Origin of the sequence: Ideonella aquatica (genome assembly GCF_018069755.1) — a bacterium.
Taxonomy (GTDB): Bacteria; Pseudomonadota; Gammaproteobacteria; order Burkholderiales; family Burkholderiaceae_C; genus Ideonella; species Ideonella aquatica.
In genome coordinates, this window is record NZ_JAGQDE010000011.1 from 57672 (window position 1) to 172295 (window position 114624).

A 114624-nucleotide genomic window follows, 5' to 3' on the forward strand; every position below is an offset into this window, starting at 1 on the left:
GCTGCGCTCGCGCCAGGGCGTGGCCCAGGTGCAGGCCGGCTCGGCACGCACGCCCGAGGGCGAGCTGCAGGTCAAGCAGCAGCTGGGGATGACCGTCATCAACCCGCGCTGCCTGCGCGAGAACCGCCCCGGCCAGAAGCGCCTGTGCCAGATCCAGTACCTGTTCAACACCGCGGTCTACCGCAGCGGCGTGAGCGACTGGTCGCGCGTGGCGTGGTTCCAGCAGGCCTCGGTGATGACCGATCCGGCCCAGGGCGCGATGCCGGTGGTGCGTGGCCCGGTGGGCGAGGCCGGCCGCGTGGCGCTGGACGCCGCCAGCCGGCTGCCGCTGTACCGCTCCGAGGGCGCCGCGTCGCAGCACCAGCCGTTTGCCGACCGGGTGTTCGATCTGCGGGTGCGCTTTCGCGACCTGCTGGCGGCCCAGCGCGTGATCGTCGGGCGTCAGCTCAAGCGCGCCCCCGAGAACCTGCGCGCCGAGGAGCTGGAGGCCCAGTTCGGCCCCGACTGGAACCGCCCCGAGGCCTGGGTGCTGCTGAGCCTGAACATGGGCCAGGAGGCCTACAACCGCGCCGGCCGCGAGACCGCCGCGATCGGCGGCCAGCTGCGGCTGCTGGAGATCAGCAGCCTGCCGCGCTGATCAGGACTGCGGCGCCACGTAGAGCTGCTTGAGGTTGCCGCCAATGCTGACGGCGCGCTGCTCCGACTCGGGGTTGTAGATCTCCTGACCGATGGCCGAGTTGAGCAGGGCCCAGGCGCTCGGATCGTTCCAGCGCGTGCCCCAGTCGGCGACCAGCTGCTCGTCGGTCACATCGGCCGGCGCAACACCGGCCTTGCGGCCCGAGATCACCCGCAGCACGTTCTGCAGCTGGGTGAAGCTGATGCGCAGGTCAAAGGTCTTGCCGTTGAAGCTGCCGTGCTGCGTGGCGTCGCCCTTGGAGCTGAACAGGGCCAGGCCGCTGCTGGCGTCCACCACGGTCTGGCCCGAGGCCTTGACCGGGCCGTCGATCACCGGCACGCCGCCCTGCATGGGATCGAACCAGACGCCGCCTTCCTGGAACCAGCCGACGCTGGACCAGTCGCTCACGCCGTAGCGGTAGATCGCGGTGTTGAACAGGTACTGCAGCTGGCACGGGCGCTTGGCGCTGTAGCCCTCGGCCATGCACTGGGTGTTGATGAAGCTGGTGCTGATCTGCTGCTTGGCCTGGATGGTCTGGCTGGTCACATCGGTGCCCAGGTCGGCGGCGCCCACGCCCAGCGTGGCCACCACCCGTGCAGAGGCCTGCTGCGCGGTGGACTTCAGGCCCACCCAGGGCTTGATCGCGCTGCTGCTGTTCCAGGCCTGCCGGAACGCCGAGAAGGTGCCGATGATGTGGGCGTTGCTGCCCTTGCCGTCCTGGCCTTCGGCGCCATAGGCGTTGACCAGGCCGCTGCTGCCGTCGCTGCGCGGGCCGGCATGGGTGTACATGGCCAGGCCGCCGGTGCTGTCGGTGGGGTTGAGGTAGGTGATCGACGGCCCGCTGAGCACCTTGGAGGCGCTGTTGCAGCCGGTGGACTGGCCCGAGGGCGCCCAGCGCCACAGCGTCGAGGCGCTGCTGCTGATCGAGGCCGCCGCCGCCGCCACGCCCAGGTCGCGCGCTTCGCCGGCATCGACCACGCCGTCACGCGTGCCGGGGCAGCCGCCGGCCTTGCCGAAGAAGGTGACCTTCAGGCCGGCCGACAGGAGCTTGCTGCTGCTGGCCGGGTTCCAGGCGGCATAGGTGCTGCCGCCGACGGCGCCCTTCAGCCCGGTGTCGGACGCCAGCGAGGCGCCCACCTTGAAGTGGAACACGCCAGCGCCGCTGGCCAGCGCATCGATCGTGACCGGGGTGCTGCCCTGCGGCTGGTCGACGTTGCCACCGGGGTCGGTTCCGGTGTCGCTGCCGCCGCCTCCGCCGCCACCGCAGGCACTGAGTGCCGCGGCCATGGCCAGCAGGCTGAGAGCATGAAGGGGACGGCCCGGCAGGGCCCCGCGGGCAGGAGAGACAGAGACAGACATCGCGAAACCTCGGCTGGTGGCGCGCGGCGCGTGCTGCGCAGCGCATGGCCTGGGTTTCGGAGGACTGGGCTCGGCCTTTGAGGCGGGTGTGGGGGAGCTTTCTGGCGCTGTTGCCGCTCAAGTTCGACGCGGCATCGCCGATGGCGGACGGGGCCGCGCGCACTGAAACGGCGGATTCGGGCCCGATGGCCGGGCTGATCGGCGCTGGGCGCCCCAAAGACAAAGGGCGCCGGACTTGCGTCCGGCGCCCTGGTCAGGCGGGGGGCTGGGGGGCGATCAGCCGGGCATCACAGGCCCAGGGCCACCTTCGCCGCGATGGCGATCTGGTAGATGATCTGGGTGATGCCGCGGGTGACCTCGACGTTCTTGGAGTCGATCTTGGGCAGGACCATGATCTCGTCGCCCGGCCCCGGCGTGCTGCCCTGGGGCGCCACGCTGCCGTTGGCGCGCAGCACCAGCACCTTGGAGGTGTCGGCCTTCTGGGTGTAGCCGCCAGCCAGCTCGACATAGTCGTTGACCGCCGCCTTCTGGCTGTAGACCAGGGCGTTGGGGAACAGCACCTCGCCGCTGACCAGCACCAGGTTCTTGGACTCGGGGACGTTGACCACGTCGCCGTCTTCCAGCAGCAGCGAGTCGGCCGACTCGCGGTCGGCCAGCACCACCTGGCCCAGCGGCTGCACCGCGCGGGCGCGCTCGACGAAGGCGATCATCAGGTCGGCTTCGGTCTTGCGCAGCGCGGCCTCCTCGGCGGTGGTGGAGCGTGCCGTCAGGGCCGAGGTCTCGAGGTTGCGCAGCGCCACGTCCAGCGTTTGCTTCTGGCGCGCCTGCACCGACTTGCGGTAGAGCTGCAGACCGGCCATGTTGGCCTGCGGCGAGGGGTTGAGGCGGGCGATCAGGTCCTTCAGCGTGGCGCCGTTGGGCAGCACGATCGAGCGCTCGCCGCGCTGTGCGCCGTCCACCCGCACCAGCAGGGTGGTGGGGTACTTGTCGGCGGTGAGGGTGACCAGGTCGCCCGACTGCACCATCACCTGGTCGGCCTTGCCGATGGCGTGGTACTCGCTCTTGAGCTCGACGCCGGTGTTGCGCACCACGCTGAGGTGGGTGGCCGAGGGCTTGGGCACGGCGTAGCGCAGCAGGTCGGCGGCCGGGATGCTGGGCTGGCGGATCTCGAACAGGTAGGGGTTCTGCGCCTCGCCGGTGACGGTGACGGTGTGGCGGCGCGGCTGCACGACGATGGTGTCGCCGTCCTGCAGCTGCGGGCGCTCGATCACGCCGTCGAGCAGGAAGCGGTAGAGATCGATCGTGGCGCGCGCGCGGCCGGCGCGCATGACCTGGACGTTGAGGTAGCTGCCGCGCTCGGGGTCGATGCCGCCGGCACGGTCGAGGTAGGCCAGCACCGAGTCGGACGACAGGCCGGCATACAGGCCGGGCGCGCGCACGAAGCCGGTGACGAAGAGCTTGACCGGCTGCGCCGAATCGAGCGTGGCGTAGATGCCCACGTTGGCGCGGAAGACGCGCTTGACGGCTTCCTCGACCTGGCGGTTCAGGTCGGTGTTGCGCACGCCCAGCACGGCCACCGGGCCGACGTTGGGCACGAAGATGTTGCCCTGCGGGTCGACGGTCTGGTAGGCCTCGTAGACCTGGGCGCCCCACATGCGGATCATCAGCCGGTCACCGACGGCGATCTGGTAGTCGGGGTTGAAGCCGCTGAAGGTCTGCTGGGCGAAGCGGCCGGTGAACATCTGCGACCCGAAGACCACCGGCTTGAGGCTCAGCGCCGGATCGATGGGCAGCGGCGCGAGCGGCACGGTGGCGGCGGTGGCCGGCGTGACCGGGGCAGGTGCGGCCACCGCCGGGGCAGCGGTCATGGGCGGCGCGCCGCCAGGGGCAGGCGCCGGGGCCGACGCGGCCACGGGCGCCTGGGCCTGCGCCAGCGGCAGGCTCAGCAGCACCAGCGACGCCAGCAGCAGCGACAGGGCGGAGTGGAGACGTTTCTTCATGGGTCAGTCCTGGTGTTCGCGGATCGTCGCCAGGGTCAGGCGGGTGATCACGAAGGCCATGAAGGCCAGGGCCATCACGGTGAACAGGTTGTAGAGGCGGCGCGGGTAGAGCGCTTCCTGGGGCAGCGTGGGCGGCTCGATGACCACCACGGTCTTGAGCTTGCGCGTGGTGTCCAGCCGGGCGTGCTCGTAGGCCATCAACGAGGCCTTGTGGGCTTCCTCGGCAAAGACCGCCGTGGACAGCAGCTCCTGGAACTTGATGTTCAGCGTCGGCAGCTGGGCACTGTCGACGCTGGCGCCGGTGCTGCGTTGGCGCTCGGCGTCAAGCTGGGCGCGCGTGGCGGCCAGTTGCGAGCGCAGCGCACGCACCTGGAAGGAGTCGTCCTGCATGATGGCCAGCGCGGCGCGCAGCTCGGCCTCCTGCTGCGCCAGCTTGGCCTGCAGGCCGGCGGTCAGGGAGCTGGCCGCCGCCGCCTGAGAGCCGGGGTCGAGCAGCTTGTAAGTGGTCTGGAAGGCGGCGACCTGCTGCTTGGCTTCCTCGAGGCGCTTGCGCGAGCTCTGCAGCTCGCCCTCGGCAAAGCGCATCTTCTCGCGCGCGATGCGGTGCGAGTACTCGTTGATGAAGGCTTCGCTCTCCTGCAGGATGCCCTGCGACAGCGCCTGGGCAAAGCGCGGCTCGAAGCCCTGCACGTCGACGGTGAGCAGGCCGGAGTAGTCGTCGCGGGTGATCTCGACGCGGTTGCGGTAGAACTCGAGGAAGGACTCCTGCGTGGTCCAGCTCCAGACGCGGTAGATCGGATCCAGGCCGGAGCGGCTGTAGTGCTCGCGCAGCTTGAGGCGGGCGTCGAGCTTGTTCAGCAGATCCATCGAGAGGATGTAGTTCTGCAGGTAGAAGGTGTCGCTCAGCGAGGTGGCTGCCACGCCGCCGCCCAGCAGCATCGACGCGGCACCGGCCAGCCCGCCGCTGCCGCCGGAGCTGCTGCCCTCGCCGGTGTCCTTGACGCCGACCACGGCGTGGCTGACGTAGCGGTCGGCGGCCAGGCCGAAGTAGTAGACGGTACCCAGCGCCGTCGGCAGCACCAGCGTCAGCAGGGCGACGACGCGCGGGTTGAGGATCTTGAGGATGTTCATCAGCGAGGTGTCGCGGCGGGCGACTTCATGTTCTGGTAGACCTTCAGGCCTTCGGCGACGTCCTCGTAGAGCGTGGCGGCGCCGCCCTCGAGCACGACGACCACGTCGCAGAGGTCCTGGATGTCCTTGATGTTGTGCGACACCAGGATCAGGTTGGCGCGGCTGACCCGCTCCTTGAAGGCGGCATGGGCCTTCTTGCGGAAGATCGGGTCGCCCGCGGCCATGCCCTCGTCGACCAGGTAGTAGTCGAAGGCGAAAGCCATGCTCAGGCCGAAGCTGACCCGCCCGCGCATGCCCGAGGACAGGGTCTTGAGCGGCATGTCGAAGAAGCGGCCGATCTCGGCGAACTCCTCGACGAAGCGCACGCGCTCGCGCATGGCCTCGCCGTGCGCGCCATAGACGCGGCAGACAAAGCGCACGTTGTCACGCGCACTGAGCGAGCCCTGGAAGCCCGAGCCGAAGCCCACCGGCCAGGAGATGCTGTTGTTGGTGCGGACCTCGCCGCTGTCGGGCGTGTCCAGACCGCCCATCAGCCGCATCAGCGTCGACTTGCCGGCGCCGTTGCGTCCCATCAGGCCGATGCTGACACCGTCCGGGAACGTGAAGTTCAGGTCGCGAAAGACGTAGTAGCGCCCCTGCGGGGTGGGGTAGTACTTGGTCAGGTTGACGAGCTCGATCATCCGACGCTCACGAGGCAATCAGCTGGCGGTGGCGCCAGCGGTACAGCATCAGCGCCAGCGTGACGGCGCAAATCGTCCACATGCTCGGGTACAGGATGTTGGCGCCCTGCAGCGGCCGGTAGGAAGGCAGGTAGGCCACGCGCGACATCTCGACCAGGTGCAGCAGCGGGTTGTAGAGCAGCAGCTGGATGACCTCGGGCGGCAGCTGGTCCAGGCGGAAGATCACGCCGGAGAGGATCATGATCGGCATGGTCAGCACCGAGGTGACCGCGTCCAGCCGCGGCGCCACATCCAGCAGCACCGCGAAGATGATGCCCAGCGCCAGCCCGAACAGCACGAACTGGCTCAGCACGCCCATGAAGGCCAGGATGTCGTGCGGAACCATCGGGCCGTAGCCCATGCGGGCCAGCAGCAGCGCGGTCATCAGGAAGATGGCGATCTCCAGCACCACGTACAGCGCCGTGCGGGCGACGAAGGCATCCATCGGCTTGACCTGCTTGAAGCCGAACAGGCCTCGGTTGGCCGAGGCCGCATGACTGAGGCGGTTCCAAAGCGCGCGGAACATGCGAAAGCCGGTGGCGCCGGCCAGCAGGAAGACGATGAAGTCGTAGCCGTCGCGCGAGATGCGGCCGCGGATGGCGGTGTTCATCCACAGGAACATCAGCAGCTCGGCGATCGGCTCGGCAAACATCCAGAACACGCCGGTCCAGTGGCCGCCAAAGCGCGTCTTGAGCTCGCGCATCATCAGCGCGAAAACCACGGCGCGCTGGATCTGCCAGGGCGAGCGCCGCTTCAGGACCTGGTCGACCGCCGACAGGCTCATGCGCAGGCCCTCCGGCGCAGGACAGGCTGGGCGCGGCAGGCCGCCGGTAACGATGGAACGATCACCCCGCCAGTGTAGCGGGGCAGGCTGCTGCGCCACCGCATCATGCGCCCCCCTGGGCACGCACCGGCTCGGCGCCCGGCGCCAGCTCGGGCGCGCGCGCCGAGCCCAGCAGCAAGCGGGCCAGTTCCTCATGGCGATCGGCCAGCGCCAGCGGCAGCACCAGGTGGTGCGGGTCGTGCTGGCGGGCGCGGTCGGCCTGGGCACCCAGGTCGAACACCGCCACGCGCCGGCCGCTGTGCAGTGCGCCGGACAGCACGTAGCAGTAGGTCTCGGGCCAGACCGAGGGCACCAGGATCAGGTGCGGGTCGGCCTGGTGGATGCGCTCGCCCAGCTCGTTGTCGAAGTAGCGGCCCAGCAGGCGCACGCCCTGGCTGGCCAGCTCGCCGTCGTTCATCGAGTAGCCCAGCAGCGACAGCTCCAGCGGCAGCTGGGCCTGGCGTGCGGCCCGGGCCAGGCCCAGCACCACGTCGAAGCCCTTGATGCGGCTGATCGCGCCGATGACCATCACCCGCACCGACTGGCCGGCCGGCACCAGCGGCGAGGCCGAGACGCGCGGCGGCGGCTCGTCCTCGTGCGGCTCGACCTCGGGTGTCAGGCCGGGCATCAGGCGCACCATGCGCCGCGCGACGTCCTCGGAGGGCACCACCAGCTGGTCGGCCACCGACAGCAGATGGGCATGGCGGCTGCGCCAGGCGTCGATCGGGCCGGTCTGGCTGATCATCTGGTCGGCACTCAGGCAGCGGTTGCAGGCCTCGGCGTCGGCGTCGCCGCAGTAGCGGCCCTCGGCGTTGATCAGGTTCACGCGCGGGCAGACGCTGTAGTAGTCGTGTACCGCCACCCGCAGCGACAGCGCGCGGGCGGCGGCGATCTCGGTCAGGCGCTCGGCGGTGCGCGGCGCGAAGTCGATCAGGTGGTGGACGTGGATCTCGTTGAGGCCCAGCTCCTCGACCGCCTCGTCGAACAGGCCGCCCGGGGCCAGCGACAGCGCGGCCAGGTTGTGCAGGCCGTACAGGCCGGGGTGGACCAGGGCCACCGCGTCGGCCTGCGGTGAGGGGCGCAGCTCGAACACGCCCGAGCCTTCGGCCAGCAGGCGCTGCGACTCTTCCAGCAGGTGGCGCTCGGTGCCGCCGCCGCGGCTGTGGCAGACCAGCAGCACATTGCGGTCGCGCCGCAGGCGCTTCAGGCGCGCCAGGTCCAGGCGCGCGCGGTAGGGCAGCGCGGGGTCGGCGGCAATGTGGCGGGCGACCTGCTGGTTGTAATCGGGGTAGAGCCGCTCGAGCGTGCGGATCGCACGGGCGGTGCGCTGCGCCGCCTCGCCCTTGAAGCTGACCGAGCCGACGTGGCGCACATAGATGTCGCAGGCGATGGCATTGGTCCAGCCGCGCTGCAGCATGCGCTGGCAGAGGTCGTTTTCCTCGCCGTAGCCGCGGCCGAAGCGGCGCTCGTCGAGCAGGCCGACGTCGCGCAGCGCCGCGCGGCGCAGGTACATGCAAAAACCCACGCCGGTGGGGGCGGTGACATGGCGCAGGCGGTTGACCTCGGCCGCCAGGCGGTCGATCTCGTCGTGCGGCAGCTCCAGCGGCAGGCGGTTGTCGCCCAGGGTCTCGGGGTAGCTGCAGATGGTGGCGTTGTTCGACAGCGGCGTGATGCTGCCCAGGCGCGGGTAGGCGCGGGCGTGGGCCAGCAGGCGGTCGAGCCAGTCGTTGTAGACCTCGGTGTCGCTGTTGAGGATGACCACATCGCGCAGCCGGTGCATGCGCAGGCCCTTGTTGACGGTGCCGACGAAGCCCAGGTTGGCGCGATTGACCTCCAGCGTGATCAGACCGCGGCCGGCCAGCGTGCGCAGCATGGCCGAGAGTTCAGGCAGCGGGCTGGCGTCATTGATGACCACCACCTCGTGCGGCGTGCGCACCGGCGTGGTCAGCACGGTGTAGAGGCAGCGCAGGGTTTCCTGCAGGCCGCCGTAGACCGGCACCAGCACATCGACCTGGGGCGCCGCCGGCCACTGGCGCGGCTGCACCGCCTGCCACAGCTCGGGGTCCAGCATGTCGCGGTCCTGCAGGCTGTCCTGGCGGCGCAGCGGCACCGGCGCCGGCACCCGCGCGGAGCGCTCCTGCGCGTTGGCCTGCACGTGGCGCGCGATGGCATCGGTGGCGAACAGCGCCAGCGCGTTGCCCTTGACCACCCGCAGCTCGGGTTGGCTGGCCAGCAGACGGCGAATGTCCACGCCGGGCAGCGGGTTGCGGCCCTCGCGCCAGCCCCAGCGCACGAAATGGCGCAGCGGCTCGATGCCTGACTGGGCCACATCGGGGTTGCAGCGCAGGTAGTACTCGGCGTCGAACCAGGGCGACGGCGACAGGCCCTGGAAACGGCCGATCAGGCCGTAGTGCAGCAGGCGGTTGATGCCCTGGCGGTCGCTGCACTGGGCGTCATAGTGGCGCACATCGAGCAGCGGGCTGGGCGACAGGCCGGCAGCGTCGCCGCGCAGCACATAGTGGCGCAGCGGCTTCATGCCGCCCAGCTCGGCGGCGTCCACCTGCGACAGGTAGAACGGGGTGTCGAACAGGCCCATGCCGCGGGTGAGCTCGGCCTCGAAGCGCACCAGCGAGTTCGAGCGGCCCACCGCCCGCCCAAGCGAGCGCAGCAGGCGGATGCTTTGCAGCATCACCCGCGCATCCAAGGCGCGCTTGGGCACCTCGATCAACGCTCACCCCGCCATCCGCTCAACGTGACACCTCAAAGACCTGCCGCGGCCGCGGCCCCGGTACCCTGTGGGGCCCCGAGTCCGGGGAATGTAGCAAAGCGGTCTGTTTAGACTCCCCCTAAAGTGGGTAGACAGACGCCACTATTCCTGCTTTCCATGCGGATTCTGTTCATCCACCAGAACTTCCCGGGCCAATTCCGCCATTTGGCGCCCACGCTGGCGGCGGCCGGGCACGAGGTGCATGCCTTGTGCGTGCAGCGCTGCGAGCCACTGCCGGGCGTACACATCCACCGTTACCGGGTCGGCCGGCCCGACGGTCTGCCGCTGCCGCACACGCTGCTGCGCGACGCCGAAACCAAGGTGCTGCGCGGCGAGGCCTGCGCCCGGGCGATGCTGGCGCTGTCGCGCCGCGGCTGGGTGCCCGACCTGGTCATCGCCCACCCGGGCTGGGGCGAGGCGCTGTTCGTGAAGGACATCTTCCCGCGCGCCCGGCTGATCTGCCTGATGGAGTTCTATTACGGCAGCGAGGGCGCGGACGTGGGCTTCGACCCCGAGTTCGACCGCGTGGGCATTGACGAGCGGGTCAAGCTGCGCATGCGCAACACCGCCTTGAGCGAAGCACTGTTGCAGATGGACCACGGTGTGGTGCCCACCGCCTGGCAGGCCAGCCGGATGCCGGCGGCGTTCGCCGCCAAGCTGAGCGTGGTCTTTGACGGCATCGACACCCAGGCCATTGCGCCCGACCCGCAGGCCCGCTTTCAATGGCCTGCCCTGGGGCTGGACCTGGGCCCGGGTGACCGGGTGCTGAGCTTCGTGAACCGCAACCTGGAGCCCTACCGCGGCTACCACCGCTTCATGCGCGCCCTGCCCCGGCTGCAGCGCCTGGTGCCTGACGCGCAGGTGGTGATCGTGGGTGGCGACGGCGTCAGCTACGGCGCCGCGGCGCCCGCCGGCCGCACCTGGAAGCAGCACTTCCTGGCCGAGGTGCAGGATCAGCTGGACCTGTCGCGGGTGCACTTCACCGGCCTGTTGCCGCGCGCCGCGCTGACCCGGCTGCTGCAGGTGGCGCGCGCCCATGTCTACCTGACCTACCCCTTTGTGCTGAGCTGGAGCTGCCTGGAGGCAATGAGCGTGGGCGGCCATGTGATCGGCAGCCGGACCGCGCCGGTGCAGGACTTCATCGAGGACGGTGTCAACGGCAGCCTGGTGGACTTCTTCGACACCGACGCCTTGGCCGACACCGCGGCGCGCGTGCTGCAGGCCCCACCGCAGGCCGATGCCGCGCTGCGCGCCGCCGCGCGGCGCACGGTGGTGGAGCGCTGCGATCTGCGCAGCGTCTGCCTGCCGCAGTGGCAGCGGGTGATCGAGCAGGTCTGCGGCTGAGGTCCGGGCTCAGCGCAGACCCTGGGCGCGCCAGCGGGCGACCAGAGCGGCCTCCGCCGACCAGTCGTGGCGGCGGCCGGGCCGCGCCGCCGGCTGGGCCAGGTGGTAGCGACCACCGGCGGCGACACCCTCGCCGATGCCCAGGGCCGACACACCCTGCCAGCCGCCCGGCAAGCTGCCCAGCCAGGCCAGCATCAGCAGGCCGGCACTGGGGGGCGCCTGCAGGGACTGGACCGCCGAGCGCCAGACCGGCAGCGGCACCGTCAGCACCGGCACGCCGGCCTGCCGCAGGCGCTCGGCCAGCGGCCAGCGGGTCAGGCGAAAACGCGGGTCCGGTCCGCTGACCACGGCCCAGCGCAGCCCGGCCGGCAGGGGCGCGTCCTGCACATCCGGAGCCAGCACCCACACATCACAGCGCCCGCCTACATCCAGCGCATGGGCACCAGCGCCCTGCCAGTGGTTGAAGCGCCAGACAGCGGCCGAGGCGTCGATCTGCGCGCCCAGGCGGCGGCCGGCCAGCGTGGCGGCATTGCCCACCAGCGCATGGCCGCCGGCCCGCTGGGCCTGCACCCAGGCCAAAAACGCGGCGCGGGCTTCGGCATCGGCCAGCGGCTGGGGTCGGCCCAGCTGTTCGGCCGCACCAGGCGGCAGGTCGGCAGCCCCGTCCACCACCGCGGCGGGCAGTGTGGGCAGCAGCGCGGGGACCACCTCGGCCAGCAGGCCCAGCGCCCGCGCGCGCCGCGCGGGCGGCAGCGCCGCCAGGCCCTGCACCAGCGGGGCCACCCAGCGCTGCGGCAAGGGCCGACCCAGGTCGCGCCGCAGCTCGGCGGCGGCCAGCAGGTGGTGCCCACCGCCGACGGCCTGGGCATTGGCCAGGGCGAGCAGCGACCGGTGATAGCGACCCTGCCTGCGCCTGAGCGCGGCCAGGATCCGGGACGCCCAGCACCTCAAAACGTCATCCGAGGCCAAGCACTCGCTTGCGTCTGGGTGCCTGGGCCTCGCCAACGGGAACACCGTTGGACGCCATCAATGCATTCAGACCTTGAACGGCAGTGAGGACCGAGGCGGCACGCCAGGAGAGGCTGGACGCCAGTGCCGACGGGAACGCACTGGCGAAACCCGCCAGCGCCTCGGCGGTGACCAGATGGTGGCGTCGCGCGAACTCGGCCAGCGCAGGCGCGACAAGCAGCGTGTTGGCAGCACCATCGACCCGGGCGCCAAAGTCACCGGGCGAAGGCGTGATGGAGGGGTCAGCGTGAATCTTCAATTCGGCACCCGGATGACGTTCTGACAGATCCGAACGATGCAGCGGTGTCCAGGGCGCAAGCGCCCGGATAACAGGGCCCGCTCAAGCCTAGTTCACCGGCCGGGCCCAGTCTGCCCCTAGAGCCAGCACACTTCCCACAGCCGCGCATCGACGTAGTCCCAACTGACCTGCCCGTAACCCGGCTCGGGTCCGAAGGCGGCGGCCGCCCCACCCCCAGCGGGTCCGGGCAACTGCTGGCCAAAGTCGGCCCCCCAGGAATTGCGGATGATGAACCAGCCGTTCCCCGAGGGCTCGTCCGGATCCGGCTCGAACCCGACAACGCAGACCGCATGCCCACCGATGACGATGGACGACAGCGGCGGCTGCGCGACGATACCCCACTCGTAGAGACCCGGCACATTCCAATTGTTGAACTGGGTATCCATCGGATCGGCGTACACCGGCAGCCCGATCGCGACAGGCCCGCGCAGGAGTTGCTTGTACAGCCCCAGCGCGGTCGCATTGCGTCGGACCCCGCCGCCGGCATGGACTTGGGCGGACGCCTGTGCGACCGCCAACGGTGGTGGTGGACCGTGGTCGACGGAACCCGCCTGAATGTTGCCGTCATAGGGCCAGTCCGCCTCCTTGCAGATCCCTCGCGACTGGAGGCCCTGCAGGGCGAAAGCATGTTGCGTGCCATCGCCAGGGTCGCCATCGGCCTGCTTGGCGCTCCAGAACACGAACTGCTCAGAGTAGTCGGTGGGCGCGCCACCGCGGTGGACGCGTTGTTCCCAGGCCGCGACCAGGGCATGGGCGACACAGGTACCGCGGTCGCCCTGGTCTCGCACCGGCCAGCCTTGCCTGCGCAGGGCGGTGTGGTGGTCGATGGGCCGAAGGGATGCGGCAGTGCCTGCGCCGGGCGCCCCGGGCCCGCTGTGCGGCTGCCCCATCGCCGGGAACGCCCCTGAGGGCGCCGATGCCCCCAGCGGCCCAATGGCCCGGGGATGGCCCAAGCGACTGGTGACCGTGTTGCGAAACGACAGCGCGGTATCCCGCGCCGCGATGAAGGAAATTCTGGAAACATCGCCTCGAGGCAAGGTGCGGCTGAGCAAACCCGTGAAATGGCAGCACAGCGCGTACAACTCGGCGGCACTGCGCGGACCCAGGGCGATCAGGACGCCGAACTCTGCCTCGCCAATGGCTCCCTCGCTCAAGAGCCCGTTGAGATAGGCTGTCATGGTGCGTCGCCTCCCGGTCGCGCTGTGTTCCGGCGTACAGGGTCGCCGGGGGGTGTGTCTGGTTGCCCTGGTGTCCGGGGCCCCGCCTTACCGCGCCAGAGTATGTTCCTGCACCAATGGCGCCGCAAGGCGGGACATCCCAGTGCCTGCGGCAAAGACCAGACGCCCTCCGGCGCTCACCGCCCCACCCCCAGCGCGCTGACCACGAAGCGGCGCCAGTCGGCGGCGATGCGCTCGCCGTCGGCCTGCGCCAGCACGCGTTGGCGCAAGCCGTGCGACGCGGCGGCCAGGCGCGCCGGATCGGCCATCAGCGCCTGCACCGCGTCGGCCCAGTCCTGCGGCCGCTCGACCGTGACCAGGCCGGGACCGGCGAAGCGCCCGGCATCGGGCAGCGGCGAGGCCAGCACGGGCACGTTCCACCAGCCCGCCTCGATCAGCTTGAGGGCCGACTTGCAGCGGTTGAAGCGCGTGGGCTGCAGCGGCAGCAGGGCCAGCGCCACCTGGCGCAGGGCGTCGGTGTAGCCGTTGTCGAAGGGCAGGCGCGGCAGGCGGCGCAGGCGCGCGGGCGCGAGGTCCACCTGAAAATCACCGCGCCCCACCAGCTGCAGCCGCCAGGCGGGCTGGCCGCGCAGCGCCTGGGCCAGGCCGGGCGCGGCCTCGGCCAGGTCGCGGTCGTGGCTGTGGGTGCCGCTGAAGTAGCCGATCGCCGGCCCGGCCGGATCGGTCGGCCAGGGCGTGGCGGGCAGGCCGCACCAGGCCGGCGGCACGGCGTTGGGAATGCAGGCCACCGGGCGCGCCAGGCCATCGTGGGCCAGCACGGTGTGCAGTTCCTCGGCCAGCGCCTGGGTGGCCACGGTGAAACCGTCCACCTGGGCCAGCACCGCGCGGTGGGCCCGGTAGCGGCGCGCCATCTCGGCCTCGGGCAGGCGGCGGTTGAGCACCGCGGGGCTCTCGGGCGCCAGCGCGGGCTCGAACACCAGGTCGTCAAAGTCGGCCAGCACCGGCACGCCAGCGCGGCGCCACGCGGCCAGGCGCTGTCGCAGCCAGAAGCCGTCGGCCGGGCGGTGCAGCAGCACCAGGTCGGGCCGCCAGGGCAGCGGCGCCAGGCCATGGCCCAGGTGCACGCGGTGGCCGCGCGCCTGCAGGGCCTGCGCCAGGTGGGCGATGCGGTAGCGCCAGGAGCCGTCGTCCACCGTGCGGGTGCGCTCCCCCCCCACCGCCAGAAAGGCCAGCGACCAGGGTCGGGCAGGCGCAGGGCGGGCGGCGGGGGTGGGCGTCACCCCTCAAGTATCGGGCAGGGCCCGGCGGTACTGGATGGCCTCGGCCACCGCGGGCACGTCGATCTGGGCCTGGTCGGCCAGGTCGGCGATGGTGCGCGCCACGCGCAGCACCCGGTGCAGGCCGCGGCCCGACCAGCCCAGGCGGCTGGCGGCCGATTCCAGCAGGGTGCGCGCCGCCGGCGCCAGCGGCGCGTGGGACTGCAGGCGCGGGCCGGCCAGCCAGGCGTTGGGCAGCTCGCCCTGGCGCGCGTGGGCGCGCGCGGCGGCGGCCGCCACGCGCTCGGCCACCACCGCGCTGGGCTCGCCGGGTGCGGCGGCCAGCAGCTCGGCGGGCGTGAGCGCCGGCACCTCGACCTGCATGTCGATGCGGTCGAGCAGCGGGCCCGACAGCCGGCGCTGGTAGCGCGCCACCGCCTCGGGCGTGCAGCGGCAGGCCATGGGGCCGCCATCAGGCGTGCCCAGCCAGCCGCAGGGGCAGGGGTTCATCGCCGCGACCAGCTGGAAGCGCGCCGGGAAGCGCGCCTGCCGCGCCGCGCGCGAGATCGTGATGTGGCCGTTCTCCAGCGGCTCGCGCAGGGCCTCGAGCGCGCTGCGCGGAAACTCGGGCAGCTCGTCCAGGAACAGCACGCCGCCATGCGCCAGCGAGATCTCGCCCGGCCGCGGCGGGCTGCCGCCGCCGACCAGGGCCGCCGAGCTGGCCGAGTGGTGCGGCGCGCGCCAGGGCCGCTGGCGCCATCCGGCGGCATCGAAACCGCTGGCCGCCAGGCCTTGCAGCGCGGCGCTCTCCAGCGCCTCGGCGCGGGTCATCGGTGGCAGCAGGCCCGGCAGGCGCTGCGCCAGCATCGACTTGCCGGTGCCGGGCGGACCCACCAGCAGCAGGCTGTGGCCGCCAGCCGCAGCAATCTCCAGCGCGCGCCGCGCCGCCGCCTGGCCGCGCACCTCGGCCAGATCAGGCACGGCGGCGGGAGGCACTGGCGCGCGCGGCTGGGCCGCGGGCAAGGCTTCGGCCGCCTGGGGCAGCAGCGCCGCGACCACCTCGGACAGGTGGCGCGCGGCGCGCACGTCCAGGCCGTCGACCAGGGCCGCCTCGGCCGCGCTGTCAGCGGGCAGCACCAGGGTGCGGCCCTCGCCGTCGCGCTGCGCCGCCAGGGCCAGCGCCAGCGCGCCGCGCACCGGGCGCAGCTCGCCCGCCAGCGACAGCTCGCCGGCCAGCTCCAGCCGCGCCAGCCGGGCCTCGTCGAGCAGGCCCTGGGCGGCCAGCAGGCCCACCGCGATCGGCAGATCGAAGCGGCCCGACTCCTTGGGCAGATCGGCCGGCGCCAGGTTGACCGTGACGCGGCGGTTGTGCGGGAAGTCGTAGCCGCACTGCTGCAGCGCGGCGCGCACGCGCTCGCGCGCCTCCTTGACTTCCGTGTCGGCCAGACCGACCAGCGTGAAGCTGGGCAGGCCGTTGGCCAGATGCACCTCGACCCGCACTTCGGGCGCGCGCAAGCCGTCCAGCGCGCGGCTGAAGACCACTGCCAATGACATTCCAGGACCTCCCCTGGGGGCCTGGCGGCCCCGTGCGCCCCATCGATGGGCAAAGCCGATACATCGCCGGCCGATACGCCCCATTGTGCCGCGCCAACGCGCCGGGACCAAGCCCGCCGCACCACACTGGTGCACCACAACGGTGCCACGCCAGGGCTGAGCCCGGCGGGCACGCATGGCACGGAAGCTGCAGAAAGCCTGCCGATCACTTGGATCTGTCCATCCCACCTCTGGAGTCACTCCCACATGAACAAGTCGCTCATCGCCCTCGCCGCCAGCCTGCTGCTGACCGCCCTGCCCACGGTCAGCCAGGCCGAAGAAGCCAGCCCGCTGTCCTTCAACGTCAGCCTGACCAGCGACTACCGCTACCGCGGCATCTCGCAAACCCGTGTGAAGCCGGCGCTGCAAGGCGGCCTGGACTTCGCCGGCCCGAACGGCCTGTACCTGGGCGCCTGGGCCTCGACCATCAAGTGGGTCAAGGACGGCGGCGGTGATGCCAGCGTCGAAATCGACGTGTACGGCGGCTGGAAGGGCGAGGTCTCGGCCGGCCTGACGCTGGACGTGGGCGCGCTGACCTACATCTACCCGAGCAACAACCTGAACCCCAGCGCCAACACCACCGAGATCTACGGCGCCCTGAGCTACGGCCCGGCCACGCTGAAGTACTCGCACAGCGTGACCAACCTGTTCGGCTTCCCCAACAGCAAGAACAGCGGCTACGTGGACCTGAGCGCCGGCTTCGACCTGGGCGACGGCCTGATGCTGACCCCGCACGTGGGCTACCAGAAGGTCGCGCACCTGAGCGCCGCCAGCTACACCGACTACTCGCTGACGCTGAGCAAGACCTTCGGCATGTGGACGCCGTCGATCGCCGTGGTCAACACCGACACCGACGCCTACGTCTCGCCGGTCGGCAACAAGGACCTGGGCAAGTCCGGCGTGGTCCTGGCCGTGAAGGCCGCTTTCTGACGCCCTGCCACACACAAGGAGCCCAGCCATGAAGATGGTCACCGCGATTGTCAAGCCCTTCAAGCTCGACGAAGTCCGCGAAGCCCTGAGCGCGATCGGCGTGCAAGGCATCACTGTCACCGAAGTCAAGGGCTTCGGCCGCCAGAAGGGCCACACCGAGCTCTACCGCGGCGCCGAGTACGTCGTCGACTTCCTGCCCAAGGTCAAGATCGAGGCGGCGATTGACGACGCCCTCGTCGACCGCGTCATCGAGGCCATCGAGGGCTCGGCCCGCACCGGCAAGATCGGCGACGGCAAGATCTTCGTCTCGCCGCTGGAACAGGTCGTACGCATCCGCACCGGCGAGACCGGCAAGGACGCCCTCTGACACCGAAAGACCCACCAGAGACACGCACATCATGAAGAAGTTGATTGCCTCCCTCGCCCTGGGCCTCGCGGCCTGGGGCTTCGCGGGCGCCGTCCTGGCCCAGGACGCCGCCTCTGCGCCTGCCGCTGCTGCCTCCGTGGCGGCGGCGGTGGCCGATGCCGCCTCGGCGGCGGCGCCGGCTGCTGAGGCCGCCTCCGCCCCCGCGGAAGCCGCCTCGGCCGCCGCAGCCCCCGTCATCAACAAGGGCGACACCGCCTGGATGATGGTCTCCACCCTGCTGGTCATCCTGATGACCGTGCCCGGCCTGGCGCTGTTCTACGGCGGCCTGGTGCGCAGCAAGAACATGCTGTCGGTGCTGATGCAGGTGATGGTCACGTTCTCGCTGATCGTCGTGCTGTGGGCCGTCTACGGCTACAGCCTGGCCTTCACCGAGGGCAATGCCTTCTTCGGCGGCTTTGACCGGCTGTTCATGAAGGGCGTCTGGGACAACGTCGCGGGCACCTTCACGCCGGCGGCCACCTTCAGCAAGGGCGTCTACATCCCCGAGATCGTCTTTGCCGCCTTCCAGGCCACCTTCGCCGGCATCACCTGCGCGCTGATCGTGGGCGCCTTCGCCGAGCGCGCCAAGTTCTCGGCGGTGCTGCTGTTCATGGTGATCTGGTTCACCTTCAGCTACGCCCCGATCGCCCACATGGTGTGGTACTGGATGGGTCCGGACGCCTACACCGGCGCCGAAGTGGTCGACGCGATGAACGCCAAGGCCGGCTTCATCTGGCAGATGGGTGCGCTGGACTTTGCCGGCGGCACCGTGGTGCACATCAACGCCGCCGTGGCGGGCCTGGTGGGTGCCTACATGATCGGCAAGCGCGTGGGCTACGGCAAGGAATCGATGGCGCCGCACAGCCTGACGCTGACCATGGTCGGTGCCTCGCTGCTGTGGGTGGGCTGGTTCGGCTTCAACGCCGGCTCCGCCCTGGAAGCCAACGGCTTTGCTGCCCTGGCCTTCATCAACACCTTCGTCGCCACCGCCGCTGCGGTGCTGGGCTGGAGCGTGGGTGAAGCGCTGCACAAGGGCAAGGCCTCGATGCTGGGCGCTGCCTCCGGTGCCGTCGCCGGCCTGGTGGCGATCACCCCGGCCGCCGGCAACGTCGGCATCGGCGGTGCGCTGGTGATCGGTGCGATCTCGGGCTTCGCCGGCCTGTGGGGCGTGTCGGGCCTGAAGAAGATGCTGGGCGCCGACGACTCGCTGGACGTGTTCGGCGTGCACGGTGTCTGCGGCATCCTGGGTGCGCTGCTGACCGGCGTCTTCAACTCGCCCAACCTGGGCGGCCCGAGCGCGGTGGGCGACTGGGTGACGGTGGGCATGATCGCCCCGGACGCCTACAGCATCGCCAGCCAGGTCTGGGTGCAGGCCAAGGCCGTGGCGATCACGGTGGTCTGGTCGGGCGTGGTGTCGCTGATCGCCTACAAGGTGGTCGACATGGTGATCGGCCTGCGCGTGACCGAAGAAGAGGAACGCGAGGGTCTGGACATCACGACCCACGGCGAAACCGCCTACAACAAGTGATGAGACCGGGCCGGGGAGCGCCAGCAGGCGCCCCCCGGCCCCTGAACAGTTCGGAGCGAGTTCGGGGCCACGGCGACGTGGCCCCGTTTTTTTTGCGCCATGGCCCGCAAAGCCGCGCCTAGCAACATTTTCAGCTGTGCGCAAGCGCGCGATCAGTGGGGTGGGCGCCGCGACGGCTGGGCCTATAGTTCGGCGCCTGGCCTCCGAAGTAGCTATCACAATCGGCGGTGTCGTGTGCAGTCGTCCCTGGCCGCCTGCGCGTCTTTCGCGCATGCTCACGACTCTTACAGACTTCAGGAAGCCACCATGCCAATGCGAGCCACTGTCACGCGGAAAGCCCGCCTTGCCCACGCCACCTCGGTCCAGCCAACCTGCGGCAAATGGACGGGGGTCTGAACCATGAACATGACTTTTTCTGACCTGATGAAGCGCGTCAAGGACGAGGGCGGCGCCGAAGTCCGCGCGCTGCCCAACGCCACGCTGGCGGCGGCGCTGGAGACCGCCTTCGGCGTCATCATCGCCGAGGTCCGCGACGGCGGTGAGGGCGACACCCGCATCCCGCGCCTGGGCGTCTTCCGCTCGAAGTCGGTCATCGCCAAGGAAGGCCCGTCGGCCGGCAAGCCGGTGATGCGCACCCTGTTCGTGCAGCCCAAGCCGGCCGGCGAGAAGGCCGACGACACCCTGTCTGATCTCCAGGAGCCGTCCGTCGAATGAACATGACTGCAGTACAGGCGGAACCCGGGCAGACGGCTGAAGACCGCCTGGGCTCTGGTCGACCGCCCCTGCTGCTCTTCGCCACCTCGCACGTCTACGGGCGCCGCCCGGCCGCGGACGAGGTGGCCGACCTGTCCTTTGCCCTGGCCCGGATCCTGGTGGAGACGGCGCAGCGCCACGGCCTGCCCAAGGCGGCCCACCTGGCCCTGCCCGAGTACTTCGCCAGCCGGGCCGAGCTGCTCTCCGAGTTCGAGGTGGACGACGGCACGCCGATCGTCTTCTTCAGCCTGCGCGCCCCCGAGGACCACCGCTACCTCAAGGGCGCCGATGTCGGCTACTACGTCGACATCCAGGGCGACTATGTGGGCGACCACGCGCTGGGCGCCAGCCTGCCCACCGCCAACCTGGCGGGCGATGACCTGCTGCAGCGCTTTGTGCAGTACTGCCCGAAGCCGCCCACCTTCCCGCTCGACCCCAGCCACGTCAAGCTGCCGATCAAGCACAAGCTGGCCATGTCCAAGCTGCATGTGCGCCTGCTGCAGCAGCGCTCCAATGAGGTCCGCGCGCGCAACCTGCTGGTGGTGCAACCCGACCTGGACGAGATCACCCGCCTGGGTTTTGCGCTGGATCTGGCCGCCCGGCGGCTGGACGTGGTGCTGAACCTGCTGATCGTCTTCAGCACCGAGGACGGCCACGACGACCCGGTGGCCGAGGCGCTGGACCGGCTGGCCCAGCGGCACCCGGGCGTGGTGCTGCTCGAGACGCTGGACATCGAGCTCGGCCTGATGGCGGCGCTGCGCGACCTGGATTTCGAGCTGTTCAGCACCGGCTACCGCAGCCGCCACCTGTTCGAGAACGCGCTGTCCCAGCTGATTGGCCTGCGGGTGGCCACCCAGGACTTCGACGGCACCTTCGAGCCCGATCGCCAGCCGCTGTGGCGCCGCCTTCGCCTGGACCAGTTGCTCGCATGAAACCCGTCGTCTATTTTGAGGTGTCGCCGCTCTTCGAGCGCAATTTCAGCGGCATCCCCAACGTGGCCAAGGAGCTGGCGCGCCGTTTCCTGGCCGACGCCGACACGCTCGAGACGCGTTTCTTCATCAACTGGCACGAGATCCCGCAGTCCTTCGTGCGCCTGGCCATCGACGACGCCAGCGGCGCCCGGCTGGCCGACATGGCCCGCCTGCCGCTGCGCCAGATCGCCCCGGCGCCGGGCAGCATCGGCTTCTTCCCGAATTACAAGTCCATCCGCGGCGTCTTCAGCACCGAGGGCTTCATCGTCCATGACCTGAGCACGGTCACGACGCCGCAGTTCCACTCGAAGGAGACCATCCGCCACCACCGCACGACGGTGGCGCGCGACATCGAGACCTCGGACATCGTCTTTGCCGTCTCGCAGGCCACGCTGCGCGACCTGGAGCTGTATTTCCCGCAGTCGCTGAAAAAGCGCCGGGTGATCTGCAACCCCGGGGCGGTGGTGGCCGACTTCTCCATGCCCTCGTTCCACGACGAACGGCCGATCGTCACCGTGCTGGGCACGCTGGAGCCGCGCAAGAACATCCGCCAGGTGCTGGAATACATCGCCGAGAGCCCCACGTTCGCCTCGCGCTTCGCCTTCATCCTGCCGGGCAAGTTCGGCTGGGGCGAATCGATGCACCGCCTGATCGAGCGCCTGGGCCTGGAGCCGCAGGTCCAGGCCGGCACGATCCAGTTCCCGGGCTACATCTCCGAAGAAGCCAAGCTCGACCTGATCCGCCGCTCGCACCTGCTGATCTACCCGTCGGTGTTCGAGGGCTATGGCATGCCGGTGCGTGAGGCCTTCGTCTGCGGCGCGCCGGTGCTGACCACCCGATCCAGCTCCATCCCCGAAGTGGCCCCCAGTCACGTGCATTACTTCTCCCCGTTCAAGCGCGGCGACTTCGGTCGCCAGTTCGAGGCCCTGGCGGCGCGCTTCACCAGCACCGCCGCGGACACGCGCGGCCAGGCGATCGCCGAAAGCCACTGGGACAGCTCCTACGAGACCGTGAAATCGGCGCTGCTGCGATGAGCTCCCTGCTGGTTCGTGTCGAGGCCGATCACTGCCACATCGAGTGCGGCAGCCTGGGGTCGCATGGCCTGCACCCGCTGGTCATCGTCTGGTTCCGGGGCGATCCGGTGCAGGTGCTGCGCCCGGCCGCCCAGGACGCCAGCGGCCTCTACCAGCTGCGCTGGCCGCTCAGCAAGGACATGCCGCTCGAGTTCGTGGCCTTCACGCTGCTGGACTTGCCGCTGGCCGCGCTGCGCGCCATCTGGGACCCGGCGGACAAGCGCTTCCGCACCCTGGTCCAGGAAGACCTGCTGCTGCCCGCGCTGGAGCGGCTGGACAACCATGTCCCGCTGTTGCTCAAGGACGCCGACCGGATGGCGGTCTACGCCTACCTGACGCTGCTCTCGCGCATGCCCTCGGCCGGTGACCTCGAGGAGTTCGCCCGCCACCATGCGCCGCACATCGACCGCCTCAACGGCGTGCGCGGCGGCATCCTGGGGGCCCAGGAGTTCACCGACAAGCTCAAGGCCATGCGGCCGCGCTACTCGCTGCTGTCCGACAGCAACCTGCCGCGCCTGCTGGAGGACGTGGTCCACATCCTGCGCGTGCAGGCGCCGCCGCAGCAGCTGGACCTGGGCGACCCCGACCCGACGCGCCTGCTGGTGAGCGACGAGGCACTCGGCACCACGGTCCACATCCACGACGGCAACCGCTACGACGACGGCTGGGTGAGCAACACGCTTCGCCTGCGCTGCACCACCCAGCGGCCCGGAGCCCACCTGCGCCTCAAGGGCTGGCGGCGCGGCATCGGCGGCACGCTGCATGCGCTGCGCATCCGCTCCGACACCAGCGACACCCAGGTGCAATACGACGAAGATACCTTCGAGATCGTGTTCACGATGAACGTGCCGGCCCGCTACCACGTGGAGTTGGACCTGACCCCGCACTCGGCGGAAGGTGATGCGCGCGTGCTCGGTTTTGTTCTCATGGAATACCAGTTGTCGGGCAGCCCACAAGGCACGCTCGGCGCCCCTGAACCCCCCAGGAGTTCTACATGAAGCAGTACAAACAAGTCATCATCCACGTTGGGACCGACAAGACCGGCAGCACCTCCATCCAGAAGGCCTTGGGGACCATGCGCGAGCCGCTGCGCCGCCGGGGTCTGGCAGCCTACCTGCCTGGCGATGTGCATCCGATGCTCGGCTCGGCCTTCTGCGCCGAACCCGAAAGCTACGTCTTCAACCGCAACCTCGGCATTGCCGACCGCGCCAAGATTCAGGCCCGCGACAAGCAGTACCTGGTCGAGGTCGAGGACTTCATCAAGTCGGCGCAGAACTGCGAGACCCTGGTCGCCTCCTATGAAGGCTTCATGCATCTGCCCGACGAGGCACTGGAGGGTCTGTACAAATGGGCGCGGCGCTACGCCGACTCGGTGATCGCGGTGATGTACGTGCGCGAGCCGCATTCCTATGCCGTCAGCGCCATGGGCCAGAACGTGCGCATGGGCAAGGAGCCCTGCCCCAGCGGCCGCATCCCGATCCACAACTTCCCCGAGAAGGTCGGCCGCCTGGTCAAGCTCTTCGGCCGTGACTCGGTGATGGTGCGCTCCTTCGAGTCCGACCAGCTGACCGGCAACGATGCCGTGATCGACTTCCTGCACATCGTCGGCGCTGCCGACATCATCGATTCACCGGACTACGTCACACCCGAGCGCGCCAACCAGCGCATGACCTCGCGCGCCATGATGTTCGGCGGCGCCTTCGCCAAGGCGCTGCTGGATGCCGGCATCAAGCTGCCGTCGGCCGAGTACCAGCGCAAGTACGGTGGTCTGATCGCCGACCTGCCGGGCCCCTCGATCAAGCTGACGCCCGAGCAGGCCGAGGTGGTGGCCCAGACCAGCCGCGCCGGCCTGGACTACCTGCGCAGCGAGTTCGGCATCGTCTTCAAGGACCCGCCCGAGAAGTACATTGCGCCGGCCGACACCGCCTCGGAAGAGATCCTGCGCGACATCGCCAACGTCGTCACCGCCATGGTGATCAAGCAGTGCCTGCTCGAGAACGCCTTCGGCCATGTCGAGGTCGACAACATGCCGGCCCAGGCCAAGGCTGGCGCCGACCTGAAGCTGGGCATCACGCTGTTCAACGACTCCAGCGTGCTGTGGCAGTCCACCAACCCCAACCCGATCAACATCGGCTACCGCTACCGCGGTGCCGACGGCAAGCTGATCGCCGGCGGCGGCCGTACCCCGCTGCCACATGCCCGACTGCGCGCGCGCGACAAGTGCAAGCTGGAGCTCAAGGTGAAGGCGCCCAAGGCGCCAGGCGAGTACACGCTGGAGATCAGCGTGGTCCAGGAACAGCACGCCTGGCTGGACCAGAAGGGCTTCACCAAGTTCTCGTCCAAGCTGAGCGTGTCGTGACCGCGGTGGCCTTTGCGGCAGACTTCAACCGATGACAGCCAAGCCCTTCGACACCGCGATCCTGCATTTCGGCATCGACAAGACCGGTTCCACCGCCATCCAGGACGTGTGCAACCAGGCCCGGGCCGAGCTGGCATCGCGCTGCTCGTTGGTGTATCCGCCGGGCAGCTGGCACGCCCAGTTGGGCTCGTATTTCTCCAGCAGCCCGGCCAGCTATGCCCTCAACCTCGAGATGGGCCGCACCGACGAGACCGCGATCCGTGCGGCTGACGAGATCTACCTGCGCGAGCAGACCGAGTGGATCCGCGCCCAGCCGCCAGCGCGCCAGTTGCTGTTCTCGTACGAGGGCTTCATCGGCCTGAGCCAGCCGGAGCTGGCCGCCATGCGCGCCTACTGCGAGGGCTTTGCCCACCGCGTCAAGGTGCTGGTCTATGTGCGCCCGCCCCTGTCCTACGCGGTCAGCGCCATGAGCCAGCGCGTCAAGATGGGCCGCCCGGCCTGGGCGCCCGACGAAGAGCGGCCGATCTACCGCTTCAAGGAGCGCTTCAACAACCTGGTCAATGCCTTCGGGCGTGAGGCCCTGGAGGTGCGTCTATTCACGCGCCAGGCCCTGACCGAGGGCGACGTGGTGATCGACTTCTTCCACGCCCTGGGGCTGGACCTGGCACAGGCGCGCGCGCTGGCGCAGCGCCAGCGCAGCGCCAATGAAAGCCTCAGTGCCCATGGCCTGGCCTTCGGCATGGCCCTGCGCGAGCACCTCGCGGCGCTGGGCATCCGCATGTCGCAGGCCGACTTCAACAACCACCACGGCAGTCAGCTCAACCGCCTCACCGGCGAACCGATCAAGCTCAGCGCGGAGCAGATCGAGTACGTCCTGACCGAGTTCAAGCCGCACGCCGAGGTGCTGCGCGACGAGTTCGGCATCGTATTCGACGAGGTGCCCGAGCGCTACCTGCGACAGGCCGGTCCCCAGGACGAGGACGCCACCCGCTTCGCCCGGGAGGCGGCGCTGCTCTACCTGGAAGCCACGCTCGGGCCGCTGCGTCTGGAAAGCGCCCAGGGCCACATGGTCTGGGACACGCCCCCCACCACGATGCGGGCGGGTCAGGTCGAGCGCCTGCGGGTGACGCTGCAGCAGCAAAGCCCGCAATGGTGGCGCGGCACGCCCCAGATGCCGCTGCGCCTGTGCTACCACTGGCTGCACGCTGACCGCCGCATGGCCCACTTCGAAGGCCGGCGCACGCCGCTGCCCGTGCAGCTGGTGCACCCCGGCCAGCGCATCCCGGCCGACATCGAGGTGTTGGCACCGGCCGAACCCGGCCGCTACATCCTGCAGATCACCGGACTGCAGGAGGGCTGGTGCTGGTTCGAACAAAAGGGCTTCACGCCGCTGGAGTGCCCGGTGGACGTGACCCAGAACACCGCGAGCAACCCATGACCTCCACCCCGCGCAAGACCCTGTTCATCCACGGCGGCATGCAGAAGACCGGCAGCACCTCGATCCAGGTGACGCTCAGCGAGACGCCGACCACGCCGCTCTACCAGTTCCTCTACCGCGAGAACGGCAACTCGGGCTACTACCTGCGCTCGATGTTCGATGCCAGCTTCACCGGCAACCTCAACGAGAAGGGCAAAGGCCGTGTGGCCGGCCTGCACAACTTCGGTGACCGGGTCGAGAAATTCCTCGACCGCCCGAAGTCCGTGTTCGTGATCTCCTCCGAGATGATCGGCTCGGCCTTCGGCACTGCCAGCCTGACCATGATGCGCGACTGGTTCGCCAAGAAGGTCGACGACATGCGCGTGGTGCTCTACGTGCGCGAGCCCTACGGCTACATCGAGAGCCTGTTCCAGGAACAGCTGAAGAAGCGCTCGGTCGAGTTCGTGAACCTGGCGCGCATGAGCCCGCCCTACAAGGCCTGGTTCACCGAGGTGGAGGACGTCTTCGGCGCCGAGAACGTCATCTACCGCCACTTCAGCAGCGCCAAGCTGCGCAACGGCGACGTGGTCAGCGACTTCATCGCCACCACCGGCCTGGACCTGCCCGAATCCTCCATCGTGCGCAAGAACGAGGGCCTGTCGCGCCGCGGCGTGGCCGTGATCGCCAACTTCAACCATCAGCTCGCCAGCCGCACCCACAGCCGCGATCTGCAGGCCACGCGCTGGATCACCCGCCTGGCCTCGCAGCTGCCCGGCCCCAAACTGCGCCTGAGCAACGAGCTGCTGGTCGAGGCTGTCAAGGGCACGGCCGAGGACATCGCCTGGATGGAGTCGCGCCTGGGCTGTCCGCTGGGCCACCTGAACCGCAAGCCGGCCCCGGATGGTCTCACCGACCTGCGGCAGGTATTGGATCTGGACGAGGAAACCCGACGCTGGGCGGTGGACGTGCTGGGGGTCTCGGCGCAGTCCAGCGACATCGCTGCGACCATGACCGAGAAGCTGCAGTTGGCGGCCCAGGCCGAGGACGCCAGCATCCTGCGCCAGACCCGGCGCCACTTCGCGGTGGACGACCCGGACAAGGCGGCGCGGCGCGAGGAGCGGGCCGCCGCCCGCAAGGCCTGAGCGATGGCGGGCCCCTCCTGGCTCCGGTCGCTGCGGCCCGCCGTCGCCCCGGCCGCCCCCAGCAGCGCTGACAATCCCTCCATGAGCAAACCCTCCGCGAAAAATCTGGCGGCCCGATTCGGCAATGGCCATCTCGACATGGTCTCGGCCACCCAGATCTCCGGCTGGGCCTGGGACCCGGAGGCCTCGGACGGCCCGGTGATGGTGGAGATCCTCGACGGCGGCGAGCGCCTGGCCACGATCGAGGCCAATCTGTTCCGCCCCGATGTGCGGGACGCCGGCCTGGGCGACGGCTACTGCGGTTTCATCCTGAGCTTCAGCGCCTCGCTGCTGCCCAAGTCGCGCCACCTGATCAGCGTGCGTCGGCTGCGCGACGGCGCCGAGCTCACCGGCTCGCCCATCGAGCTGGTGCGCGAAGACGGCGGCCTGGACGACGCGGCCCAGCAGCACGTGGCCACGCTGTGCCGCAACGAAGTCGACAGCGCCCGTCGTCCGGCCGACCTTGACCGCGCGCTGTCCTTTGTGGTGGCGCAACTGGGCACGCTGCTGCAGCGCCGCGCCGAGCTGGGCACCGAACCGGCGGCGCCTGATCTGGGTCCCCTGAGCGAACTCATCGACGCCGCCACCCCCGCACAGTGGGTGCAGGGCGCCAGCATCGCACTGTCCACGCGCTACCGCCCGCTGCGCCTGCCGCTGAGCGGCGCCCCGCTGGTCTCGGTGATCATCCCGGTGCATGGCAAGTTCCAGCTGACCTACGACTGCATCGACGCCATCGCCAAGGCCCTGCCCGACGCGCCGATCGAGGTCATCATGGTGGACGACTGTTCCGCCGACGAGACCCTGCTGGCGCCGCTGGTCTTCGGTGGTTCGGTGCAGGTGGTGCGCAATGACACCAACCTGGGCTTCGTCAAGAGCTGCAACCGCGGCGCCTCGCTGGCGCGCGGCGAGTTCCTGTTCTTCCTGAACAACGACACCCTGGTGCGGCCGGGCTGGCTGGACGCACTGGTCAAGACTTTCGAGCAGGTGCCGCGCGTGGGCGTGGTGGGCTCCAAGCTGCTGTTCGGTGACGGCTCGCTGCAGGAGTTCGGCGGCATCGTCTGGCGCATGGGCGATGCCTGGAACTGGGGCCGCCATCGCGACCCGGCCGAGCCGCGCTTTTGCTTCCTGCGCGATGCCGACTATGTCTCGGGCGCCGCGCTGATGATCCGCAAGGGCCTGTTCGACGAGCTGGGCGGCTTCGACACCCATTTCGCCCCGGCCTACTACGAGGACACCGACCTGTGCTTCCGCGTGCGCCAGGCCGGCTGGCGGGTGGTGGTGCAGCCGCAGTCGGTGGTGGTGCACCTGGAAGGCCTGACCAGCGGCACCAGCGTGACCGGTGGCGGCATGAAGAAGTACCAGGCCGTCAACCACCGCAAGTTCTACGAGCGCTGGAAGGACGCGCTGGCCAGCCACGGCTTCAACTCCAACCAGCCCGACATCGAGGTGGAGCGCACAGTGCGCAAGCGCGCGCTGTTCATCGATGATGTGGTGCCCACCCCGGACCAGGATGCCGGCAGCAACGCGGCGATGCAGCACATCCGCTCGCTGATCCGCCTGGGCTACAAGGTCACCTTCATCCCGGCCGACAACATGGCCCAGATCTACCCCTACACCGAGGCGCTGCAGGCCATCGGCGTGGAGTGCATCTACCACCCGTTCTTCTGGAGCGTCGAGGAGTATCTGCGCAAGAACCAGATGCCGATCGACGTGGTCTACCTGCACCGCTTCACCAACGGCACCAAGTACGCCGGCATGCTGCGCCGCCACCAGCCCCAGGCGCGCATCCTCTACAACGTGGCCGACCTGCACCACCTGCGCATGGAGCGCGAGGCCCGCCACACCGACAACGCCGCGCTGGCGCAGCGCGCCGCTGAAGTGCGCCAGGTCGAGCTGTCGGTGATCCAGTCGGTGGACGCCACCATCGTCCACTCCAGCGTCGAGCGGGCGCTGCTGGCCGAGGCCACGCCGCAGTCCCGCGTGCATGTGGTGCCCTGGACCTACCCGCTGCGCCCGGTGAAGACCGATGCACGCCAGCGCCAGGGCGTGGTCTTCGTGGGCGGCTTCCGCCACACGCCCAATGTCGACGCCGCGCGCTGGCTGGTCGAAGAGATCATGCCGCTGGTCTGGGCATCGGCGCCCGATGTCCAGGTCAGCCTGGTGGGCAGCTACATGACCGATGAGGTGCGTCGCCTGGCCGGCCCGCGCGTGTGGACCATGGGCTATGTGCCCGATGTGCAGGCGATGTACGAGCAGTGCCTGCTCAGCGTAGCCCCGCTGCGCTACGGCGCGGGCGTCAAGGGCAAGGTGCTGGAGGCCCTGGCGGCCGGCCTGCCCTGCGTGATGACCCCCTGTGCCGCCGAGGGCATCCCGGTCGATGGCCCGCTGGGCGAACTCGTCGCCGAGGACCCGGCCCACTTTGCCGCCAAGATCCTGGCGCTGCACGCCGACCGCGCGCTCGCCGAGCGGCTGGCCCAGGCCGGCCTGGCCATGATCGCCGACCATTGTTCTGCCGAGGTGGTGGACGCCGCGATCGCCGCGGCCATCGAACCCAGCCCGGCCGCCGCCGCATGACACCCGCCCGCCCCCGCCGCAAGGTCATCCTGCATCACCATCTGTTCAAGAACGCCGGCACCTCGGTGGACGAACTGCTGCGCGCCTGCTTCGGCAGCCGCTGGGTGACGCGCGAGTTCGTGGCCCGTGCCAACCCCACGCCACACCGGCGCGAGGTGGCCGAGTGGATCCGCGACCACCCCGAGGCCGTGGCCTTCTCGTCGCACACCGTCGAGCTGCCGCCGCCCGACATGGGGCAGGTCGACATCCTGCCGGTGATCTTCATCCGCCACCCGATCGACCGCATTGCCTCGGCCTATGCCTTCGAGCGCAAACAGGGCGGCGACGGTTTTGGCAGCGTGCTGGCCCGCCACACCACGCTGGCCGGCTATGTCGAGGTGCGCCTGTCGATAGCGCGCGACCGCCAGTGCCGCAATTTCCACCTCAGCCGCTTCGCGCCGATGTTCCCGGCCACCGAAGGCACCGAATTCGAGCGCGCCAGCCGGGCGGTCGAGACCCTGCCCTTCGTGGGGGTGGTCGAGGAGTTCGACCGCTCGATGGCCCTGCTGCAGTCGCTGGTGCAGGACGACCTGCCCGAGTTCGTGGCCCGCAGCGTGCACGCCAATGTCAGCCGCGACACCAACGCGCCGCTGGAAGAGCGGCTCGAGCGCCTGCGCGCCGAGGTGGGCGAGGCCTGCTACGCGGCGCTGCTGACCCACAACGCCGACGATCTGAAGCTGCATCAGCAGGCCCTGGAGCGGCTGCGCGCCCGCACCTGAACCTGGCGACGGCGCCCTTTTTTGGCGCGGGTGGCTGGAAATCCCCCTGCGGGGCCCCATCTGCCTAGAATCGATCGCCTCCCGCACGCACGCCTGCCGCCGCCATGGTCCCCCACCTCGTCACCGCACTCATCGGCCCGATCAATGAGCTGGAGCAGCGCATCCTCGAGTCGATGCCAGCCATCGAGCGCTGGTTCCGCCTGGAGTGGATGGAGCACACGCCACCGTTCTACACCTCGGTGGACGTGCGCAACGCCGGCTACAAGCTGGCGCCGGTGGACACCAACCTGTTCCCCGGCGGCTTCAACAACCTGACCGACGAAATGCTGCCGCTGGCGGTGCAGGCGGCGATGGCGGCGATCGAGAAGATCTGCCCCGAAGCGCGCAACCTGCTGCTGGTGCCCGAACGCCACACCCGCAACATGTTCTACCTGATGAACGTGCAGCGGCTGGTGCGCATCTTCACCAACGCCGGCCTGAATGTGCGCCTGGGCACGCTGGACGAGGCCATCACCGAGCCCACACCGATCGAGCTGCCCGACGGCAGCAGCCTGACGCTCGAGCCGCTGCTGCGCAGCCAGCGCCGCCTGGGCCTGAAGAACTTCGACCCCTGCACCATCTTGCTGAACAACGACCTGTCGGCCGGCATCCCCAAGGTGCTGGAGGGCCTGCACGAGCAGTACCTGCTGCCGCCGCTGCATGCCGGCTGGGCGGTGCGGCGCAAGACCCGCCACTTCGAGGCCTACGAGGAAGTGGCCAAGAAGTTCGCCAAGCTGCTGGGCATGGACCCCTGGCTGATCAACCCCATGTACGCCCACTGCGGCGAGGTCGACTGGCAGGCCGGCACCGGCCTGGAGTGCGTGCAGACCCAGGTCGACGCGCTGCTCACCAAGATCCGCCGCAAGCACAAGGAATACGGCATCGGCGAGAAGCCCTTTGTGGTCGTCAAGGCCGACAACGGCACCTATGGCATGGGCATCATGACGGTGCGCGACGCCAAGGACCTGGACGAGGTCAACCGCCGCACGCGCAACAAGATGGACGTCGTCAAGGACGGCCAGCGCGTGACCCAGGTGATCATCCAGGAAGGCGTGCCCACCTACGAGCGGGTCAACGAGGCCGTGGCCGAGCCGGTGGTCTACATGATCGACCGCTATGTGGTGGGCGGCTTCTACCGCGTGCATGCCGAGCGCGGCATCGACGAGAACCTCAACGCGCCCGGGGCCAGCTTTGTGCCGCTGGCCTTCGAGAAAAGCAACCAGCTGCCGCGCCCGGGCGAGAAGCCCGGCGTCAGCGCGCCCAACCGCTTCTACATGTACGGCGTGATCGGCCGTCTGGCGATGCTGGCCGCTGCCTACGAGCTGGAAGCCACCGACCCGAACGCCGAAACCTACGATTGAAGCAGGGTCTCCCCGCCTGGCCGTGCGCTCCTGGGCGCCGCCGGGCGCAAGCGTCGCGACCGGGCAACAGGCCACCGATCGACCGCGCCGCCATCCGGCGCCACAATAGCCTGATCGGCGACTCGTCCCCACCCCAACTTGCATTCTCCTGAACGCGGCGCACAAACGCCGGGCGCGCTGGCCGCGCTGACTCTGGCAGCCCTGGGTGTGGTGTATGGCGACATCGGCACCAGCCCGCTGTATGCGCTGAAGGAAGTCTTCCACGCTGGCCATGTCGAAGCCTCGCCCGGCAACATCCTGGGCGTGCTCAGCCTGATCTTCTGGACGATGACCATCATCGTCTCTCTGAAGTACGTGCTGCTGATCCTGCGCGCCGACAACAACGGCGAAGGCGGCCTGATCGCCATGCTGGCGCTGGCCACCACGGCCGTGAAGGACAAGCCGGCGCTGCGCCGCGTGCTGATGATCGTCGGCCTGTTCGGCACCGCCATCTTCTATGGCGACGGCGTCATCACACCCGCCATCTCGGTGCTGTCGGCGGTCGAGGGCCTGGAGGTGGCCGCGCCCGGGCTGCACAGCTGGATCATCCCGATCACGCTGGTGGTGCTGACCGGGCTGTTCGCGGTGCAGCGCTTCGGCACCGGTGGCATCGGCAAGTTCTTCGGCCCGATCACGCTGGTCTGGTTCATCGTGCTGGTGCTGCTGGGCATCCCGCACATCGTGGCCAACCCGGCGGTGCTGGTGGCGCTGAATCCCATGCATGCGGCGGGTTTCTTCATCGCCCAGCCGCTGATCGCCTTCATCGCGCTGGGTGCGGTGGTGCTGTGCGTCACCGGCGGCGAGGCGCTCTATGCCGACATGGGCCACTTCGGCAAGCGGCCGATCCGCATCGCCTGGTACGGCTTCGTGATGCCGGCGCTGGTGGTCAACTACTTCGGCCAGGGCGCGATGCTGCTCAAGGAACCCGAGGCGGTGGGCAACCCCTTCTTCCACATGGCGCCCGACTGGGCCCAGCTGCCGCTGGTGTTCCTGGCCACGGCGGCCACGGTGATCGCCTCGCAGGCGTTGATCTCGGCGGCCTTCTCGGTCACCAAGCAGGCCATCCAGCTGGGCATCCTGCCGCGCATGGCGGTCAAGCACACCTCGGTCAAGGACACGGGCCAGATCTACGTGCCCTTCATCAACTGGAGCCTGTACGTCTTCATCGTGCTGGCGGTGGCGCTGTTCAAGAACTCGTCCAACCTGGCCTCGGCCTACGGCATCGCGGTGACGCTGGACATGTCGATCACCACCGTGATGACCTTCTTCGTCATCCGCTACGGCTGGAAGTACCCGCTGGGCCTGTCGCTGCTGGCCACGGTGTTCTTCTTCACGATCGACATCACCTTCTTCCTGTCCAACATGCTCAAGCTGGTGGCCGGCGGCTGGTTCCCGCTGCTGATCGGCGCCGGCATGTTCCTGCTGATGCTGACCTGGAAGCAGGGCCGCCGCCTGATGCGCGATCGCGTGCGCGACGAGGCGATCGACCTGGCCGGCTTCCTCGAGGCCATCTTCGTCAGCCCGCCAGTGCGCGTGCCCGGCACCGCGGTCTTCCTGGTGGCCGAGCAGGGCCTGACGCCCAATGCGCTGATGCACAACCTCAAGCACAACAAGGTGCTGCACGAGTACAACCTGTTCGTCACCGTGCGCCACCACGAGGTGCCCTGGATCGGCTTTGACAAGCGCCTGCAGCTGGAGTCGCTGGGCCACGACTGCTGGCAGGTGACGCTGAACTTCGGCTTCAAGAACGACCCCGACGTGCCCGAGGCGCTGCAGCAGCTCAAGGACCGCGGCGTGCCGCTGGATGACATGGACACCAGCTACTTCCTCAGCCGCGACACGGTGATTCCCACCTTCGGCGACGGCATGGCCATGTGGCGCGAGAAGCTCTTCGCCAGCATGCACCGCAATGCCGCCGACATGGCCGACTTCCTGAACCTGCCGTCCAACCGCATCGTTGAGCTCGGTGCGAAGGTCGAGATCTGAGCGTTCTTCCTCGGTGCTGAAGGACCTGTCCCTGCCGGCCGTGGTGGCCGGCTTCATCGCCGTGCTGGTGGGCTACACCAGCTCGGTGGCCATCGTCTTCGCCGCCGCGCAGGCGCTGGGCGCCACGCCGGACCAGACCGCCTCGTGGCTGTGGGCGCTGGGCCTGGGCATGGCGCTCACCAGCACCGGCCTGTCGCTGTGGTACCGCCGCCCGGTGCTGACCGCCTGGTCCACGCCCGGCGCGGCGCTGATCGCCGCCAGCCACGGCCTGGCCCTGCCCGAGGCCACCGGCGCCTTCATCGTCTGCGCGCTGCTGATCACGCTGGCCGGCTACAGCGGCCTGTTCGAGCGGCTGATGGCGCGCATCCCCGCCGCCATCGCCCAGGCGCTGCTGGCCGGCATCCTGGTGCGCTTTGCGCTGGACGCCGCGCTGGCCACCGCGGTGGACCCGCCGCTGGTGCTGGCCATGCTGGCGGCCTTCCTGGCCGGGCGGCGCTGGTGGCCGCGCTACGCGGTGCCGGGCGTGCTGCTGTGCGGGCTGGCGGTGGCCGCCGTGGGCGGTCGGCTGGCGCTGGGCGGCGTGACGCTGGCCTGGACCCAGCCGGTCTGGACCGCGCCCGTGTTCGCGCCGGCCGCCATCATCGGCCTGGGCCTGCCGCTGTTCATCGTCACCATGGCCTCGCAGAACCTGCCGGGCGTGGCGGCGCAGCGGGCCGCCGGCTACGACACCCCGGTCTCGCCGGTGGTGGGCACCACCGGCCTGGTCAGCCTGCTGCTGGCGCCCCTGGGCGGCTACGCGATCAACCTGGCCGCGATCACCGCGGCGCTGTGCATGAGCCCCGAGGCGCACGACGACCCGCGCCGCCGCTACTGGGCCTCGGCCTCGGCCGGCGTGTTCTACCTGGCCACCGGCCTGGCCGGCGGTGCGGTGGTGGCGCTGTTTGGCGCCCTGCCGCGCAGCCTGGTGGTCACGCTGGCCGGACTGGCGCTGCTGGGCACGATCGCCGGCGGCCTGCATGGCGCGCTCAAGGACGAGACGCGGCGCGACGCCGCGCTGCTGACCTTCCTGGTCACGCTCTCGGGGGTGAGCCTGCTGGGCATCGGCTCGGCCTTCTGGGGTGTGGTGGCCGGAGCAGCCGCACTGCTGCTGCGGCCACGCTGATGCGCTAAGCTGGCCGATGGAGCGTGGCAGGGGTCACGCCACAGCGCGCCAGGCCCGTCGTGCACGACGACTTCTCCAGCTTCTTCGACTTCCTGCCCATCGGGGCCTACCGCTCGCACCCTGACGGCACGATGCTGCGCGCCAATCCGGCGCTGGTGCACATCAACGGCTACAGCACCGAGGCCGAACTGCTGCGCGCCGTGCGTGACATCGGCAGCGAGTGGTATGTGCAACCCGGGCGGCGGCGCGAGTTCATGCGCCTGCTGGCGCGCGATGGCCAGGTGCAGGGTTTTGTCTCTGAAATCCACCGCCATCGCTCGCGCGAACGCATCTGGGTGCGTGAACACGCCCATGCGCTGCGCGACGCCGAAGGCCGGGTGCGCTGCTACGAAGGCACGGTCGAGGACATCAGCGACCTGGAACACAGCCGCGACCAGGTCGACCGCATCGCCGACCAGGTCTCGGGCATGGTGTTCCGCACCGTGATGCAGCCGGACGGCACCCGGGTGTTCTCCTACGTCAGCCGCGGCGTGCGCGAGCTGCTGGGCCTGACGCCGGAGCAGGTGATGGCCGATGGAGACGCCATCCGCCGCCTGTGGCACCCGGCCGACGCCGCCCGCGTGGCCGCTGCCAGCGAGGCCGCGCGGGCCAGCGGCCGCACGCTGTCGATCGAGCACCGCGTGGTGCTGACCGACGGCACCGAGAAGTGGCTGCACGTGCGATCCACGCCGGTCCACCTGTCGCCGCAGCGCAGCGAGTACGCCGGCGTGGTGATCGACGTCACCGCCCGCAAGCGCGCCGAGGCGCGGCTGCTGGAGAGCAACGAGCGCTGGAAGCTGGCGCTCAACAGCACCGGCGACGGCGTCTGGGACTGGAACCTGCAGACCGGCGACGAGACCTACTCCGAGCAGTTCCTGGCGATGTACGGCTACACCGAGGCCGACCTGGCGCACAACCCACGGGTGCTCGACAGCCTGACCCACCCCGACGACGTGCCCGCCATGCTGCGCGACCGCGAGGCCCATTTCAGCGGCCGCACGCCCACCTACGTGAATGAGCACCGCGTGCGCTGCCATGATGGCCAGTGGAAGTGGGTGCTGTCGCGCGGCCTGGTGATCGAGCGCGACGCCGACGGCCGACCGGCCCGCATGATCGGCACCCACACCGACATCACCGCGCGCCGCCAGGCCGACGCGCTGCGCATCGAGCGCGACCGCGCCGAGGCCGCCAACCAGGCCAAGACCCAGCTGCTCTCGCGCGTCAGCCACGAGCTGCGCACGCCGCTCAATGCGGTGCTGGGTTTTGCCCAGCTGCTGCAGCGCGACCTGCCGCCCGGCAGCACCGCCACCGAATGGACCGGCCACATCCTGCAGGCCGGTCGCCACCTGCTGGACCTGGTGGACGAGGTGCTGGACCTGTCCGCCGCCCAGAGCGGCCAGCTGCAGCTGAGCCTGAGCGACCTGTCGGCCGAACCCCTGCTGGACGAGGCCTGGTCCATGGTGCAGGCCGCCCCGCTGGCAGGCCGGCCGCCCTGCTCCCTGGTGCGCGACATCCCGCCGGCCCTGCCGCCGGTGCGCGCCGACCGCCGCCGCCTGCTGCAGGTGCTGGTCAACCTGCTGAGCAACGCGGTCAAGTACAACCGCCCGGGCGGCGCCGTGCATGTGGCGCTGCGCGCCGACGGCCCGGCCATCGTCTTCGAGGTGCGCGACGAGGGCGAGGGGCTGACCCCTGAGCAGATTGCCCGCCTCTTCAGCCCCTTCGAGCGCCTGGACGCCGCGCGCCGCGGCATTGAAGGCACCGGCCTGGGCCTGTCGCTGTCGCAGCAGCTGGCGCAGGCCATGGGCGGCACGCTGAGCGCGCACAGCGCGCCGGGCCAGGGCGCGACCTTCGCGCTGCGCCTGCCCTGGGCCTGACCGGGCGCGCAGCGGTTCAGCCGCTCAGGGCCCTTCCAGCCGCCGCAACAGCGGTGACGGCGCGCGCGCCAGGCGGCGAGCGTTGAGCAGGGCGCGGTGCAGTGGCTGCAGCGGCGCGCGTGCCGCCGCGGCGATCAGCGTCAGCTCCAGCAGGTCGCGCTGCAGACGGCTGCCGCCCAGGCGCGGCCAGTGTGGGCGGCTGGCGCGCAGCGCGCTGCAGGCCGCCGCGGCATCGCCGCGGGCCAGGGCCAGCAGTGCGCGCATCACCGGCAGCGCCACCTCGCGGGTGACGGCGTGGTTGCTGCGGCGGGCGTCCTCGGCCTGCATCGCACGGGCGGCGACGCGGGCCACCCAGCGCTCGGCGCGCACCAGCTCATCGGCGCCCAGCAGGGCCAGCAGCACATGCAGGTCGTGGAAGGCGCACAGGCCGGCCTCGCCCTCATCGGCGGGCCAGGCCGCCAGCAGCTGCACCAGGCGTGCACCCACATCCTCGCCCAGCAGGTGCAGGCGCCACAGCAGGGCCACGGCATCGCGGTGGTCGGCGTCACCCACCAGCGTGGGGCCGCTGAGGTGGGCATCGATCAGGCGGTGCACGCCAGGCAGGTCGAGCGCCTCCAGCCGGAACAGGCCCATGTGCCACCACAGGTGGGCCGCCAGCGCCGAGTCGTCGGCCCAGCCGGCCTGGTGCTGGCGCAGCCAGGCGGTGCCGTCGTCAAAGCGGCCCTGGCTCTCCATCACATGCGCCACAGCCAGCACGGCGCGCGGCACCTGGGGCTCGCGCGCCAGCGCCCGCCGCGCCACGTCCTCGGCCTGGGCGTCGCGCTGGTTCTCCTGCAGACCGAAGGCATACAGCCCCAGCAGGTGCGGCTGCAGCGGGTCCTCGGGGGACCACTCAGGCAGCACCTCGGCCGGGCGCGTCTGCAGCGGCGGCAGCTCGCCGCGGCGCAGGTCCCAGGCCTGGGCCCACAGCAGGGCCAGTGCGTCGTGCGGGTGCTCCAGCAGCAGGTCGTCCCAGATCTGGCAGGCCAACGCGCAGCGGCCCTCCACCAGTGCCTGCAATGCGACCAGGTGGCGCTGCTCGCGCGGCGGGGCGTCGTCGATGCCGCGGGCCGCGGCCGCCAGCGCGGCGAGCACGCCGTCGTCGACCCGGCCATCGGCGTGCAGCAGGCGCTGGCCGGCACGCATCAGCTGCGGCCAGGCCCAGCGCGGGTCGGCGGCGCAGGCCTGGTCCAGCGCGTCCTCGGGCGAGCCGATCTGGCTGACCAGGCGCCACAGCGCGGTCTCGGCCGCGTCGGCCGCCGCGCGCGAGGTCGTGCCCAGGCGCTGATCGCGCTGGTCGCGCAACTGGGCCGGGGCCGCGGGCGTGCTCATGGCGCGATCTTAAGGCTCGGGCCAGTCGCGCAGCGCCGGGCGGAGCTGCTCCCAGGCGCGGGCCAGGCGCAGCACGCCGATGTCGTCGTGGCGCCGTCCGGCGATCTGCAGGCCGATCGGCAGGCCGCGGCGGTCGTGGCCGGCAGGCACCGAGATGGCCGGCTGCTCGCTCATGTTGTAGGGCAGCGTGTAGGCGATGTGCTCGAAAGGGCGCTCGGGGTCGTTCAGCGGGCTGGCCTGGGCCGCACCAAAGGCGACGTCGGGGCTGACGGGCGAGAGCACATAGTCCACCGCGTGGGTGCCGGCGATGGCGGCGTCGCGCAGCGCGGCGATCTGGCTGAAGCCGCGGAAGACCTCTTCGCCGCTCATCTGCGCGCCGCGCTCGATCCAGCGGCGGATGTAGGGCAGCACCTTGGCCTGGCGCTCGGGCGGCAGCGCGGCGTAGTCCAGCCACGAGCGCATGCGCCAGAAGCGGTCCAGGCCGTCGACCATCGCGCGGGTGGAGATCGGCTTGAGCTCCACCAGCTCGGCGCCTTCGGCGGCCAGCATCAGCGCGGCCAGCATCACGGCGTCGCGCACCTCGGGCTGCAGCGGATCGCCCCAGCCGGCATCGAGCAGCACGCCCAGGCGCAGGCCCTTCAGTGGGCGCTGCAGGTCCAGCCAGTCGATGTCGGCGGGCGGCAGGCTGCTGGCGTCGCGCCAGTCGGGGCGGCTGAGCACGCTCATCGCCAGCGCGCAGTCGGTGACCGTGCGCGTCAGCGGGCCGGCGACGCGGCCGATGTAGGGCGGCTTGATCGGGATGCGGCCCAGGCTGGGCTTGAAGCCCACCACGCCGCACCAGCCGGCGGGCAGGCGGATCGAGCCACCGATGTCGGTGCCCAGGTGGATCGGGCCGTAGCCCATGGCCGCGGCGGCGCCGGCACCGGCGCTGGAGCCGCCCGGGTTGCGGCGCAGGTCCCAGGGGTTGCGGGTCAGGCGGTGGAAGCTGGACAGGCCCGAGCTGAGCATGCCCCAGTCGGGCATGGTGGTGCGGGCCACGAAGACCGCGCCGGCCTCGCGCAGGCGGGCGGTGGGTGGGGCGTCCTCGCGCGCCGGGGTCAGCAACGACGCGGCACAGCCCAGCGGCTGCGGCACGCCGCGCGAGGCGATGTTTTCCTTGAGGGTGACGGGCACGCCGTCCAGCGGCCCCAGCGCGGCGCGGCGCGCCCAGCGGGCCTCACTCGCACGGGCCTGGGCCAGTGCCGACTCCGGGTCGAGCCCCCAGGTGGCGGCGACGCGGCGGTCGCAGGTGTCGATGCGCTCCAGGACCGCCTGGGTGACCTCCACCGGCGACAACTGGCGCCGACGGTACAGCGGCGCCAGTTCGGCCGCGGGGATCGCGTGCAGCGCGCTCTCTCGCTGATCAGGGGGCATCGGCAACCTCGGGCGGCCCGCGCAGGGGCGACAGGCCCGATGGTGCCTCAAAACACCGGCCAGGGCCGGTGGGCGGGACGATCAGTCGTCCTGGCTCTCGTGCCGCGCAGCGGCGGCGTAGAGGTCGGCGGCGAAACCGGGGTCGGAGTGTTCCCAGTGGCGGGCCATCTCACGCACCTCGGCGGCGTCGTCCATGCGGCTGCGCTGGCGCGGCGCGGTGACCTGATGGGCCAGGTGGCGCGAGATGCCCGACAGCAGCGCCAGGAAGGCGGTGGCGGCGATGCGCGCACCGCGCGGCATGCCCAGGGTGGGGGCGGGATGGAAGGTCTGGGAGGTGATGGCAGCCATGGTGTGCTCCTTCGGGGTGTCCGATCAAGCGGCTCGCCGCGTCCCGCGAGCCAGGGGAAGGGGTCAGCGGTAACCGACCGGTGCGCTGCGCAGTCGCCACGGCCAGCAACGCAGCCAGGACGCGACGACTTGTCGCAGCGAGGCAGCGCGGGGACGGGGGGACGTTTGCAGGCTCATGGGACGCAATCCTAGGGTTAGCACCAGTGTTTGTCGACTGAATATTCTTCAAGTTAGATATAAATTTCCGGCATGTCTCGCCCGCAGGCCAATTTCCGCACACTGGACCTGAACCTGTTGCGGGTGTTCGACACCCTGATGGCCGAAGGCAGTCTGACCCGCGCCGCCGGCCGCCTGGCCATGACCCAGCCGGCCGCCAGCCATGCGCTGCGTCGCCTGCACGAGTCGCTGGGCGAAACGCTTTTCGAGCGCAGCGCGCGCGGCATGCAGCCCACCGCGCGTGCGCAGGCGCTGTGGCCGCAGGTGCGCGCAGCGCTGGCCGGGCTGCAGCAGGCACTGGCGCCGCAGGATTTCGACCCGGTCGCCGACCCGGTCAACTTCCGCCTGGCGATGGTGGACGCCACCGCGGTGCTGCTGATGCCGCACCTGATCGCCACCGTGGAGCGCAGCGGCGCCGCGGTGAACTTCCGGGTGCTGCCGCTGACCACGCGCGACCCGCGGGCCCTGCTGGCGCGCGGCGACGCCGACCTGGCGGTGGGCCACTTCCCCGACGCCATCACCGGCCTGGTGGCCGAGGGCGACACCGCCACACTGCGCCACCAGCAGCTCTACGAGAGCCGCTACGTGTGCGTGATGCGCCGCACACACCCGCTGGCCAGCCAGCCGCTGGACCTGGACGCCTACTGCGCCGCGCAGCACCTGCTGGTGAGCTTCTCGGGCCGGCCGCACGGCTTTGTCGACCAGGCCCTGCTGGCGCTGGGGCGGCGCCGGCGGATCGTGCTGACGGTCAACCAGTTCTACACCGCCGGCCAGGTGGTGGCCGGCTCCGACCTGCTGACCGTGCTGCCGGTGTCCTTCCTGGGCGCCACCGGCGTGCCCGACGCGCTGGTCACGCGCGAGCTGCCGTTTGCGCTGCAGCCGATCCAGGTGGCCATGCTGTGGCACATGCGGCTGGACGCGGTGCCCGCCCAGGCCTGGCTGCGCCAGCAGGTGGCGCAGGCGCCGACACCCGCCTGATCAGGCCGCCGGCCAGGCCACGCCCACCGACAGCCCGCCCAGCCGCGCCGAGCGGCCCAACGTGATGCGCAGCCCGCCCGCCTGGGCGATGCGCCGCACGATCGACCAGCCCAGGCCGCTGCCGGCCTGGTCCTGCGTGGCACTGGCGCGGAAGAAGCGCTCGCCCAGCCGGGCCTGGTCGGCCTCTGACAAGCCGGGGCCGCTGTCTTCCACGCTCCAGCGCACGCCGCCGTCCGCCGCGGCGATCGTCACCTGCACGGTGGCGCCATCGGGGCTGTAGCGCAGCGCGTTGTCGACCAGGTTGCGCAGCAGCATCGCGGCGAGCGCCTCGTCCATCGCCAGCGGGCAGTGATCAGGCGCGTCCAGCTCCAGCGTCTGGCCGCGCGCCAGCGCCTGTGGCGCCAGCTCGCCCAGCAGCCGGCGCGCCATCGCCGCGCCGTCGTGCACGGCGGCGGCGCGCTGGCTGGCGCTGCCGTCCAGCCGCGCCAGCGTCAGCAACTGCTGCACCAGGTGCACCGCGCGGTCGCAACCGGCGATCGTGGCCTGCAGCGCATGGCGGCGCTCAGCCTCGTCGGTGGCGCCCAGCGCCACCTGGGCCTGGGTGCGGACGATGGCGATCGGCGTGCGCAGCTCATGCGCGGCATCGGCGGTGAAGCGGCGCTCGCCATCGATCAGCCGGCCGATGCGCTCGAGCAGCGCATTGAGCGCGTCCAGCGGTGCCTGCAGCTCGGTGGGTGCCGTCTCGGACAGGGCCACCGGCGAGAGCTGCTGCGGCGCACGCTGCTGCAGCACCTCGCCCAGCTCGCGCAGTGGCGCCAGGCCCTGGCGCACCGACCACCACACCGACAGGGCCACCAGCGGCAGCACCAGCAGCAGCGGCCCGAAGGTGCCCTGCAGCACCGGCCACAGCACGTCCAGCCGCACCTCCTCCTGCTCGGCCACGAAGACCTGCACGTCGTCCTCGGCGCCGTTGGCAGCGAACAGACGCCAGGTCTCGCCGCGGTACTCGATGGTCTCGAAACCCTCGCGCAGCGTCGACAGCGGCGCGCCGTCGGCGTTGGGCGAGTGCGCACCCAGACGCCCCTCGTGCCAGACCTGGAAGGCCACCTTGCGCTCGTAGGGGTGGCCCTTGCGGCCGCCGCCCAGCGCGTGTTCGATGGCTTCGGCGTCGTCATCGCCGTGCCCGCCCGACTGCTGCGCCACCAGCAGCGCGGCCGATTGCGACAGGTGGGCGTCGAACAGCTCGTCCAGCTCATGGCGCGCATCCCAGGCCGTCCACAGCGCCGCCAGCAGCCACAGCGTGCCCACCATGGCCAGCGTGCGCAGCGCCAGGCGCAGCTGCAGCGAACGTGCTGTCATGCCGGCGGCGTGCGGGCAATGGTGTAGCCCACGCCGCGCACGGTGGTGATCAGCTCGGGCTTGAGCTTCTTGCGCAGGTGATGGATGTGCACCTCCACGGCGTTGCTCTCCACCTCCTGGCCCCAGCTGTACAGGCTCTGCTCCAGCTGCTCGCGCGAGAGCACGCGGCCGGCGCCCAGCATCAGCGCCTGCAGCAGGTCGAACTCGCGCATCGACAGCGCCACCGGCTCGCCGTCCAGCGTCACGGTGCGCGCGGCCGGGTCCAGCGCCACGCCCTGGGCCTGCAGCAGCTCCTGCACCTGGCCGTGGGCGCGGCGCACCAACGCGCGCAGGCGGGCGCCCAGCTCATGCAGATCGACCGGCTTGACGACATAGTCGTCGGCGCCGCCGTCCAGGCCGCGGATGCGGTCGTCGATCGCGTCACGCGCGGTCAGCACCAGCACCGGCAGGCTGCCGCCGGCAGCCCGGGTCTGGCGCAGCACCTCCATGCCATCCAGGCCGGGCAGGCCCAGGTCCAGCACCGCGGCGGTGTAGGCGCCGCTGCGCAGCTCGCGCTCGCCGGCCAGGCCATCGCGCACCCAGTCCACCTGGAAGCCCTGCTGGCGCAGGCCGGCGCGCAGGCCGTCACCCAGCAGCGGATCGTCCTCGACCAGCAGGATGCGCATCAGTGGCCTTCCTTGTCGTCATCGTCATCGTCGTCCAGCAGCGACTTCAGCGCGGCCAGCGGACCGGTCGCCGGGGTCTGGCCGGCCGATGCAGTCTGCCATGACGCATCCGGCTGCGGCGCACTGTTCCACTGCCAGGCCCAAAAGCCCAGCACCGCCACCAGCAGCGCCGCGCCCAGCGGTGCCCAGGCACGCTGGGCGGATTCCTCCGGGTGGCCCTGCTTGCGGCCGGTGAACATCGCGCGCACCAGGTTCTCGCGGTGGGCCAGGCTGCCCACCAGCACGCCCAGCAGGTGCACGCCCACCAACAGCAGCATCAGGTTGGCGGCCAGCTCGTGGCCTTCTTCGGCGAACTCGCCGCCCAGGTCGTTGTAGGTGGCCCAGCCCAGCGCGGTGGTCAGCGCGGCCAGCCCCAGCAGGCCGATGATGGCCAGCGCGCCTGCCGGGTTGTGGCCGGTGGTGTGCGGCGCGCGACCGGCCAGCAGGCCTTTCAGGTAGGCCAGCACGGCGGCGGGTCCGCGCACGAAGCTGGCAAAGCGCGCCGGCGTCGTGCCCACCAGGCCCCAGACCAGGCGAAAGGCCACCAGGCCGGCCACGGTGTAGCCCAGCGTGACGTGCAGCAGCCGCCAGCGCTCGCTCTCGGCGCTCAGCCAGGCGCCGGCAAAGCTCAGCACCAGCAGCCAGTGGAAGACGCGCACCGGCACGTCCCAGACGCGCACGCGGCTCATGGAGGTGTCCATCGCAGGCTCCTTACTTCGGGATGCGGATCTCGCGTTCGCGGAAGCTGCCCTCGGCGGCGCGGGTGTGGCAGGCGGCGCAGTTGCTGGCCGACTTGATCGAGGCGCGCTGGAACACGCCGGGGCCGGCCTCGTCGTGCTCGCGCACGAACCAGCGGCTGCGGGTCATGCGGTCCTCGGGCGGCGGGTCACCGCGGCCGGCGTTGGCCTGCAGCCAGTCGGCAATCGTCTTGGCGGTGGGCGCGTCCAGCGAGGCATCGGTGCCGTAGTGCTTGCCCAGGCCGCCCATCAGGTGCTGCCACGACGAGGCCGGCAGACCACGCGCCGGGAAGGCCACGTGGCAGCTGCCGCATTCGGACTGGTAGGCCGGCAGCGGTGGGGTGCGGGAGCCGTGGTCGTCGGCCTGCGCCGAGAGGGCGGCGACGGCCAGGGCGGCGGCGGTGATCCAGGTCTTCATGCTCGGGCTCCTCACTTCAGCGTCAGCAGCCAGGCCAGCACGTCGGCCTTCTCACCGGCGCTGCATTCGCGGCCGACCACATCGTTGCAGTTGCGGCGGAACCACTTCTCGGACTTGGCCAGCTCGGTGAAGCGCTCGGCATTGGCCGACGGCGCCAGCGGCTTGATCGCCTTGGCGGTGCTGGCGTGCTGGCCCGCGCCGGTGGGCGCGGCGCCGTGGCAGCTGCTGCACGACCATTCCTTGCCGTGCTTGCTGGTGAAGAAGGCCTGGCCGCGCGCGGCCTGGGCCGGCGCACCCGCCTGGGCGGTGTAGCCGGCCAGCAGCTCGGCGGGGGTGGCGGCCTGGGCCGCCAGGGCGCCGCCCAGCAGGGCGGCAAGGATCAGGGGCTTGAACATGGGGCACTCCATCGGGATGCGATGGTGCCCATGGTGTCCGTGGGGGCTTAGGCCCCTCTTAAAGCCGGTCTGACCGAAGTCAAACCGCCAGCACGGCGGCCATCGCCTCGGCGGTGCGCTCAACGTTGCCGGTGTTCAGGCCGGCCACGCACATGCGGCCCGAGCGCACCAGGTAGACGCCGAACTCCTCGCGCAGCCGATCCACCTGCGCGGCGCTCAGGCCGGTGTAGCTGAACATGCCGCGCTGGGTGAGGAAGTAGCTGAAGTCGCGCCCCGGCACCTTGGCGCTGACCACCGCGTGCAGGCGCTCGCGCATGGCCTGGATGCGCACGCGCATGCCATTGAGTTCGGCCACCCACATCGCGTGCAGCTCGGGCGTGTTCAGGATCGTGGCCACCAGCTGGCCGGCGTGCAGCGGCGGATTGGAGTAGTTGCGCCGCACCGTAGCCTTGAGCTGGCCCAGCACCAGATCGGCCTGGGCCGCATCGGGGCAGACCACGCTCAGCGCGCCACAGCGCTCGCCGTAGACCGACAGGCTCTTGCTGAACGAGTTGGCCACGAAGAAGGACAGGCCCGCAGCGGCCAGCGCTCGCACTGCGTAGGCGTCATCGTCCACGCTGTCACCAAAGCCCTGGTAGGCCAGGTCCAGGAAGGCGATCAGGCCGCGCTCCTTGAGCAGCGGGATCAGCGCGTCCCATTGGGCGCGGGTGAGGTCGACGCCGGTGGGGTTGTGGCAGCAGGCGTGCAGCAGCACCACGCTCTTGGGCGGCAGCGCGCGCAGCGCCTCGCACATCGCCTCGAAGCGCAGGCCGCCGGTGGCGGCGTCGTAGTACGGGTAGGTGCCCACCGTCAGGCCGGCCCCCTCGAAGACCGCCTTGTGGTTGTCCCAGGTGGGGTCGCTGACCCAGAGGCCACTGCCGGGGAACCAGCGGGCGATGAAGTCGGCGCCCACCTTCAGGCCGCCGGACGAGCCCACGGTCTGGATGGTGGTGACGCGCTTGTCCGCCAGCGCCGGATGGCCGGCACCGAACAGCAGCGTCTGCACGCCCGAGCGGAAGGCCGCCAGGCCCTCCATCGGCAAATAGGGCTTGGGGCCGACCTGGGCGGCGATGCGCGCCTCGGCCTCCTTCACGCAGGCCATCACCGGGATGCGGCCGGCATCGTCGAAGTAGATGCCGATCGACAGGTTGATCTTGCCCTCGCGCGGGTCCTTCTGGAAGTTCTCGTTGAGGGTGAGGATCGGGTCGCCGCCGTAGGGCTCGATGTGGGCAAACATGGTGTGCGCAGTGGGCTGAAGCTGAGTCCTGAATTATCCGTTGCCCGCGCGCGGCGTTCGAGTGCCGCTGGAACCCGCAGGCCGTGCAGTTGGCGAAGCAACGCAAGCAGGCCTAAAATACACCGGTTCGGGAACGAAATTCGGCTTCACGCCGTGTGTGAGCAGGCCTTGGTGCCTGACACCTATATTCCCGACGCCTTCTCTGAAGCCGCTGATCCTCCCCAGGTCAGCGGCTTTTTCTTGGTGTAGTAAGTCCCGTAGGCCGCATGCTCAGTGTCGTCCACCGCGTGGACCACGCCGACCTGTGGCCAGACCAACTCCGCGTAGCGCGACTCGCCTCGCTCGAAGTGTCGCTGCAGTGCCCAGAGGAAGTAGTCCACCGCCTGCAGTCCCGCCTCATGCCGTGGTGTGGACTGTCGGGCCACGATGCTGGCATCCACCTCGCGCCGCCATGTCGACTCGAAGCGGCTGCGCGCCTTGTCCAACGCCAAGCGCAAGGCAGCTGTGCGGTCAGACTGGCCCCGCGCCGCAAAGCACACGTCCACCTCCGGCGTCAGGTGCAGCCGGTTCTTGAACAGCCGCGACACCAAGGTGTCGTATAGCTCATTGGGTTGGTAGCGGTAAGCGGGATCCAGTTGATTGCGACCCTGCACATAGGCCAACACACGCCGCTTGTCGCGCACCACGGCAAAGAACGTCAAGGCGTGCTGTGTCAGGACCCGGAACACCTCGCGTCGCACCTCGGCGACATCGTCCTTCGCGTGAAACGCTGCGGCCGTCTTGCGGGCCTCTGGTTGCATCGAGGGCACACCGCGAAAGTAAGGGTCCGCCATCAGGTCGGCCCGCAGGGCGGTCAAGTCCTGCGCCAACCGGCCGGGTTCCGTCACCTCCAGCGCACCCATCATGAAGTAGCGCGAGCACCCTTCCTCGCCAACGCGCACCTGCCCACGCGCGCTGAACAAGGTGGGGTCGCCCGCCTCGTCCACGTAGCAATGGCGCCTGACAGGCGGCACCAGCGTGCTCACCGGCTCGCAGCCTCAATCTCGGACACTGTGGCCAGGGTCCGCAGGCTCACGAACACCACGCGGGCCAGCAACTTGATCACGTCCTCCTTGTGGTCGGCGAATCGGTAGGTGTCGAATCTGGCGCGAATGGTCGGGTCCTTGGGTTTACGCTCCTTGTACTGGTCGAGCACCCAGTCGATGGCCGAGCGGTTGCCCAGTCGGTAGTCCCAGGCCTCAGGAGGGATACCGCTGAGCGTGGTTTCGCCGTCAATGCGGATGCGGCCGTCCTCGGGCTCCGACTTCAGGATCGGCTTGGGCGCATAGGCCTCACCGTGGTTCTGGCGCGCTTTGGTATCGGGCACGTCCACCCGCTTGAAGGCGAAGGGCTCGGCAGACTCGTAGCCGATGTGCAAGTCCATCAGGGCCTGACCCCATCCGGCCCAACGCCAGAAGTCGGCCCGGGTGCTGCCGTGCAACGGCACGCGCGGGAACTCGCGCTTGAGGTTCTGAGCATAGGTCTCGCGGTAGTGCGGGTCGTGCAGCACGGCGTAGACGTAATGGAAGATGCCCTCCTTGGTGGGCTCGGGTAGGCGCTTGCCGGCGCCGGCTTTGTAGTGGGCAGTGAATTGCTTGAGCGCCCAGTCGGTGATGTTGTCGTGAGATTGGCCGTGATCATCGTGCCTGTACAGCGCGTAGATCTGGGTATCGCCCATGAAGTGCCAGTCGCAAACTCGGTCGGATGCAAGTGTCCTGAATACGGCTGAGGTTCCTGGTGCTGAAATCGCAAAGCTTGGCACCCGAACCTCCAAGCCGCGACCAAATAATTGAAAATGGTTGTTAGTGAGGCGATCTGAGAATGTTGGGTCTGCGTAGTAGTGCAATGAAACAAATGGCCGATAGTGCGAGGAAGCCCAGAACCGTGACGACAGGCCATGCACAGGATCACGCCTTACCTTCGCCAGCAAGGACTCACTCCATTTGATTCGACTACCAAGACGCTCCCGATCAATCTCCTTGACTCCCCTCCATCGGTTGTTCTCCTTGTTAAATTCGCTGATCATGAACTTGACCTTTGCTTCAAGGCTCGCTCGATCGCATTCATAGACCCACTCGTCACGGGCTGTATTGACACCATTGGCAGTGAGCGAAAAAACAGCCCTTCCTGTTCCCTCGCGATCGGCCAACGGCATCAATCCTGCATAATCGGTATGAGTTTGATGAAGCCAGTCATGTCTTGCGTTGGGACGAATCTCTTCGCTCTCGACTGAGGCCAAACGTGCCTTGCCAACGAATGCGAGCTTTTCGGAGGCCTCTTCGAACTCTGGTCGGCGAGAGTAGAAGATCCGGCAGCGTTCACTCTTTGAGTTACCACGCCTTTTGACTAGAAAGCTGATCGCAACGCCCGTCTTGATTCCAAAGACATTGTGCTTTGTGCCACTGAGTTTCGGGTTGTCGTTGACACTGCCGCCCAGATCCAAGATGCGTACCTCAACAAACTCCTTGGCCAAGGTTTTTCGAAAGCCGTCGGCCTCTCTGGCATCCAGGAAATTCCGATTGGTGATGAAGGCCAACACGCCGTTTTCGTCCAAACGGTCGCTTGCCCACCGAAAGAATCGGCTGTACATGTCGTAGCGCTTGGTCTTCTTCGCAGCGCTCTCTGCAACGTAGGTCTGCTTGATGCGCGCGTCGATCGCCGGGTAGGTTCGGTTCTTGTTGTTGTCGTTCTCATTCGCCTGGTTGGCGTTGTAGGGCGGGTTGCCAATGACCACGCTGATGCGCCGGGCGTTCTGGCGCCTGATGCGGGCCACGTTCTCCTCGCTGACGCTGCCGAACAGGTCGGCGGTGGTGCCGTGGGCCTGGGTGTGCAGCCCCACGTTGTCCAGCGTATCCACAAAGCACAGGCTGGCGAACTCTCGATACTCACCGGTGATGGCAGCGTAGGTGGCCTCGATGTTCAGGTTGGCCACGTAGTACGGCAGGATGGCCACCTCGTTGGCGTGCAGCTCATGGTCGTACTTGTGCTTGAGCTTGGCGGGCTGACCACGGAAGTGCTCCAGCAGCTCACAGATGAAAGTGCCGGTGCCGGTGGCCGGGTCCAGAATGTCGACGCCCTTGTCCACCAGGCTCTTGCCGAAGTGCTGCTCGCACAGCCAATCGGCGCCGTCGATCATGAAGCGCACGATCTCATTGGGCGTGTAGACCACGCCCAGTCGGTCGGCGGCCTTGGCGTTGTAGACCTTGTAGAAGTTCTCGTAGATCAGCTTTAGGAAGCTCTGCTTTTCCTGGTGGCTGCTGATCTGTGCAGCGGCGCTCTTGATGGCGGCGTAGTAGGCGTCCAGGCCGCGCAGCGTGCGCTTCTTCACGTCGCCGCTGAAGAAAGTTCCCTCGAGCTGATACAGCTCTTTGGCCACGTTGTTCTGGCGGTGGAAGTCGTCCTCGCCGAAGACTTTGGAGAAGATCTCCTCAGTCAGGATGTGCTGGATCAGCATCTCGCGCACATCGGCGTCGGTGAGGCTGGGATTGATCGCCTCCTGTGCATGCGCCAGGAAGCGCTTGGCCGCCTTGCGAAAGCCGGCGTTGTCCTTCTGCTGGCGCTCGATCATCTCGCGTAGCGCTTGCAGGACTGCGGGCAGATCGGTCTTGAACTGGGCCACCGCCTGCCGGAAGTCAGCCACTTCGGCGCGCTCGAAGCTGAAGAACAGCTTGAGCAGCTTCTCCAGTTGCGCCACGTCATCCACCGCGCAGCGCATGACCTCGTTGCGGTGCTGGATCAGCACCGCCTCATGGGTGTCCTCGAACAGGATGTTGTCCTGCGGGTAGCCGCGCTTGAACTTGCGGGCGATCTCCTCGTCCAGGTCGTCGGCCTCGTCCTTGGCCTCCCAGTAGCCGAAGGGCACGCGCAGCTCGTGCAGCAGGGCACCATCGACATAGCGGCGGTCCTTGGTGGCGGTCTGGATCTCGTACTCGGGCACGAAGATCAGATCGTGCTGACGGCCCCAGCCCTTGAGCAGGTCCTTGAAGGCCTCCCGCAAAACGGATTCACGGGAGGAACCGCTCACCTGACGCAAGCGGCTGAGTTCGCCCAAATACTGGTTGATCAGCACCTGACTCATGAGATCCCACCCTGTTGTGTTTGTTGGCGCTGATTTCAGCACACCGCCATCCGTCGGCCTAGTCGGGCCGCCACCGTTCGGAACGCCATTCTTGCAGTCTGTCCGGCCCACAGCCCCGACTGTCGCGCGCCGTTGGACACCCACCTGATCCAGGCGCACAGTGCAGCCATCGAGTGATGGACCACCCCAAGGAGAACGTGATGTCCCTGACCGACGAACTGGAACGCCTGGCCCGCCTGCATGCCGAGGGCCACCTGAGCGACGACGAGTACGCCCGCGCCAAGGCGCAAGCGCTCGCCGGTCCCTCGGTGGCGCGACAGGTCGGCCAGGGCCTCAACGGCCTGCGCCGGTCCCGTGACGACCGCTGGCTGGGCGGCGTTTGCGGCGGCCTGGCGCTGTCCACCGGCCTGGCCTCGTGGATCTGGCGTCTGGTCTTCCTGGGCCTGCTGCTGTGCGGTGGCACCGGCTTCGTGCTGTACCTGCTGGCTTGGCTGCTGGTGCCGCTGGCCGAGCGCCCGCTGCCGCCCTCGGCCCAGATCGCCTGAGGAGCGCCGCCATGCTGAGCTTTCTGCTGTGGTGCCTGCTGTTCGTGCTGTGCTGGCCGCTGGCCCTGCTGGCGCTGGTGCTGTGGCCGCTGGTGTGGCTGATCACGCTGCCGTTTCGGCTGCTGGGGATGCTGATCTCCTGGCCCTTCGTCTGGTTGGCCGCACTGATCTGGCTGCCCTGGCGCCTGATGCGCTCCTGAGTACGATGTGCGGGTGACACCGCCCATCGCCTCGTTCCGCCCGTGAGCCGCGCCGCACGCCTGCTGGATCTGCTGCAGCTGCTGCGCCGCCACCGCCGCCCGCTGACCGGCGCCGCGATCGCCGCCGAGCTGGGCATCAGCCTGCGCACGCTGTACCGCGACATCGCCACGCTGCAGGCCCAGGGTGCAGCCATCGACGGCGCGCCCGGCCTGGGCTACCAGCTGCGCGACGGCTTCCTGCTGCCGCCGCTGATGTTCGGCGCCGACGAGCTGGATGCGCTGGTGCTGGGCTGCCGCTGGGTGGCCGACCGCGCTGATCCAGCCTTGGCCGCCGCCGCGCGCGACGCGCTGGCCAAGATCAGCGCCGTGCTGCCGCCCGAGCGGCGCACGGCCGTCGAGCACAGCGGCCTGCTGGTGGGCCCAGCCACACCCGCCGAGCAGGACCCCGAGGCCCTGGCCACGCTGCGCCGCGCGATCCGCGCCGAGCACCGGCTGCGCATCGGCTACCGCGATGTCCACGGCGAGACCAGCCAGCGCGTGGTCTGGCCGCTGGCACTGGGCTTCTTCGACCGCGTGCAGGTGCTGGTCGCCTGGTGCGAGCTGCGCGGCGCGCTGCGGCATTTCCGCACCGACCGCCTCAGCAGCGTGGACGACCTGGCCGGACGCTACCCGCGCCGCCGCGCCACGCTGCTGGCCGAGTGGCGCGCCGAACAGGGCATCACTGCTGACGGAATCTGACACGGCGCAGCGCGAGCATGGTGGCTCTTCAACGGAGCCCCCCATGACCCACCCCAGCACCACCATCCTCTATGTCGCCGATCCGCTGGCCAGCGCCCGCTGGTGGGGCGAGCGGCTCGCGCTGCAACCGGTCGAAGCCTCGCCCGGCTTCGCGATGTTCGTGCTGCCCGGCGGCCTGCAGATCGGCCTGTGGAAAGCGCCCGACGTGCAGCCTGCCGCCGGCGCCCCCGGCGGCAGTGAGCTGACGATCACGCTGGGCACGCACGCCGAGGTCGACGCGCTGCACGCCCGGTGGGCCGCGCAAGGCCTGCGGGTGCTGCAGCCGCCCACCGACATGGACTTCGGCCACACCTGCACCGTGGCCGACCCGGATGGGCACCGGCTGCGGGCGTTCGCGCCGCACGCGGCCTGAGACCCCCTGGGTGCAGCGCCTCAGCCGGCTGCGGCGCTCAGCAGATCCTTCAACTGAGCGGTGGTCAATTCCTTGGGCTGTCCGCGCCAGGTCACCACGCTCTGCCGGTTCAGGGTCATGGCGTAGGGCACGCCGCGCACGCGCAGCGGGTCGAACAGCTGGCGCCGGGTATCGAGCGCAATGGGCAGCTCGACAGGGACCTTGGCCACAAAGGGGGATACCTTGCCCGCGTCCTCGTCAGTGACGGCGATGATCTCCAGGCCTGGCTCCGAGCGGCGCCATTCGTTCAGCAGGGGAAAGGTCTCGCGGCACGGCTCACACCAAGTGGCCCAGAAGTACCACATGGTCAGTGCGCTGCCAGCGCGGGGCCGGCGATCCAGGTAGGCCAACTCCGGGATCGCGATGCGCTGCCCCAGGCTGATGCCGTTGAACCAGTCCATCAGGTTGGCATGGGCCAGAGGGGTGGCGGCCAGCAGAGGGAGTGTGAGAAAGCCGCGTCGGTGCAGGGGCAGGGTCGTCATGGTGTAGGGGGACTCAGGTTCAGGCGGGCGGGGCCGCTGTGGCAGCCGCCGCACGGCCCATCGGATGTTGCTTGCGGCAGCCTGCCCAGCCGGCGTTGACGATCGCTTGCGGCAGTGGGGTGGCCAACACCCGGACGGGCACCATCCCCGATGCCAACAGCCGGCGAGCTGTCATCCTGGCCCATGGCGCGCTGCCTGAGTGAACAGGTGACGCTGAAGAACCCATCGTCGGGCACCGAAGGTCTTGGGGCGCAGCGTCACTTCACCGCCGACTCGCCGCTGGGCATCAGCGTCATCGTGGTCTTGAAGTGCGGCAAGGCCAGCAGGGGCGCGTGCGAGAGCTGCAGCGGCGCCGGGCTACTCAGCAGCTCAGCATCCAGGGGAACGATCAGCCGCCCGTTGGCATCGGCCTGCCAGCGGCGCATGACGCCTTGGACCTCCAGCGAGGCGACCGCCGCGTCGCCCTTGGCGAAACGCAGATCCAATCCTGTCGCCTTGGGCATGAACAGCGCCCAGAAGCCGGCGTGTTTGCGGATCCCTGCGGCGGCCTGCTGCACCGACTGCATCCAGTCGGCGTAGCTGCGGCTGCCCTGCGCTGGCGGATCAATGCCCACCTCGACCACCAGTCCGACTTTGACGCCCGGCGGCGCCTGCAACAAGACCTCGGGGTCTTCCTGGCGCCAATGGACGCCACGCGGCAGGACCACCAGATGATCGGCATGGATCGGCACCTCGACACGCGCGGTCGGGCTCACAAACAGGCGCAGGCCGCCCACTGGCACCGGCACGCTGGGATCCAGTCGCAGGCGCAGGCGCAGGCCGCGGCGCTGCTCAGGCGCGATGGATTCGAATGTCTCGTGGAGCTCGGCGATCTCGCCGTATCTCAGCCAGACTCGCTCAACGGCGGCCGCTGGGGTCAGGCAGAGCAGGGACAGCCCCAGGCCGAGCAGCCAGGCCATGGCGCGCAGCCCGGCGGTGCGACACGTGAAAGCCCGATGCGGCAGCGACCTCGCCGGTGGCTGCGACGACAGGCCCAAACCATGCTGGCGCAGCCCGTTGTGCGAGTCCATCAATGGCCCCACACCGCCATGCAAATCCACACCATCCGGCGCGCCATCGCACCGGCGCGAAGCCTGCACCGCCCCGTGTATCGCATATGAGTTCCCTGAAGTGATCTTGGATGCCAGTTCTTGTCGGCATCTCGTCAACACATGGTAGCCCCCGGGCCGGACTCAGGGGCTCGGCGCCGAGGGCATCTGTCGGGACGCAGTGGGTTTCCAGCCACTCTTTTCAACGCCAAGCGCCAGCAATTCAAAGAGTAACGGACCATTCCTGCCACGATAGCCACTGGCCGTGCGGATGACTCCGCGCCAGCAACGCCGTCTGCCGGCCCCAGCGCAGGCGCCAGAAGGTCTGCGCCGCCGGGTCGGCGCGGGCCTCACCAGGCACCGGGCCGGTGGGCAGCGTGATGCCGCCCAGCGCCTGCGTGCAGCGCGCATCCTCGGCCGACAGCCAGGCCAGGCCGCGCTGGCGCACCAGCGCCTCGGCCTGCGCCGCAAAGCGGGCCAGTGCCGCGTTGTCGAAGTAGGCCAGCACCCAGCTGTGCAGCAGCACCGGTTGCACGCCGGGCGGCAGCGTGTCCAGCCAGCGGGTCAGGCGGGCCAGGCCGTCGTCGCAGCGCTCGACCGGGAACGGCCGCTGGCGCGCCAATGCGGCGGCGGCCTGCAGGCGCGCGTCGCGCGCGCGGTCGCTCGGCCACAGGCAGGCGCGCAGCCAGCGCAGCGCCTGGGGGTCGGCCAGGTCCACCGGCTGCAGGTCCACGCCCAGGCGGGCGTCGAGCTGCCAGGTCGGCCCGGCGGGCGGCACGGTGCCGTGGCTGCGGGCGTCCAGCACCAGCGCGCCATCGGCCGCACTGCCCCGCTCATGCAGCGCGCCGTCCGCGCCGAGATATCGAATGCGGCAGGCATCGACCTGCAGGTTCAGGCCGGCGCTGCAGCCGAAGTCGAACAGCGCCAGCCGCGGGCGGCCGCTGAGTGCCGCCACCTGCGCCAGCGCCGGCCACAGCACGCTGCAGCGACCGATCTCGTTGGTCTGCGTGTGGCGGCACGCCAGCGTCGCGCTCAGCGCAGCGTGGTGCTGCGCCACACAGGTCTCCAGCGCCGCGCCCAGCGCGGGGTCCTCGGGCAGGCGCTGGCCACCCACGCTGGCGTACCAGGCTCCCAGGCCCAGCGGCCGGCCGTCGGCCAGCACGCGCTCGTGCAGCGCCGCCAGCAGCAGCGTGGCGCGGCGCTGGGTGGGCGGTGCGACATCGTGCAGCGCCAGCAGCGCCGGGCGGCGCGCCACCAGCCGGCACAGCCGCTGGTACAGCGGCTCCTCCTGGAAATCGTCGAGCCCGCAGCGCTCATAGCGCGCCGCGTCCGGGTGGTCGGCCAGCGGCCGTCGCAGGTCGTCGTTCATTCCCCGCAAGGCTAGCGGTCGGCGCGCTGCCAGATTGTCAAACGGTGGACAGTTGGCGAAGATACCGCCGATGGACGACGACGCTCGCCGCTTTCTGGACGGCCACTTCCCCGGCCTGCGCTGGCCGGCCGCACTGGCGCCGCTGCTGCGCAGCCGCCGGGTGGCGCGCGGCGCAGTGATCGTGCCGCAGGGGGCCAGCGGCCACCCGCTGTACGGCGTGCTCGCCGGCGCGCTGGAGATCCGGCTGCTGGCAGCAGATGGCGGGGTGTCGGTGATCGAGCATGTCGGCGCCGGCCAGCTGTTTGGCCTGACCAGTCTGGCGACCGGCGCGCCGTCCAGCTACGAGGCGGTGGCCGCCGCGCCCACCCGGCTGCTGTGCATCGACGCCGCCGCCTACACGCTGCTGATGGACACGGTGCCCGGCTTCGGCCGCGCACTGCTGCGCGAGTTCGCACGGCGCCACGATGGCACGGTGCAGCAGTTGGCTGCCGCCCGGCTGCAGGGCGGCATGGAGCGGCTGACGCTGGCCCTGGCCCAGCTGCGCCGCGAGCAGGCGCCCGCCCCCGACGGGCGCGGCGCGGTGCCGCTGCGCACCACCCAGCAGGCACTGGCCGAGCTGGCCGGGCTCTCGCGCCAGCGCGTCAACACCCTGCTGGCTCAGTTGGCATCCCAGGGCCGCGTGCAGCGCCGCTATGGCACCCTCTGGCTGCTGCCTGATTGATCCCCCAACGCGCGGGCATACATCCCGCTGGCCTGCCTGTTCAGGCGCTGAGCGCCAGGCCCTGCCCCGCCGCCATCCGGCCCACCACCGCCGCCTGCGCAAAGCCGTGGCGGGCGAACACCGCCTGCACCGCGTCCAGCGCCTCGGGCGCGCAGGCGACCAGCAGGCCGCCGCTGGTCTGCGGGTCGGTCAGCAGCGCGCGGTCCACGTCGGCAAAACCGGCGGGCAGGCTCACCTCGGCGCCGTAGCCGGCCCAGTTGCGGCCCGACGCGCCGGTGACGAAACCCTGCTCGGCCAGCGCCCGCACACCCGGGTGCAGCGGCACCGCGCGCCAGTCGATCTGGGCCTGCAGGCCGGCGCCGCGGGCCATTTCCAGGCCGTGGCCGGCCAGTCCGAAGCCGGTGACGTCGGTGATCGCGTGCACGCCGTCGATCAGCGCCAGGTCGGGACCCGGCGTGTTCAGCGCGGTGGTGCTGGCGATCATGCGGGCGTAGCCCTCAGCGTCCAGCGCGCCCTTCTTCAGCGCCGCGCTCATCACGCCCACGCCCAGCGGCTTGCCCAGCACCAGCAGGTCACCCTCGCGGGCGTCGGCGTTGCGCTTGACGCGCGCCGGGTGCACCAGGCCCAGCGCCACCAGACCGTAGATGGCCTCGACCGAGTCGATCGTGTGGCCGCCGGCCACCGGAATGCCCGCGGCCCGGCAGACGCTGGCGCCGCCTTCCAGGATGCGGCCGATGGTGGCGGTGCTGAGCTTGCCGATCGGCATGCCCACCAGCGCCAGCGCCAGGATCGGCCGGCCGCCCATGGCGTAGACATCGCTGATCGCGTTGGTGGCGGCGATGCGGCCGAAGTCGAACGGGTCGTCGACGATGGGCATGAAGAAGTCGGTGGTGGCGATCAGCGCCTGCTCGTCGTTCAGACGGTAGACGGCGGCGTCATCCGAGGTCTCGATGCCCACCAGCAGCTCGGGCGGCAGCGGCATCGCGGCGGTGCCGCGCAGGATCTCGGAGAGCACGCCCGGGGCAATCTTGCAGCCGCAGCCGCCGCCGTGGGAGAGCGAGGTCAGGCGGGGTTCGTCGGTGGGGGTCGGCGGGCGGTCAGTCATGGGATGCATTCTCCGCGGGATGGTCAGCGCAGGTCGCGCGCCAGCCGCAGGCCGGTGAATTGCCAGCGCGCCTCGGCCGGGAAGAAGTTGCGGTAGCTGGCGCGGCGGTGGCCCGCCGGGGTGGCGAACGAGGCGCCACGCAGCACCGCCTGGTTGGCCATGAACTTGCCGTTGTACTCGCCCACCGCGCCGGCCCAGGGCCGGTAGCCGGGGTAGGCGGCGTAGGCGCTGGCGGTCCATTGCCAGGCCTCGCCGAAGGCCTGGCGCAGGCCGCCGCCCGCCTCGGGTGCGCTGGCGTGCAGCCACTGCGCCGCGGGATCGATCAGCGCACGGCGCTCGGGCGCGGCCTGCAGGCGGCGCGCGGCGTGCTCCCACTCCTGCTCGGTGGGCAGGCGCAGCGGCAGGCCGCTCTGCGCGGCGGCCCAGCGGGTGTAGGCGTCGGCCTCATAGAGGTTCAGGTGCAGCACCGGCTCGGCGGGGTCGGGCGCTTGCACGCCATGCAGCGTGAACAGGCCGTCGGCGGGCGCCGGCCCTTCCCAGTACAGCGGGGCCTGGGCACCGCTGCGCTGCACCCAGGCCCAGCCGTCGGACAGCCACCAGCGCGGGCTGCGGTAGCCGCCATCGGCGATGAAGGCCGCGAACTCGGCCACGCTGACCAGGCGGTCAGCGAGCGCATGCGGCGCCAGCCAGTGGGGGTGGCGCGGGTCCTCGTTGTCGAAGCCGAAGCCGGAGCCGTCGTGGCCGATGTCGACGCGGCCGCCGTCGCAGACCAGCCAGCCCATCGTCTGCTCGGCCTCCACTGCGGGCCGCGGTGGCGCATCGCGGTAGGCCGGCCGCAGCGGGTTGGCCGACAGCAGGTGCTTCAGGTCGGTCAGCAGCAGCTCCTGGTGCTGCTGCTCGTGGTGCAGGCCCAGCTCAACCAGGCCGGCCGGTACGCGCTCGGGCTGCTGCTGCAGCAGCCGCGCCAGACGCTCGTCCACCGCCGCGCGGTAGGCCCGCACCTCGGCCAGCCCGGGGCGGGTGATCAGACCGCGCTCGGCCCGCGCATGCTGCGGGCCGATGGCCTGGTAGTAGCTGTTGAACAGCACCCGGTAGGCCGGGTGGTGGGGCCGGAAGCCGGGCTCGGCGGCTTCCAGCACCAGGGTCTCGAAGAACCAGGTGGTGTGGGCCAGGTGCCACTTGGCCGGGCTGGCGTCGGGCATGCTCTGCGCCTGCGCATCGGCCTCGCTGAGCGGCGCGACCAGCGCTTCGGTCTGCGCGCGCACCGCGCGCAGGCACTGCAGCAGCGCGGCCGCGTCGGCGGGGGATGGTGGTTCGGTGGACAGCGGCGGCACGCTCGGCCCGGTGGAAGCCCGATCAGCGGCCAGTATCACCGAAGCGTCTCGCCCGGCTGTAAGGAATCGCCCCGTTTGCACGACGAAGGGGGATCACCGGCCGTCGGCCGGTGTCTTGTCCACCGATCGAAGGAGACCCCATGATGAACCGCCGCTGGCTGCTGGGCAGCCTGTTCGCTGCCACCCTGTCCACCCTGGCCCCGCTGGCCCAGGCGCTGGAGACCCAGCCCTACACCGCCCAGGCCCTGGCCGCGGCCCAGCAGGCCGGCCAGCCGGTGGCGCTGCACTTCCATGCCGACTGGTGCCCGACCTGCCGGCAGCAGACCACCGTGCTGAATCAGCTCAAGGCCGATCCGGCGCTGAAGCTGACCGTGCTGGTCGTCAACTACGACAACGAGAAGGACCTGCGCAAGGCGCTGCAGGTGCGCACCCAGTCGACCGTCATCGTCTACAAGGGAGCCACTGAAAAGGCCCGCATCGCCGGCGAGACCGCGCCCGACAAGATCCGCGCCGCGCTGCAGGCCGCTCTCTGATCGGTCGGCGATGGTGTCGTTTCCCGAACTGGGCCTGAGCCTGGCCGCCGGCAGCCTGACCACGCTCAGCCCCTGCGTGTTCCCACTGCTGCCGCTGGTGCTGGGGGGTGCGCTGCAGGCCAACCGGCTGGCGCCGGTGGCGCTGGGCCTGGGCATGGCCAGCTCCTTTGCCGGCATCGGCATGCTGCTGGGCGCGGCCGGCCCGGCGCTGGGCCTGGATGGCGACCTGGTACGTGTGGCCGGCGCCTGGCTGCTGATCGCCTTTGCGCTGGTGATGCTGATCCCTGCGTGGAATGAGCGCTTCACGTTGCTGATGGCGCCGCTGGCCAGTGGGGCGAACGCCGCATCCTCGCGTCTGTCGGGCGGCTCGCTGGCCAGCGCCTTCGGCCTGGGCGCCGTGCTGGGCCTGGTCTGGAGCCCCTGCTCCGGGCCGCTGCTGGCCTCGGCGCTGACGCTGGTGGCCAGCGAGGGCGGCGTGGCGCGCGGGGGCCTGATCCTGGGCGTCTTCGGCCTGGGTGCGGCGATTCCGCTGGTGGCAGTGGCCTATGCCTCGCGCGCCGGCTTCCAGCGCGTGCGCGGCTGGGTGCTGGGGCGCATCGGCCTGGTCAAGAACGTCTTTGCGCTGCTGCTGGGCGGCATGGGCGTGTTGATCCTGAGCGGCGGCGACAAGTGGCTGGAGGCGCGGGTGAACAACTGGCTGCCCGAGGGCTGGCTGACCTTGACCACATTGTTCTGAACGCCAACCCAGTGCTCATCTGGCGGTCTTGTTGACGAAGCGGCAGGCCGAGGTGGTCTGGCCGTTCTGCTTGTCGCGGTAGCAGGACAGGGCATAGGCCAGGCTCACCCGGCTGGTCTTGCCGGTCCGCACCATGCGCGGCGGCGCCGGGTGGCTGCCATCGTCGGTGGCCAGGAAGGTGCCGTTGTTCATGCCCTGCACATGCTCGCGCTTCGAGAAATTGGGCCGGAACACGCCCATCCACGCCGGGAACAGCGCGCCGCCAGCGGTGATGCCCGCGCGGATCTGCTGCGTGCTCAGGCCGTCAGGGTTGTTGATCTCGTCCCACTCGTAGTCGCCGTGGATCACCCCGTCGTGGGCGTTCTCAGCCACGAAGGCCGGCGTGGTGATGTACTCCAGCAGCAGGCGACCGGCGTTGTTGCACAGGTGGCGGTCCGGGTAGGTGGGATAGGCGTCGCCACAGGACTGATCCACCGAGATGTTCTCGGAGATCACCACGTCTGCGCTGCCCCCCGACCAGTAGGACAAGGCCTTCAGCACGTTCTGGTCCTTGACGCTCAGGTCCAGGCCGACCGCGTCGCTGGAGTCGATGATGCCCCAGACCGTCGGCCCGCCTTCGATCACCGGCGGGCTTTTCAGATGGGCTGCCAACTGATCGAGGTGAGAGGCCAGGCCGCCGGCGCCGGCGGATTGTCCATACAGCACTACCTCACTGCTCGCATCGTCAGGCCGGTACCTCGGATCGACCGTCACCCCACCTCCACCCGAGTCGACCTTGCCTTTCTTGACGATGTCGACCACTGCCTCGGCAATGTGGGCGCCATTGAAGACGATCGGCATCTCCAGCGGCAGGCCGTTGGCATCCAGGCCGGTCATCGTCTGCTGGCCACCACGCCCCTTCCAGGTGTCGGACGAGCAGTAGTGGACATGGATCTTGTTGAAGTGCCGGAACGGATTGGCGAGCAGCGTGAGAGGGGAGTTGCCGTCCTCGTCCAGGATGCCCTGGTGGTCGAAGTCGGACATGTTGGCCGCGCCACCGTCGCCCACCATGTTGTCGTGGCTGCCAATGGGCGGCGATGTCCCGTCCAGATCATTCCAGCGCTCCAGGCAGGAGGCATTGCTGAAGCAGGAGCCACCGCCCTGGAAGACGATCAGCCACTTCTTGCGGTAGGCGGCCTTGGTGGTCTTGCGCACGTAGTATCGGGCCACGCTGCCATCGTTGCAGGTGGCGTTGCCATAGACCGAGGTGTCGATCGAGCGCTGTGTCGCCGGCTGCGCACCGGCCACCACACTCGGTGCGGACACCAGGCCCCACAAGGCCACCAGGGCGGTCACCAGGGCAGACGCTCTCGGGGGGCAGGACATGGGCATGGCAGTCTCCAGCGTTGGCGGGTGGGGGAGTGCGCGGTGCGTCTCACTCCGATGGCGGCAGCCTACGACCGGCGCCGTCACAGCAGCGTCACACCGGTGCGGCCAGACCCAGAGCGGCGTACAGCGGATGCGCGACGTAGCTGCCCCGGTGCTCGGCGGGCAGTTGGGGCCAGACCACCTCGTCCAGCCAGCGCTGGGCCCCGTGGCGGGTGGCCTGCGCCCCGGCCGCGTCGCCGTGCGCGTCGAGGGCCTGTGCCGCCATCGCCCGCATCTCCATGCCGTTGACGGCGCCGTGCGCCGTGCCCTGCGCCAGCAGCACCAGCGCCTGGCGGGCCTGCTCGGCGGCCGGGCCGGGCTCGCTGCGGCGCAGGGCCAGCCCGGCCAGGCGGCCGTGGGCCAGCAGGGCGCCGGGCAGGAACTCGATCCGCCGGGCGTCGGCCAGCGCCTGCTCAGCCAGCGGCCCGCCCACCTCTGGCGGCAGGGCCAGGGCGGCATGCAGCTGGACCCGCACACGCAACGAATCGGGCAGCTGCGGCCCGCAAGACGCCACGGCCTGTTCGGCGGCCTGCGCCGCCAGCGCCGGCTGGCCGGCCTGCCACCAGGCCCGCACGCGCAAGGTCAGCCGCAGGCCGCGCCGCTGCGGCAGCCACTGCTCTTCAGGCAAGCCGCTCAGCTCGGCCAGGGCCTGGTCCGGGCGGTTCACCGACAGGCACCACTCGGCCATCTGCTCCTCGGCGGCATGGCGCAGCAGGCTGAGCGGCGCCGTCTGGCGCGCGTAGTCCAGGGTGTCGCTCAGCAGCGCCAGCGCCTCGGCGTGGCGGCCCAGACCCAGCAGGGCGTAGCTCAGGTTCAGGTCATTGGTGCGCCCCTGCAGGTTGTCGCCCAGCCGGGCCAGCGTGGCGCGGGCCTGCTGGGCGATCGCCACGGCATCCCGCGCCCGCCCCACATGGACATACTGGCCGACGAGATTGCATTGCGCGCTGGCGGCGTCGGCCACATGGCCGATGCGCTGGGCGATCGCAATCTGCCGCTCCACCGCCTGCGAGGCAAGCGCCATCCGGCCTGCGTAGTGGCGCACCACGCCCAGGTGTCCCCACAGCTCGCAGGCCAGACGGGGGTCGGCCACGCCATCGAAGCGCGGCCACAGCGGCTCGACCGTGTCCACGGCCTGACCCGCCTGGCCGCCCAAGGCCTGCGCCACCGCCAGCGCGAGCTGGGCGCGCAGGTGCAGGTCGCTGTCCGGCGAGCTGCAGGCCATGGCCTGGCGAGCCAGCTCGATCGCCGGGCTCACCTCTCCCGCCCACACGGCCACCATGCTGCGCTCCATCGCCCAGGGCGCCAGGCCACCCAGCGCCTGCGCGGCGTCGCCCAAGGTGTCCAGCCAGAGCCGCACGGCCGCCAGGCCCTCGCAGACCATGCACAGCGGCACCGCCAGCAGACGGGTGTCAAAGGCGCGCTGGGCCTGCCCGGCCTGGTCGAACCAGTCGGCGGCCTGGCGCAAGTGGGCCAGCTGCGCATCGCGTTGCCCCCGCTGCTCGGCCGACTGTGCCGCCTGCAGCCCCGCCTGCGCCGCGGCCGACCACGCGCCGGCACAGGCATGGTGCCGGGCGATGCGCTCGAACGGCGCGCCCAGGCGACTCAGGCTGCCCGCCACCTGGCCGTGCAGCGGTGGTCTGAGGGCCTGCGGCAGGCCCCGCAGCAGGGCGTCCAGCATCGACTCGTGGGTGATCTGGCCGCCGCGCAGGATCTGCGCCGCCTCCAGCTCGGCCCAGGGCTGCGCCAGCGCCAGCAGGGCACAGCCCAGCACATCGGCCGCCACCTCGGCCTGGAAGTCGGCGCCAGCAACTGCTGCCACGCGGGCCAGCTGCAGCGCCGCCGGGCTGAGGGTGCCCAGCCGGCGCTCAAGCAGCACTTCCACCGAGTCCGGCAGGCGCACGTCGCCCTGCGGCGCGCCCCGCAACAACCAGTCCTTGAGCATCTCCAGCGCGAACAGCGGGTTGCCGCCCCAATGCCGCGACAGGGGCTCGATCAGCATGGCCTGGTCGCCGTGTGGCAGGTCAAGGCTGTGCACCAGCTCGACCAGCGCGCCCTCGTCCAGGGCTTGCAGCCGCAGCGGCACCGCCCGCTGCGAGTCAGTAAGCACCGCGCCCAGCCAGCGGCTCAGCGGCGCCGGCGCCGTGGCCTCGCGCGCCGCCAGGCCCAGGCGCGGCAGGGGCCGACTGAGCCAGCGCCGCAGCAGTTGCAGCGAGGCCGCGTCGGCGTGCTGCAGGTCGTCGATCAGCAGGCCATGCAGCCCGCCGGCCACGGCCTGGTCCAGCCACTGCTCGGCCGCAGCGGCCAGCAGCTTGTCGTGACCCGGGCCCTCGGGCGCCGGCCCCCACTCGGGGATCAGACGGGCCAGCTCATGCACCGGGTCGGGGGGACGCAGCGCCGGGCAAGCCATCACGACCCGTATCAAGGACACCAGCACGGCGTAGGGCACGCCCTCGTCGCCGGGACGGGCCGCGACCGCAGCAACACCGGGCGGGCAGGCCAGGCCATGGTCCGCCAGCAGCCGGGACTTGCCCAGTCCCGCGTCGCCCAGCAGCACAAAGGCCTGGCCGCTCTGCCAGGCCAGGTGCATGCGGGCGCACTCGTCGGCGCGACCGACCAGCCGCGGCGGGCGCAGCAGGCTGGGCGGCAGCGACCGCCGTTGCGGTGGCGGCTCGACACGCTCGACCTGGGCCAGCAAGGCCAGCGTCTCGGCGCCCGGGCGCAGGCCCAGCTCGGCGCGCAGCACCTGCTCGCAGCGCTCGAAGGCAGCCACGGCTGCGGCGCGGTCGCCGCGCAGGTAGTGCGCCTGCATCAGACGGCGCCAGGCGTGCTCGTGCAGACTGTCCAGGCCCAGGGCACGCTCGATCAGCCCGATCGCCCCGGCCAGCTCTCCCCGCTCGCTCATCCGGGCGGCTCGCCCCAGCAGGCGGTCGATCTGTCGCCCCCGCCATTGCAGGCGGGCCTGCTGGACCCAGGCCTCCAGCAGCTCAGACTCGGCGCTGAAGTCCAGCGCCGCCAGCAGTTCGGGCGTGTCAACGGCCTCGTCGTCCAGATCGACGCTGGCGTCCTCGGCCAGGCGCAGCGGTCCAGCCAGGCCGATCAGGTCGCCGCCGACCTCCTGGCGCAGGCGGAACAGCCGCTGGCGCAGATTGGCCTGGGCCCGGGCCTGTGCCACGTCCGGCCACAGCAGCGCAGCCATGTGCTCGCGCGGCTGCTCGCCCAGCAGCGCCAGGCGGGCCAGCAGCGCGGCGTCCTTGCGCTGCAGTGTCTGCCAGTCGCCCTCAGCGGTGCGCCAGGCGGGCGTGCCCAGCAGGCGCAGATGCCAGCGGGGGGTGGGCGGCCGCGTCGCACACATGGGCGTGGGCGATCACGCCGCCAGCATCACCGAGAACCCGCCCGCGTCATCGCTCCAGTGCTGGCAGTCGCGGTAGCCGGCCTCATGCAGCAGCGCCTCGAAGGCTTCGGGCGTCCACTTGTAGGCATGCTCGGTCAGCAGGCGATCGCCGGCCATGAAGTGGCGCTCGCCGCCGGGCCAGTGCACGGCGGTGGCGTGGCGAGCCTCAAGGTGCATCTCGATGCGCGAGGCTGCCACGTCGAAGAACGCGATGTGGCGCCAGTCGGCCGGCCGGAAGTCGCTGCCCAGCACGCGGTTCAGGTGGCGCAGCAGATTCAGGTTGAAGGCCGCGGTCACGCCCAGCGCGTCGTCGTAGGCGGCGTTCAACACGGCCGCCGGCTTGACGCGGTCAACGCCGATCAGCAGCGCCCCGCCCTGGCTGAGCGCACGCGCCTCGCGCAGCAGGCGCAGCGCCTGCGCGGGTGCGAAGTTGCCGATGCTGGAGCCGGGGTAGAAGACCAGCGACGGCCCGACATCGGTGCCCAGCGCCTCGGGCGGCAGCGCCAGTCGGGCCGAGAAATCCAGGCCCACGCCCACCAGCGCCAGCGCCGGGTGGGCCGGCTGCAGCGCCCACAGCGCCTCGCGCAGGTAGTCGACCGAGATGTCCAGCGCCACATAGCGCCGCGGCCGCAGCATCCCGAACAGCGACGCGGCCTTGCGGCAGCTGCCGGCGCCGGGCTCGACCAGCACCGGCCGCGGGCCCAGCCGCGCATGCACCGCCGCCGCGATCGCGGCGCCGTGGCGCTCGAAGATCGCCGCCTCGGTGCGGGTGAGGTAGTACTCGTCCAGCGCGGTGATCGCCTCGAAGAGGCGCGAGCCCAGCGCGTCGTAGAAGAACTTGGGCGACACCGCAGCGGGCTGCGCCAGCAGGCCTAGCGCCGCCTCGCGCGCCAGCGCTGCGGGGTCGATCTGGTGCAGGTCCAGAAACAGCGGGCTCATCGCAGCGCTGTCCCTGGGCCGGCTCAGAGCGCCGCTTCGATGTCGGCGGCGATCTTCTCGGGCGTGTCCTGCGGTGCGTAGCGGCCCAGCACTGCGCCGTCGCGGCCGATCAGGAACTTGGTGAAGTTCCACTTGATGGCCTCGCTGCCCAGCAGGCCCGGCTTGGCCTTCTTCAGGTACTGCCACAGCGGGTGCGCGCCACTGCCGTTAACCTCGACCTTGGCCATCATCGGGAAGCTGACGCCGTAGTTCAGCTCACAGAACGACGAGATCTCGTCATTGCTGCCCGGGTCCTGGCCGCCGAACTCGTTGCTGGGGAAGCCCAGCACCGTCAGGCCACGCTCGCCATAGCGCTCCCACAGGGTCTGCAGACCCTTGAACTGCGGCGTGAAGCCACAGGCGCTGGCGGTGTTGACGATCAGCAGCACGCGGCCGCGGTAGTCGGCCAGCTTCACCGGCTTGCCGTTGATGTCGGTGGCGTCGAAGTCGTAGAGGCTGGGCATGGCAGTGGGGCGACGGGCAGCGCGGGGGAAGGGGCCCTGATCTTAGTGCGCCCCTTGAAACCCACGCTGCACAGCAGGGCAGCCGCCCTCAGCGGAAGCCGACGATGCCGCTGGCCGTACAGGTCAGGACCATGCCGTTGCCCAGCACCGCCGTGCGGCGGCCGGTGCCTTCGCCGTAGTTCAGGCTCTCGAACAGCACGGTGCTGTCCCGGTCGGAGCGGCGCAGCACGCCGCCCGAGCCGAACCAGAAGCCCTGGCGGTCCAGGTCGGTGAAGCCGACGATCGGACCGGCCACCGGCTGCCGCTGCGCCTTGATGCGCAGACCGCCATCGCCGTAGCCCAGGCGGGACAGCACCCCCGTGGCATCCGCCAGCAACAGGCGGCGCTTGGCGTCCTGGCCCAGGTAGGTGCCGTCCGCGGGCAGGATGCTCTGCGGGCTGTGGGTGGCGCCGTCGAACACATAGGTCCCGGCACCCGGCACCATGGTGGCAATCTCCAGCGTGCCGTTGCCGTCCAGGTCGGCCACGACCAGGCCGCTGACGCCACTCCAGCCGCCCGGCATGTGGATGGTGTGCCACTTCTGGGCGCCGGTGGCCATGTCGTAGGCATAAATGAAGGTGCCTTCCGACCCGCTGTGCGCCACGCCATTGCCCACCAGCACCTCGGCCACGCCGTCGCCATCGACATCGGCCACCTCGACCGCCGTGAACGGCGAGCCCGAAGGCCGGCTGGCGTTCTGCCAGATGCGGGTCAGCGCGCCCTTCTTGCCCATGCTGTAGGCCTCGACCACGCCGTCGTACAGGTAGTCGGCCGCCACCACGATGTCCAGCCGGCCGTCACCGTTGACATCGCGCAGTTTGAGGTCGTTCAGGCCCACCCAGGACAGGCCGTTGGCGATGGGATCGGACAGTGCCTTCAGGCGCAGCGTCTTGCCGTCGAGCACGATGATGCGGCCCGAGGAGTAGCCGGCATCGGACTCGGACGAGGCCATCACCACCTCAGGCTCGCCGTCGCCGTCGACATCGCCCAGCTCGGGACCGATGAAGGGGCCGCTCAGGTCGGGGTTCTCCCAGACGATGCGGCGCTGCGCCCAGTCGGCCACATAGAGGTGGTCGGGGCCGCTGCTGGTGGCACCGGCGCCGAACAGGATCTCGGGGCTGCCGTCGCGCGCCAGATCGACCAGCGCGATCTGCGTGACGCCGTGCTCGGGGTTGTCGATGCGGCCCTTCTCGGTGCCGGTAGCGGGGTCCAGCACATGCACCGCGCCCCACTGGCCGTCGCCGTAGAGCAGGTCCTGCACGCCGTCGCCGTCAATATCGGACATCGTCAGCGCGCCGATGTCCAGGTCGGTGCGGATCGACCACTTGGGCAGTTGGCGGTCGACGTCGTAGGCCCAGATCCAGTACCAGCTGTCGGCACTGATCAGCTCCTGGCGACCGTCGCCATCCACATCGGCCAGCGCCAACCGGGCGCCGAAGCCCTGGCCGCGGTACCACTGCACGCGGTGGGTCGCGCTGTCGATCACGCGGCCGGAGGTGGTGGCGATCTCGGGGGCCGCATCGTCGTCCATCTGCCCGACGACAATCGAGCCGCCGCCGACAGCGGCCAGCGACCACAGCACCGTGGCGTCGCGGTGCACCACCAACTGATCATCCAGGCAGACCGAGATCTGCTCGGGCACGCCGTCGGCATCCAGGTCGGCCTGGGTGAAGTCCCGCAGACCGCCGCGGCTGGCGCAGGGCCCGTTGGTCGACGACAGCAGCGCCTTGCTGGCCTGGTCATAAGCCAGTTGCTGGCCGTCCTGCAGCGCCACCAGCACGCGGCGCGGCAGGCCACCGGCCGGCTCGGCCACCATCAGGCGCACGATCGAGCTGGGGTAGACGGGTGAGCTGAAGAAAGGGCTCAGGCTGGTGGCCCGGCTGGTGACCTTGGCCTTCAGCGCATGCCACACCGCGCTGCTGCCAAAGCCCCCCCGGGCGGCAGTGACGTAGACCTCGGTGTCGCCGCCGTTGTCGGCCGAGACGATGCCGTTCTGGCCGATGCCCGAGCCCAGTGCCGACCAGGCCCACTGCGCCGCCTGGCCCGACGGATCCGAGGCGGCCTTGGCCGGGGCCAGTGGCACCGCGCCCTGGCGCCAGCTGCGCGGGCCGTAGGTGAGGCGGCGGCCATCGGCGCGCTTGAGCGGCTGGCCGGCGGCGTTCACCGGCGCCGGGCGCACCGTGGGCAGCGCGCGGCCATCCTGCAGCCGGGGGGCCGCCTGCGCCGACAGCACCAGCACGCTGGCGACGGCGCACAGCCCGCCCAGAAGACTTTTGTTCATCGTGTTCACTCCCTGACTCGTGAGCATGATTATCGATGCAGACGCCGACACCGCGGAGCCAGCGCTTTCCCTCATCGACCCTCGGTCAGGGCGGCATGAACCCGATCAGCCCGAAGCCGGTCCCGGTGACCACCATGCCGCTGTCCAGCACGATCGTCTCCCGCCCGGTGAAGGCCCCGTAGGGCAGGCTCTCGAACGACACGCTGCAGCACTGGTCGGAGCGCCACAGCCTGCCATCGGAGCCGAACCAGACACCCTTGCGACCCAGGTCACTGAGACCATCGATTGACGTGGTCACGGGTTGCCGCCGGGACTTCACCCGCAGACCACTGTCGTCGTAGGCCAGCCGGACCAGGTGGCCGGTCGACTGCGCCAACACCAGCCGCCGCCGACCATCGCGCGTCAGCACGTTGCCGTCGTCGGCCACCTGGCTCAGCAGCTGGCGCGTGGCACCGTCGAACACCAGCGTGCCGAGGGTGGGCACCATGACGACCAGCTCGCGGCTGCCGTTCCCATCCAGGTCGAACACCTCCACGCCTCGTATCGGTTGGAAGCCCCAGGAGCCGATCTGCTGGCGCCACTTCTCGGCCCCGGTGGCCAGGTCGTAGGCATAGACGAAGCGACCCGCCGAGTTGGTGCCCAGCACCCGGTTGCCAGCCAGCACCTCGGCGACACCGTCGCCATCGACATCGGCCAGCTCCACGGTGGTGAACACCGATTCCGCGGGCTCACTGGCATTCCGCCAGAGGCGTTGCAGCTTGCCTCGCGTGCTCAGGCCGTAGGCCTCGACGGATCCGGAACCGCCGCGGTCCGTGGCCACCAGCACGTCCAGACGACCGTCGCCGTCGATGTCCCGCAGCGCCAGCGCGGTGGCGCCGTACAGGCTCAGGCGGCCACCAGACGGCGGCGACGTGGCCTTGATCTGCAGCGTGCGGCTGTCCATCACGAGGATGCGCCCGTCGCCGGAGGCCCCCGACGCCAGCACGATGTCGGGCACGCCGTCACCGTCGATGTCACCCAGCTTCGGGCCGACGAACGGACCGTTCACGGCCAGGCTGGCACCGGCCATCGCGCGCTGCGCGCCATCCATCAGCTGCAGGTTCGGGCCCCGACCACCGTCGACCTCCGAGGTGAACAGGATGTCCGGTACCCCGTCACGGGTCAGGTCGGCCACGAGCATGCCCCTCACCCACCAGCCCGGGTTGGCGATCGAGTCCTTGGCCAGTCCGGTGGCGGCATCAAGCACATGCAACGAGCCCCATTGGCCATCGGCATAGACCAGATCGAGCCGACCATCAAGGTCCATGTCCGCCACCGCCATCCTGGCGATGTCCTGCGCGGTGCGCGCGGTCCACTTCAGCTGCTGGCTGTCGACGTCAAAGGCGCGGATCTGATAGGCCGTGTCCGAGGCGATCAGTTCCTGGCGGCCATCGCCATCGATATCGGCCATCACCAGACGCCACCCCATGCCGCCCCGCAGCGTCCATTGCACGCGGCGCGAGGCGCTGTCGACGATCTGGCCGGCGGTGGTGGCGATCTCCAGCGCCGGGTCATCGTCCATCTGGCCCACGACGATCCAGTCGCCGCCGACGCCGGACACCGTCCAGTCGACCTGCGCGTCATGGTGCACCACCAGCTGGCCGTCCTGGCAGACGGACAGTTGCTCGGGCAGGCCGTCGGCGTCCAGATCCGCCTGGGTGAAGCTGACCAGGCCGCCGCGGAGGGTGCAGGGGCCGTTGACCGACGACAGCAGCACCTTGCTGGCCTGGTCGTAGCTCAGCTGACGCCCGTCCTTCAGCGGCACCAGCAGGCGCCGCGGCAGCCCCCCCGCCGGCTCGGCCACGAGCAGGCCCACGATCTCGCTGCCCAGGGCGGCCGAACTGAAAAACGGCGTCAGGAGGGTGCCGGAGCCGGAGCCGCTGACCTTCAGCGCGCGCCAGACCTCGCTGGTGCCGCGGTCGAGGTAGTCGGTCAGGTACACCTCGCGGTCGGCGCCGTTGTCGGCCAGGACCATGCCGCGCAGGCCGGCGAAGCGCTGGATGGTGGACCAGGCCCAGGTGGCGGCCTGCGGGGTATCGGTGGCGGCCGGCGGACGGCTGCCGGTCTGGCGCGGCGCGGCGTGGACGCTGGCGCCCACCATCAGACAGGCGGCCGCGCACAGCACGCCGATGGCGTCTGAGAGTCTCATCAGTCTTCCCCCTGTGGGGCGCCGATTGTGGCGCGGAGCGGCCGCTCAGGGGCGCAACGCCGCCAGGGCCGCCCCCCCTAGGATCAGGCCACCGCCGATCAGCAGCTGCGGCGTCAGCACGCCGGCGCCCAGCAGCAGCGACGAGCCGCTGGCCCACAGCACCTCGGTCAGCATGATCACCGCGGTCACGTTGGCCTTCAGGCGCGACACGCCGTACTGCAGCGCCAGGTTGCTGGCCAGGAAGACGCCGCCCATCGCCACCGCGCCAGCCAACCAGGGGCCGGGTGGGGGCGGCGCGTCCACCTGCAGCATCAGCGCCAGCACGGTGGAGACCACGCAGCCGCCGACAAACATCGCCAGCCCGCGGCCGCCGCCGCTGCGGTGCGCCTCGCGGCGCAGCAGGATGTTGTTGACCGCGAAGCTGAAACCGCCCAGCAGGCCCAGCAGGTCCACCGGCGCCACTGCCAGCGCGCGGCCGGGCTCGGTGGGCCACAGCACCGTGGCGGCGCCCGCCAGGCCCAGCGCCACGCGCAGCACCGCGCCGCGTGTGATCGGCTCATGCAGCACCAGGCGCGCCAGCACCACCGCCCACAGCGGCATCACGTAGAACAGCAGGATCACCCGCACCACGTCGCCCGCGGTGACACCCCAGTTGAAGCTGGCATTGGTGGTGCCGGCCGCCAGCAGGATGCCCCACAGCGGCGGCGAACCGGCCAGCTCGCGCCAGGCCCCGGGGCTGCGCCAGCTGATCGCCGCCGAGGCCACCGCGAAGATGATGGCGGTGGCCCACAGCGGGTGCAGACCGGCGTCGTGCAGCTGGCGCATCGGCCACCACGACAGGCCCCAGGTCATGGCATTGAACAGCAGCCCGGCCACGGCGGCGGGCTGGAGCGCACCGTGCGGCACCGTCAGAGCTGCCGCTCGCGCTGGCGGCGGCGCCACCAGACCACGCCCACGACCACGATCACCACCCCCAGCAGACCGAAGATGCCGTACTGGAAGTTGTGCACCATGCGCCACATCCAGTCCCAGTTGCGCGCCCCGAAGTAGCCCAGGTAGACCCAGATCGGCACGCTGATCAATGCCGCCAGGCCATCCATCAGCAACCAGGTGCCAAAGCCCACACGGTGGCTCATGCCGGCGGTGAAGAACACCGGCGTGCGCAGGCCCGGCAGGAAGCGCGCCACGAACATCACCCAGCGGCCGTACTTTTCGAAGGCGCGCTGCGCCAGCTCGAAGCGCTCGGGCGTCAGCACGCGGCGGAAGAAGGGCCAGCGCATCACCTTGGCGCCCTGGAAGCGGCCGACGGTGAAGACCAGGCCGTCACCGATCAACACGCCGGCCATGCCCACCGCAAACATGGTGTGCGGGTCGGCGTAGCCCAGGCCGGCGATCACGCCGCCGGTCACCAGCGTCACGTCCTCGGGCACGGGAACACCGAAGCCGCAGATCAGCAGCATGGTGAAAACCGCCAGGTAGCCGTATTCGGTGAAGAGGGGAAGCAGCGCGTTGAAGACGTCCATGGCGGCGGTGGCGTCGACCCCGCGCGGGCGGCCGCTGCAAGACGGCCAGCGGCCCGGCAGGCGGGCCGGAAACCGCGAATTTACCCCAGCCGTGGCACCAGCCGGGTGCGCCAGACCCGCACCGAACCGAGGAATTCACGCCCCACCCTCTGGCACACTGCCCGGCGCTCCCCTGTCCGAACCCCCTGTCGCCGCCTGGTCATGCCCCGTCCGATCGAAGCCCTGGTCCACACCGCCGCCCTGGCCCACAACCTGGCCCGCGCCCGCCAGCAGGCCGGCGACGCCCGCGTCTGGGCAGTGGTCAAGGCCAATGCCTATGGCCATGGCGTGGAGCGCGCCTTCGAGGGCCTGCGCGCCGCCGACGGCTTCGCGCTGCTGGACCTGGCCGAGGCCGAGCGCCTGCGCGCGCTGGACTGGCGCGGCCCGATCCTGCTGCTCGAAGGCGTGTTCGAGCCGCGCGACCTGGAGCTGTGCTCGCGCCTGAACCTGTGGCACGCCGTGCACTGCGAGCAGCAGATCGACTGGCTGGCCGCCCACAAGACCCACCAGCCGCACCGGGTGTTCCTGAAGCTCAACAGCGGCATGAACCGGCTGGGCTTCACGCCGCGCGCCTTTCGCGCCGCCTGGGCGCGGCTGAATGCGCTGCCGCAGGTGGACGAGGTCTCGCTGATGACCCATTTCTCGGACGCCGACGCCAGCCGCCACGGCGGCGACGGCATCGCCCACCAACTGGCCGCCTGGCACGAGGCCACCCACGACCTGCCCGGCGAGCGCAGCCTGGCCAACAGCGCCGCCACGCTGCGCCACCTGGACCGCGCCGGCGTGCGCGCCGACTGGGTGCGCGCCGGCATCATGAGCTACGGCGGGGTGCCCGACTACCCCGAGCACGACGCCACCCACTGGGACCTGCAGCCGGCGATGACGCTGCGCTCGCGCCTGATCGGCATCCAGCATCTGCAGCCGGGCGACAGCGTGGGCTACGGCAGCGCCTTCACCGCCGAGGCGCCGATGCGCATCGGCATCGTCGCCTGCGGCTATGCCGACGGCTACCCGCGCCACGCGCCCACCGGCACGCCGGTGCTGGTCGAGGGCCTGCGCACGCGCAGCATCGGCCGGGTGTCGATGGACATGCTGGCAGTGGACCTGGAGCCGGTGCCGGCGGCGCAGATCGGCAGCGAGGTGACGCTGTGGGGCCAGGGCCCGCGCGGCACGCGGCTGGACATCGACGAGGTGGCCCGCGCCGCCGGCACCATCGGCTACGAGCTGATGTGCGCGGTCGCGCCGCGCGTGGCCATCCGCGCCGAGGCGCTCTGACATGGCTGTTGCCTTGCACCGCGCCGCCGCCGCCTTCGAGCGCGCCACCCGCGCCGACCTGCAGCAACGCCGCTGGCTGCGCCTGCATGTGCTGCTGCTGGCAGGGTTGACCACCGCGCTGTGCTGGGGCGTCTCGGCGCTGTTGCGTTACGCCGGCATGGAGTCGCTGGCCTGGCGGCCGCTGACCGCCGTGCTGCTGACCTGGCCGCTGTACCTGGGGCTGCTGTGGCTGTGGGGCCGCTGGCTGATCTCGGACGACCGCACCAGCCTGGCCGACGCGCTGGACCCGGGCGACGCGGTGGGCGACGCTGCCCACCTGGCGGCCGATGGTGCCCGTGCCGCCGCGCGCGGCCTGGCCGAGCTGCGGCGCCCCCCGCTGAGCGGCGGTGGCGGGCAATTTGGCGGCGGCGGCGCTCAGGCCCACCTTGATCTGCCCGAACCCGCCGGCGAGGCCTTTGAGAACGCCAGCGAGGCCCTGGTCGAGGTCGGCGGCCGCGCGGTGTCCGGCTCGCTGGACGCGCTGGGCGATGCCGACGAGGGTGCGGTGGTCGTGGTGCCGCTGCTGGTGGTCCTCGGCGTGGCGCTGTCGCTGGCCGCGGCGCTGGGCTTCGCGGTCTTCGGCCTGTTCGGCGTGGACGTGCTGCTGGGCGTGGCGGTGGAGCTGGCCTTTGCCTCGATGGGGGGTGCGCTGGCCTGGCGCGCGCAGCGCGAAGGCTGGCTGTCGCACGCCCTGCGCCGCACCACCGGGCCGATGCTGGGCCTGGCGGTGTGCGTGGGCGGGGCCGGCCTGCTGCTGCACCACTGGCTGCCGCAGGCGCGCACCCTGCCCGAGGCACTGCGCCTGCTGCTGGGCTGAGCAGGATTTGGCGCCCCAGTCGCCCGGGCGCCACTGCCGCGCCGGGTCTGCCGCAAGGCGATGTCGATCGTTTGCACACCGCTCGCCCGGCCCGCTAGGGTGTCGGGTTGAGCACTGCGCAAGGCGAGGACCACACGATGACGAACATCCTGATGACACTGCTGGTGGGCCTGGTGGTCGGCGCCGTGGCGCGGCTGCTGATGCCCGGCGACCAGCGCATGGGCTGGACCATGACCAGCCTGCTGGGCGTGGCGGGATCGTTCCTGGCCAGCTTTGCCGGTCAGGTGGCGGGCTTTTACGGGGCCGGCGACAAGGCCGGCTGGATCGCCTCGGTGCTGGGCGCGCTGGTGCTGCTGTTCGTGGTGTCGCGCCTGCAGGGCGCGGGCGGCGACAAGGCCTGAGCGGCCGCGCGCGGCGGGATCAGCGCGGCAGCTGCGCGGCGTGGTCCAGCCACTGCCCCAGGGCCTGCACCAGGTCGGCGCGGCTGAACGAGCAGCTTTCCTCGCCCAGCATCACCGCCGTGTCCAGCGGCTGCAGCAGCCGCTCCAGCACCTGCGCATAGCGCTGCGGCAGGCCATTCCACTGCAGCGCCGCCAAGCGAAAGCGCGCGCAGACGGCCTCGGGGCCGATCTCGCCGGCTTCGAGCTGGCTCAGCGTGTGGCGCAGGTGGTGGACGGTGGCGTCAATGTCGTTCATCGGTGTGGCGCGCGAAACAGGCGCCCCAGGACAGCGCACTTCCGGCCATTGTGCCGCGCCTGGCCGCGCTGAAATAGCACCGGGTGCAGCCCCGCCGGGGACCGGGCACCCACACCACCCGGAGCATCCCATGAGCATCAGCAGCATCCACAGCGGCCGCACCGCCCTGATCCCCACTGACAGCGACCGCGTCAAGCCGGGCCGCCAGCAGGCCCGCGAGGCCCTGGGCGCCGCGCTGGCCAGCGGCGACCTGGAGGCCGCCCGAACCGCCTTCACCACCCTCAGCGACGCCAGCGCCGAAGGCCGCGTGCGCCGCCCCGACGGCCCCTTCGCCCAGTTGCAGGCCGCCTTGGCCGCCGGTGACATGCAGGCTGCCGGCAACGCCTTCCAAAAGCTTGTCGAGAAGCGCCAGTCGCACGGCTCCGAGGCCACCAACAACCGCCCGCTGGCCCAGGAGGGCACGCTGGGCCGGCATATCGACCTGAGCGCCTGACCCCCCCACGCCGGTCACGGAACCGGCGGACCCAGGCGGGATCCATCCGGGTCGGCCGCGCGGGCGTATGCTCGCCGGCACCGATCAGGAGACCCCGCCCATGTCTTGTCTTGACCGCCGCCAGCTCCTCGCGAGCCTGACCGGCGCCCCGCTGGCCAGCCTGGCCGGCGGCTCCGTCTTCGCGGCCGCCCCGGTGGCTGTGCCGCCCCTTCCGCTGCGCCAGCGCCGCCTGGCCAACGGCCTGCAGGTCATCAGCCTGCGCGCCGGTGGCGTGGGCACGGTGGCGATCAATGTCTGGTACCGCGTGGGCGGCAAGGACGACCCCGAGGGCCGCTCGGGCTTTGCCCACCTCTTCGAGCACCTGATGTTCAAGGGCTCGGCGCACATGCTGCCCGAGCAGTTCGACCGCCTGACCGAGGACGTCGGCGGCGAGAACAACGCCTTCACCGCCGAGGACGTCACCGCCTACCACGCGGTCGTGCCCTCGCACCACCTGGAGCGCATCCTGTGGGCCGAGGCCGACCGCCTGGCCAGCCTGCGCCTGGACGAGGGCAACTTCCGCAGCGAGCGCGCGGTGGTGCAGGAGGAATTCCGCCAGCGCGTGCTGGCCGAGCCCTATGGCCGGCTGTTCAATGCCATCCCCGCCGCCACCTACCAGCGCCACCCCTACCGGCGCTCGGTGATCGGCAGCATCGAGGACCTGGACGCCGCCACCCTGGACGACGTGCGGCGCTTTCACGCCACCTACTACCGGCCCGACAACGCGGTGCTGATCGTGGCCGGCGACTTCGACCCCGCGCAGCTCGATGCCTGGGTCGACCGCTACTTTGCACCCATCCCCCGCCCCGACACCCCGGTGCCGCGCGTCGACGTGGCCGAGCCGGCCTGGCGCAGCAGCCGGCGCATCGCGGTCACCGGCCCCAGCGTGCCGCTGCCGGCGGTGGTCGCCATCTGGCAGGGCCCCAAGGCCGGCCACCCGGATGTGGCGGCGCTGTCGGTGGCGCAGGCGCTGCTGTCCTCGGGTGAATCGTCGCGCTTGAACCAGTCGCTGGTCTACCGCCAGCGCATCGCCCAGGCCGCCGCCTTCCAGGCCGACCCGCACACCGACGCCGGCGCGCTGTTCGCCTACGCCATCGCCGCCGGCCGCAGCACGCCACAGCAACTGCTGCCGCCGCTGCTGGCCGAGCTGCGCCGCCTGGCTCAGGGGCCGATCCCGGCCGCCGAGCTGGACAAGGTCAAGACGCAGATGCTCACCGCCTCGCTGGGCGCGCGCCAGAGCGCCCAGGGCCTGGCCGAGGCCATCGGCTGGGCAGTGATCCACCGCAACGATCCTGAGGCCATCAACCGCGAGTTGGCCGAGCTGCAGGCCGTCGGCGCGGCCGACGTGCAGCGCGTGCTGCGCCAGTACGTGCTGGGCCGACCCAGCACGGTGCTGCATTACACCCAGGGCCGCAGCGCGCGGCCCCGCACCCCGACCCGTCAGGAGAGTCGCTGATGTCCCCCGCCCTGCCGCAGCGCCTGCCCCACCGCCTGCGCCGCGCCACGCTGCTGGTCAGCCTGGTGCTGGCCGCACTGCCCGCCGCCGCCACGCCCGGCGTCGATGAGCCCCCCGTGCCCGGCGCGCCGCGCGCGCTGGCCCTGCCCGACATCCATGAAGACCGCCTGCCCAACGGCCTGCGCCTGGTGGTGGTGCCGCGCCCCAGCGTGCCGCTGGTCAGCGTGGTGCTGCACCTGGCCCCCGGCAGCAGCGCCGAGCCCGCCGGCCGCGCCGGCCTGAGCAGCCTGACCGCGCAATTGCGCCTGAAGGGCGCACGCGTGGGCGGCCAGGCCCTCAGCGCCAGCGCGCTGGCGCAGCGCGCCGAGGCGCTGGGTGGCGCGCTGGACGCCGGCGCCAGCCGCGGCGGCCTGAGCACCAGCATGACCGTCATCACGCCCAACGTCGCGCAAGCGCTGACCCTGGTCGCCGCCGTGGTGCGCGACCCGCTGCTGGCCGCTGACGAACTGGAGCGCCTGAAGGCCCAGACCCTGGACAGCCTGAAGATCCCGTTGGCCGACCCGATGCAACTGGCCAGCCTGGCGGCCACCCAGGGCGCCTGGGGCGCCTCGGTGTTCGGCAGCCAGGCCACACCGGCCAGCGTCGGCCGCATCACGCTGGACGAGATCCGCGAGCTGCAGCGCCGCCTGGCCCAGCCGCAGCAGGCCACGCTGGTGATGGTGGGCGACATCACACCGGCGCAAGCGCGCGACCTGGCCCAGCAGACGCTGGGCGACTGGCGCGGCAGCGACGCCTCGCCACCCTCCGCCCGCCGCGAGCCGCCCGCGCCGCAGACGCCGCGCACCGTGCTGGTCAACCTGCCCGGCGCCGGCCAGAGCGGCGTGGTGGTCACCGCGCCCGGCGTGGCGACCGATTCGCCCGAGCGCCGCGCGGCCCAGCTGGCCACCGCGGTGCTGGGCGGCGGCTACTCGGCGCGGCTGGGCGCCGAGCTGCGCATCAAGCGCGGCCTGACCTACGGCGCCACCGCCGTGCACGACAGCCAGGCCAGCGGCGGCATCCTCAAGGCCGCCGCCCAGACCAAGCCCAGCACCGCCGCCGAGCTGGCCCAGGTGACGATGGACGAGATGCAGCGCCTGGGCCGCGAGGCCCCGGGCGCCGATGAGCTGGCAGCGCGCAAGGCCTCGCTGATCGGCGGCTTCTCGCGCCAGTTCGACACCACCGGCGGCATCGCCGGCATCGTCATCAGCGAACTGGAACGCGGTCGCCAGCTGGCGCAGCTGCGCCAGGTGGTGCCCGAGATCGAAGCCGTCAGCGCCGAGCAGGTGCGCGATTACGCCGCCCGCCACTGGCAGGCCAGCCAGCTGCGCACCGTGATCGTCGGCGACGTGGCCGCCAGCGGCCCCACGCTGAAGGCCCTGGACCCGCAGGCGCTGAGCCTGGAGGCGGCGGCCCTGGACCTGGAGTCGCCCACGCTGAAGCGTTGACGCCGCCGTCGGGGCCGCTATCATCGCGGCCCCGGTCGGCAGTTCACCGAGGCGTTGCCGCGCAGCCTGTCTGCGAGCTGAACCTGCCCTGAATCCCTCACCGTCTGTGGCTCACCTGTCCTCTGGTGTGCACCGCGGCTGCAAGTCGGCAACCCCAGCCGGCGCGGGCCTGCCCCGCGCCACTCCCCCGGTGCATGCAGGAGACTTGCATGAACACGGAACCCTCCTCCGCGGCCCGCCGCCATGAACGCCCTGCGCAGCGCCATCGCGTGCCGCTGCACAGCCCCGACCTGTCGGGCTTTGCCAAGGCGCTGCGGCGCCAGCTGCTGGGCCACCACGCCGAGCACGCCGAACCGCCCAGCCATACCCAGTTGCTGCAGATGCTGGCCCACGCCGCCGGCCACCGCAACTGGCAGGCGATGCGCGCCATGGCGCCGATGCTGGCCCCCGAACCGCCCGCCGAGGCGCCACCGCCCGTGGACGACACGCCCGACGCACCCGCCGCGCCACTGAGTGCCGCCGCCGCCAAGGCCCTGACCCAGTTTGATGACCAGGGCCGGCTGACCCGCTGGCCGCACAAGCACAGCGTGCAGCGGCTGGCGATGTGGGTGCTGTGGACGCGCTTCGACACCGGCCGGCACTACACCGAGCGCGAGGTCAACACGCTGCTCAAGGCCTGGACCATCTATGGCGACCACGTCACGCCGCGGCGCGAGCTGATCAACATGGGCCTGCTCGCCCGCGAGGACGACTGCTCGGCCTACTGGAAGCTGCCACAGCGCCCCGGCGACGAGGTGCAGGCCCTGCTGCAGGCCGTGCGCGAGCGCAGCCGGCGCGGCCTGCGGCTGGCGCGCTGATCGCCCCCTGACGGGAGCGGCGACAATCGCCGCTCCCGTCGTTCCACCGCTGCACTGCGCCACCATGCCCGTCACCCGCGTCCTCACCGGCATCACCACCACCGGCACCCTGCACCTGGGCAACTATGTGGGCGCCGTGCGCCCCTGCATCGATGCCAGCCGGCGCGCCGACGTCGACAGCTTCTTCTTCATGGCCGACTACCACGCGCTGATCAAGTGCGACGAGCCGGCCCGCATCGAGGCCAGCCGGCTGCAGATCGCCGCCACCTGGATCGCCGCCGGCCTGGACACCGACCGCGCCACCTTCTACCGCCAGAGCGACATCCCCGAGATCCCCGAGCTGACCTGGCTGCTGACCTGCGTCATCGGCAAGGGCCAGATGAACCGCGCCCACGCCTACAAGGCCGCCACCGACGCCAACGCCGCCGCCGGCGAAGACGCCGACGCCGGCATCACGATGGGCCTGTACTGCTACCCCATCCTGATGGCCGCCGACATCCTGATGTTCAACGCCCATGTGGTGCCGGTGGGCAAGGACCAGGTGCAGCACATCGAGATGGCGCGCGACGTGGCGCAGCGCTTCAACCACCTCTACGGCGCCGCCATCAACCGCGAGTTCTTCGTGCTGCCCGAGGCGCAGATCGACGCCGAGATGGAGCTGCTGCCCGGCCTGGACGGCCGCAAGATGAGCAAGAGCTATGACAACGTCATCCCGCTGTTCGAGGGCGGCGAGAAGGCGTTGCGCGAGGCCATCGCCCGCATCGTCACCGACAGCCGCCTGCCCGGCGAGCCCAAGGAGCCCGAAGGCACCGCGCTGATCCAGATCTTCGACGCCTTCGCCACGCCCGAGGAGCGTGCCGCCTTCCGGGCCGAGCTGCGCGCCGGCCTGGCCTGGGGCGAGGCCAAGCAGCGCCTGTTCGAGCAGATCAACCGCCAGATCGCGCCGATGCGCGCGCGTTACGACGCACTGATGGCCGAGCCCGAGAAGATCGAGGCCATCCTGCAGGCTGGCGCCGCCAAGGCCCGCGCCATCGCCCGCCCGCTGCTCGATGAGCTGCGCCACGCGGTGGGCCTGCGCCGCTTCCAGGCGCTGGCCGCGCCGGTGGACGCTGGCGTCAAGGCCAAGGTCCAGCTGCCGGTGTTCAAGCAGTACCGCGAGGCCGACAACCGCTTCTACTTCAAGCTCAGCGCCCACGATGGCCGGGTGCTGCTGCAAAGCCAGGGCTTTGACGGCGGCCGCGACGCCGGCGCCTGGGTCAAGCGCTTGAAAACTGAAGGCGCCGCCGCGCTGGATGGCGCACCGGTGGCGCTGGGCGACGGCGTGGCTGCGGCCGAGGTGGCGCAGGCCCTGGCTGCGCTGATCGCCGCCGAGCAGTAAGCTGCGCTCCTCACCAGGAGGAGCCCTCATGATCCGGATGCCGACCTGGCTGCGCGCCGCCGCCGCCACGCTGACCCTGGCCGCCACCGCCGCCACCGCCGCCCACGCCGCCCCACCCGAGGCCCAGCGCACCCAGGTGCCCGGCTTCTACCGCCACGCGCTGGGCGACTTCACCGTCACCTCGCTCTACGACGGCTACATCGACCTGCCGCCCACGCTGCTGCACGGCCTGCGCGCACCGCAGATCCAGTCGCTGCTGGCGCGCATGTTCATCGCCAACGAAAAAGGCGTGCAGACCGCCGTCAACGCCTACCTGGTGCACACCGGCGAGCACCTGGTGCTGGTGGACGCCGGCGCCGCCAGCTGCTTCGGCCCCACGCTGGGCCAGGTGGGTGCCAACCTGCGCGCCGCCGGTGTGGACCCCGCCGATGTGGACGTGGTGCTGCTGACCCACCTGCACGCCGACCACCTGTGCGGCCTGCGCGATGCCGCCGGCCAGCCAGCCTTCCCCAAGGCCACCGTCTGGGCTGCCAAGCAAGACGCCGACTTCTGGCTCAGCCAGACCGTGGCCGACAAGGCCCCCGAGGGCATGAAGGGCTTCTTCCAGATGGCCCGCGACGGCGTGCGCCCTACCAGGCCCAGGGCCGCTTTCGCACCTTCAACGACGGCGACGCCCTGGTGCCCGGCCTGAGCGTGGTGCCCACCCATGGCCACACGCCCGGCCACAGCTCCTTCCTGTTCAGCTCCAAGGGCCGGCAGCTGCTGGTCTGGGGCGACGTGGTGCACTCGCACGCGGTGCAATTCGCCCACCCCGAGGTGTCGCTGGAATTCGACGTCAACCAGAAGCAGGCCATCGCCACCCGCAAGGCGCTGTTCCAACGCGCCGCCCAAGCCGGCTGGCAGATCGCCGGCGCGCACCTGCCCTTCCCGGGGCTGGGGCGCATCCGCCAGGATGCAAAGGGCTATGCGTGGGTGCCGGTGGAGTTCGGGCCGATCCGGGCGGATCAGCCCTGAGGCCTGCGCGCGGGCGTGCACCCCGCCCCTCCGACCGCCCGGACCACACCTGCTTCCCTTGGGAGGGACCCATCGTGGCGTCCGGCAGAGGATCAATGCGCGCCGCGCAGCAAACGACCAAGCGGGCGCCTGAGCGGCCCGCGCACTTCGGTGGCGCCAGGCGAAGTGGCCTTCTGACGCATCAGGCCGGTCGAGGTGAACACATCGAGGCGGCCATCACCGGTCAGGTCGGCCACGACCAGCTCCGCGTGGCCGCCGCCGCCGTAAAGCGTTTCGGCGCCCAAGCTGCCGTCGGCCTGCTGAAGGTAAAGGCCGACGCCATAGCTGTCATGCAGCGCGACGACGTCGATGCGGCCGTCGCCGTCCATGTCGGCCAGCGCAAGACGCGACAGATTCGTGGCCGAGTTCAGCAACGAGACAGGCCCGAAGCTGCCAGTGGGCAACTGCAATCTCACGGCGATCTGGGCGTCCATGCCGCAGCCGGGGGCGATCAGCACCAAGTCGGCGCGGCCATCGCTGTTGACGTCGCCCACCACCACGTCGTACTCACCACCGCAGTGTGGCGCGGCCCATTGCGTGCCCGCCATGAAGCTGCCGTCCGGCTTCTGTAGCAGGATCTCCACGCCGTAGTCATCCGAGGTGCTCAGCAGGCCCCAGAACAGCAGATCGTCAAGGCCATCGCCGTTGACATCGGCCACACGCAGCGCGTACAGCGACCGCAGCGCCGGCGCGAGGTCCGTCGGTGACGAGAACACGCCAGCCGAGGTCTGCCGCCAAACGCGCAGCTTCGACATGCCGGAGGGGCCGCTGGAGTCCATTGGCAAGGTCGCCAGTGACGGCAGGCCCTGCGTCCGAATGCGCTCCAGTTGTGAAGTGGCCGTGGTCAGCGCCAGCGTCGCGGCCCTGCGCAGGCTGCCGTCGGTCTGGCGCAGCAGCACCTGGATGTTGCACCCCGTGGCCACGACGACATCGGTCCGGCCGTCGCCATCGACATCGGTGGGCAGGCCCCCGACCAGGTCGCAGCCCGGCCCCACCGACACCGGCACGGCCACCGGCGCCGCCAGCGATCCGTCGGACTGCTGCCGCACGTCGTACAGACCCACAGAGCCTGGCTGGGAGACCCAGCCCAGCACCAGCAGGTCGGTTCGCCCGTCGCCATCCAGATCGGCAGCCTTCGCTTCGGAGATGCTGTCCAGGCCCGACAGCGCCACCGGCAGCCCGAGGCGGCCGTTGTCGGTGCGAAACCTCGACAGGACGCCCGGGCCCATCGCATTGCCCAGTGCATCGGTCACGCCGTGAACTTCGATGCTGTAGTAGTAGGCCCGTGCCAAGGGCGTGCTGGGCGTCAGCGTGACCCGCGTGCCGCTGATACCGAGCGTAGCCTGGACGACGCCATCGGGGCCGACGAGCTGCACGCTGCTGGCGTTGACCGTCTCGGGCAGAGGCGCCTCGCCGAAATCTATCTGGACCTGCACATCGGTCGGCACATCGACACTGCCGTCTGCAGGCACCACCGCGGTCACGGCCGGCGGGTCGCGGTCGACGGTGAATGTCCACTCGCGTGCACCCGAGAGCGGGTTGGTCGCCAGGTCCTGCACGCTGGCGGCCAAGGTCACGGTGTAGGTGCCGCTGGCGGGCACGCCCGTGGGTGCGAAGGCCAGCGTGCGCTCGTCAACCCAGCTCACCGTGCCCGGCAGCGCAGCACCGCTGGCGCCTTTCACCGTCATCAAGGCTTGCGCATCGCCATGCGCGTCCATGGCCTCGCTGAAGCTCACCTGCACCGCCGTGCCCGTTCCCACGGAGGACGCTTCCGGCACGCGCGCGCTGATCGTCGGCGCCACGCGCTCGCTGCGCAGGCCTCCTACGTTGTAGGCAGTGATCTGGCTGTCCTCCGTGTCGGAACCGCCAGGTCCGGCGGTCACGTAGCGCGCCTTCACCAGGCCCACGTCAGGTGCGAACCAGGCGTCAAGCGTGACCGTCACGATGACCGGCGACCCGCCGCTGCTCAAGGTCACGGTCTCGGTGAGGACTGTGCGCACGTGCGCCGCTTGCTGGAAGTCACCGGCCAGGGTGGTGACCACACCGAAGGCCACGACCTCCTGGTCGGCCCGCAAGTGCAGTGAGTCGGCCCGACCGTCACCATCCACGTCCTCGATGACGATGCCGCCCTGATCCAGCGGCACGCTGGTCTGACCTGACTGCAGCGGCAGCGGCAGGATGGGCACAGTCGACAGGGCGCGCTCCACCGCATCCGCCTGGGCGGATGGCAACTGCAGCACCCCGGCGGAGGTGCGGTCATAAAGGGATTCGGTGGTGCCGCTGCTGTCAGTCTCCTCGACGATCGCCACAGTGCGACCGTTGACTGCGCGCGTGCCGGTCACCCGACTGACGACGGCGCCTGCATCGGGACGCTGGTAGCGCCAGACGGCGCCGGCCGTGGTGGGGAAGTAGTCGGCGCCAGGCTTGCCGATGTCCACGCCGCCGGGTTCTTCGCCGCCACCGCCACCGCTGCTGCCGCCGCCGCCGCAAGCCGTCAGCAACGCGACGATGCCCATCGCACACGCCGCACGGACGCGGCAGCAAAGCCTTGTATTCATGACCTGTCTCCCTGTCCCCACACTACACTATAGTGCCTGGGGATCGAGCCCTGCGCCTTCCGGCCGGTGGCCAGCGTTGGTGCAGGACCGGTCGGGTCTGATGCGTCGACGGTTTCTGGAGCGGCGTCGCGTGCATGGGCGACCGTACAGACCGGCCCGGATACGGCATGCTCGGGGCTGCCTGCACTCAACGAGAGCGCTGCCATGCATGTGCCTGCCGTCGCCTGGTTCCTCGTTTCCCTTGTGGTCGCCGGATCACCGCCATCGGTCGCTCAGTCGTCGCCGGCTCGCAGTGCCGACGTGCAGGCGGTGGCACCCGGCGTGTGGTGGCTGCCTGGCCGGTTCGAGCGCGAGCGCCAGCCCGACGGCAACAGCCTGATCCTGCAGGGTCCGCAGGGCATCGTGATCGTCGACAGCGGTCGCCACGCCGAACACACCCAGGCGCTGCTGGACTGGGTGCGCGCGAGTGGCCAGCCCCTGCGTGCGGTGGTGAACAGCCACTGGCACCTCGACCACCTGGGTGGCAATGCCATGCTGCGCGCGGCGGCGCCCGCCATGCGCGCGTACGCAGCACCTGCTGTGCGAGACGCCGTGCGCCGGCGCATGCCCGAGTCGGCCATCGATCTTGAGCGCATGAAAGCCGACCCGCAGATCGACGAGGCCACCCGCCGCATGGTCGAGATCGACCTGGCCCTGTATGCGCGTCGGGAGGCGCTTGAACCCGACGTGCTGATCGAAGGGCCAGCGCAGGATCTCACCCTTGCCGGCCGCCCGCTGCGGGTCGGCGTGGCGTTCGGTGTCAGTGGCGGCGACCTGTGGCTGTTCGATCCTGCCAGCGGAACGCTCGCGGTGGGCGACTTCGTGACGCTGCCGGTCCCCTTCTTCGATACCGCCTGCCCCGAGCGCTGGAGAGCGTCGCTCTCCGAGCTGGCCTCGATGCCCTTCGAGCGGGTCGTGCCCGGGCACGGCCCCATCATGAACCGGGCCGAGTTCGACCGCTACCGCGCGGCGTACGACCGCTTGCTGGCCTGTGCCGGCAGCGCTCGCGCCGCGAGCGAATGCAGCGACGGCTGGCTGGCCGACCTGGGGCCGATGCTGCCTGCCGGCGGCGAGCGCGGCGCACAGGGCATGCTGAAGTACTACCTTGAGGAACGCCTGCGCGCTGAGCCGGCACGAACGGCGGCCGACTGCGCCGCCAGCTGAGGCGAAGGGTATGCGTCGTTCTCCTGGCGGTGGCGGCACGAGCACCGATCAACTGACGCGGTGGGCATTGGGCCGCGTTGCGAAGCGTGGGGCCGCCTCCCTATGCCGCCCCCCTATGCCGCCCCCTGTACCGGACCCAGGGCCGCCCGTGCCGCCCCCAGCACCACCCTCGTCAAACCGTCCAGCAGCCCCGACGCGGCCCTGGCCTGGTGCCAGTACAGCGGCACTTCCAGCGCGGTGCCCGCAACCAGTTCGACCAGCATGCCGCGCCGCAGCGCGTCGGCCACCAGCGGCAGCGGGTGCATGCCCCAGCCCATGCCGGCCAGCGCTGCGGTGACGAAGGCCTGCGAGGAGGGCAGGGTGTGGCGCGGCAGTTCCACGTGGCGGTGGCACACGCGGCGCGCCCAGCGCTGCTGCAGCTCGTCCTTGGTGCTGAAGACCAGGCTGGGCGCGCGGGCCAGGCTGCCGGCGCCCACGCCGTCGGCGAAGTGCCGTTGCATGAAGGCCGGGCTGGCGGCGGCCACGTAGCGCATCGCGCCCAGCGGTTGGCTGTTGCAGCCGGCCGGCGCGCGCGGCGCCGACGACACCGCGGCCAGCACGGCGCCGCTGCGCAGCCAGCCGGCCGTGTGCTCTTCGTCGTCCACCGCCACCTGCATCAGCACCGGGGCGTCGGCGGCGAAGGCGGCCAGCGCGGGCGCGAACCAGGTGGCCAGGCTGTCGGCGTTGACGGCCACCGGCAGCGGCACGCGCACGCCGTCCTGCGGGGCCAGCGTGGGCAGCGCGCCCTGCAGTTCCTGCTCCAGCAGGCGCACCCGGTCGACGTGCTGGCACAGGCGGCGGCCGGCCTCGGTGGCGGTGCAGGGCTGACCGCGCACCACCAGCGCACAGCCGCTGCGCTCCTCCAGCCAGCGGATGCGTTGCGACACCGCCGACGGCGTGACATGCAGGGCCCGCGCGGCGCGCTCGAAGCTGCCTTCGCGCACCACGGCAGCCAGTGCGGCCAGCGCTGCGTAGTCCAGCATGAATGAAGCTCCTCTCATCTGTGCTTAGCAGATTCAGTTTGTCTTCATTGCCTCCAGCTGGCAAGCTGGCGCCGATGAATGACGCCTTTCCGGCCGCGGTGCCGGTCTTTCTGCAGGGCGCGGCGCTGGGCGGCAGCTTGATCGTGGCGATCGGCGCGCAGAACGCCTTCGTGCTGCGCCAGGGGCTGCGGCGCGAGCATGTGGGGCCGATCGTCGCGTTCTGCGCGCTGGCCGACGTGGCGCTGATCGCCGCCGGCGTGCTGGGCCTGGGCCAGGCGCTGGGCGAGCGGCCGGGGCTGGCGCGCGCGCTGGCGCTGGGTGGCGCGCTGTTCCTGGCGGCCTATGCCTGGCGCGCGCTGCGCCGGGCGTTGCACACCGAATCGCTGCAGGCCGCGCCGGGCGGCGCGCCGATGGCACTGGGCGCGGCGCTGGCACAGGCGGTGGCCTTCACCGTGCTGAACCCGCATGTCTACCTGGACACGGTGCTGCTGGTGGGCAGCATCGGCGCGCAGCAGCCGCCGGCGCTGCGCGGCGCCTTCATCGGCGGCGCCGGCACGGCCAGCGCGCTGTGGTTCGGCGCGCTGGGCTATGGCGCGCGCTGGCTGGCACCGGTGTTTGCGCGGCCGCGCGCCTGGCAGGTGCTGGACGGCCTGATCGGTGCCACGATGGCGCTGCTGGCCGCGCTGCTGCTGCGCGAAGCGCTGGCCTGAAGGAACACCCCGATGTACGTGCCCCGCCTGCATGCGATGCCCGAGCGCGCCGACGCGCTGGCGCTGATGCGCGACCACCCGCTGGCCACCTGGATCACCGCGGCAGGTGGCGAGCTGCAGGCGCACCACCTGCCCACGCTGCTGGAACCTGACCACGGCCCCCACGGCCGGCTGCAGGCCCATGTGTCGCGGGCCAACCCGCTGTGGCGCGCGCTGGGCGATGGGTCGCCGGCATTGGTGGTGTTCCGCGGCCCGCAGGCCTACATCACGCCCGGCTGGTACCCGGGCAAGTCCGAACACGGCCGCGTCGTGCCCACCTGGAACTACGTGGCGGTGCATGTACACGGCACCGCCCGCGCTGTCGATGACCCGGCCGCGCTGCGCGATCTGCTGGACCGCCTCAGCGCGCGCCACGAGGCCACCCAGCCCCGCCCCTGGGCGCCCGCCGACGCGCCCGCCGACTACCTGGCCGGGCTGCTGCGCGGCATCGTCGGCATCGAGCTGGTGATTGATCGCCTCGAGGCCCGCCGCAAGGCCAGCCAGGACGAGGACCTGGCCGACCGCCACGGCACGGTGGCCGGCCTGCGCACCCAGCCGGGCGACGACGCGCAGGCCATGGCGGACATCGTGCAGCGCACGCTGGACTGACCACTGTCACGCGAGCGGCAGCGCCGCCCCGGCGCTTCGTGGTCGAATGGTGGCCATGAGCACTGCCAACCCCCTTCGCTTTGATGGCCGCGTGGCCATCGTCACCGGTGCCGGCGGCGGCCTGGGCCGCCAGCATGCGCTGGCCCTGGCGGCCCGTGGCGCCAAGGTCATCGTCAATGATTTCGCGCCCGCGCATGGCAGCGACAGCCCGGCCGACGCCGTGGTGGCCGCGATCCGCGCCGCCGGTGGCGAGGCGCTGGCCAACGGCGCCTCGGTCACCGACTTTGCCGCCGTGCAGGCCATGGTGCAGCAGGCCGTGGACGCCTGGGGCCGGGTGGACATCCTGGTCAACAACGCCGGCATCCTGCGTGACAAGAGCTTCGCCAAGATGGCGCTGGACGACTTCCGCCTGGTGATGGACGTGCACCTGATGGGCGCGGTCCACTGCTGCAAGGCGGTGTGGGAGATCATGCGCGCGCAGAACCACGGCCGCATCGTCATGACCACCTCGTCCTCGGGCCTGTACGGCAACTTTGGCCAGAGCAACTACGGCGCCGCCAAGATGGCGCTGGTGGGCCTGATGCAGACGCTGTCGCTGGAAGGCGCGAAGAACAACATCCGCGTCAACTGCCTGGCGCCCACCGCCGCCACCCGCATGACCGAAGGCCTGATGCCGCAGGCCGTGCTGGACCTGCTCAAGCCCGAGGCGGTGACCCCCGCGCTGCTGCACCTGTGCCACGACGACGCGCCCACCCGCGCCATCGCCTGCGCCGGTGCCGGCACCTTCGAGCGCGCCTACATCACGATGACACAAGGCGTGCACCTGGGCCTGGCGCCGGACACGCCGGAGCAGGTGGCGGCGCAGTGGGACGCCATCTCGCAGCGCGACGAGGGCGAGGTGGTGCCCGAATCGGGCTCGGCCCAAGGCACCAACGAGGTCGGCCAGGCGATGCGCGCCGCGCGCTGAGGCAGCGCTACTCGCGCAAGCGCGTCACGCCGCGCAGCTCGCAGGCGTGCACCGCGTTGCGCAGCGCGGCAATCGCCTCGTAGCGGGTGAAGCTTCGCCGCCAGGCCAGCACCACGCGGCGCGTGGGCACCGGCGCTTCAAAGGGGATGAACTTCAGGTGCGGCTGCGCCTCGCGCGGCACGCTCAGGCGCGGCACCACGGTCACGCCCATGCCCGAGGCCACCATGTGCTTGATGGTCTCCAGCGAGGAGCCCTCGAAGCTCTTGCGGATGCCCTCGGCGTCGCTGGAAAAACGGGCGAACTCGGGGCAGACCTCCAGCACCTGGTCGCGGAAGCAGTGGCCGGTGCCCAGCAGCAGCATGGTCTCCTGCTTGAGCTCCTGGCTGCTGATCGATTTGCGCTTGGCCAGCGCGTGGGCCTTGGGCACGGCCACCATGAAGGGCTCGTCGTAGAGCGGCGCCACAGCCAGGCCGGCATCGGGGAAGGGCTCGGCCATGATGGCGCAGTCCAGCTCGCCGGTGCGCAGCATGTCGAGCAGCTTGACGGTGAAGTTCTCCTGCAGCACCAGCGGCATCTGCGGCGACTGCTCGATCGCGTGGCGCACCAGCTCGGGCAGCAGGTAGGGGCCGATCGTGTAGATGATGCCCAGGCGCAGCGGCCCGGCCAGCGGGTCCTTGCCGCGCTGGGCGATCTCCTTGATGGCCGCGGCCTGCTCGATCACCTGCTGCGCCTGGCGCACGATGGCCTCGCCCAGCGCGGTCATCGTGACCTCGGTGCTGCCGCGCTCGAAGATCTTGACGTCCAACTCCTCCTCGAGCTTCTTGATCGCCACCGACAGCGTGGGCTGCGAGACGAAGCAGGCCTCGGCGGCGCGGCCGAAATGCCGCTCGCGGGCCACGGCGACGATGTAGCGCAGTTCGGTCAGGGTCATGGCCCGATTGTGCAAACAAAAACGCCGCCCGGGCCGGCAGGCCCTGGGCGGCGTGGTGGCTGAAGCTGCCGATCAGTTGCGGTTCACGGCCGACCAGGCGGCGGCCACGGCGTTCGACTCGGCCGAGCCGGTACCGTAGAGCTCGTTCGCCGCCGCAATGGTGTGGGTGCGGGCGTTGGCGAAGGTCGTGCCACTGGTGAACTTGGTGGTCAGCGCGCGGTACCAGATCTTTTCGGCCTTGGCGCGGCCAATGCCGGCGACCGTGCCGGTGCCGGTGGCCACGCGGGTGCCGCTGGTGCAGGTCTTGGACGGCACGCCGTTGGTGGTGCCTTCGGCCAGCAGGAAGAAGAAGTGGTTGGCCACGCCCGACGAGTAGTGCACATCGATGTTGCCCACGCCGCTGTACCAGCAGTCGGACGAGCTGCCATCGGCGCTGGGCTGGATCATGGTGCGCAGGTAGGCACGCGGGGCGATCGAGATTTCCTCGCCGATCAGGTAGTCGCCCGCGTCGTTGGCATTGGCGGCGTAGTACTCGACCATGCTGCCGAAGATGTCCGAGGTGGCTTCGTTCAGGCCGCCCGACTCGCCCGAGTAGATCAGGCCGGCGGTGCGGCTGGTCACGCCATGGGTCATCTCGTGGCCCGCCACGTCCAGCGACACCAACGGGTTGAAGCCGGGGTAGCTGCCGCTGCCGTCGCCATAGGTCATGCAGTAGCAGCCATCCGACCAGAAGGCATTGTTGTAGGCACTGGCGTAGTGCACGCGCGAGCGGGCCGGGGTGCCCGCACCATCGACGCCCTTGCGGCCGTGCACGTTCAGGTAGTAATCCCAGGTCACGGCCATGCCGTACTGCGCGTCGGCGGCGGCGGACTGCGGGTTGGTCTTCAGGTTGGTGCCCCAGATGTTGTCGGTGTCGGTGATGACCGATTCGACGCCGGTGCCGTTGTTCATCGTGACCGTGTACTGCTTGCCGCGGGTCAGGTCCTTCAGCTCGAACTTGGTGCCGGCCTTGTTGCCCTTGGTGTTCAGCACCACATCACCCGAGTACAGCGTCTTGCCGGTGCCGACATAGGCCTTGGTGTGCACCGTGTCCCACTGGTCGACCACCTTGCCGCTGTCGGCGTGGACGATCAGGCGGGCCTGGCTGGGCGTGCCGTCGCGCTGCACACCCTCCACGGCCACGTCCCAGGCCAGGTGCGGCACATCGCCGCGCGCATAGACCACCAGGCGCCGCTCGCCCACCTGGCCGTTCAGGTGCTTGAAGCCCTTCAGGGCACGGGCAGCGGCGCGATCAGCCGACAGGGACGGCGTGGTGTTCAGCGCCAGCGGGCGCTGCAGGGTCTGGATCACGCCGTGCAGCTGGCCACCGGGCTCGCTGCGCACGATCAGGTCACCAGCGATGACGGGCAGGCCCTTGTACAGGCGGTCCAGGCGCACATGCTCGGTACCGTCGGCGTCGACCACCACGTCCTTGGCCACATAGCTGTCGTCCAGCGAAACGCTCGCCAGGCCCATGGCGCCGCCGCCGAGGTGTTGCAGCGCGCGCTGCACGGCAGGGTGGGAGGCGTCAGGCGCGGCCAGGGCGGTGCCGGACAGGCCAACCAGGGCGGCCAGCGCCAGGCTCAGGCGACGGAGGGCGAAGCGAGGGGTCATGGGACTTCCAGGTGAGGCCGCCGCTCGTGGCACCGGCCGTGGGTTGAGGTCAAACCGCGAGTCTCGCCCCTGTCTGGTGCGCCGAACACCCCCCAGTTCTAGGCATGTGCCGTCTGCCCATCAGGCCTTCATGAACTCGGCCGCCGCACCCAACCAGCGCTGCACCTGGGCCGCGGCCACCGCCGGCTGCTGCTCCAGCAGGCGCGGCGCATGGCGGCGGGCCGCCGCCAGCAGCGGCGCATCCTCGGCCAGGTCGGCAAAGCGCAGCAGCGCATCGCCGGACTGGCGCTGGCCCATGAACTCGCCCGGGCCGCGCAGTTCCAGGTCGCGGCGGGCGATCTCGAAGCCGTCGGTGGTCTCGGCCATCGCCTTCAGGCGCGACTTGCCGGTCTCGGACAGCGGCTGGCTGAACAACAGTACGCACACACTCTCGACCGAACCCCGGCCCACCCGTCCGCGCAACTGGTGCAGCTGGGCCAGGCCGAAGCGCTCGGCGTGCTCGATCACCATCAGGCTGGCATTGGGCACATCCACGCCCACCTCGATCACCGTGGTGGCCACCAGCACCGCCAGCTCGCCGGCAGCGAAGCGCGCCATCACCGCCGCCTTGTCGGCGGGCGGCAGCCGGCCGTGCAGCAGGCCCACGCCGATGCCGGCCAGGGTCTCGCTGAGCTGCGCGTGGGTCTCGGTGACGTTGGCCAGCTCGGCCATGGACTTGCCGGTCAGGTCCTCGGCCTCGCTGGCCTCGACCAGCGGGCAGACCCAGTAGACCTGGCGGCCGCGCGCCACCTCGTCGCGGATGCGGCCGATCACCTCATCGCGGCGCGACTCGGCAAAGACGCGGGTGACGATCGGGCTGCGGCCGGGCGGCAGCTGGTCGATCGTCGACACCTCCAGGTCGGCGTAGTAGGTCATGGCCAACGTGCGCGGGATGGGCGTGGCACTCATCATCAGCAGGTGCGGCTCCAGCGCGCCGCCGTCGGGCAAGGCCAGGCGCAGCTTGTGGCGCAGCGCCAGGCGCTGGGCCACGCCAAAGCGGTGCTGTTCATCCACGATGGCCAGGCCCAGGCGCTGGAAGTGGACATCGTCCTGGATCACCGCGTGCGTACCCACCACCAGGCGGGCGCGGCCCTCGGCGATCGCCGCCAGTTGCTCGCGCCGCAGCTTGCCCTTGCGGCTGCCGCTGAGCCAGGCCACCTGCAGGCCCAGCGGCTCCAGCCACTGCACCAGCTTCTTGAAGTGCTGCTCGGCCAGGATCTCGGTGGGCGCCATCAGGGCGCACTGCCAGCCGGCGTCGATCGCCACCGCGGCGGCCAGTGCGGCCACCACCGTCTTGCCGGCGCCCACGTCGCCCTGCAGCAGGCGGTGCATGGGCTGGGGGCGGGCGATGTCGGCGGCGATCTCCTCGGCCACGCGGCGCTGGGCGTCGGTCAGGCCCCAGGGCAGCGCGGCCAGCAGGCCGTCGCGCACGCCGCCGGGGCGCACCGGCAGCTCGGGGGCGCGCAGGCGGGCGCGCTCGCGCCGGGCCTGCTGCTGGCTGAGCTGCTGGGCCAGCAGTTCCTCGTACTTCAGGCGCTGCCAGGCGGGGTGGCTGTGGTCCTCCAGCGTGGCCAGCGGCGTGCCGGGCGGCGGGTGGTGCAGAAAAGCCAGCGCGGCGCGCAGCGCAGGCAGGCCGGGCGGCACCACCTCAGGCGGCAGCAGCTCGCGCAGGTCGGCGCGCTGCAGGCCGCCGGCCACCGCCTTGCGCAGGTAGGCCTGCGGCAGCTGGGCGCTGGCGGGGTAGACCGGCGTCAGCGCCTGGGGCAGCGCGTCGTCGGCCTCGGCCACCTTGACCTGCGGGTGCACCATCTCGCGGCCGAAGAAGCCGTGGCGCAACTCGCCGCGCACCCGCAGCCCGGTGCCGGGCGCCCAGGCCTTCTGCTGCGACGGGTAGAAGTGCAGAAAGCGCAGCAGCAGCTCGTCGCCGGCCTCGTCACGGCAGCGCAGCAGCAGCTGGCGTCGGCTGCGCTGCTCCACCTGGCTGTGGACGACACTGACCTGGACCTGCACCGTCTCGCCGGCACGGGCCTGGGCCAGCGGGGTCAGGCGGGTCTCATCCTCGTAGCGCAGTGGCAGGTGCAGGGCCAGCGCCAGCGGCGTGTCCAGGCCCAGGCGCTGCAGCGCGCGCGCCGGGCCGCTGAGGGCGGCGGGAGCGGGGGCGGGAACCGGCGTGACCATGGGCCGATTGTGGCGGCGTGCGCTGCTCTGCGCGCCTGTCGGGCGCCGACCACAGTGGCTCTGGACGCTGCCCATTTCGACACGCCTTGAGGACTTCCCCTAGGCCGCGCCCGCGGCCCCGGCGGACAATCAAATCTGACCAGCGCATTTGCGCACCTCCCGCTGCCCTGAAGCCTGCCCACCACCATGCGCCTCCTTGCCCGTTTTCTGCTGTTGATGTCGCTGGTGTTGGGCCTGAGCCTGGCGTTCGCCTGGGCCTGGGACCGCAACGATCCCGACACCGTCGCGGCCGCCGCACGCTGATCCGCCCCAGCCCGGCCCTGCGGGCGGGGTCCTTGGATGGCCCTGTGAGGCATGGGCCCGGCGCCGCACATGGAACAATCCGCGTCATCCGCGGTCCTTGAAGGCCGGTACAGCCTGCAAGCCATGTCCTCCTCCTCCCTGCACCCCAGTGGTCGGCCGTTCCAGCTGGCCGATTTCGACTTTCACCTGCCGGCCGAGCTGATCGCCCAGCACCCGGCCCCGGAGCGCAGCGCCTCGCGCCTGCTTGACGGCACCGGGCCGCTGCCCGTGGACCGCGTGTTCCGCACGCTGCCCACGCTGCTGCACCCGGGCGACCTGCTGGTCTTCAACGACACCCGTGTGCTGAAGGCCCGCCTGTTCGGTGAAAAGCCCACTGGCGGCGCGGTCGAGGCCCTGGTCGAGCGCCTGCTGCCCGGTCACGACGCCCGGCATGGCGAGATGCTGGCCCACCTGCGCGCCAGCAAATCCCCGCGCGAGGGCAGCACGGTGCGCTTTGGTGGCGCCGAGGGCTTCGATGCGCTGGTGATGGGCCGTGCCGGGCCCGATGGCAGCCTGTTCCACCTGCGCGTCGAGGGCGACCCGCTGGCCTTGCTGGAGCGCCACGGCCATGTGCCGCTGCCGCCCTACATCACCCACGACGACGCCCCCGAGGACGCCGAGCGCTACCAGACCGTCTTCGCCCGCAGCCCGGGCGCCGTGGCCGCCCCCACGGCGGCGCTGCACTTCGACGAAGGCGTGCTGGCAGCCCTGGCCGAGGCCGGCATTGCGCGCGCCCAGGTCACCCTGCATGTGGGTGCGGGCACCTTCCAGCCGGTGCGCACCGAGAACCTGGCCGAGCACCGCATGCACAGCGAGTGGTACGAGGTGCCGCCCACCACGGTGGAGGCCATCACCGCTTGCCGCGCGCGCGGCGGCCGTGTGGTCTCGGTGGGCACCACCACGCTGCGGGCGCTGGAGTCCGCCGCCCGCCATGCCGGCCGCGGTGGCCTCAGCGGCGCGGTCAGCGGCGAGACCGACATCTTCATCACGCCGGGCTTCTCGTTCCAGGTGGTGGATGTGCTGTTGACCAACTTCCACCTGCCCAAGAGCACGCTGATGATGCTGGTCAGCGCCTTCGCCGGCTACCCGCACGTGATGGCGCTGTACCGCCACGCGATCGAGACCGGCTACCGCTTCTTCAGCTACGGCGACGCGATGCTGCTGCAGCGCGCCTGAGGTCCGGCGTCTGTCGCGTGCTGGCGCAGACGTCGCGTGCGCGCTGCGCCGCGGATGTGCCAGGGTGCTCCATCCTGGCAAAAGCGCAGGCAGTCTTGATGAGGCTCAACATTGCCGGCGCGCCGGCTCCCAAGATGCGGTCCAAGGGTTCACCGCTTTCAAAGGAGTCCACCATGCTGCGCACCCCGCACCTGATCGCCCTCAGCACCGGCCTTGCCGCCGCACTCGTCGCCGGCCCGGCCCTGGCCGCCGGCAATGACGACGCCATGCTCAAGCTGGCCAACACCAGTGGCTGCCTGACCTGCCACCACATCGAGCCGGGCGGCAAGGGCCCGGACGGCCTGGCGCCGATCGGCCCGGCCTGGAAGGACGTGGCGGTCAAGTACAAGGGCCAGAAGGAGGCCCAGAAGACCCTCACCGCCACGGTGATGGCCGGCTCCAACCCCTACGAGAGCCACTGGAAGGGCAAGGTCAGCGGCCTGGCCATGCCGCCCAACAAGGTGGCGATCACCGAAGCCGACGCCTCCAGGCTGGTCGGCTGGATCCTGCAGCTGAAGTAATCAGTCGACGCGCACGCAGCGATCGCGCTGCTGGGCGGGCAGGTTCTGGCCGCCCACCTGCAGGCTCGTGCCACGCCGCACATAGATCTGGTCGCCCTGGCGCAACAAGGTGCCAGGCAGCGCCTCGGTGATCTGGCCGCTGGGCAGTTGCAGCTCGGCCGGCCCGCTGATGCGCTGCAGCGGCACCGCCTTGCCCGCCGCCAGCGACTGCACCGGCACGCTGTCGCTGGCGCGGCCGCTTTGCTGCACCAGCCACTGCGACCAGCGGCGGATCGCGGCACGGCGCTCGTCAGGCGTGCGGCCCAGTTCCGCCGGGAAGCTGTTGCCCTGCATCAGCGTGCGGGTTTCTGTTTCGCACACGCCCATCAGCACGCCGGCCAACTGGGCCTCACTCACCTTGTGCTCGGGCTGCTGCTGCAGGGCCTGGCGGAAGCAGGCGCGGATCGGCGCCCAGGCCGGGCCTTCGGGGTCGGTTTGCGGCAGGGGGCAGGGCGGCCCGTTCAGCGTGAGCTTGGCCGTGGCCGGTCCGACCAGGGGCACCGCCGACGGCTTGGGGTTGGTCAGCACCGCACCGTTGTCGCAGCGCACCGCGCTGTCAGAGTAGGTGGGCGTGCCACCGCCGTCGCAGCGGTAGATGGTCGAGCTGCGCGGCGCGTCGTCCGACGCGGCCGCCTGCGGGCCGGAGGCCATTGCGGCCAGCAGCGCCAGAGACAGGAACCGGGGGAGGACGAACATCCGGCGATGATGCCTCAAACCGGACAGGATCCGCCGCCGGCTCGGTTATCGTCGTGCAATGACTTCGCCCTGGATCGCCGTGCGGCGGCTGCTCGCCGCCAGCTTGTGGATGGCGCTGGCGGCCCAGGCCGCGCCGATGCGCCTGGCCGTGGACGCCACCGACCTGGACCGCCGCGTACTGCGCGTGCAGCAGCAGATCGATGTGGAGCGTCCCGGCCCACTGACGCTGCGCTACGCCCGCTACCTGCCCGGCGGCCACGGCCCCTACGGCGATGTCACGCGCCTGGCCGGCCTGCGGGTGCAGGCCGGCGGGCGACCGCTGGCCTGGCGGCGCCTGGCGGGCGACCCCTTTGCCTTCCTGATCGAGGTGCCGCCCGGCGTGGCGACACTGGACCTGGACTTCCAGTACCTGGCCCCGGTGCGCGGCAGCGGCGAGCGCATCAGCATCACGCCGGCGCTGCTGGGCATCGAGTGGGAAACCGTGCTGCTCTACCAGGACGGACCGGCCGTCGATGCCCAGCGCATCACGCCGCGGCTGCGCCTGCCCGCCGGCTGGCAGGAGGCCAGTGCGCTGCGAGACGCCGCGGGCCAGCGCGCCGAACCCGATGCCCAGGGCTGGCGGCAGTACCGCGAGATGTCGGTCGAGACCCTGGTCGACTCACCGCTGTTTGCCGGCCGCCACCTGCGCCGCCACGCGCTGGACGACAGCCCCGGCGCCGCGCCGGTGAGCCTGGCCCTGCTGGCTGACGAGCCCGGCGCCCTGGCCGCCACCCCTGAGCAGCTGGCCGCCCACCGCGCGCTGGTGGCCCAGGCCGATCGCCTGTTCGGTGGCCAGCGGCCGTTTCGCCACTACGAGCTGATGCTGGCGCTGTCCGAGGAGTTTGGCGGCATGGGCCTGGAGCACCACGAGTCCAGCGAGAACGCACTGCGCCCCGACTACTTCAAGGACTGGGCCGACGCGATCCGCGGTCGCGAGCTGCTGCCGCACGAGTACGTGCACGCCTGGAACGGCAAGGCCCACCGGCCGGCCGACCTGCTGACACCCAACTACCACCAGGTCATGGGCACCGCGCTGCTGTGGGTCTACGAGGGCCTGACCGAGTACTGGGGCCATGTGCTGGCCGCGCGCGCCGGCCTGTCCACGCCCGAGCAGGCGGTGGACCGCCTGGCCACCACCGTGGCCGAGGTGCAGGCGCGCGCCGGTCGCCGCTGGCGTGCGCTGGCCGACACCCAGATCGACCCGGCCATCGGTCCCGGCCACAGCCGCGAGTGGGAGGATCACCAGCGCCAGCAGGACTACTACGACGAGGGCCTGCTGCTGTGGCTGGAGGCCGACCTGGCGATCCGCCAGGCCAGCGGTGGCCAGCGCTCGCTGGACGACTTCGCGCGGCGCTTTCACGGCCGCGCGCCAGGTCGCCACGCCGACGGCTCGATCCGCCCGCAGCCCTACACCGAGGACGAACTGTTCGCCGCCCTCCATGCGGTGCAGCCGCTGGACTGGCGGCATTTCTTTCACCAGCGCCTGGACCAGCCCGGCCGCGACGCCGCGCTGGCCCTGACCCACAGCGGCTGGGCCCTGGGCTGGCAGGCCGACGAAAGCCGCTTCCAGCAGCATGAACGCGGCTGGGAGGGCGACTCGGGCACCGAGCGCCCGCAGAACCTGGCCCATTCGCTGGGCCTGCGCGTGATCGGCAACGGCACGCTGACCCAGGTCTTCTGGGGCAGCCCCGCCTATGAGGGCGGCCTGACCAAGGGCATGACGCTGCTGGCGGTCAACGACCTGGCCTACAAGCCCGAGCGCCTGGACGCCGCGCTGCGCGCCAACACCGGTGGTGACGCGCCGCTGCGCCTGCTGGTCAAGGACGGCGAGCGCTACCGCAGCGTGACGATCGACTGGCGCCAGGGCCCGCGCCAGCCGCTGCTGCAGCGCCAGACCGGGCAGCCTGACCTGCTGTCGGCGATCTACCGCCCGCGCTGACCCCGGCCACTGAGGTATGGTCGCGTCTCCCTCACGGACGCCTCACCCATGCCCCGCATCCTCGCCCACAAGGCCAGCCTGCGCGCTGTCCTGGCGGCCGCGCTGACCGCGCTGGCCACCACCGCCGCCCCGGCCGCTGCCCCCACCTCCGCCGGCCCCTGGCCCGGCACGGTCACGCTGGCGGTGGACGCCACGGATCTCGACCACCAGATTCAGCGCGTCACCCAGACGCTGCCGGTGGCCGGCCCCGGCCCGCTGACGCTGCACTACCCGCGCTTCCTGCCCGGCACCCACGGCCCCTATGGCGATGTGGCCCAGCTGGCCGGGCTGCAGATCAGCGCCGGCGAGCGCCGGATCGAGTGGCGCCGCGACACGCTGGACCCCTACGCCTTCCTGATCGACGTGCCCGCCGGTGTGCGCGAGCTGACGCTGCGCTACGAGCACCTGGCACCGCAGAACGCCGGCCAGGGCCGGCCGACGATGACGCGGCAGATCCTGGGTGTGCAGTGGAACCAGACCCTGCTCTACCCCACCCAGGTGCCCGCCGCCGCGGTGCGCGTGCAGGCGCAGGTGAAGCTGCCCGCCGGCTGGCAGGCCGCCACCGCGCTGCGCGACCCGCAAGGCCGCGTGGCCCAGGCCGATGGCCAGGGCTGGGTGCGCTTTGCACCGGTGTCGGTGGAGACGCTGGTCGACTCGCCGCTGTTTGCCGGCCGCCATGCGAAGCGGGTGGAACTGGACCCGCCCGGCACGCCGCGCCCGGTGGCGCTGAACCTGCTGGCCGACGAGCCTGGCCTGCTGGACGCCAGCGATGCGCAGCTGGAGGCCCACCGCCGCCTGGTGCAGCAGTCCGACCGCCTGTTCGGCGCGCGCCACTGGCGCCAGTACGACTTCCTGCTGGCGCAGTCCAGGCACTTCGGCGGCATCGGCCTGGAGCACCACGAGTCCAGCGAGAACGGCGTGCGTCCCGGCTACTTCAAGGACTGGGACAAGGCGATCGCCTCGCGCGAGCTGCTGCCGCACGAGTACGTGCACTCGTGGAACGGCAAGTTCCGCCGCCCCGCCGACCTGCTGACCCCGCACTACAACGTGCCGATGCAGAACACGCTGCTGTGGGTCTACGAAGGCATGACCCAGTACTGGGGCCATGTGCTGACCGCCCGCTCGGGCCTGGCCACGCCCGAACAGTCGCGCGATGCGCTGGCCTACGTGGCCGCGTATCTGGATGCGCGCGCCGGCCGCACCTGGCGCACCCTGCAGGACACCACCAACGAGGGCACGATCCGCAGCAGCCGCGACAAGGCCTGGCGCGACTGGCAGCGCGGCGTCGACTACTACGACGAGGCCACGCTGATCTGGCTGGACGCCGACACGCTGATCCGCGAGAAGAGCGGCGGCGCCAAGTCGCTGGACGATTTCGCCCGCGCCTTCTTCGGCGTGCCCACGGCCTTTCGCGCCGATGGCAGCATCGCCCCCCAGCCCTACACCTTCGATGACGTGGTGGCCGCGCTGAACGCGGTGCAGCCGCACGACTGGGCCGGCTTCCTGCGCCAGCGCCTGGACAGCCACGGCCCCGGCGCGCCGCTCGACGGCCTGGCCCGCGGCGGCTGGACGCTGGGCTGGAGCAGCACCGAAAGCCCCTTCGCGAAGAACGCCCCGTCGCGCGACGGCAAGCCGCGCCCGGCCGACTTCCGCTGGTCACTGGGGCTGATGGTCACACACGAGGGCAAGCTCGAGCAGGTGGCCTGGGACAGCCCCGCGTTCAAGGCCGGCCTGGCGCCGGGCCTGACGCTCCTGGCAGTCAACCTGCAGGCCTACACCCCCGAGCGCCTGGCGCAGGCGATCGACGCCAACCGCGAAGGGCGCGCGCCGATCCAGCTGCTGCTCAAGGAGGACGATCTCTACCGCCTGGTGACGATCGACTGGCGCGGCGGCCAGCGCTTCCCGGTGCTCCAGCGCGCCGACGGCCAGAGCGACCGCCTGTCGGCGATCTACAGCGCGAAGTGAGTGCGCCCGTCGCCCTGCCCGCCAAGGCGCTGGCGCCGCTGGGCGGCTACCCGCCCGAGCTGATCGCCCAGGTCACACCCACGCTGCTGGCCGGGCAGATGCACGCGCTGCTGCAGCGGCGCTACGCCGAGGCGCACGCGGTGCGCGACGACCGCGCGCTGTTCGACTTCGTCAACGAGCGCAAGCAGCGCTTCCTGCGCAACGCGCCGCCGATCGCCCGCATCGCCTATGACGCCAAGATCCGCCTGCTGCAGCAGGCGCTGGGCACCCACACCCGGCGCACCCAGGTGCAGGGCGGTCAGCTGAAGTCGCGCCGCGAGATCCGCATCGCCACGCTGTTCCGCGACCTGCCCGCGGCCTTCCTGGAGATGATCGTCGTGCACGAGCTGGCCCACCTGAAGGAGCCCGAGCACGACAAGGCCTTCTACGGCCTGTGCACCCACATGCTGGGCGACTACCACCAGCGCGAATTCGACCTGCGGCTGTGGCTGGCGGCCGACGTGCTGAAGGATCAGACCGCCAGCAGCTGAGCCCGCACGGCGGGCGGAATGTCCACCGGCTTGCGTGTGGCGCGGTCGATGAAGACGATGCCGCTCTGCCCGCGCGCCACTGGCCGGCCGCTGGCCTCGTCGCTCATCTGGAAGGCCAGCGCGAAGCCGCAGCGCGCAAACTCCACCGGCTGCATGCGGATGCGCATGGTCTCGCCATGGAAGCCCTCGCTCTGGTACTGCGCCTGCAGCTCGGCCACCACGATCGGGCAGCCGCCCACATCGCCCTCGCGCCAGCCCAGTGCGCGGAAGAAGCGCAAGCGCGCCTCGGACACCAGCGTGATGAGCTGCGCGTTGTCCAGATGCCCGCCCTGGTTGACGTGGCTGATGTAGATCTGCACGGCGGTCTCGAAACCGAAGCGCTCGGGGGGCTGAAGCTGAAGTCGGGGCATGGGCCGATTTTCGCGCGCCGTAAGATCGGCGCATGAAGGTCGATTTCGATGGCGTGCAGGCCTTCGTGGCGGTGGCCGAGCTGGGCGGCTTCAGCCGCGCGGCGCGCGAGCTGCACCTCACGCAGACCGCGCTGACGCGGCGCGTGCAGAAGCTCGAGGCCTACCTGGGCCTGAAACTGCTGGACCGCACCACGCGGCGCGTGGAGCTGAGCACCGTGGGCCGCGAGTTCCTGCCGCAGGCGCGCGCGCTGGTGCAGGACATGACCAGCGCCGTCGAGCGACTGAAGGACATGTCGCGGCTGGGCAGCGGACAGCTGGCGCTGGCCTGTATCCCCTCGATGAGCTCGCACGTCCTGCCCGGCCTGATCCGCCAGTACGCGCAGGCGCACCCGGACAACCGCATCCGGCTGCACGACGGCTCGTCCACCGAGGTGCGCCAGGCGGTGCTGGATGGCCAGGCCGACCTGGGCATCGCGCTGCACGGCGAGCCGCACCCCGACCTGGAGGAGCGGCGGCTGTTCAGCGACCCGCTGGTGTTCCTGTGCCGCACGCCGCACCCGCTGGAGCAGGCCGCCGAGGTGCGCTGGAGCGACCTGCACGACACCGAGCTGATCGGCGTCAGCAGCTTCATGGCCACGCGTATCTTCATGGACTACCAGCTGGCCAAGCGCGGCATCCGGCTGCAGGGTCGCTACGAGGTGCAGCACCACGCCACCGCGATCAACCTGGTGGCGGCCGGCGTAGGAGCGGCCATCCTGCCCTCGTCCACCTTCCAGCCGGGCGACCGGCCCGGCGTGCGCAAGATCCCGCTGACCCACCCGGTGGTGCGGCGCCAGGTGGTGCTGCTGCAGCGCCGCGAGCAGGCACTGTCGCCGGCGGCGCTGGCGTTCAGGAAGCTGATTGAGCAGGCGCGCTTCAAGCCCTGAACCGGCGGTGCGGCCACTGATGCCTGGATCGCAATAATCGATCCGTCCTTTTCATTTCACGAATCAATCGCCGGTTTCCACAATCGCCCCCTGTTTCATCGGCTGTGGGGCGGTTCATGGGCACGGACGTGCTGGTCATCGGTGGGGGCAATGCGGCCCTGTGCGCGGCGCTGACGGCGCGCGAGGCGGGTGCGCGCGTGCTGCTGCTCGAAGCCGCGCCGCGCGCGCTGCGCGGCGGCAACTCGGCCCACACCCGCAACCTGCGTTGCATGCACGACGCGCCGCAGGACGTGCTGGTCGACGCCTACCCTGAGGAAGAGTACTGGCAGGACCTGCTGAAGGTCACCGGCGGGCGCACCAACGAGGCGCTGGCGCGGCTGGTGATCCGCGCATCCGCCACCTGCCGTGGCTGGATGCAGCGCCATGGCGTGCGCTTCCAGCCGCCGCTGTCGGGCGCGCTGCATGTGGCGCGCACCAACGCCTTCTTCATGGGTGGCGGCAAGGCCCTGGTCAACGCCTACTACCGCAGCGCCGAGCGCCTGGGCGTGCAGGTGCGCTACGACACGCCGGTGCAGCGCATCGAGCTGCAGGACGGCCGCTTCGTCGCCGCCTGGGCCGGCGGTGAGCGCATAGAGGCCGCCAGCTGCGTGCTGGCGGCCGGCGGCTTCGAGTCCAACCGCGACTGGCTGCGCGAGGCCTGGGGCCGCAACGCGCGCGGCGAATGGCCGGCCGACCAGTTCCTGATCCGCGGCACCCGCTTCAACCAGGGCACGCTGCTGCGCCACCTGATCGACGAGCAGCACGCCGATGCGATCGGCGACGCCACCCAGGCCCACATGGTGGCGATCGATGCCCGCGCGCCGCTCTACGACGGCGGCATCTGCACCCGCATCGACTGCGTCAGCCTGGGCGTGGTCCTCAACCGCGACGGCGAGCGCTTCTACGACGAGGGCGAGGACTTCTGGCCCAAGCGCTACGCGATCTGGGGCCGGCTGGTGGCCCACCAGCCGGGGCAGACCGCCTGGTCGGTGATCGACGCCAAGGCCGTGGGCCGTTTCATGCCGCCGGTCTTTCCCGGCGTGGTGGCCGACAGCCTGCCCGAGCTGGCGCGCCGCCTGGGCCTGCCCGAGGACCGCTTCATGCAGACCCTGGACGACTACAACCGCGCCTGCCGCCCCGGGCGCTTCGACCACACCGTGCTTGACGACTGCGCCACCGAGGGCCTGACGCCCGCCAAGAGCCACTGGGCGCGGCCGATCGACACGCCGCCCTTCTACGGCTACGCACTGCGCCCCGGCGTGACCTTCACCTACCTGGGCCTGCGCACCGACGAGACCGCCGCGGTGCGCTTTGCCGACCGGCCCAGCCCCAATCTGTTCGTGGCCGGCGAGATGATGGCCGGCAATGTGCTGGGCCAGGGCTACACCGCCGGTGTCGGCATGTCGATCGGCACGGCGTTTGGCCGCATCGCCGGCGAGCGCGCCGCCGCCGCGGCCCGGGTGCAGGAGGTGCGCCATGCAGCCGCTTGAGTCGCTGGCCGCGCAGGCCGTGGCGCTGGCCCAGGGCACGCCCACGCCCGAGGCCGAGGTGGCGCGGGTGATGCAGATCTGCAATGCCTGCCGCTACTGCGAGGGCTTCTGCGCCGTCTTCCCGGCAATGACCTACCGGCTGCGCTTCGAGCCGGCCGACGCCCACTACCTGGCCAACCTGTGTCACGCCTGCGGCGCCTGCCTGCACGCCTGCCAATACGCGCCGCCGCACGAGTTTGCGGTGAACGTGCCGCGGGCGATGGCGCGGGTGCGCCAGCGCACCTACGCGGTCAACGCCTGGCCGGCCGCGCTGGGCCGCGCCTACGAGCGCAACGGCCTGGTGCTGTCGCTGGCGCTGGCCGCCGCGCTGGCGCTGGTGCTGGCGGTCGCGGTGGTGCTGGGCGGCGGATGGCAGGTGCCCGCGGGCGCCGGCTTCTACGCGGTGCTGCCGCACGGCCTGCTGGTGGCGCTGTTCGCGCCGGTGCTGGGTTTTGCCGCGCTGTCGCTGGCGATCGGCGTGCGCCGCTTCTGGCGCCAGGCCACGCCGGTCAGCAGCGGCCAGCCCCTGGGTGCCGACGCGGCCCGTGAGGCCACCGGCCAGGTGCTGGTGCTGCGCTACCTGGACGGCGGCCATGGCGAGGGCTGCCACAACGCCGACGACGCCTGGACCCACGCGCGCCGGCGCTTCCACCACCTGACCTTCTACGGCTTCATGCTGTGCTTTGCGGCCACCGCGGTGGCCACGCTCTACCACTACGCCTTCGGCTGGCAGGCGCCTTATGCCTGGCCGGCGCTGCCCAAGCTGCTGGGCGTGCCGGGCGGCGTGGCGCTGGCCGTGGGCACGGCCGGCCTGGGCTGGCTGCATCTGAGGCGCCACCCGCTGCACGGCGACCCGGCGCAGCGGCCGATGGACCTGGGCTTCATCGCCCTGCTGTGCCTGGTGGCCGTCAGCGGCCTGGGCCTGTGGCTGGCCGGCGCCAGCGCCGCCATGCCCTGGTGGCTCTGTGTGCACCTGGGCGCGGTGCTGGCCCTGTTCGCCACCCTGCCCTGCGGCAAGTTCGCCCACGGCATCTACCGCACCGCCGCGCTGCTGCGCGCCGCGGTGGAGCGCCGCCAACCCAACCCCGTCGGCCTGGGCGCCGACTGATGATTTCCCAAGGAGACACCCGATGAACCGCCGACCACTGCTGGCCGCCCTGGCCATCGCGCTGATGCCACTGTGCAGCCCCGCACAGGACCTGCCCGCCAAGAAGAACCTCACCATCGTCGTCGGCTTCGCCGCCGGCGGCGCGGCCGACACCGCGGCGCGCATCATCGGCAAGAAGCTGGCCGACAACACCGGCTTCACCGTGGTGATCGACAACAAGGCCGGCGCCGGCGGCAACATCGCCCACCAGTTCGCCGCCACCGGCCCGGCCGATGGCTCGGTGCTGCTGTTCGGTTCGGTGGGCCCGCTGGCGATCGCGCCGCACCTGATGAAGCTGCCTTACGACCCGGTCAAGGACCTGACGCCGGTGACCATGGGCGTGAACTTCCCGAACGTGCTGGTGGTGCACACCGGCCTGAAGATCAGGACATTCGCCGAGTACATCGACTTCGCGCGCAAGAACCCCGGCAAGCTCGATTACGCCTCCACCGGCGCGGGCTCGGCCTCGCACCTGGCGGGCGAGCTGATGGACGACATGGCCAAGATCGACACGGTGCACATCCCCTACAAGGGCGGCGCACCGGCGCTGCAGGACCTGCTGGGCGGCCGCGTGGCGGCCTACTACTCGACCTTGTCCACCGCGCAGCAGCACATCGACGCCGGCAAGCTGATCCCGCTGGCCGTGACCGGCGCCAAGCGCATTCCGCAGCTGCCGAACGTGCCCACCATCGCCGAGTCGGGCTTCCCCGGCTACCTGGCCACCAACTGGTACGCCTTCGTCGCCTCGGCCAAGGTGCCCAAGCCCATCCTGGACCGCTGGAACACCGAGCTGGTCAAGGTGCTGAAGTCGCCCGACGTGGTGGCCGAGCTGAACCAGCACGGCATGCCGCCCGCGCCGGGCACGCGTGAGGAGCTGGCGCAGGAAATCGCCCGCGAATCGGCGATGTGGGGCCGCGTGATCCGCGACCGCAAGATCAAGATCGACTGAGCCCGCCCTCGGCAGGAGACACTCCATGCACATCGTCTATCGCCTGGCCCTGCTGGCCGGCCTGGCCCTGACCCAGATCGGCGCCTGGGCGGCCGAGATCCGCGTCGTCACCTCGGGCGCCTTCACCGAGGCCTACAAGCAGCTGATCCCGATCTACGAGCAGGCTACCGGCCACACCGTGATCAGCAGCTTCGGCGCCTCGATCGGCAATGCGCCCGATTCCATCCCCAGCCGCTTCGCCCGCGGCGAGGTGTTCGACCTGGTGATCCTTTCCGAAGGCGGGCTGGAAGCGCTGGTCAAGGCCGGCCAGGTGCAGCCCGGTTCGCGCATCGACCTGGCGCGCTCGAAGATTGGCGCCGCGGTGCGCAAAGGCACGCCCAGGCCCGACATCAGCACCGTCGAGGCGCTGAAGAAGACGCTGCTGGACGCCAAGTCGGTGGCCTACTCGGCCAGCGCCAGCGGCACCTACCTGTCGACCGAGCTGTTCCCCAAGCTGGGCGTGGCCGAGCGGCTGAAGGAAACCGGCCAGCGCATCCTCAGCGAGCGCGTCGGTGCGGTGGTGGCGCGCGGCGACGCCGAGCTGGGCTTCCAGCAGGTCAGCGAGCTGATCTACTTCAAGGAGCTGGACTTCATCGGCACCCTGCCAGAGGAAGTGCAGCAGACGATCTTCTTCTCCGCCGGCCTGGTCAAGGGCAGCAAGGAGGCCGAATGGGCCGCGCACCTGGCGCGCTTCCTGTCGTCCGCCGCGGTGGCCGAGATCGTGCGCGCCACCGGCCTGGAGCCGGCCGCCGTGAAGCGCTGAGCGGCGGCATGAGCGGCCCGCTGCGGCGCCCGGCGCACCTGGGCGAGCTGTTCGTGGCCTTCTCGGTCATGGCACTGCAAGGCTTTGGTGGCGTGCTGGGGGTGGTACACCGAGAACTGGTAGAGCGCCGCCGCTGGCTGGACGAGCAGGCGTTTGCCGGCGACTGGGCCACGGCCCAGGTCCTGCCCGGCCCCAACGTTTGCAACCTGGCGCTGATGTACGGCTGGCGCCAGTTCGGTGTGGCGGGTGCCCTGACCGCCTTGGGCGGACTGCTGCTGGCGCCCACGCTGCTGTTGCTGCTGCTGGCCACGCTGCTGAGCCAGGTCGAATCCTGGCCGTTGGTGCGCGGCGCCATCGGCGGCCTGTCGGCGGTGGCGGCCGGTCTGGTGGCAGGCGCCGGCCTGCGCCTGGGCGCCGGCCTGGCCACGCATCCTTTGGGGCGGTGGCCGGCCAGCGCGCTGGCCGCACTGGCGCTGGCCGCGCTGCTGGGCGCCCGCCTGCCCATGGTGGCGGTGGTGGTGCTGGTCGGCGTGCCAGCCTGCGTCCTGACGTGGCGCAGGCTGCGCGCGCCGCGCTGAGGGCCGGATGGACCTGCCGCTGGACCTGGGTCAGTTGCTGCTGATCCACCTGAGCCTGTCGCCCTTCACGGTGGGCGGCGCGATGACGGTGGCGCCCGACCTGCACCGCCTGCTGGTGGACGAGCGCGGCTGGCTGTCCGAGGCCGATTTCACCCGCAGCCTGACGCTGGCCCAGGCCGCGCCCGGGCCCAACGTGCTCTATGTCGCGCTGGCCGGCTGGCTGATCGGCTGGCAACACGCCCAAGGCGGGCTGGGCGCCCAGGCCAGCCTGGCCGCCGCAGCGGCGGCCACCGCCCTGGTCGGCCTGCTGCTGCCCAGCTCCTTGCTGGCCTGCCTGGCAGCCCACCTGGCACAGCGCTGGCGCGAGCAGGCGCTGCTGCAGGCCTTTCGCCGCGGCATGGAGCCGGTGGTGGTAGCCGCGATGCTGGGCACCGCGGTCTTCATCGGCCGCGGCGCCGGGCTGGGTGCAGACACCCCGCTCGGGCTGGCGCTGGCTGCGGCCACCGCGCTGGCAGTGCTGCGCACGCGCTGGCCGACCTGGGCGCTGCTGGCCGCAGGCGCCCTGGTCGGTGCGCTGGGCGCCGCCTGAGGCCGCGTCGTGGCACCGGTCGAGCGTGCACAGCACACGCTCGACCGTCCCCTTCGGCGGCGTTGAACCAAGCCCTTGATGACGGTCAAGCCGTACGGCGCCGCTTGGGCCAACCATGGCGGCCCCGAGTGCCGCCATGTCGTTTCGCCCGCCTCTCGTTGCCGCGCTGGCCCTGCTGTGCATCGGACTGTGCATCGGCTGGACCCAGCGCCAGACCGAACCCGATGTGCTGCCCGCCCCACCGCCGGCCCCGCCGTCGGCCCTGCCCTTCCAGGCGCTGCAGCCTTTGCCACCCACGCCCGCGCTGCCACCCGAGCGGGTGGCACTGGGCGAGCGCCTGTTCCACGAGAAGCGCCTGTCGCACGACGACAGCCTGTCCTGCGCCAGCTGCCACGACCTGGCACATGGTGGTGCCGACGCACGCCGGGTGTCGCTGGGCGTGCGGGGTCAGCCCGGGCAGCGCAACGCGCCCACGGTGTTCAATGCCAGCCTGAACTTCGTGCAGTTCTGGGATGGCCGCGCGGCCTCGCTGCGCGAGCAGGCCGCAGGCCCGGTGCACAACCCGGTGGAGATGGCCTCGAACTGGCCCGAGGTGCTGGCCAAGCTGAGTGCTGATGCCGGCTACCTGCAGGCCTTTGCCGACGTCTACGGCGGGCCGCCCACGGCCGAGCGCATCGTCGACGCGCTGGCCAGCTTCGAGGAAACGCTGCTCACGCCCGACAGCCCGCTGGACCGCCACCTGCGCGGCGAGCCCGACGCGCTCGATGCGCGCCAGCGCGCCGGCATGCAGCGCTTCATCGAGCTGGGCTGCGCCAGCTGCCACCAGGGCGTGGGCCTGGGCGGCAACATGTTTCAGCGCTTCGGCGTGATGGAGGCGCCGCCGCCCGAGGCGGCACGCGACAGCGGCCGCCAGGCGGTCACCGGGCGCGAGTCCGACCGCGGCGTCTTCAAGGTGCCGGGGCTGCGCAATGTGGCACTGACGGCGCCCTACTTCCACGACGCCTCGGCCGCCACGCTGGACGAGGCAGTGCGCACCATGGCGCGGGTGCAGCTGGGGCACGATCTGACGGCGCAGGATGTCGAGTTGATCGTCGCCTTCCTGCAGTCGCTGACCGGCCGCTGGCGCGGGCAGGCCCTGCAGTGAGCAGCGCCGCGCCGCCCCCGATCGCCTGGACCGATCGCCGCCGTTGGCGCGGCCGCCTCGTGATCGCCCTGCTGATGGTGCTGGCGGTGGGCCTGTTCGCCGTGCTGGAGCGCGGCGCCAGCGCTGTGCCCGCGGCAGTCCACGCCGCCTACTCGGAGCGCCTGCACGATGTGCGCAGCCTGAACGCCGCGGTCGACCGCGACCTGCTGGCGGCGCGCTGGCAGCGCAGCCGCCACTATGACGACCTGACCGGCCACACCCGGGAACTGGCCGCGCTGGCGGCGCAGCTGGCACCGCCACCGGCCTTCCTGTTGAGCCGCGACGCCCCCACGGTGGCGGCCGAGGCCGACGCGCTGGCCGCAGCGCTGATCGAGAAGGCCGAGCTGGTCGACCAGTTCCGGCGCGAGAACGCGGTCCTGACCAACTCGCGCAACTACCTGGAGTCGCTGGTCCGCGAGCTGCTGGACGGCCCGCAGGCCGCCCACCTGGATGCCGCGCAGCGCGATGCCATCGGCCGCTACGCGCGCCTGCTGACTGCCGGCACGCTGAGCGCCGAGCGCCATCCACCGCCGCCGCTGATCCTGGCCGGTCCGCCAGCACTGGCCGAGCGGATCGCCGAGCTGGGTCGCCACGGTGCGGTGCTGGTCGAGCGCGACGCCCGCCTGGACGCGCTGGACCAGCAGTTGCTGGCCCTGGCCACGGACGCGCGCGTGGATGCGCTGGCGCACCACTACACCGCCGGCCATGCGCGAGCGGCAGCGCAGGCCACACGCTACCGCCAGGCGCTGTCGGCGGTCAGCGTGCTGCTGGCCGGCGTGGTGGGCTGGCTGCTGTGGCACCTGGCGCGGGCGCGCCGCAGCCTGCAACGCACCCACGCCGAGCTGGCCAAGCTCTACGACGCGCAGCTGGCCGCCCAGCAGCTGCTGACGCTGCACGCCACCGCCTTTCGCAACGCCCACGACGGCATCACGCTGACCGACGCGCAGGGCAATATCCTCGACGTCAACCCGGCCTTCACGCGCATCACCGGCTGGACACGCGAGGAGGTCATCGGCCGCAACCCGCGCGTGCTGAAGTCGGGCTACCACGACGACGCCTTCTACCGCGAGATGTGGCGCTCGATCGCCGACACCGGACGCTGGTCGGGCGAGATCTGGAACCGCAACCGCGAAGGGGCGATCTACCCCGAGCTGCTGTCGATCGCCGCGGTGCGCGATGCCCAGGGCCAGACGCGCAACTTCGTCGCGGTGTTCGCCGACATCGGCCACCTCAAGCACCAGGAGCGCCAGCTCAAGCAGCTGGCCTACTTCGATGCACTGACCGAGCTGCCCAACCGCAAGCTGCTGGCCGAACGCCTGGGCCACGCCATCGCTCAGGCCCACCACGGCGGACGCTTGCTGGCGGTGTGCCTGCTCGATCTGGACGGCTTCAAGCCAATCAACGACCAATGGGGCCACGAGGCCGGTGACCGCGTGCTGGTGGAGATCGGCCAGCGCCTGCTGCGCGCGGTGCGCGGCGGTGACACCGTGGCGCGCCTGGGCGGCGACGAGTTCGCGCTGCTGCTCAATGGTCTGGGCTCGGTGGAGGAGTGCGAAGAAGTGCTGCGCCGGCTGATCAGCGTGGTCGCGCTGCCGCTGGGTGGCCTGCCGCAGTCGACCAGCGTGTCGGCCAGCATCGGCGTGACGCTGTTCCCCGCCGACGACGAGGGCCCCGACACGCTGCTGCGCCACGCCGACCAGGCGATGTACCAGGCCAAGCAGGCCGGCAAGAGGGGCTACCGCTTCTTCAATGCCGAAGAGGAGCGCAGCCAGCGCCACCGCCACGGCCATGTGGCGCGGCTGGCCGACGCGCTGCGCCAAGGCGAGCTGGTGCTGCACTACCAGCCGCAGGTGGACCTGCGCGCCGGTCGCGTGGTTGGCGCCGAGGCCCTGATCCGCTGGCAGCACCCGCAGCGCGGCCTGCTGGGCCCGGCCGACTTCCTGCCGCAGATCGACGACGCCGAGCTGATCGAGTCGGTCGGCGACTGGGTGATCGAGCAGGCGCTGAGCCAGCTCGACGTCTGGCACCTTGCCGGCCAGCGACTGCCGGTGAGCGTCAACATCGCCGGCCGCCACCTGCAGGCGCGCGACTTCGTCGATCGGCTGCGCGCCGCCCAGGCCCGCCACCCGGCGGTGGCCGACCTGCTGGCGCTGGAGGTGCTGGAGACCACCGCGCTGGAGGACATCGTGCGCACCGCACGCGTGATCGATGACTGCCGTGCGTTGGGTGTCAGCGTGGCGCTGGACGATTTCGGCGCGGGCTACTCGTCGCTCAGCTACCTCAAGCGCCTGCCAATCGAGCTGATCAAGATCGACCTGGGCTTTGTGCGCGAGCTGCCCACCGACCTGGACAACCTGATCATCGTGCGCGGCGTCATCGAGCTGGCGCGCGCCTTCGGCCGCCAGGTGCTGGCCGAGGGCATCGAGTCGCCGTTGCACGGCCGCATGCTGCTGCAGCTCGACGGCGACCTGGCGCAGGGCCACGGCATCGCCCGGCCGATGCCGGCCGGCGACTGGCTGCCCTGGCTGGCCGCCTGGCGGCCTGATCCATCGTGGCAAGCCGTGGCCGCGCTGCACTGGAGCGACACCGATCGCCAACTGCTGACGGCCGAGATCCAGCTGCGCGCCTGGGTAGACCAGGTGCAGCGCGCGGTGCTGGAGCTTCGGCCGATCCCGCACCAGCACTTCGGTGATCCCACCCGCTGCGCCTTCGGCACCTGGTTCGAGGCCGACGGTCGGCTGCGCTACGCGGCACACCCGCAAACGGCGCAGGTCGACGCGCTGCACCGGCGGCTGCACCGCGAGGTCGACCGGCTGGACAGCCTGTGGCGCGAGGGTCGGCACGCCGCCATGCGCGACGGCCTGGTGGCACTGCTGGCGGTGCAGGACGAGCTGGCCACCGCGCTGCTGTCGCTGCAACTGGCCGTGGGGCGCCCGCGCGAGGATGCGCGCGCCTGATCAGGTGCCGCTGCGGCGCAGCTCGCGGAAAGCGCCGAACAGCCAGCTGCGCATGCCGATCAGCAGCGTGCAGGCCTGCTTCTGCTCGGGCGGCAGCTTCTGGTCGGCCAGGTGCTGCTGCGCAAAGTCCTGGGCCAGGCGCTGCAGCCGGTCGTTGTATGAGGCCACCAGGGCCGGCCGGATCTGGCCGTGCACCAGCGTCAGCAGCTCGCCGTCGCCATCAAAGCCGCCGCCGAAAAAGTCGCCCACCACCTGCTCGCGGAAGAAGGCCATCACCGGCCCGTGCGGCCGCCAGCGGAAGGCCTTGGCCAGCTTCAGGCGGTAGCGGTTGTGCGGCCGCAGCTCGATGATGCCCAGGCGGTCGAGCTGGGCCAGCAGCGCGATGCCTTCGGCCTCGCTCAGGCGGTAGTGCGCCACCACCTGCTCCAGCGTCCACTGGCTCTGGCAGCACACCGCCATCAGCAGCAGCTTGCGGTCGGCCACCACGGCGCGCTCCTGCGCCAGCGTCAGCTCGTGGCGCTCGGGCTGCGATGCGGCCACGCGGCGGCTGAGCTCGGTGAAATCGGTCTTCAGCAGCGCGCAGATCGCGTCAACGCGGGCCAGCGGCATGTCACCGCGGGCAAACATGCGCTTGACGCTGGACTCGGCCAGGCCCAGCTCGCGGGCCAGCACGGCGTAGGTCCAGCCGGCGGCCTTCAGCTCGGCTTTCAGCACCTGGATCAGGGCCTGGGTGGTCGACATGGCCAAAGTATCACCAAACAATACCTGACAGGTCAAGAAGTGGCACACAGCATTGATTCAAGCCACCTTTGACCCGGCCGCGCCAAGATGAAGCCTTGTTCAACACCGGACCGAACCCGTCGGCACGACACCATGGCACCCTCACTCCTGCGCCCCCTGTTGCCGCTGACGCTGGCGCTGCTGACCACGCTGTCCGCCACCCCGGTGCGCGCCCACCGCGGCGGCCCGTCCGAGGCCTCGGCGGCGCTGTCGGCACTGCCGGTGCTGACGCTGGTGGGCGCGCCGCTGCTGCTGTCGGCGGGCACCGGCGTTCTGCTGGTGAAGGCGGTCGAGCTGACCGCCGAGGGCAGCGTGTGGGTGCTGGAGCGCAGCGCCGACGGCGCGCGCATCGTGCTGAGCGCTGTCGGCGCCAGCGCGCTGGCGCTGGGCCAGGCGCTGACGGTGGTGGCGGTCGAGAGCGGCTGGCTGCTGGTCGATGGCAGCCGCGCGCTGGCGGTGCTGCCCGATGCGGCGCATGCCCACCTGTTCCACCACCAGGCGCTGTCACGATGAACGCGACCTGGCGGGTCATCGCCCTGGTGCTGGCGCTGCTGCTGGGCAGCGGCGCCCGGGCCGGTCGCCCCTGCGAGCCCGAGCCGCCCACGCTGGCCGAGGTCCAACAGGGCCTGGCGCTGGCCCTGCGCACCGACGCCGCGCTGCAGGCCAGCGGCGCCAGCGTGGTGCTGCTGGCGCGCGCCGGCCAGGACCTCAGCGCCTACCGGCTGCGCTGGTCGCACATGGGCTGGGCCTACCGCCAGAACGACGCCAGCGGCCAGACGGTCTGGCGCGTGGTGCACAAGCTCAACCACTGCGGCAGCGACCGTGCCCAGGTCTTCCGCCAAGGCCTGGCCGAGTTCTTCCTGGACCGGCCCTGGCGCTACGAGGCCGCCCTGGTCGTGCCCGCGCCCGAGCTGCAGGCCCGCCTGCTGCCGCTGCTGCAGGACGACGAGCGCCTGCTGCGCTGGCACGAGCCGCGCTACAACATGCTGGCCTACCCCTGGTCCACGCGCTACCAGCAGAGCAACCAGTGGGCGCTGGAGACCCTGGCGGGCGCCATGGACGACGGCGCCAGCGACCGCCCACGCGCCCAGGCCTGGCTGCAGCTGCGCGGCTACACGCCCACCGTGCTGTACCTGGGCCCGCTGACCCGCCTGGGCGCCCGTGCCACCCGCGCCAACATCGCCTTTGACGACCACCCCAACGACAAGCGCTTCTCGGACCGCATCGAGACCACCACCGTGGACTCGGCCTTCGACTGGCTGCAACGCACCCGTCTGGGGGACGCGGTGCAGGTTCTGCACTGATGCCAAGCCGCTACAGTCCACGCACACCCAGGAGGAGCCCCGCGTGAGCGCCCAGCCACACCCCAACCAGTTCGCCCTGCTGCGCCAGCGCCGCTTTGCGCCCTTTTTCTGGACGCAGTTCCTGGGCGCGGCCAACGACAACGTCTTCAAGTTCGCCTTCACGATGCTGGTGACCTACCGCGTCGAGGTGGCCTGGCTGCCGCCGCAGATGGCCGGCCTGGTGATCGGCGCGGTCTTCATCCTGCCCTTCCTGCTGTTCTCGGCCACCTCGGGCCAGCTGGCCGACAAGTACGACAAGGCGCGGCTGGCGCAGCTGGTCAAGAGCCTGGAGATCGCCATCATGGTGCTGGCGATGGTGGGCCTGCTGATGCAGTGGCCGGCGCTGCTGCTAGGCTGCATCTTCGGCCTGGGCCTGCACAGCACGCTGTTCGGCCCGGTGAAGTACGCCTACCTGCCGCAGCACCTGGACGAGCGCGAGATCACCGGCGGCAACGGCATGGTCGAGATGGGCACCTTCGTGGCCATCCTGCTGGGCAATGTGGTGGGCGGCATCCTGATCGCGCTGCCCGAGGGCTGGTGGCTCACCGGCGCCGAGGCGGTGGGCTGGACCGCGCTGGCGCTGGCCGTGGTCGGCCGGGTGGTGGCGCAGCGCATCCCGCCCACGCCGTCCACCTCGCCCGAGCTGGTCATCAACTGGAACCCGGTCACCGAGACCTGGCGCAACCTGCAGCTGGCGCACCAGAACCTGGTGGTCTTCCGCTCGCTGCTGGGCATCTCTTGGATGTGGTTCTTCGGCGCGGTCTTCCTGGGCCAGTTCCCCAGCTTTGCCAAGGACGTACTGCATGGCGACGAGCATGTGGCCTCGCTGCTGCTGGTGGTGTTCTCGGTGGGCGTGGGCCTGGGCTCGCTGATGTGCGAGACCTTCAGCCGCCGCCATGTGGAGATCGGCCTGGTGCCGCTGGGCGCGATCGGCATGAGCGTGTTCGCCGCCGATCTGTGGTGGGCCGCCTCGCAGGTGCCCGCCAGCGAGCGGCTGGGGCTCACGGCCTTCCTGGGCGTGGGCG

At 70.9% G+C, this 114624-nt stretch carries 99 protein-coding genes and 1 pseudogene (2 of these 100 running past the window's edge); 56 read left to right on the forward strand and 44 right to left on the reverse strand.

The features are described 5' to 3' along the window. Positions 1–637: the 3' portion of a hypothetical protein gene (locus tag KAK06_RS13405; protein ID WP_210802625.1), read on the forward strand. It extends 623 nt beyond the left edge of the window; the window shows 637 of its 1260 coding nt (coding positions 624–1260); its start codon lies beyond the left edge, outside the window; its stop codon occupies positions 635–637. On the opposite strand, the gene KAK06_RS13410 is transcribed toward KAK06_RS13405, so the two are convergent. From KAK06_RS13410 to KAK06_RS13435, 6 genes are all read right to left on the reverse strand, one after another. Next, entirely contained in the window at positions 638–1963 is a 1326-nt protein-coding gene (locus tag KAK06_RS13410) for a hypothetical protein (RefSeq protein ID WP_210802626.1), read from the reverse strand. A gap of 359 nt (positions 1964–2322) precedes the next feature. After that, positions 2323–4035 carry a polysaccharide biosynthesis/export family protein gene (locus tag KAK06_RS13415; protein WP_210802627.1) on the reverse strand — a complete coding sequence of 571 codons (1713 nt, stop codon included), beginning with the start codon at positions 4033–4035 and terminating at the stop codon, positions 2323–2325. Between the two features lie 3 nt (positions 4036–4038). Next, positions 4039–5166 (reverse strand): KpsE/RkpR family capsule polysaccharide export protein, encoded by a 1128-nt coding sequence (locus tag KAK06_RS13420; RefSeq protein ID WP_210802628.1) that lies wholly within the window; start codon positions 5164–5166, stop codon positions 4039–4041. Further along, positions 5166–5846 (reverse strand): ABC transporter ATP-binding protein, encoded by a 681-nt coding sequence (locus KAK06_RS13425; RefSeq protein WP_210802629.1) that lies wholly within the window; start codon positions 5844–5846, stop codon positions 5166–5168. Before KAK06_RS13425 ends, KAK06_RS13420 begins: the two co-directional genes overlap by 1 nt. Before the next feature lie 7 nt (positions 5847–5853). Next, positions 5854–6669 carry an ABC transporter permease gene (locus KAK06_RS13430; protein WP_210802630.1) on the reverse strand — a complete coding sequence of 272 codons (816 nt, stop codon included), beginning with the start codon at positions 6667–6669 and terminating at the stop codon, positions 5854–5856. A 103-nt stretch (positions 6670–6772) separates the two neighbouring features. Continuing rightward, positions 6773–9427, reverse strand: a complete 2655-nt coding sequence (locus tag KAK06_RS13435; protein ID WP_310741092.1) for a glycosyltransferase — start codon at positions 9425–9427, stop codon at positions 6773–6775. A 165-nt stretch (positions 9428–9592) separates the two neighbouring features. Between KAK06_RS13435 and KAK06_RS13440 the strand changes: the two genes are divergently transcribed. Beyond that, entirely contained in the window at positions 9593–10819 is a 1227-nt protein-coding gene (locus tag KAK06_RS13440; protein WP_210802632.1) for a glycosyltransferase, read from the forward strand. Positions 10820–10828: 9 nt separating this feature from the next. Here KAK06_RS13440 and KAK06_RS13445 read toward each other — a convergent pair whose 3' ends face one another. From KAK06_RS13445 to KAK06_RS13465, 5 genes are all read right to left on the reverse strand, one after another. Further along, positions 10829–11770, reverse strand: coding sequence for a glycosyltransferase family 29 protein (locus KAK06_RS13445; RefSeq protein WP_210802633.1), 942 nt, complete (start codon positions 11768–11770; stop codon positions 10829–10831). 4 nt (positions 11771–11774) lie between these two features. Further along, positions 11775–12086, reverse strand: coding sequence for a hypothetical protein (locus KAK06_RS13450; protein WP_210802634.1), 312 nt, complete (start codon positions 12084–12086; stop codon positions 11775–11777). A 116-nt stretch (positions 12087–12202) separates the two neighbouring features. Beyond that, positions 12203–13303, reverse strand: coding sequence for a C1 family peptidase (locus KAK06_RS13455; RefSeq protein WP_210802635.1), 1101 nt, complete (start codon positions 13301–13303; stop codon positions 12203–12205). 176 nt (positions 13304–13479) lie between these two features. Continuing rightward, on the reverse strand, positions 13480–14583 hold the full coding sequence (locus KAK06_RS13460; protein WP_210802636.1) for a glycosyltransferase family protein: 1104 nt from the start codon (positions 14581–14583) through the stop codon (positions 13480–13482). A gap of 3 nt (positions 14584–14586) precedes the next feature. After that, positions 14587–16113: a YifB family Mg chelatase-like AAA ATPase gene (locus KAK06_RS13465; protein WP_210802637.1), complete on the reverse strand. Its 1527-nt coding sequence runs from the start codon at positions 16111–16113 to the stop codon at positions 14587–14589. 246 nt (positions 16114–16359) lie between these two features. On the opposite strand from KAK06_RS13465, the gene KAK06_RS13470 reads away from it, so the two are divergent. The 16 genes from KAK06_RS13470 (at position 16360) to KAK06_RS13545 (ending at position 36602) form a co-directional block, all read left to right on the forward strand. After that, positions 16360–17082: a TorF family putative porin gene (locus KAK06_RS13470; RefSeq protein ID WP_210802638.1), complete on the forward strand. Its 723-nt coding sequence runs from the start codon at positions 16360–16362 to the stop codon at positions 17080–17082. 28 nt (positions 17083–17110) lie between these two features. After that, complete coding sequence (locus KAK06_RS13475) at positions 17111–17449, forward strand: P-II family nitrogen regulator (protein ID WP_210802639.1); 339 nt, start codon at positions 17111–17113, stop codon at positions 17447–17449. 31 nt (positions 17450–17480) lie between these two features. Beyond that, the gene (locus KAK06_RS13480) at positions 17481–19016 is read left to right on the forward strand and encodes an ammonium transporter (RefSeq protein WP_247652845.1); all 1536 of its coding nucleotides are present in this window, start codon (positions 17481–17483) and stop codon (positions 19014–19016) included. 405 nt (positions 19017–19421) lie between these two features. Further along, complete coding sequence (locus KAK06_RS13485) at positions 19422–19730, forward strand: hypothetical protein (protein WP_210802640.1); 309 nt, start codon at positions 19422–19424, stop codon at positions 19728–19730. After that, positions 19727–20701, forward strand: a complete 975-nt coding sequence (locus tag KAK06_RS13490; protein WP_210802641.1) for a hypothetical protein — start codon at positions 19727–19729, stop codon at positions 20699–20701. Before KAK06_RS13485 ends, KAK06_RS13490 begins: the two co-directional genes overlap by 4 nt. Further along, positions 20698–21774, forward strand: coding sequence for a glycosyltransferase (locus KAK06_RS13495; protein ID WP_210802642.1), 1077 nt, complete (start codon positions 20698–20700; stop codon positions 21772–21774). Before KAK06_RS13490 ends, KAK06_RS13495 begins: the two co-directional genes overlap by 4 nt. After that, the gene (locus tag KAK06_RS13500) at positions 21771–22811 is read left to right on the forward strand and encodes a hypothetical protein (RefSeq protein WP_210802643.1); all 1041 of its coding nucleotides are present in this window, start codon (positions 21771–21773) and stop codon (positions 22809–22811) included. Before KAK06_RS13495 ends, KAK06_RS13500 begins: the two co-directional genes overlap by 4 nt. After that, the gene (locus tag KAK06_RS13505) at positions 22808–24172 is read left to right on the forward strand and encodes a hypothetical protein (RefSeq protein WP_210802644.1); all 1365 of its coding nucleotides are present in this window, start codon (positions 22808–22810) and stop codon (positions 24170–24172) included. The genes KAK06_RS13500 and KAK06_RS13505 overlap by 4 nt, the downstream gene beginning before the upstream one ends. Positions 24173–24203: 31 nt before the next feature. After that, entirely contained in the window at positions 24204–25610 is a 1407-nt protein-coding gene (locus KAK06_RS13510; RefSeq protein ID WP_210802645.1) for a hypothetical protein, read from the forward strand. After that, positions 25607–26731, forward strand: a complete 1125-nt coding sequence (locus KAK06_RS13515; protein WP_210802646.1) for a hypothetical protein — start codon at positions 25607–25609, stop codon at positions 26729–26731. Before KAK06_RS13510 ends, KAK06_RS13515 begins: the two co-directional genes overlap by 4 nt. An 81-nt stretch (positions 26732–26812) precedes the next feature. Next, positions 26813–29344, forward strand: coding sequence for a glycosyltransferase (locus tag KAK06_RS13520; RefSeq protein ID WP_210802647.1), 2532 nt, complete (start codon positions 26813–26815; stop codon positions 29342–29344). Beyond that, complete coding sequence (locus tag KAK06_RS13525; RefSeq protein WP_210802648.1) at positions 29341–30102, forward strand: sulfotransferase family 2 domain-containing protein; 762 nt, start codon at positions 29341–29343, stop codon at positions 30100–30102. Before KAK06_RS13520 ends, KAK06_RS13525 begins: the two co-directional genes overlap by 4 nt. 104 nt (positions 30103–30206) lie before the next feature. After that, positions 30207–31502, forward strand: coding sequence for a glutamate--cysteine ligase (gene gshA / locus KAK06_RS13530; protein WP_210802649.1), 1296 nt, complete (start codon positions 30207–30209; stop codon positions 31500–31502). Between the two features lie 138 nt (positions 31503–31640). Then, entirely contained in the window at positions 31641–33527 is a 1887-nt protein-coding gene (locus KAK06_RS13535; RefSeq protein WP_210802650.1) for a potassium transporter Kup, read from the forward strand. 13 nt (positions 33528–33540) lie between these two features. Then, positions 33541–34689 (forward strand): benzoate/H(+) symporter BenE family transporter, encoded by a 1149-nt coding sequence (locus KAK06_RS13540; RefSeq protein WP_210802651.1) that lies wholly within the window; start codon positions 33541–33543, stop codon positions 34687–34689. Between the two features lie 59 nt (positions 34690–34748). Continuing rightward, positions 34749–36602, forward strand: coding sequence for a PAS domain-containing protein (locus KAK06_RS13545; RefSeq protein WP_210802652.1), 1854 nt, complete (start codon positions 34749–34751; stop codon positions 36600–36602). Between the two features lie 24 nt (positions 36603–36626). On the opposite strand, the gene KAK06_RS13550 is transcribed toward KAK06_RS13545, so the two are convergent. From KAK06_RS13550 to KAK06_RS13560, 3 genes are all read right to left on the reverse strand, one after another. Then, on the reverse strand, positions 36627–37973 hold the full coding sequence (locus KAK06_RS13550; RefSeq protein ID WP_210802653.1) for a tetratricopeptide repeat protein: 1347 nt from the start codon (positions 37971–37973) through the stop codon (positions 36627–36629). A 9-nt stretch (positions 37974–37982) separates the two neighbouring features. Next, on the reverse strand, positions 37983–39386 hold the full coding sequence (locus tag KAK06_RS13555; protein WP_210802654.1) for an amidase: 1404 nt from the start codon (positions 39384–39386) through the stop codon (positions 37983–37985). Positions 39387–39467: 81 nt separating this feature from the next. After that, on the reverse strand, positions 39468–39734 hold the full coding sequence (locus KAK06_RS13560) for a hypothetical protein (protein WP_210802655.1): 267 nt from the start codon (positions 39732–39734) through the stop codon (positions 39468–39470). A 249-nt stretch (positions 39735–39983) separates the two neighbouring features. On the opposite strand from KAK06_RS13560, the gene KAK06_RS13565 reads away from it, so the two are divergent. Further along, positions 39984–40928, forward strand: coding sequence for a LysR family transcriptional regulator (locus tag KAK06_RS13565; protein ID WP_210802656.1), 945 nt, complete (start codon positions 39984–39986; stop codon positions 40926–40928). Here KAK06_RS13565 and KAK06_RS13570 read toward each other — a convergent pair whose 3' ends face one another. The 8 genes from KAK06_RS13570 to KAK06_RS13605 form a co-directional block, all read right to left on the reverse strand. Then, positions 40929–42287, reverse strand: a complete 1359-nt coding sequence (locus KAK06_RS13570; protein ID WP_210802657.1) for an ATP-binding protein — start codon at positions 42285–42287, stop codon at positions 40929–40931. Beyond that, entirely contained in the window at positions 42284–42952 is a 669-nt protein-coding gene (locus KAK06_RS13575; protein WP_210802658.1) for a response regulator, read from the reverse strand. Before KAK06_RS13575 ends, KAK06_RS13570 begins: the two co-directional genes overlap by 4 nt. Next, positions 42952–43692 carry a cytochrome b/b6 domain-containing protein gene (locus KAK06_RS13580; protein ID WP_247652846.1) on the reverse strand — a complete coding sequence of 247 codons (741 nt, stop codon included), beginning with the start codon at positions 43690–43692 and terminating at the stop codon, positions 42952–42954. Before KAK06_RS13580 ends, KAK06_RS13575 begins: the two co-directional genes overlap by 1 nt. A 10-nt stretch (positions 43693–43702) precedes the next feature. Further along, the gene (locus KAK06_RS13585) at positions 43703–44146 is read right to left on the reverse strand and encodes a diheme cytochrome c (RefSeq protein WP_210802659.1); all 444 of its coding nucleotides are present in this window, start codon (positions 44144–44146) and stop codon (positions 43703–43705) included. Positions 44147–44157: 11 nt separating this feature from the next. Further along, complete coding sequence (locus tag KAK06_RS13590; protein WP_210802660.1) at positions 44158–44553, reverse strand: DUF1924 domain-containing protein; 396 nt, start codon at positions 44551–44553, stop codon at positions 44158–44160. A 67-nt stretch (positions 44554–44620) separates the two neighbouring features. Beyond that, positions 44621–45817 carry an amino acid aminotransferase gene (locus KAK06_RS13595; RefSeq protein WP_210802661.1) on the reverse strand — a complete coding sequence of 399 codons (1197 nt, stop codon included), beginning with the start codon at positions 45815–45817 and terminating at the stop codon, positions 44621–44623. 182 nt (positions 45818–45999) lie between these two features. Next, entirely contained in the window at positions 46000–46842 is an 843-nt protein-coding gene (locus tag KAK06_RS13600) for a DUF3800 domain-containing protein (protein ID WP_210802662.1), read from the reverse strand. Beyond that, the gene (locus KAK06_RS13605) at positions 46839–49934 is read right to left on the reverse strand and encodes a type ISP restriction/modification enzyme (RefSeq protein ID WP_210802663.1); all 3096 of its coding nucleotides are present in this window, start codon (positions 49932–49934) and stop codon (positions 46839–46841) included. Before KAK06_RS13605 ends, KAK06_RS13600 begins: the two co-directional genes overlap by 4 nt. A 200-nt stretch (positions 49935–50134) precedes the next feature. Between KAK06_RS13605 and KAK06_RS13610 the strand changes: the two genes are divergently transcribed. Genes KAK06_RS13610 through KAK06_RS13625 form a run of 4 tightly spaced genes read left to right on the forward strand, consistent with a single transcriptional unit; the run spans position 50135 to position 51829 of the window. Next, positions 50135–50479, forward strand: coding sequence for a PspC domain-containing protein (locus KAK06_RS13610; RefSeq protein WP_210802664.1), 345 nt, complete (start codon positions 50135–50137; stop codon positions 50477–50479). An 11-nt stretch (positions 50480–50490) separates the two neighbouring features. Beyond that, positions 50491–50679: a hypothetical protein gene (locus KAK06_RS13615; protein WP_210802665.1), complete on the forward strand. Its 189-nt coding sequence runs from the start codon at positions 50491–50493 to the stop codon at positions 50677–50679. 42 nt (positions 50680–50721) lie between these two features. Then, positions 50722–51417 carry a helix-turn-helix transcriptional regulator gene (locus KAK06_RS13620; RefSeq protein ID WP_210802666.1) on the forward strand — a complete coding sequence of 232 codons (696 nt, stop codon included), beginning with the start codon at positions 50722–50724 and terminating at the stop codon, positions 51415–51417. A gap of 43 nt (positions 51418–51460) precedes the next feature. After that, positions 51461–51829: a VOC family protein gene (locus tag KAK06_RS13625; protein WP_210802667.1), complete on the forward strand. Its 369-nt coding sequence runs from the start codon at positions 51461–51463 to the stop codon at positions 51827–51829. 20 nt (positions 51830–51849) lie between these two features. Here the strand turns inward: KAK06_RS13625 and KAK06_RS13630 are convergent, their stop codons facing one another. The 3 genes from KAK06_RS13630 to KAK06_RS13640 form a co-directional block, all read right to left on the reverse strand. Beyond that, the gene (locus KAK06_RS13630) at positions 51850–52350 is read right to left on the reverse strand and encodes a TlpA family protein disulfide reductase (protein ID WP_210802668.1); all 501 of its coding nucleotides are present in this window, start codon (positions 52348–52350) and stop codon (positions 51850–51852) included. Between the two features lie 257 nt (positions 52351–52607). Next, positions 52608–53489, reverse strand: a complete 882-nt coding sequence (locus tag KAK06_RS13635; RefSeq protein WP_210802669.1) for a hypothetical protein — start codon at positions 53487–53489, stop codon at positions 52608–52610. Between the two features lie 172 nt (positions 53490–53661). After that, on the reverse strand, positions 53662–54807 hold the full coding sequence (locus KAK06_RS13640; RefSeq protein WP_210802670.1) for a DUF2332 domain-containing protein: 1146 nt from the start codon (positions 54805–54807) through the stop codon (positions 53662–53664). Between the two features lie 70 nt (positions 54808–54877). Between KAK06_RS13640 and KAK06_RS13645 the strand changes: the two genes are divergently transcribed. Continuing rightward, complete coding sequence (locus KAK06_RS13645; protein ID WP_210802671.1) at positions 54878–55528, forward strand: Crp/Fnr family transcriptional regulator; 651 nt, start codon at positions 54878–54880, stop codon at positions 55526–55528. Positions 55529–55568: 40 nt separating this feature from the next. Here the strand turns inward: KAK06_RS13645 and selD are convergent, their stop codons facing one another. After that, entirely contained in the window at positions 55569–56633 is a 1065-nt protein-coding gene (gene selD / locus KAK06_RS13650; protein ID WP_210802672.1) for a selenide, water dikinase SelD, read from the reverse strand. Between the two features lie 23 nt (positions 56634–56656). Further along, positions 56657–57958 (reverse strand): ergothioneine biosynthesis protein EgtB, encoded by a 1302-nt coding sequence (gene egtB, locus KAK06_RS13655; protein WP_210802730.1) that lies wholly within the window; start codon positions 57956–57958, stop codon positions 56657–56659. A 152-nt stretch (positions 57959–58110) separates the two neighbouring features. On the opposite strand from egtB, the gene KAK06_RS13660 reads away from it, so the two are divergent. Beyond that, entirely contained in the window at positions 58111–58500 is a 390-nt protein-coding gene (locus tag KAK06_RS13660; protein WP_210802673.1) for a thioredoxin family protein, read from the forward strand. A 10-nt stretch (positions 58501–58510) separates the two neighbouring features. Next, positions 58511–59236: a cytochrome c biogenesis CcdA family protein gene (locus tag KAK06_RS13665; protein WP_210802674.1), complete on the forward strand. Its 726-nt coding sequence runs from the start codon at positions 58511–58513 to the stop codon at positions 59234–59236. Positions 59237–59251: 15 nt separating this feature from the next. On the opposite strand, the gene KAK06_RS13670 is transcribed toward KAK06_RS13665, so the two are convergent. The 8 genes from KAK06_RS13670 to KAK06_RS13705 all read right to left on the reverse strand — a co-directional run bounded on the left by KAK06_RS13670 (position 59252) and on the right by KAK06_RS13705 (position 71507). Next, entirely contained in the window at positions 59252–60607 is a 1356-nt protein-coding gene (locus tag KAK06_RS13670; RefSeq protein WP_210802675.1) for a pectin acetylesterase-family hydrolase, read from the reverse strand. 88 nt (positions 60608–60695) lie between these two features. Continuing rightward, positions 60696–63995, reverse strand: a complete 3300-nt coding sequence (locus tag KAK06_RS13675; RefSeq protein WP_210802676.1) for an ATP-binding protein — start codon at positions 63993–63995, stop codon at positions 60696–60698. A gap of 12 nt (positions 63996–64007) precedes the next feature. Next, the gene (gene egtD / locus KAK06_RS13680) at positions 64008–64973 is read right to left on the reverse strand and encodes an L-histidine N(alpha)-methyltransferase (protein ID WP_210802677.1); all 966 of its coding nucleotides are present in this window, start codon (positions 64971–64973) and stop codon (positions 64008–64010) included. Between the two features lie 23 nt (positions 64974–64996). Further along, positions 64997–65476: a glutathione peroxidase gene (locus KAK06_RS13685; protein WP_210802678.1), complete on the reverse strand. Its 480-nt coding sequence runs from the start codon at positions 65474–65476 to the stop codon at positions 64997–64999. A gap of 88 nt (positions 65477–65564) precedes the next feature. Continuing rightward, positions 65565–67796, reverse strand: coding sequence for an FG-GAP repeat domain-containing protein (locus KAK06_RS13690; protein WP_210802679.1), 2232 nt, complete (start codon positions 67794–67796; stop codon positions 65565–65567). Between the two features lie 85 nt (positions 67797–67881). Continuing rightward, positions 67882–69984, reverse strand: a complete 2103-nt coding sequence (locus tag KAK06_RS13695) for an FG-GAP repeat domain-containing protein (RefSeq protein WP_210802680.1) — start codon at positions 69982–69984, stop codon at positions 67882–67884. A gap of 45 nt (positions 69985–70029) precedes the next feature. Further along, positions 70030–70860: a DMT family transporter gene (locus KAK06_RS13700; protein ID WP_310741090.1), complete on the reverse strand. Its 831-nt coding sequence runs from the start codon at positions 70858–70860 to the stop codon at positions 70030–70032. A 32-nt stretch (positions 70861–70892) separates the two neighbouring features. Continuing rightward, positions 70893–71507: a DedA family protein gene (locus KAK06_RS13705; RefSeq protein WP_210802681.1), complete on the reverse strand. Its 615-nt coding sequence runs from the start codon at positions 71505–71507 to the stop codon at positions 70893–70895. A 201-nt stretch (positions 71508–71708) separates the two neighbouring features. Between KAK06_RS13705 and alr the strand changes: the two genes are divergently transcribed. The 3 genes from alr (at position 71709) to KAK06_RS13720 (ending at position 74078) form a co-directional block, all read left to right on the forward strand. Then, on the forward strand, positions 71709–72821 hold the full coding sequence (gene alr, locus KAK06_RS13710; protein ID WP_210802682.1) for an alanine racemase: 1113 nt from the start codon (positions 71709–71711) through the stop codon (positions 72819–72821). A gap of 1 nt (position 72822) precedes the next feature. After that, complete coding sequence (locus KAK06_RS13715; RefSeq protein ID WP_210802683.1) at positions 72823–73677, forward strand: hypothetical protein; 855 nt, start codon at positions 72823–72825, stop codon at positions 73675–73677. A 137-nt stretch (positions 73678–73814) separates the two neighbouring features. After that, on the forward strand, positions 73815–74078 hold the full coding sequence (locus KAK06_RS13720) for a GlsB/YeaQ/YmgE family stress response membrane protein (RefSeq protein WP_210802684.1): 264 nt from the start codon (positions 73815–73817) through the stop codon (positions 74076–74078). A 19-nt stretch (positions 74079–74097) separates the two neighbouring features. On the opposite strand, the gene KAK06_RS13725 is transcribed toward KAK06_RS13720, so the two are convergent. Beyond that, positions 74098–74373, reverse strand: a complete 276-nt coding sequence (locus tag KAK06_RS13725; protein ID WP_210802685.1) for a hypothetical protein — start codon at positions 74371–74373, stop codon at positions 74098–74100. A gap of 130 nt (positions 74374–74503) precedes the next feature. Here KAK06_RS13725 and KAK06_RS24415 point away from each other — a divergent pair, with 130 nt between their 5' ends. The 6 genes and pseudogenes from KAK06_RS24415 to KAK06_RS13755 all read left to right on the forward strand — a co-directional run bounded on the left by KAK06_RS24415 (position 74504) and on the right by KAK06_RS13755 (position 81094). Continuing rightward, a complete protein-coding gene (locus KAK06_RS24415; protein WP_210802686.1) occupies positions 74504–74866 on the forward strand; it encodes a hypothetical protein in 363 nt (120 codons plus the stop codon). Between the two features lie 100 nt (positions 74867–74966). Beyond that, on the forward strand, positions 74967–76361 hold the full coding sequence (locus KAK06_RS13735; protein ID WP_210802687.1) for a M16 family metallopeptidase: 1395 nt from the start codon (positions 74967–74969) through the stop codon (positions 76359–76361). Then, complete coding sequence (locus tag KAK06_RS13740; protein ID WP_210802688.1) at positions 76361–77845, forward strand: M16 family metallopeptidase; 1485 nt, start codon at positions 76361–76363, stop codon at positions 77843–77845. Before KAK06_RS13735 ends, KAK06_RS13740 begins: the two co-directional genes overlap by 1 nt. A gap of 209 nt (positions 77846–78054) precedes the next feature. Then, positions 78055–78702: a DUF2087 domain-containing protein gene (locus KAK06_RS13745; protein WP_210802689.1), complete on the forward strand. Its 648-nt coding sequence runs from the start codon at positions 78055–78057 to the stop codon at positions 78700–78702. A gap of 64 nt (positions 78703–78766) precedes the next feature. After that, on the forward strand, positions 78767–80080 hold the full coding sequence (locus tag KAK06_RS13750; protein ID WP_210802690.1) for a tryptophan--tRNA ligase: 1314 nt from the start codon (positions 78767–78769) through the stop codon (positions 80078–80080). A gap of 28 nt (positions 80081–80108) precedes the next feature. Then, positions 80109–81094 (forward strand): annotated as a pseudogene (locus KAK06_RS13755) (MBL fold metallo-hydrolase). 92 nt (positions 81095–81186) lie between these two features. Here KAK06_RS13755 and KAK06_RS13760 read toward each other — a convergent pair. Then, positions 81187–83649 (reverse strand): FG-GAP-like repeat-containing protein, encoded by a 2463-nt coding sequence (locus KAK06_RS13760; RefSeq protein ID WP_210802691.1) that lies wholly within the window; start codon positions 83647–83649, stop codon positions 81187–81189. Between the two features lie 252 nt (positions 83650–83901). Between KAK06_RS13760 and KAK06_RS13765 the strand changes: the two genes are divergently transcribed. Next, positions 83902–84894 carry an MBL fold metallo-hydrolase gene (locus KAK06_RS13765; protein ID WP_210802692.1) on the forward strand — a complete coding sequence of 331 codons (993 nt, stop codon included), beginning with the start codon at positions 83902–83904 and terminating at the stop codon, positions 84892–84894. A 113-nt stretch (positions 84895–85007) separates the two neighbouring features. Here KAK06_RS13765 and KAK06_RS13770 read toward each other — a convergent pair whose 3' ends face one another. Continuing rightward, positions 85008–85916: a LysR family transcriptional regulator ArgP gene (locus tag KAK06_RS13770; RefSeq protein WP_210802693.1), complete on the reverse strand. Its 909-nt coding sequence runs from the start codon at positions 85914–85916 to the stop codon at positions 85008–85010. Between the two features lie 74 nt (positions 85917–85990). Here KAK06_RS13770 and KAK06_RS13775 point away from each other — a divergent pair, with 74 nt between their 5' ends. From KAK06_RS13775 to KAK06_RS13785, 3 genes are read left to right on the forward strand one after another with little or no spacing between them, the layout of a single operon-like run. Further along, the gene (locus tag KAK06_RS13775) at positions 85991–86626 is read left to right on the forward strand and encodes a LysE/ArgO family amino acid transporter (RefSeq protein WP_210802694.1); all 636 of its coding nucleotides are present in this window, start codon (positions 85991–85993) and stop codon (positions 86624–86626) included. 12 nt (positions 86627–86638) lie between these two features. Continuing rightward, positions 86639–87274 carry an FMN-binding negative transcriptional regulator gene (locus KAK06_RS13780; protein ID WP_210802695.1) on the forward strand — a complete coding sequence of 212 codons (636 nt, stop codon included), beginning with the start codon at positions 86639–86641 and terminating at the stop codon, positions 87272–87274. A 55-nt stretch (positions 87275–87329) separates the two neighbouring features. Beyond that, on the forward strand, positions 87330–88241 hold the full coding sequence (locus KAK06_RS13785; protein ID WP_210802696.1) for an SDR family NAD(P)-dependent oxidoreductase: 912 nt from the start codon (positions 87330–87332) through the stop codon (positions 88239–88241). Between the two features lie 7 nt (positions 88242–88248). On the opposite strand, the gene KAK06_RS13790 is transcribed toward KAK06_RS13785, so the two are convergent. From KAK06_RS13790 to recG, 3 genes are all read right to left on the reverse strand, one after another. Continuing rightward, positions 88249–89172, reverse strand: coding sequence for a LysR substrate-binding domain-containing protein (locus KAK06_RS13790; protein ID WP_210802697.1), 924 nt, complete (start codon positions 89170–89172; stop codon positions 88249–88251). Positions 89173–89244: 72 nt separating this feature from the next. Next, positions 89245–90825, reverse strand: coding sequence for a M4 family metallopeptidase (locus KAK06_RS13795; RefSeq protein WP_210802698.1), 1581 nt, complete (start codon positions 90823–90825; stop codon positions 89245–89247). 120 nt (positions 90826–90945) lie between these two features. After that, on the reverse strand, positions 90946–93042 hold the full coding sequence (gene recG, locus KAK06_RS13800) for an ATP-dependent DNA helicase RecG (RefSeq protein WP_210802699.1): 2097 nt from the start codon (positions 93040–93042) through the stop codon (positions 90946–90948). 426 nt (positions 93043–93468) lie between these two features. On the opposite strand from recG, the gene queA reads away from it, so the two are divergent. After that, on the forward strand, positions 93469–94560 hold the full coding sequence (gene queA, locus KAK06_RS13805; protein ID WP_210802700.1) for a tRNA preQ1(34) S-adenosylmethionine ribosyltransferase-isomerase QueA: 1092 nt from the start codon (positions 93469–93471) through the stop codon (positions 94558–94560). A 173-nt stretch (positions 94561–94733) separates the two neighbouring features. Then, positions 94734–95120 carry a c-type cytochrome gene (locus KAK06_RS13810; protein ID WP_210802701.1) on the forward strand — a complete coding sequence of 129 codons (387 nt, stop codon included), beginning with the start codon at positions 94734–94736 and terminating at the stop codon, positions 95118–95120. Here the strand turns inward: KAK06_RS13810 and KAK06_RS13815 are convergent, their stop codons facing one another. Then, positions 95121–95855, reverse strand: coding sequence for a hypothetical protein (locus KAK06_RS13815; RefSeq protein WP_210802702.1), 735 nt, complete (start codon positions 95853–95855; stop codon positions 95121–95123). 58 nt (positions 95856–95913) lie between these two features. On the opposite strand from KAK06_RS13815, the gene KAK06_RS13820 reads away from it, so the two are divergent. Genes KAK06_RS13820 through KAK06_RS13830 form a run of 3 tightly spaced genes read left to right on the forward strand, consistent with a single transcriptional unit; the run spans position 95914 to position 100367 of the window. Continuing rightward, positions 95914–97833 carry a M61 family metallopeptidase gene (locus tag KAK06_RS13820; protein ID WP_210802703.1) on the forward strand — a complete coding sequence of 640 codons (1920 nt, stop codon included), beginning with the start codon at positions 95914–95916 and terminating at the stop codon, positions 97831–97833. Positions 97834–97881: 48 nt separating this feature from the next. Next, positions 97882–99837, forward strand: a complete 1956-nt coding sequence (locus tag KAK06_RS13825; protein WP_210802704.1) for a M61 family metallopeptidase — start codon at positions 97882–97884, stop codon at positions 99835–99837. Further along, positions 99834–100367 carry a M48 family metallopeptidase gene (locus KAK06_RS13830; protein ID WP_375140892.1) on the forward strand — a complete coding sequence of 178 codons (534 nt, stop codon included), beginning with the start codon at positions 99834–99836 and terminating at the stop codon, positions 100365–100367. The genes KAK06_RS13825 and KAK06_RS13830 overlap by 4 nt, the downstream gene beginning before the upstream one ends. On the opposite strand, the gene KAK06_RS13835 is transcribed toward KAK06_RS13830, so the two are convergent. Next, entirely contained in the window at positions 100349–100777 is a 429-nt protein-coding gene (locus tag KAK06_RS13835; protein WP_210802705.1) for an acyl-CoA thioesterase, read from the reverse strand. The two genes, KAK06_RS13830 and KAK06_RS13835, sit on opposite strands and share 19 nt — an antisense overlap. Positions 100778–100809: 32 nt before the next feature. Between KAK06_RS13835 and KAK06_RS13840 the strand changes: the two genes are divergently transcribed. The 9 genes from KAK06_RS13840 (at position 100810) to KAK06_RS13880 (ending at position 111476) form a co-directional block, all read left to right on the forward strand. Continuing rightward, a complete protein-coding gene (locus KAK06_RS13840; protein WP_210802706.1) occupies positions 100810–101703 on the forward strand; it encodes a LysR family transcriptional regulator in 894 nt (297 codons plus the stop codon). Positions 101704–101819: 116 nt separating this feature from the next. Continuing rightward, positions 101820–103232: an FAD-dependent tricarballylate dehydrogenase TcuA gene (gene tcuA, locus KAK06_RS13845; RefSeq protein ID WP_210802707.1), complete on the forward strand. Its 1413-nt coding sequence runs from the start codon at positions 101820–101822 to the stop codon at positions 103230–103232. Beyond that, the gene (gene tcuB / locus KAK06_RS13850) at positions 103219–104379 is read left to right on the forward strand and encodes a tricarballylate utilization 4Fe-4S protein TcuB (protein ID WP_210802708.1); all 1161 of its coding nucleotides are present in this window, start codon (positions 103219–103221) and stop codon (positions 104377–104379) included. Before tcuA ends, tcuB begins: the two co-directional genes overlap by 14 nt. A 22-nt stretch (positions 104380–104401) precedes the next feature. Next, entirely contained in the window at positions 104402–105367 is a 966-nt protein-coding gene (locus KAK06_RS13855) for a Bug family tripartite tricarboxylate transporter substrate binding protein (protein WP_210802709.1), read from the forward strand. Positions 105368–105392: 25 nt separating this feature from the next. Further along, complete coding sequence (locus tag KAK06_RS13860) at positions 105393–106169, forward strand: substrate-binding domain-containing protein (protein ID WP_210802710.1); 777 nt, start codon at positions 105393–105395, stop codon at positions 106167–106169. An 8-nt stretch (positions 106170–106177) separates the two neighbouring features. Then, the gene (locus tag KAK06_RS13865; RefSeq protein ID WP_247652850.1) at positions 106178–106747 is read left to right on the forward strand and encodes a chromate transporter; all 570 of its coding nucleotides are present in this window, start codon (positions 106178–106180) and stop codon (positions 106745–106747) included. A gap of 7 nt (positions 106748–106754) precedes the next feature. After that, on the forward strand, positions 106755–107336 hold the full coding sequence (locus KAK06_RS13870) for a chromate transporter (protein WP_210802711.1): 582 nt from the start codon (positions 106755–106757) through the stop codon (positions 107334–107336). Positions 107337–107472: 136 nt separating this feature from the next. Next, on the forward strand, positions 107473–108480 hold the full coding sequence (locus tag KAK06_RS13875) for a cytochrome-c peroxidase (RefSeq protein ID WP_210802712.1): 1008 nt from the start codon (positions 107473–107475) through the stop codon (positions 108478–108480). Beyond that, positions 108477–111476, forward strand: a complete 3000-nt coding sequence (locus KAK06_RS13880; protein ID WP_210802713.1) for an EAL domain-containing protein — start codon at positions 108477–108479, stop codon at positions 111474–111476. Before KAK06_RS13875 ends, KAK06_RS13880 begins: the two co-directional genes overlap by 4 nt. On the opposite strand, the gene KAK06_RS13885 is transcribed toward KAK06_RS13880, so the two are convergent. Further along, positions 111477–112217, reverse strand: a complete 741-nt coding sequence (locus tag KAK06_RS13885) for a helix-turn-helix domain-containing protein (RefSeq protein WP_210802714.1) — start codon at positions 112215–112217, stop codon at positions 111477–111479. It lies immediately after the preceding gene. A 132-nt stretch (positions 112218–112349) separates the two neighbouring features. Here KAK06_RS13885 and KAK06_RS13890 point away from each other — a divergent pair, with 132 nt between their 5' ends. The 3 genes in view from KAK06_RS13890 to KAK06_RS13900 are tightly spaced (at most 43 nt apart) and all read left to right on the forward strand, a layout consistent with a single transcriptional unit that may run on beyond the window. Continuing rightward, positions 112350–112769, forward strand: a complete 420-nt coding sequence (locus tag KAK06_RS13890) for a hypothetical protein (RefSeq protein ID WP_210802715.1) — start codon at positions 112350–112352, stop codon at positions 112767–112769. Next, on the forward strand, positions 112766–113560 hold the full coding sequence (locus KAK06_RS13895) for a DUF2145 domain-containing protein (RefSeq protein WP_210802716.1): 795 nt from the start codon (positions 112766–112768) through the stop codon (positions 113558–113560). The genes KAK06_RS13890 and KAK06_RS13895 overlap by 4 nt, the downstream gene beginning before the upstream one ends. Positions 113561–113603: 43 nt before the next feature. Then, positions 113604–114624, forward strand: the 5' portion of a protein-coding gene (locus KAK06_RS13900) for an MFS transporter (RefSeq protein ID WP_210802717.1). Its footprint extends 899 nt past the window's final position; only the first 1021 of its 1920 coding nucleotides appear in the window; it begins with the start codon at positions 113604–113606; its stop codon lies beyond the right edge, outside the window.

Coding starts and splice junctions, on each gene's coding strand:
- KAK06_RS24415 (WP_210802686.1), top strand. CDS start 74,504: ATGAGCATCAGCAGCATCCACAGCGGCCGCACCGCCCTGATCCCCACT.
- KAK06_RS13875 (WP_210802712.1), top strand. CDS start 107,473: ATGTCGTTTCGCCCGCCTCTCGTTGCCGCGCTGGCCCTGCTGTGCATC.
- KAK06_RS13795 (WP_210802698.1), bottom strand. CDS start 90,825: ATGACCCCTCGCTTCGCCCTCCGTCGCCTGAGCCTGGCGCTGGCCGCC.
- KAK06_RS13750 (WP_210802690.1), top strand. CDS start 78,767: ATGCCCGTCACCCGCGTCCTCACCGGCATCACCACCACCGGCACCCTG.
- KAK06_RS13665 (WP_210802674.1), top strand. CDS start 58,511: ATGGTGTCGTTTCCCGAACTGGGCCTGAGCCTGGCCGCCGGCAGCCTG.
- KAK06_RS13615 (WP_210802665.1), top strand. CDS start 50,491: ATGCTGAGCTTTCTGCTGTGGTGCCTGCTGTTCGTGCTGTGCTGGCCG.
- KAK06_RS13475 (WP_210802639.1), top strand. CDS start 17,111: ATGAAGATGGTCACCGCGATTGTCAAGCCCTTCAAGCTCGACGAAGTC.
- KAK06_RS13645 (WP_210802671.1), top strand. CDS start 54,878: ATGGACGACGACGCTCGCCGCTTTCTGGACGGCCACTTCCCCGGCCTG.
- KAK06_RS13610 (WP_210802664.1), top strand. CDS start 50,135: ATGTCCCTGACCGACGAACTGGAACGCCTGGCCCGCCTGCATGCCGAG.
- KAK06_RS13860 (WP_210802710.1), top strand. CDS start 105,393: ATGCACATCGTCTATCGCCTGGCCCTGCTGGCCGGCCTGGCCCTGACC.
- KAK06_RS13465 (WP_210802637.1), bottom strand. CDS start 16,113: ATGTCATTGGCAGTGGTCTTCAGCCGCGCGCTGGACGGCTTGCGCGCG.
- KAK06_RS13605 (WP_210802663.1), bottom strand. CDS start 49,934: ATGAGTCAGGTGCTGATCAACCAGTATTTGGGCGAACTCAGCCGCTTG.
- KAK06_RS13660 (WP_210802673.1), top strand. CDS start 58,111: ATGAACCGCCGCTGGCTGCTGGGCAGCCTGTTCGCTGCCACCCTGTCC.
- alr (WP_210802682.1), top strand. CDS start 71,709: ATGCCCCGTCCGATCGAAGCCCTGGTCCACACCGCCGCCCTGGCCCAC.
- KAK06_RS13585 (WP_210802659.1), bottom strand. CDS start 44,146: ATGAAGACCTGGATCACCGCCGCCGCCCTGGCCGTCGCCGCCCTCTCG.
- gshA (WP_210802649.1), top strand. CDS start 30,207: ATGGTCCCCCACCTCGTCACCGCACTCATCGGCCCGATCAATGAGCTG.
- KAK06_RS13470 (WP_210802638.1), top strand. CDS start 16,360: ATGAACAAGTCGCTCATCGCCCTCGCCGCCAGCCTGCTGCTGACCGCC.
- KAK06_RS13490 (WP_210802641.1), top strand. CDS start 19,727: ATGAACATGACTGCAGTACAGGCGGAACCCGGGCAGACGGCTGAAGAC.
- KAK06_RS13510 (WP_210802645.1), top strand. CDS start 24,204: ATGACAGCCAAGCCCTTCGACACCGCGATCCTGCATTTCGGCATCGAC.
- KAK06_RS13810 (WP_210802701.1), top strand. CDS start 94,734: ATGCTGCGCACCCCGCACCTGATCGCCCTCAGCACCGGCCTTGCCGCC.
- KAK06_RS13895 (WP_210802716.1), top strand. CDS start 112,766: ATGAACGCGACCTGGCGGGTCATCGCCCTGGTGCTGGCGCTGCTGCTG.
- KAK06_RS13705 (WP_210802681.1), bottom strand. CDS start 71,507: ATGGACGTCTTCAACGCGCTGCTTCCCCTCTTCACCGAATACGGCTAC.
- KAK06_RS13865 (WP_247652850.1), top strand. CDS start 106,178: ATGAGCGGCCCGCTGCGGCGCCCGGCGCACCTGGGCGAGCTGTTCGTG.
- KAK06_RS13870 (WP_210802711.1), top strand. CDS start 106,755: ATGGACCTGCCGCTGGACCTGGGTCAGTTGCTGCTGATCCACCTGAGC.
- KAK06_RS13885 (WP_210802714.1), bottom strand. CDS start 112,217: ATGTCGACCACCCAGGCCCTGATCCAGGTGCTGAAAGCCGAGCTGAAG.
- KAK06_RS13835 (WP_210802705.1), bottom strand. CDS start 100,777: ATGCCCCGACTTCAGCTTCAGCCCCCCGAGCGCTTCGGTTTCGAGACC.
- KAK06_RS13675 (WP_210802676.1), bottom strand. CDS start 63,995: ATGTGTGCGACGCGGCCGCCCACCCCCCGCTGGCATCTGCGCCTGCTG.
- KAK06_RS13410 (WP_210802626.1), bottom strand. CDS start 1,963: ATGGCCGCGGCACTCAGTGCCTGCGGTGGCGGCGGAGGCGGCGGCAGC.
- KAK06_RS13515 (WP_210802646.1), top strand. CDS start 25,607: ATGACCTCCACCCCGCGCAAGACCCTGTTCATCCACGGCGGCATGCAG.
- KAK06_RS13770 (WP_210802693.1), bottom strand. CDS start 85,916: ATGCTGGACTACGCAGCGCTGGCCGCACTGGCTGCCGTGGTGCGCGAA.
- KAK06_RS13720 (WP_210802684.1), top strand. CDS start 73,815: ATGACGAACATCCTGATGACACTGCTGGTGGGCCTGGTGGTCGGCGCC.
- KAK06_RS13595 (WP_210802661.1), bottom strand. CDS start 45,817: ATGTTTGCCCACATCGAGCCCTACGGCGGCGACCCGATCCTCACCCTC.
- KAK06_RS13670 (WP_210802675.1), bottom strand. CDS start 60,607: ATGCCCATGTCCTGCCCCCCGAGAGCGTCTGCCCTGGTGACCGCCCTG.
- KAK06_RS13570 (WP_210802657.1), bottom strand. CDS start 42,287: ATGACAGCACGTTCGCTGCAGCTGCGCCTGGCGCTGCGCACGCTGGCC.
- KAK06_RS13550 (WP_210802653.1), bottom strand. CDS start 37,973: ATGAGCACGCCCGCGGCCCCGGCCCAGTTGCGCGACCAGCGCGATCAG.
- KAK06_RS13735 (WP_210802687.1), top strand. CDS start 74,967: ATGTCTTGTCTTGACCGCCGCCAGCTCCTCGCGAGCCTGACCGGCGCC.
- KAK06_RS13505 (WP_210802644.1), top strand. CDS start 22,808: ATGAAGCAGTACAAACAAGTCATCATCCACGTTGGGACCGACAAGACC.
- KAK06_RS13890 (WP_210802715.1), top strand. CDS start 112,350: ATGGCACCCTCACTCCTGCGCCCCCTGTTGCCGCTGACGCTGGCGCTG.
- KAK06_RS13695 (WP_210802680.1), bottom strand. CDS start 69,984: ATGAGACTCTCAGACGCCATCGGCGTGCTGTGCGCGGCCGCCTGTCTG.
- tcuA (WP_210802707.1), top strand. CDS start 101,820: ATGGGCACGGACGTGCTGGTCATCGGTGGGGGCAATGCGGCCCTGTGC.
- queA (WP_210802700.1), top strand. CDS start 93,469: ATGTCCTCCTCCTCCCTGCACCCCAGTGGTCGGCCGTTCCAGCTGGCC.
- KAK06_RS13785 (WP_210802696.1), top strand. CDS start 87,330: ATGAGCACTGCCAACCCCCTTCGCTTTGATGGCCGCGTGGCCATCGTC.
- KAK06_RS13775 (WP_210802694.1), top strand. CDS start 85,991: ATGAATGACGCCTTTCCGGCCGCGGTGCCGGTCTTTCTGCAGGGCGCG.
- KAK06_RS13790 (WP_210802697.1), bottom strand. CDS start 89,172: ATGACCCTGACCGAACTGCGCTACATCGTCGCCGTGGCCCGCGAGCGG.
- KAK06_RS13745 (WP_210802689.1), top strand. CDS start 78,055: ATGAACACGGAACCCTCCTCCGCGGCCCGCCGCCATGAACGCCCTGCG.
- KAK06_RS13725 (WP_210802685.1), bottom strand. CDS start 74,373: ATGAACGACATTGACGCCACCGTCCACCACCTGCGCCACACGCTGAGC.
- KAK06_RS13525 (WP_210802648.1), top strand. CDS start 29,341: ATGACACCCGCCCGCCCCCGCCGCAAGGTCATCCTGCATCACCATCTG.
- KAK06_RS13430 (WP_210802630.1), bottom strand. CDS start 6,669: ATGAGCCTGTCGGCGGTCGACCAGGTCCTGAAGCGGCGCTCGCCCTGG.
- KAK06_RS13640 (WP_210802670.1), bottom strand. CDS start 54,807: ATGAACGACGACCTGCGACGGCCGCTGGCCGACCACCCGGACGCGGCG.
- KAK06_RS13565 (WP_210802656.1), top strand. CDS start 39,984: ATGTCTCGCCCGCAGGCCAATTTCCGCACACTGGACCTGAACCTGTTG.
- egtD (WP_210802677.1), bottom strand. CDS start 64,973: ATGAGCCCGCTGTTTCTGGACCTGCACCAGATCGACCCCGCAGCGCTG.
- KAK06_RS13815 (WP_210802702.1), bottom strand. CDS start 95,855: ATGTTCGTCCTCCCCCGGTTCCTGTCTCTGGCGCTGCTGGCCGCAATG.
- KAK06_RS13415 (WP_210802627.1), bottom strand. CDS start 4,035: ATGAAGAAACGTCTCCACTCCGCCCTGTCGCTGCTGCTGGCGTCGCTG.
- KAK06_RS13440 (WP_210802632.1), top strand. CDS start 9,593: ATGCGGATTCTGTTCATCCACCAGAACTTCCCGGGCCAATTCCGCCAT.
- KAK06_RS13840 (WP_210802706.1), top strand. CDS start 100,810: ATGAAGGTCGATTTCGATGGCGTGCAGGCCTTCGTGGCGGTGGCCGAG.
- KAK06_RS13625 (WP_210802667.1), top strand. CDS start 51,461: ATGACCCACCCCAGCACCACCATCCTCTATGTCGCCGATCCGCTGGCC.
- KAK06_RS13825 (WP_210802704.1), top strand. CDS start 97,882: ATGCCCCGCATCCTCGCCCACAAGGCCAGCCTGCGCGCTGTCCTGGCG.
- recG (WP_210802699.1), bottom strand. CDS start 93,042: ATGGTCACGCCGGTTCCCGCCCCCGCTCCCGCCGCCCTCAGCGGCCCG.
- KAK06_RS13495 (WP_210802642.1), top strand. CDS start 20,698: ATGAAACCCGTCGTCTATTTTGAGGTGTCGCCGCTCTTCGAGCGCAAT.
- KAK06_RS13715 (WP_210802683.1), top strand. CDS start 72,823: ATGGCTGTTGCCTTGCACCGCGCCGCCGCCGCCTTCGAGCGCGCCACC.
- KAK06_RS13780 (WP_210802695.1), top strand. CDS start 86,639: ATGTACGTGCCCCGCCTGCATGCGATGCCCGAGCGCGCCGACGCGCTG.
- KAK06_RS13555 (WP_210802654.1), bottom strand. CDS start 39,386: ATGCCCCCTGATCAGCGAGAGAGCGCGCTGCACGCGATCCCCGCGGCC.
- KAK06_RS13560 (WP_210802655.1), bottom strand. CDS start 39,734: ATGGCTGCCATCACCTCCCAGACCTTCCATCCCGCCCCCACCCTGGGC.
- KAK06_RS13760 (WP_210802691.1), bottom strand. CDS start 83,649: ATGGGCATCGTCGCGTTGCTGACGGCTTGCGGCGGCGGCGGCAGCAGC.
- tcuB (WP_210802708.1), top strand. CDS start 103,219: ATGCAGCCGCTTGAGTCGCTGGCCGCGCAGGCCGTGGCGCTGGCCCAG.
- KAK06_RS13740 (WP_210802688.1), top strand. CDS start 76,361: ATGTCCCCCGCCCTGCCGCAGCGCCTGCCCCACCGCCTGCGCCGCGCC.
- KAK06_RS13855 (WP_210802709.1), top strand. CDS start 104,402: ATGAACCGCCGACCACTGCTGGCCGCCCTGGCCATCGCGCTGATGCCA.
- KAK06_RS13425 (WP_210802629.1), bottom strand. CDS start 5,846: ATGATCGAGCTCGTCAACCTGACCAAGTACTACCCCACCCCGCAGGGG.
- KAK06_RS13455 (WP_210802635.1), bottom strand. CDS start 13,303: ATGACAGCCTATCTCAACGGGCTCTTGAGCGAGGGAGCCATTGGCGAG.
- KAK06_RS13480 (WP_247652845.1), top strand. CDS start 17,481: ATGAAGAAGTTGATTGCCTCCCTCGCCCTGGGCCTCGCGGCCTGGGGC.
- KAK06_RS13820 (WP_210802703.1), top strand. CDS start 95,914: ATGACTTCGCCCTGGATCGCCGTGCGGCGGCTGCTCGCCGCCAGCTTG.
- KAK06_RS13420 (WP_210802628.1), bottom strand. CDS start 5,166: ATGAACATCCTCAAGATCCTCAACCCGCGCGTCGTCGCCCTGCTGACG.
- KAK06_RS13690 (WP_210802679.1), bottom strand. CDS start 67,796: ATGAACAAAAGTCTTCTGGGCGGGCTGTGCGCCGTCGCCAGCGTGCTG.
- KAK06_RS13485 (WP_210802640.1), top strand. CDS start 19,422: ATGACTTTTTCTGACCTGATGAAGCGCGTCAAGGACGAGGGCGGCGCC.
- KAK06_RS13590 (WP_210802660.1), bottom strand. CDS start 44,553: ATGGAGTGCCCCATGTTCAAGCCCCTGATCCTTGCCGCCCTGCTGGGC.
- KAK06_RS13580 (WP_247652846.1), bottom strand. CDS start 43,692: ATGGACACCTCCATGAGCCGCGTGCGCGTCTGGGACGTGCCGGTGCGC.
- KAK06_RS13685 (WP_210802678.1), bottom strand. CDS start 65,476: ATGCCCAGCCTCTACGACTTCGACGCCACCGACATCAACGGCAAGCCG.
- KAK06_RS13500 (WP_210802643.1), top strand. CDS start 21,771: ATGAGCTCCCTGCTGGTTCGTGTCGAGGCCGATCACTGCCACATCGAG.
- KAK06_RS13575 (WP_210802658.1), bottom strand. CDS start 42,952: ATGCGCATCCTGCTGGTCGAGGACGATCCGCTGCTGGGTGACGGCCTG.
- KAK06_RS13630 (WP_210802668.1), bottom strand. CDS start 52,350: ATGACGACCCTGCCCCTGCACCGACGCGGCTTTCTCACACTCCCTCTG.
- KAK06_RS13520 (WP_210802647.1), top strand. CDS start 26,813: ATGAGCAAACCCTCCGCGAAAAATCTGGCGGCCCGATTCGGCAATGGC.
- selD (WP_210802672.1), bottom strand. CDS start 56,633: ATGACTGACCGCCCGCCGACCCCCACCGACGAACCCCGCCTGACCTCG.